Here is a 115,343-nt window from a genome sequence, read left to right as displayed (position 1 = left end):
TGTGCCGATTCCCGGCGTGAACTATCAGAACGTCCAGATCTGTGTGGAGCAGGCGGCCGGCAAGTCGGCCGGGCTCTTCGGTCTGGTCAACATGTTCAGCGGTGGTGCGCTGCTGCAGATCACGATCTTCGCGCTCGGCATCATGCCGTACATCACGGCGAGCATCATTCTGCAGCTGCTGACCGTCGTGATCCCGCGGCTCGAGGCCCTCAAGAAGGAGGGCCAGTCCGGCACGGCGAAGATCACGCAGTACACCCGTTACCTGACGATCGCGCTGGCCGTGCTCCAGGGCACCGGCCTGGTCGCGACGGCCCGCAGCGGCGCGCTGTTCAGCGGCTGCTCCGTCTCCGGCCAGATCGTCCCGGACCGCTCGATCTTCACCACCGTCATCATGGTCCTCACCATGACCGCCGGCACCGCCGTCGTCATGTGGCTCGGCGAGCTCGTCACCGACCGCGGCATCGGCAACGGCATGTCGATCCTGATGTTCATCTCGATCGCCGCCACCTTCCCCGCCGCCCTCTGGGCCATCAAGGAGCAGGGCTCGCTGGCCGACGGCTGGATCGAGTTCGGCACCGTGCTGCTGGTCGGCTTCGTCATGGTCGGCCTGGTGGTCTTCGTCGAGCAGGCGCAGCGCCGGATCCCCGTCCAGTACGCGAAGCGCATGATCGGCCGTCGTTCCTACGGCGGCACCTCGACGTACATCCCGCTCAAGGTGAACCAGGCCGGTGTGATCCCGGTCATCTTCGCCTCGTCGCTGCTCTACATCCCGGCGCTGGTGGCGCAGTTCTCCAGCGGCAACTCCGGCTGGAAGAGCTGGATCCAGGCTCACCTGGTGACGGGTAATGACCCGATTTACATCTCCCTGTACTTCCTGCTGATCGTCTTCTTCGCGTTCTTCTACGTGGCCATCACCTTCAACCCCGAAGAAGTGGCCGACAACATGAAGAAGTATGGTGGGTTCATCCCGGGCATCCGGGCTGGCCGACCGACCGCTGAGTACCTGAGCTACGTGCTCAACCGGATCACCTGGCCGGGTTCGCTGTACCTGGGTCTGATCGCTCTCGTGCCGACGATGGCGTTGGTTGGTTTCGGGGCAAACCAGAACTTCCCGTTCGGCGGCACCAGCATCCTGATCATCGTGGGTGTGGGCCTCGAGACGGTGAAGCAGATCGAGAGCCAGCTCCAGCAGCGCAATTACGAAGGGTTCCTCCGCTGATGCGAATCGTCCTCGTCGGGCCGCCTGGTGCTGGCAAGGGAACGCAGGCCGCGTTCCTGGCCAAGAACCTCTCCATCCCGCACATCTCCACGGGCGACCTGTTCCGGGCCAACATCGGCCAGCAGACGGAGCTGGGCAAGCTGGCGAAGTCGTACATGGACAAGGGCGAGCTGGTACCGGACGAGGTCACCATCGCGATGGCCAAGGACCGCATGGAGCAGGCGGACGCCGCGCACGGCTTCCTCCTCGACGGCTTCCCGCGCAACGTCTCGCAGGCCGAGGCGCTGGACGGGATGCTCTCCGAGAGCGGTATGAAGCTGGACGCGGTGCTGGACCTCGAGGTTCCCGAGGACGAGATCGTCAAGCGGATCGCCGGTCGGCGCATCTGCCGCAAGGACTCGGCGCACGTCTTCCACGCCACCTACAACCCGCCGAAGGCCGAGGGCGTCTGCGACGTCTGCGGTGGCGAGCTGTACCAGCGGGACGACGACACCGAGGACACGGTGCGCAAGCGCCTGGAGGTCTACCACACCCAGACCGAGCCGATCATCGACTACTACCGGGCGCAGGACCTGGTCGTGACGATCGAGGCGCTCGGCAAGGTGGACGAGGTCACGGCGCGGGCGATGTCCGCGCTGAAGGCCGGCGAGTAGGCACACCCCGCACGTCCGCACAGGGCCGCGGCTCCCCTCCGGGGGAGCCGCGGCCCTGCGTCGTGCGGGGCCGCGCCGGGCGGCGTGGTTCCGCGGGGTGGTCCGCCCGGTGCGCTCCGTGCGCACGCGGGACCGGGCTGTCACGGCCGGTGTGGGGAACACGTATCGTTGGTGGTGTACGTACAGGACGGAAATACGTCGGTCCCGGCGGAGAAAGGCCCGTAGCGCTCATGGTGCAGATCAAGACCCCGGAGCAGATCGCCAAGATGCGCGAGGCGGGGCTTGTCGTCGCCGCCGTGCACGCGGCCACCCGGGAGGCCGCGGTCCCCGGCTCCACCACGCGGGACCTGGACGAGGTGGCCCGCAAGGTCCTCGCCGAGCACGGCGCCAAGTCCAACTTCCTGGGGTACGGCGGCTTCCCCGCGACGATCTGCACCTCGGTCAACGAGGTCGTCGTCCACGGCATCCCGTCGGACGAGGTGGTCCTCAAGGACGGCGACGTCATCTCCATCGACGCCGGCGCGATCATCGACGGCTGGCACGCGGACGCCGCGTACACCTGCTTCGTGGGCTCCGGGCACCTCCCCGAGCTGCACGAGCTCTCCCGGGTGACCGAGGAGTCGATGTGGGCGGGCATCGCCGCGATGAAGCAGGGCAACCGGCTGGTCGACATCTCCCGCGCCGTCGAGACCTACATCCGCCGCCAGCCCAAGCCGGGCGGCGGCAAGTACGGCATCGTCGAGGACTACGGCGGCCACGGCATCGGCACCGAGATGCACATGGACCCGCATCTGCTGAACTACGTCGAGCGGCGCCGCGGCAAGGGCCCGAAGCTGGTCACCGGCTTCTGCCTGGCCATCGAGCCGATGGTCTCGCTGGGCACGCCGAAGACCAAGGTGCTGGCCGACGACTGGACCGTGATCACCACGGACGGCACCTGGTCCTCGCACTGGGAGCACTCGGTGGCGCTCACCGAGCAGGGCCCGCTGGTTCTCACCGCCCCCGACGCCGGCCGCGCCAAGCTGGCCGAGCTCGGCATCACGGCGGCTCCGGACCCGCTGGCCTCCTGACGGCGGCACGCCCGGCGGCCCCACCCGTCTTCCGACCGTCACCCCTGTCCCGCGGCGCCGCAAGGCCGTCCGGGCGGGGGTGCGGTGCTTCCCGGCGTCCCTCAGGCGCTGCCCCGGCGCTGCCCGGGGCCGCCCGGTGCTTGCCGGGGCTCCCGGCGCGTGCGGAGAGCGCGCCGAGGGCGTGCTGAGGACCTGCGATGCGTTTCGTCCGTCCGATCGGGCATAAGGATCACGCGGATGGGGCATTCTTCCCCGATTCGTATTTCGGGATGCCCTGACGTAGACTGACTCGTCGGCTCCCGTGCACCCGCATGTCTGTATGCGCTTCGTACGGAGTCGATCAAGGTAGTCGATTCGAAGGGCGAAGCGTGGCCAAGAAGCAAGGTGCCATCGAGATCGAGGGCACTGTCGTCGAGTCTCTGCCGAACGCCATGTTCAGGGTCGAGCTCCAGAACGGCCACCAGGTCCTGGCTCACATCAGCGGCAAGATGCGCATGCACTACATCCGCATCCTCCCTGACGACCGGGTCGTGGTGGAGCTGTCTCCGTACGACCTGACGCGTGGCCGGATCGTCTACCGGTACAAGTAGATCTGCCTGCACTCCGTGCGCCGTCCGGCTTGGGCGGTCCGCGGGTGGTGGCACTGACCCGGAGAACCTCATCCCATGAAGGTCAAGCCGAGCGTCAAGAAGATCTGCGACAAGTGCAGGGTGATCCGCCGTCACGGTCGGGTCATGGTCATCTGCGAGAACCCGCGCCACAAGCAGCGCCAGGGCTGACGCACTGACCTCCCCTCTGCTTCCGCAGAGTCTTCGCGCGACGCGAGCAACATGTCATAAGCAGGACCCGGAGCCGTTCGCACGGTTCCGACACCCCCGGTCGGAGGCCGGGGACCCGTTCCGTACCGACCCCGCGCAACAGCGGGGGACGGCGGGCGGGATCCGGTTCTGCCGCAGACCTCCGACAACCAACTGGAGCCATTGAATGGCACGCGTTTCCGGTGTCGACATCCCGCGCGAAAAGCGCGTGGAGGTCGCCCTGACCTACGTGTTCGGCATCGGCCGGACCCTCTCCCAGCAGACTCTGGCTGCCACGGGCATCGACCCCAACGTGCGGGTTCGCGACCTCTCCGAGGAGCAGCTCGTCGCGATCCGTGAGTACGTCGACGCCAACATCAAGACCGAGGGTGACCTCCGTCGCGAGATCCAGGCCGACATCCGCCGCAAGGTCGAGATCGGCTCGTACCAGGGTCTTCGTCACCGTCGTGGCCTGCCGGTCCGCGGTCAGCGCACCAGCACGAACGCTCGTACCCGCAAGGGCCCGCGTCGCGCCATCGCCGGCAAGAAGAAGCCGGGCAAGAAGTAGTCCGCAGCGGACGACTGTCCACGGTCTTCGCTGTAGGACCGACCACCTCCCGTAGGAGATAAGACATGCCCCCCAAGGGACGTCAGGGCGCTGCCAAGAAGGTGCGCCGCAAGGAAAAGAAGAACGTCGCTCACGGCCACGCGCACATCAAGAGCACGTTCAACAACACGATCGTCTCGATCACGGACCCGTCCGGCAACGTGATCTCCTGGGCCTCCGCCGGCCACGTCGGCTTCAAGGGCTCGCGCAAGTCCACCCCCTTCGCCGCGCAGATGGCCGCCGAGTCGGCCGCCCGTCGCGCGCAGGAGCACGGCATGCGCAAGGTCGACGTCTTCGTCAAGGGTCCCGGCTCCGGCCGTGAGACCGCGATCCGCTCCCTCCAGGCCACCGGCCTCGAGGTGGGTTCGATCCAGGACGTCACCCCCACCCCGCACAACGGCTGCCGTCCGCCGAAGCGTCGCCGCGTCTGATCCGCTGCCGGGTCCGCCCGGCTGTGGTTCGCGGTGGCCCGTGAGGGCTTGAGGTTCCGGGCGGTACGGACCCGAAAGGGGACGTGCCGCCCGTACCCTTGCATTACCCGCACCTCCTGTTGGGTGCGGTTCCGTCGGGCGTCAAATAGCGGGCGTCCACGAAAGAAGGATCTGACCAAGAATGCTGATCGCTCAGCGTCCCTCGTTGACCGAAGAGGTCGTCGACGAATTCCGCTCCCGGTTCGTGATCGAGCCGCTGGAGCCGGGCTTCGGCTACACCCTCGGCAACTCCCTGCGTCGTACCCTCCTGTCCTCGATCCCGGGTGCGGCGGTCACGTCCATCCGCGTCGACGGCGTGCTGCACGAGTTCACCACCGTGCCGGGCGTCAAGGAGGACGTCACCGACCTGATCCTCAACATCAAGCAGCTGGTCGTCTCCTCGGAGCACGACGAGCCGGTCGTGATGTACCTGCGCAAGCAGGGCCCGGGTCTGGTCACCGCCGCCGACATCGCCCCCCCGGCCGGTGTCGAGGTGCACAACCCCGACCTGGTTCTGGCCTCGCTGAACGGCAAGGGCAAGCTGGAGATGGAGCTGACCGTCGAGCGCGGTCGCGGCTACGTCTCCGCCGTCCAGAACAAGCAGGCCGGCCAGGAGATCGGCCGCATCCCGGTCGACTCGATCTACTCGCCGGTCCTCAAGGTCACCTACAAGGTCGAGGCGACCCGAGTCGAGCAGCGCACCGACTTCGACAAGCTGATCGTCGACGTCGAGACCAAGCAGGCCATGCGTCCGCGTGACGCCATGGCCTCGGCCGGCAAGACCCTGGTCGAGCTGTTCGGTCTGGCCCGCGAGCTCAACGTCGACGCCGAGGGCATCGACATGGGTCCGTCGCCGACGGACGCCGCCCTGGCCGCCGACCTGGCGCTGCCGATCGAGGAGCTCGAGCTCACCGTTCGGTCGTACAACTGCCTCAAGCGCGAGGGCATCCACTCCGTGGGTGAGCTCGTCGCCCGCTCCGAGGCCGACCTGCTGGACATCCGCAACTTCGGTGCGAAGTCCATCGACGAGGTCAAGGCGAAGCTGGCCGGCATGGGCCTGGCGCTCAAGGACAGCCCGCCCGGATTCGACCCGACCGCCGCCGCCGACGCCTTCGGCGCCGACGACGACTCGGACGCCGGGTTCGTCGAGACCGAGCAGTACTGAGCCCGGTCCGGCAACCGCACTTCCCGCGCCCCCTCGGGGGCGCGGGTCTCCGACGGGCGACCGCCCGCTCGGATACTGACTCCGGTACCTGATACGGCCGGAGCAGACACCTAGGAGAAGACATGCCGAAGCCCGCCAAGGGTGCCCGTCTGGGCGGCAGCGCCGCGCACGAGAAGCTGCTCCTCGCGAACCTCGCGAAGAGCCTCTTCGAGCACGGCCGCATCACCACCACGGAGACGAAGGCGCGCCGTCTGCGCCCGTACGCCGAGCGTCTGATCACCAAGGCGAAGAAGGGCGACCTTCACAACCGCCGCCAGGTGCTCTCGGTGATCACGGACAAGAGCATCGTCCACACGCTCTTCACCGAGATCGGCCCGCGCTACGAGAACCGCCCCGGTGGTTACACGCGCATCACCAAGATCGGTAACCGCCGTGGCGACAACGCGCCCATGGCCGTCATCGAGCTGGTCGAGGCCCTGACCGTGGCCCAGCAGGCCACCGGTGAGGCCGAGGCCGCCACCAAGCGCGCCGTCAAGGAGGACGAGGCCAAGCAGGCCGAGACCACCGAGACGAACGAGGCTGCCGAGGCTCCGGCCGAAGAGTCCAAGGACGCCTGATACGGCGACCCTGGCTGACGCCTTCTGAGAGCGGGCCCGCCCTTCTGGGGTGGGCCCGCTTTCGCATGCCGGTACCTGAGAGGATCGAAGGGTGAGCGACGAAGTACAGCCCGGGTTCGTCCGGGTGCGCCTTGACCTGTCCTACGACGGCACAGACTTCCACGGCTGGGCCAAGCAGGCCGGCGGGAAGCGGACCGTGCAGGGCGAGATCGAGGACGCGCTGCGCACGGTGACCCGGTCGCGGGACACCACGTACGAGCTGACCGTGGCCGGCCGTACCGACGCCGGGGTGCACGCCCGGGGCCAGGTCGCGCACGTGGACCTGCCCGAGGCGCTGTGGGCCGAGCACCGGGAGAAGCTGCTCAAGCGGCTCGCCGGCCGGCTCTCGCGCGACGTGCGGATCTGGTCGGCCGTCGAGGCGCCCGCCGGTTTCAACGCGCGGTTCTCGGCGATCTGGCGCCGCTACGCCTACCGCGTCACCGACGCCGCCGGCGGCGTGGACCCGCTGCTGCGGGGGCACGTGCTGTGGCACGACTGGCCGCTGGACGTCGCCGCGATGAACGAGGCCGCCAAGGCGCTGCTGGGCGAGCACGACTTCGCCGCGTACTGCAAGAAGCGGGAGGGGGCGACCACCATCCGCACCCTTCAGGAGCTGAGCCTGGTGCGCGGCGACGACGGGATCGTCACCGCGACGGTGCGGGCGGACGCGTTCTGCCACAACATGGTGCGCTCGCTGATCGGCGCCCTGCTGTTCGTCGGGGACGGGCACCGGCCGGTGGAGTGGCCGGGGAAGGTGCTGGCCGCGGGCGTGCGGGACTCCGCGGTGCACGTGGTGCGGCCGCACGGCCTGACGCTGGAGGAGGTCGGCTACCCGGCCGACGACCAGCTCGCCGCGCGCAACCTCGCCGCCCGCAACCGGCGCACGCTGCCGGGCGCCGCGGCGGTCGAGGGCTGCGTCACCTGCGACTGAGCCGGACCCCGGGGCGGGGACCGAGCCGGATCCCGGGGCCGTGACCGAGCCGGTCCCCGGGGCCGTCGGCCGCGGCGGGGGAGCGGCTCACGCGTCGGCCCAGCCGCTGAGCAGCTCTCCGAGGGCCTGGCGGACCTCGTCGGCGTGCCGGCCCTCGGGCCGGCGCAGCTCGCGGTCGAGTTCCAGGTGGACGAAGTCGACGTGCTGGCGCTGCGCCGCCCGGCCCTGGACGTTGCCGGTGCCCTCCAGGGGGCAGCGCGCCGCCCAGCCCCGGCAGACCCGTACGCCCTCGGCGCCGAGCCGGTCGGCCAGGCCGGTCATCTCGGGCAGCGCCCGCTGGCCGCGGCCGGTGGAGAGGACGGCGTCGTAGCGGCGGCCTTCGCCGCCGGAGGCGAAGCCGTGGAGCTGGAGGCCGGGGACGCCGCGCTCCTGGAGCTGGAGCACGATCGTGTGGAAGACGCTGTCCTCCCGGTGGGCCACGTCCGCGGCGCCGTCGCTTCCGGCCTGGCGGTGGGATCCGGCCACCACCAGCGCGCCGGCCCGTCCGGACTCCAGCAGGCCAACGCCGAGGCGTTCGGTGTCGCGGTCGGCCACCGGGTGCGGCACCTGGACGCTCCACCGGGGGGCGGCGCCCGCGTGCAGGTAGAGGCGGCCCCAGTGCTGGGCGTCGCCGCGGCCGGCCGCGGCGATCTCGTCGTACTTGTGGCCGGTGGCGGAGTCGGTCAGCCGGGTGACCCGGAAGCCGGCCTCGCCGAGCGGCCCGGCCGCCTCGTCCAGTCGGTTGTCGAGGACCAGGTCGACGCCACGGGCCAACCGGTCGCGGGCGGCGGCGTCCGGCGGGGAGTAGTCGCCGGCCGGGTCGAAGCCGTCCGTCCAGGACAGGACGTGGTCCCGCAGGTCCACCTCGCGCTGGGCGAAGGGGAGGCGCCCGGAGGCGTCGGGGGCGGGCTCGGCGTGGCATGCCACCGTCAGTGCCGGTAGCGCGAGGAGCAGGACGGGCAGGGCCAGACCGGACCGTCGTCCCCACCTGGGCCGCCTGCGAAAAAGTGACAAGCTTGTGATCGCTTTTTGCAGGATTGGTGTAGGCGCCATGTGAGCATGAAACGGTGGCATTTCCTCATCCTCTCCGAGTCGGCGGCGCACGCCGTGTGATCCGCGCGGTTCTGGCACTGGTCACGGTGGCGGCCTTCGCCGCCGCCTGTGGCACGGCCGACGCCTCCTCGGAGCCCAAGGCGGGCGGCCGGTCCTTCACCGTGGCGGCCGCCGGCGACATCCTGATCCACCCCGAACTGATCGACCAGGCGGCCAAGGACGCCGAGGCGACCGGTGAGGGGAGGGCCGGGCTGGACTTCGGTCCGATGCTGGCCGGCGTCGAGCCGGTCGTCAGCGCCGCCGACCTGGCCATCTGCCACATGGAGACCCCCGTGGCGGGCCCCAAGGGCCCCTTCGAAGGCTATCCGGAGTTCCTGGTGCCCCCGCAGGTCCTGAGCACGCTCAAGGATGTCGGGTACGACACCTGCTCCACGGCGTCCAACCACACCTTCGACCACGGTATGTCCGGCGTGCGGCGCACCCTGGACGCGATGGACGAGGTCGGTCTCGGTCACACGGGTTCCGCCCGGACCGAGAAGGAGTCCCGGCGGATCCGCATGGTGGAGGTCAAGGGCGTCAAGGTCGCCCACCTCTCGTACTCGTGGGAGTCCTTCGTCCATCCCCGGCCGGGGAAGCGGGAGTGGGTGCTCGACGTCACCGACGCCGAGGCCGTCCGGAGCGCCGAGGAGCGTGCCCGGGAAGCCGGCGCCGAGGTGGTGATCCTCTCCGTGCACTGGGGCGCCGAGTACTTCAACGAACCCAGCGCCGCGCAGGTCCGGTTCGCCGAGTGGGTCACCGAGGAGACGGGCGTCGACCTGGTCATCGGTCACCACTCCCACGTGGTGCAGCCCATTCAGAAGGTGAACGGGACCTGGGTCGCTTTCAGCCTCGGCAATCAGATCGCCCGGCACTCCACCCCCGCGGGGATCACGGAGGAAGGGGTGATCGGCTGGTTCGAGTTCCGGGAGACCGAGAGTGGCTGGGACGTCCGGGCCCGCTACGCCCCGACGCTGGTCGAGGTGCCCGGTGAGGAACAGCCGGACGTGAAGCCCCCGGCGGACGCGGTCGTCGACCACCGTGTGATCGACGTGCTGGCGGCACTGGAGAGCCCGCAGGACCTCTCCGAGGAACGCCTGGCCCGCTACCGCCTGGCCGAGGAACGCACCCGTGGCTTCGTCTACAACCGTGGCGCGCCCGGTGGGGACGGCCTCGAGCCGCTGTCCCCCGAGGGGCGACGCGCGTAGCTCTGTGACGCGAACCACAGCTTCTGCGCACGTTCGCCTACAACCCTGGACTCGTCCGTCGAGTCATGACATGTGCGGTGCCGTGACGTTTACGCGTCCATGACGTTGTCCCCGACGTTTCCGATCAGGTGCTGCTTCATTTGTGGAACCTGGAGAGGTAATGCCGGTGAGAACGGCCGACGAGGCCGCCGTCCGGGGCGCCGCGCCCCGGCACAGAAGCCGCAGGCGGCAGGACATGCCGCTGCTCGGAGGCATCCGGCCGCCGATCGCGCTGCTGTTCGTGCTGGTGCTCGCGGTGGCCGGCATCACCGCCGGTGTGCTGGGCCGTGCCGCCGAGCCCTCGGTCTCCAAGGGTGTACTCGCCTCGCAGCAGCACTTCGCGGAGGACGGCGCGATCGCGCTGCGGGCCTCGATCGACGAGCGCGTCACCGACCTGCGGCGTACGGCCGCCGCGCTGAACGCCGCGGACCCCGTCGAGCCGGAACGCGTCCTGTCCGACCTCGGCCGGACCTATCAGAAGTGGACCGGCACGAGCGTCGTCGACGTGCGGAGCGGGAAGGTGCTGGCCTCCCGAGGAGAAACGATTCCTCTCGGGTGGCTGGACAAGGAGGTGCTCACCGGCGAGCACGCCCTCACCCCGCGCATGGTGCGCCTGGAGAGCGGCGACGTCCGGCTGATGAGCATGGTCGTCCTCGAATGGAAGGACCGTCCGCAGCAGCTTCTCCTGGCCTCCAACAGCGTCGCCGTGCCGTCCGTCAGCATGGGGCCGTTCCGCACCATGGCAGTCGTCGCGGCCGACGGCGAGATCCTCTCGACGTCGGGCTTCGAGCAGCCCGAGGCGCTGCGCTCCGACAAGGAGCGCGAGGAGCTCGCCTTCCTCCAGAAGCAGATGGCCGACTTCGCCGCGCGGGCCGTCACGGCTGCCGAGCAGAGCGCGGTCAGCTCCAAGGAGCCCGGTTCCCGCGGCTACACCGGGGTCAGCGGCGCCCTCACCGGCGGCGAGTACAGCGGCCGTCTCGCCACCGCCGGCTACGCCTCCCTCGCCTCCTCCGACCCGGACCAGAAGAAGAGCGTGGGCGCGGGGCTCGGGCTGAGCGTCGTCGCCATGCTGCCGGTGGTGGAGGAGGCCGCCCTCGGCGGCGACCGGGGCTTCTACGGTCTGCTCGCGGCCGGTGCGCTGGTGCTGCTCGGCCTGCTCGCGGTGGCCGTGCTCTGGGGCACCATCCAGCGCCCTCTGATCAGGCTGTTCCTCGAGTCCCGGCGGCTCGCCCGCGGCGACCTCGCCCGGCCCGTCACCGCGCCCCGGTGGGGTGAGGCGGCCAGGATCGGCGCGGCGCTCGAACGCGTCCGTGTCCAGCTCGGCGGCGCGCCCACCACCGAGGCCGCCGCCGTCTCCCGCACCGCCAGGATCGGGGTGCGGGTCCCGCTGGCCGTGACCGCCGTGCTGCTGCTCCTGTGGTGCCTCCCGGTCGGCCTGCTGCTCAACCGCACCGACGACTCGGTCAGCGTGCCCGCCTCACTCGTCAACGACCAGCGCGACCGCACCGACCTGCTCTCCGACCGGGTGCGCCGCGCGCTCAACGAGTCCCACGCCGACGTGGTCTCCACCGCCCGCCTGATCGGCGGCCGCGAGGACGTCTCCCCGGCCGCGCTCGACGCGCTGCTCGAGGACGCCCTGCGCGACCACGGCCGCTACGACTCCCTCTACGTCACCGACGCCGGGGGCAAGGTCCTCGCCCACGCGGGCGACGAGCCCTCCGCGGCCTGGAAGGACGGCAGGAAGCTGCCGCCGATCCGGGTCACCGGCGACGGCGGCTCGATCCCCGTCGTCCAGGCCGGCTCCGCCGTGCCCGAGCACGACGGGCTCACCCTGGTCGGTGAGGTGCGCGTCCAGTTCCTGGGTTCGCTGCTGAACCGGCCGGGTCTGGGCACCGTCCGCGTCGTCGACGCCGAGGGCCGCACCCTCGCCTCCAACAAGGGCTTCCTCGCCTTCGAGCGACTCCCCGACGAGTCCCTCACCGACCTCGTGCGGGCCGGGAACCTCCGGGTCGGCGCCGGACCGGTGGAGAACGGCCTGCTGCTGCGCGAGGGCGGTTCGGTCACCGTCGCCGCCGCGGCCCCCTTCTCCGGCGGCGGCGTCGCCTCCGACATCGGCTGGACCGTGGTGAGCTGGCAGGACGCCGACAAGCTCCAGACGGCGCCCTCCCAGCTCGAGGACCGCAGCGTGCTGGCCGGGATCCTCGGCCTCGCCGCGATCGTGGTCTGCCTGGGCTGGACCCATCTGGTGGTGGCCAGGCCGCTGCGCGACCTCGCGGCCGCCGCCGAGCGGCTCGCGGACGGCGACCACAAGGCCGTCCTCTACCCGCGCTACCACGACGAGGTCGGAGCGGTGGTGCGCAGCCTGGAGCTGCTCCGCCAGCAGCTCCAGGTCCTCCGCCGCAACGAGGCGCTGCGCCAGGCGGCCGGGGCCGCCCCCGCCTCCCCGCCCCGTACCCGAGGAATGTGATCAGCGGTGCTCTACCTGTACTTCGTGCTGCTCGCGGGCTGCGTCGTGCTGTTCGTCGCGGGTGTCGTGGAGCAGCGCCGGCACTACGCCGCCCTGCACAGCATCCAGGCCCGGGTGCTGGTCAACGGCATCCGCGGCAAGTCGTCGATCACCCGCCTGTGCGCGGGCGCGCTGCGCGGCGGCGACCTGGTGACCGTCGCCAAGACCACCGGCACGGCCGCCCGCTTCATCCACCCGGACGCCACCGAGGAGCCGGTCTACCGCAAGTTCGGCATCGCCAACGTGGTGGAACAGATCGGCATCGTGCGGCGGGCCGCCGCCTACCGGCCGGACGCCCTGGTCATCGAGTGCATGGCGGTCATGCCCGCCCTGCAGGAGGTCAACCAGAGCAAGCTGATCCGCTCCACCATCGGCGTGCTGTGCAACGTGCGTGAGGACCACCTCGCGGAGATGGGCCCCACCCTGGACGACGTGGCCCGCTCGCTGTGCCGGTCGATGCCGGAGAACGGCATCTGCGTGACCGCCGAGCGGGACCGGTTCGACATCCTCCAGGAGGAGGCCGACGCCAGGAACTGCGAGCTGGTCTACGCGGACCCGGAGACCGTCACCGACGAGGAACTGCGCGGCTTCAGCTGGTTCACCTTCAAGGAGAACGTGGCGATCGCGCTGGTCGTCGCGGAGCTCCTCGGCGTGGAGCGGCAGGTGGCTCTCCAGGGCATGTACGACGCGCCGCCGGACCCGGGCGTGCTCTCCGTGGAGCGCTACGTCACGCCCGAGGGCAAGCGCCTCGCCTTCGGCAACGTCTTCGCGGCCAACGACCCCGAGTCGACGCTGATGAACATCAACCAGCTCCTCGACCTCGGCGCCATCCACCGTCCGCTGAACGTGGTGATCAACTGCCGTCCGGACCGGGTGGAGCGCAACGGGCAGATGGGCGAGATCATCCCCGACCTGGCGCCGGACAACGTGTTCGTCATCGGGCACCCCTCGAAGAGCGCCATCGACGCGATCCCCGCCGAGTGGCGGGACCGCGCGGTGGACCTGGGCGGCGACCGCCGCCCGGGCGAGGAGTTCATGCCGCTGCTGCTGGAGCGGCTGCCGGCCGACTCCTCGCTGGTCTCCATCGGCAACATCCACGGCCAGGGCGAGGAACTGCTCGAGTACCTCGCCGAGCTGCCGTCCGACGACTCGCCTGCTGCCGGAGCCGTGGCCGAAGGGGGTCCGGCCGGTGGCGCCGTCCCCGGCAGCCCGGTCGCCGGTGGCTTCGCGGGTGACGTCCACGGGGCCGGTGGCGGCTTCGCGCCGGGCGGTCACGCGGGCTTCGCGGCGGGCGGACGCGGCGGGGACGGCGCCGCGACGGACGGCTCCACGGTGGACGCCTTCGCCGACGCCGGTTACACCGGCGGCTACACGGCGGGCGGCTACCCCGGCGCGCAGGCCGAGCACCTCGACCCGTACGCCGCCTACCCGCAGGCCGTGGAGGAGCGCTACCAGGCGTCGCGCACCCAGGAGATCCCGGTGGTCCGGCCGCCGGCCCCGCCGGCCGGCCCCGGGCCCGACGACTGGCCGGACCCGTGGCCCGACCGGTCGCCCCGCTCCTGACCGCCCGCCCTCAGCCCCCGCTTCCCGGAGACCTCCCGTGACCACCGCGACCCTCACCCCGGAGATGGCCGCCCTCGGCATCGCCATCGGCCTCTTCTTCTCCCTGCTGTGCTACCTGACCACCAACCTCTCGCCCGGCGGCATGATCACCCCCGGCTGGATCGCCCTCACCCTGATCGAGGACCTCCAGCGCGCCGCCATGGTGGTCGGCGTCACCGCCCTCACCTACGCCGGCACCAAGGTGATGCAGCGGCTGGTGATCCTCTACGGCAAGCGGCTGTTCGCGGCCGTCGTGCTCCTCGGCGTGCTGCTCCAGGGCACCGTGATGATCGTCCTCTCGCTCGAGTTCCCGCTGATGTACGGCAACCAGACGCTCGGCTTCATCGTGCCCGGCCTGGTCGCCTACCAGCTCGTCCGCCAGCCCAAGGGGGCCACCCTGCTGGCCACCGGCACCGTCTCGCTGATGGCGTACATCGCCGTCGCCGCCGGACTGCTGCTCGGCGTCATGCCGGCCGTCTGACCCGGCCCGTCACCGACAACCCGTCTCAGGAAGGAACGAACGATGGCAGCCAGGAAGAAGTCGCGCCCCGTCGTCTCCGCGCTGGTGGTGTCGGCGCTGGTGCTGACCTCCGGCTATCTCACCGTGGAACTGCGCAAGAAGGACGAGCGGGCGGTCACCGAGATCGTCAACGTCGGCGTGCTGGACGGCGGCGGCGAGTCCTCCGGTCCCCAGGACAAGGGGGAGGAGAGCTGGTCGCGGCTGGAGAACCCGGCCCGGTCGGTGCTGTACGGCGCCGACGGCAAGGTGAAGGCCGTCCTCACCGACGGCGCCCGCACCGCCACGCTCACCGGTCCCGCCCGCACCTTCGCCGAGCCGTCGTCCACCAGCTCCAAGGTCTCCACCACCGACTGGGTGCGGCTGATGCCCGAGCCGTGGAAGAAGGGCGCGGAGAAGAAGGCGTGGTTCAAGGAGTGGTACGCCGAGTGGGAGGACAGCGAGAAGGACGACCTGTTCGCCTACGCCTTCCAGTACGTGGCGGGGGCGAAGCAGAAGAAGGACGCGCAAGGCCTCGTCTACGCCGGTGACGCGGACTTCGGACCGCTGAACACCACCGGCGCGGAGGGCGGCGACCTCCGCCTGGAGCAGTCCGACTTCTACGACTACCTCGGCATCCCCTACACCTTCCGGGACGGCGGGGCGGGCGTGCCGGAGGCGATGCGGCTGCGGGCGCTGGACTGCTCGGGCTTCATGCGGATGGTCCTCGGCTATCGCGCCCGGTACCCGTTGCGCTCGGCGGACGGCGTCGGCGACGGGCTGCCGCGTACCGCCAACGGGATGGCCCGTTCCGACGAGGGCGCCGACGTGCTGCCGCTGACCGGTGTCACGGCCGACCACCGGCCCACCGGCGTCGACCAGCTCCAGCCCGGCGACCTGGTCTTCTTCAAGCTCGACCAGCGCACGGGGGAGCGGCTCGACCACGTCGGCATGGTGCTCGGCTACGACACCGAGGGGCACCTGATCTTCGTGTCCAGCCGCGAGGAGGTCAACGGGCCGACGATCGGCGACGTCGGCGGCGTCTCCCGCCTGGACGGCAACGGCTACTACGCCAAGACGCTGCGCAGCGCCAAGCGCCTCTGACCCGCGGTGGGACCCGCGACCTGCCTGGGGCCGGGGACCTGCCCGGGGCCCGCGGACTGCCGGGCCCCCGGTGGGCGGGCCCGGCCGGCGGGCCCGGGGCCGCGGGTCCCCGGGGTCAGGAGGCGGGGGCCGCGGTGGCCTGGGCCTCGCCGCGGCCGTGGATCCGCTGGAAGGCGTAGTGGGCGAGGTGGTCGCCCGCGTCGAACGCCTTCCTGGCCTCCGGGGTGACGTTCTTGCCGTTGGTGAAGCCGGTGATGGTGAAGTAGGCGTACCGGCCGTAGGAGTTGATCGTCGTGCGGCAGACCGCGCCGTCGCAGAACGGCTTCACGCCCTTGCCGTCCAGCGGCTCGATGATGGCGCTGCGGTCCGCCTGGCCGCGGGCGGCCGTGGCGTCCTCGGCGGTGTCGAAGACGGCGACGCCGACGGTGACGGCCACGCCGTCACGGGTGTAGGTGGCGCGCAGCAGCTTCGTGCAGCCGTTGTCGTTCAGCACCTTCGGCAGGGTGTGCTGGGCGGCGGACGCGCAGTCGGCGGTCTCCGCGGACGGGCCCTTCACGTACTCGGCCTTGCCGAGCGGCAGCTTCTGGCCGGCCTTGCCGGGGAACAGCCCGTCGGCGGAGAGCGGGGCGGTGTCCTTGCGGGAGTCGGCCAGGATCTCCTCGGGGTCCAGCGGCGGAGGCGCGCTGGTCGGGTCGAACGACGGGGTGCCGGTGGAGGCCGACGCGCCGGAGCCGCCGTTCGGCGTGGGGGAGTCCCCTCCGCGCGTCAGGAGGACGGCGGTGACGGCGCCGCCCGCGACGACCACCGCGGCGACGGCGGCCGCGAGGATGCGGCGGCGCCTGCTCTTCGCGGCCGAGGCCTCGGCCAGGGCCTCCCAGTCGGGTCCCTGCGAGCCGCCGGAGCCGCCCTGCGACCAGGGCTGCGGAGCGACGGCGTTCGGCTGCTGCGATTGAGGCGTCCAAGGGTCCCACTGCTGTGGCCCAGGCCCCCCCTGCCCATTACTCATGCCGCGCATCCTAGGCCCTGTCCGGCGGACCATGCCGTGGGGTGCGGGGCCCGGCACGCGCATCTGCGGCGTTGTCGTCGGTCAACGACGCTCCGCGTCGCTTCCCTCCTCCGCCTTGCATCTGCACGCACCGGACCCCGCACCCGCCCCGGCTCAAGCCGTGCGGCGTCGCGGTACACGGCATGATCCGCCGGACAGGCCCTTACGGGCCCCCCTCGTGGCCGTGCAGGGCGGGCGTTTTGACCCGTGGGCGGGGCGGAGGGTAGCCTGCATGTTCGTTGTGTATTGGCTTGCTCATTCTCACGGGACGGGCCCTTACACCGGTCGACCGGGCCGATGACCAGCGACCTGCACGCGGTATGCGTCACCGCAGTGCGGTCAGGGCTGTCGTGATCGCTTCGGTGACCTTGTCTAGGACCATTCACTGAAGATAGCGAAGGCTACGAACCGTGCGTACGTTCAGCCCCAAGCCCGGCGATATCACCCGCCAGTGGCACGTCATTGACGCCCAGGACGTCGTCCTCGGCCGTCTGGCGTCCACCGCCGCCTCCATCCTGCGGGGCAAGCACAAGCCGATCTACGCCCCCCACGTTGACACCGGTGACTTCGTCATCATCATCAACGCGGACAAGGTGCACCTGTCCGGCAACAAGAAGACCCAGAAGATGGCGTACCGCCACTCCGGCTACCCGGGCGGTCTGCGTTCGGTTCGTTACGACGAGCTGCTCGCGAAGAACCCGGAGAAGGCCATCGAGAAGGCCGTCAAGGGCATGCTTCCCAAGAACACCCTGGGCCGTCAGATGCTCTCCAAGCTGAAGGTCTACTCGGGCGAGAACCACCCGCACGCTGCCCAGCAGCCGGTTCCGTTCGAGATCACCCAGGTCGCGCAGTAAGTACGGCCACCCCCTAAGCCTGAAGAGAATCTGAGGAGAATCGTGGCCGAGACCACTGCCGAGCAGCCGCTCGAAGAGCTTGACATCGACAGCTACACCACCGAGTCCGAGGCCCCCGTCGAGGGTGAGTACACCTCGGAGTCCATGGCCTCCCGCTTCGGCGAGCCCCAGCCGGCCGCCGGCCTGGGCCGTCGCAAGAACGCCATCGCCCGCGTCCGGATCGTTCCGGGCACCGGCAAGTGGAAGATCAACGGTCGCACCCTCGAGGACTACTTCCCGAACAAGGTGCACCAGCAGGAAGTCAACGAGCCCTTCAAGGTGCTCGAGCTCGAGGGCCGCTACGACGTCATCGCCCGCATCGCGGGTGGCGGCGTCTCCGGTCAGGCCGGTGCGCTCCGTCTGGGTGTCGCCCGTGCGCTGAACGAGGCGGACGTCGACAACAACCGCGGTGCGCTGAAGAAGGCGGGCTTCCTGAGCCGCGACGCGCGTGCCGTCGAGCGCAAGAAGGCCGGTCTGAAGAAGGCCCGCAAGGCGCCGCAGTACAGCAAGCGCTAAATCCGGCGCTGCCCGTACGTACGGCAGGCCCGCGGTACGTCCGAACGCCCCGGCGGCACTCACTTTGTGCCGCCGGGGCGTTCGTTTATCGGCAGCTCCAGTCATATAAGGGAACAATGTGCTGTAACGCTCGTAGTGTCAGTCATCCCTCTAGGGTGCGAAGCGCGGCGGGCCCAGGCGCGACGTTCAAGACGATGTAGCACTTCTCTGGAGGACCAGTGGGACGACTCTTCGGCACCGACGGTGTACGTGGTGTCGCCAACGCGGATCTGACGGCCGAGCTGGCGCTCGGTCTCTCCGTGGCGGCGGCGCACGTACTGGCCGAGGCGGGCACCTTCGAAGGGCACCGCCCGAAGGCGGTCGTCGGACGGGACCCGCGTGCGTCCGGAGAGTTCCTCGAGGCCGCCGTGGTGGCCGGTCTGGCCAGCGCCGGCGTGGACGTGCTGAAGGTCGGCGTGCTGCCCACCCCGGCCGTCGCCCACCTGACCGGCGTACTCGGCGCGGACCTGGGCGTGATGCTGTCCGCCAGCCACAACGCCATGCCGGACAACGGCGTCAAGTTCTTCGCCCGCGGCGGCCACAAGCTGGCCGACGAGCTCGAGGACCGGATCGAGGCCGTCTACCAGGAGCACCGCACCGGCGCCCCCTGGGACCGTCCGACCGGGTCCGGCGTCGGCCGGGTCGGCGAGCACCTGGCAGGCCTGGAGACCTACGTCGACCACCTGCTCGGCGTGCTGCCCAACCGCCTCGACGGCCTGAAGGTCGTCCTCGACGAGGCGCACGGCGCGGCCTCCCGGGTGTCGCCGGTCGCCTTCGAGCGGGCCGGCGCCCAGGTCGTCACCATCGGCGCCGAGCCGGACGGCCTCAACATCAACGACGGCTACGGCTCCACCCACCTGGACAAGCTGAAGGCCGCGGTCCTCGAGCACGGCGCCGACCTGGGCATCGCCCACGACGGCGACGCCGACCGGTGCCTCGCGGTCGACCACACCGGCGACGAGGTCGACGGGGACCAGATCCTGGCGATCCTCGCGCTGGCGATGCGGGAGCGGGGCGTGCTGCGCGCCGACACCGTCGTCGCCACGGTGATGTCCAACCTGGGCTTCAAGATCGCCATGGAGCGCGAGGGCATCCGTCTCGTCCAGACGGCGGTCGGCGACCGCTACGTCCTGGAGGAGATGAAGGAGAACGACTTCGCGCTGGGCGGCGAGCAGTCCGGCCACGTCATCGCGCTGGACCACGCCACCACCGGCGACGGCACCCTGACCGGCCTGCTGCTGGCGGCGCGGGTCGCGGCCAGCGGCCGCACGCTGCGAGACCTGGCCTCCGTGATGGAGCGGCTGCCGCAGGTGCTGGTCAACGTGCGTGACGTGGACAAGTCGCGGGTGACCACCTCCGCCGAGCTGGCGACCGCCGTGGACGAGGCCGAGCGTGAGCTGGGCTCCACTGGCCGGGTGCTGCTGCGGTCCTCGGGCACCGAGCCGCTGGTGCGGGTCATGGTGGAGGCGGCCGACATCCACCAGGCCGAGTCGGTGGCCGGGCGGCTGGCCGACGTCGTCAAGTCCGCGCTGGGCTGAGCCGCCGGGCCCGTGCGGGATGTGCCGAGGGGGCGGGACCACTGCCGGTGGTCCCGCCCCCTCGGCGCGTCCGGAGCCCCTCAGGCCGTGCCGGTGAGGGGGCTGCGGCGGAGTTTGCGGTTCCACAGCCACTTCTGCAGCAGCAGGGTCAGCGTGCCCGCCAGGACGATGCCCGCCAGGTTCAGCCCCAGTTGACGCGAGGACCCCCAGGCCTGGCCGTAGTAGTCGTACTCGAAGGCGACCGCGGCGTTGGCGGCCGCCGGGACCGTGGTCACCGAGATGGCGACGCCGACCAGGGCGCCGGACTTGGCCGAGGTCAGCGACAGCATGCCCGCGCAGCCGGCGAGCAGGGCGACCACGAACGAGAAGGCGTCCGGGTCGTAGATGAACTTGGTGTTGGGGCGGTGTGCCTTCACCTGCGCCGCGCTGAAGAGGTCCATCGCGGTCATCAGGTAGCTGAACGCCACCGTCAGCGCCATGGCCACCAGGAAGCCCCCGAGGAGCGCCAGCAGCGAGCGGACGGCCAGGCGGGGCGCGGGGCGGACCAGGGCGGTGCAGAACCCGGCGAGCGGTCCGAACTCCGGCCCCACCGCCATGGCGCCCACGATCAGTACCGCGTTGTCCAGCACCACGCCGCAGGCCGCGATCATGGTGGCCAGCGACAGGAAGGCCACGTAGGTCCAGGAGAAGGTGGACTCCTCGTGGGTGGCCTCCACCAGCTCGTCCCAGACCACCGCGTCGGCGCCCTCGCCGGGCGCCTCCTCCTCGGCCCGCTCCGCGTGCGTGGACAGCGACAGGTCGAGGTTCTCGGCGCTGATGGCCCCCTCCTGGTCCAGGCCCATGGACCGCAGCTCGGCGATCACCTCGTCGGCGGCCTCCCGGGCGACGTCGACCGTCAGCAGGTCGCCGGCCGGTTCCCGGGCCGCCCCGGGCAGCACCACCAGGTGGGTGCAGCCGACGCTCTTGCGCAGGAGGGCGATCACCTCGTCCGTCCGCCCGGACGGTGTGATCAGTCGCAGGTGCAGCATGCGGGGCAGACTAGCGGCGCGGACGCCCGCCGTCGCCGTCAGGTGCGGGGACGGCCGGTTTCCCGCCGCCCCCGGCCCGCCGGCTCACAGCTTGCGCAGGCGCAGGCGCTGGACCTTGTGGTCGGGGCCCTTGCGCAGGACCAGGTCGGCGCGGCCGCGGGTGGGCGCCACGTTCTCCACCAGGTTGGGCCGGTTGATCGTCTGCCAGGTGCTGCGCGCGTAGGCCAGCGCCTCCTCCTCGGAGACCTGGGTCCAGCGGCGGAAGTACGACTCGGGGTTCTGGAACGCGGTGTCCCGCAGGCGCCGGAAGCGGTGCAGGTACCACTTCTCGATGTCCTCGGTCTTGGCGTCCACGTAGACGCTGAAGTCGAAGTAGTCGGCCAGCGCCACCCGCGTGCGGCCGTCCTTGCCGGGCAGCGCCGGCTGAAGGACGTTCAGGCCCTCCACGATCAGGATGTCCGGGCGGCGGACGGTGAGCTTCTCGCCGGGGACGATGTCGTAGATCAGGTGGGAGTAGACCGGCGCGGTCACCTCGTCCTTGCCGGCCTTGATGTCGGCGACGAACCGGGTCAGCGCCCGGCGGTCGTAGGACTCGGGGAAGCCCTTGCGCTCCATCAGGCCGCGCGCCTGCAGCTCCCGGGTGGGCAGCAGGAAGCCGTCGGTGGTGACCAGCTCGACGCGGGGGTGCTCGGGCCAGCGCGAGAGCAGCGCCCGCAGCAGGCGGGAGACCGTCGACTTGCCGACCGCGACCGAACCGGCCACCCCTATGACGAACGGCGTGCCCGACTGGGAGCCCTTCTCGCCGAGGAAGGTGTTCAGCGAGGAGCGCAGGTTGTCCGTGGAGCGCACGTAGAGGTTCAGCAGCCGCGACAGCGGCAGGTAGATGTCGCGCACCTCGTCGAGGTCGATCACGTCACCGAGGCCGCGCAGGCGCTCGACCTCCTCGGCGGTGAGCGGGAGCGGCGTCTTGTCGCGCAGCGCGCTCCACTCGGCGCGGGTCAGGTCCACGTAAGGGGTCGCGTCCGGCCGGGACCGGTGGGCGCCGCCTGAGGGCATCGGGGAGGCCGGAGAGATCACAGTCCATTGTTACGGGCGCCGGAACATGTCGCGGGGTGGGGTGCGTCACTCAGGGGTGGGTGGTCCCCGCCACAGCCGGTGACGTGGGCGTGGGCCGGGGCCCGAGCCCGAGCCGGGACCGGGGGCGTGGGCCGGTGCCGGGGCCCGAACGGACCATGAGCGGCCGCGCCCGCCGCAGGCCCGTCCTAGGGTGAGTGACATGTGCGGAATTGTGGGATATGTGGGCCGGCAGTCGGCGTTGGAGGTCGTGACGGCGGGGCTGCGGAGGCTGGAGTACCGGGGCTACGACTCGGCGGGCGTGGCGGTCCTCGCCGACGGCGTGCTGGCCAGCGCCAAGAAGGCGGGCAAGCTGGTCAACCTGGAGAAGGAGCTGGGCGAGCATCCGCTCCCGGCGGCCACCGCCGGTCTCGGACACACCCGCTGGGCCACCCACGGCGCGCCCAACGACGTGAACGCCCACCCGCACCTCGACGACGCCGGGCGGGTCGCCGTCGTGCACAACGGGATCATCGAGAACTTCGCCGTGCTCCGCGCCGAACTGGAGGAGCGCGGCCACCGCCTGGCCTCCGACACGGACACCGAGGTGGTGTCCCACCTGCTGGCCGAGGAGTACTCCGCGTGCGGCGACCTCGCCGAGGCGATGCGGTTGGTGTGCCGTCGGCTGGAGGGGGCATTCACCCTGGTGGCGGTCGCGGCGGAGGAACCCGGTGTGGTGGTCGGCGCCCGGCGGAACTCCCCGCTGGTGGCCGGCGTGGCCCAGGGCGAGGGCTTCCTCGCCTCGGACGTGGCCGCGTTCATCGAGTACACCCGGGACGCGGTGGAGCTGGGCCAGGACCAGGTGGTGGAGCTGCGCCGGGACGAGGCGGACGGGTCGGTCGCGGTGACGGTGACCGGCTTCGACGGGCAACCGGCCGAGGTGCGGGAGTTCCACATCGACTGGGACGCCTCCGCCGCGGAGAAGGGCGGCTACGACTACTTCATGCTCAAGGAGATCGCCGAGCAGCCCAAGGCGGTCGCCGACACCCTGCTCGGACGGGTGGACGACGCCGGGCGGCTGTCGCTCGACGAGCTGCGGATCCCGCCCGAGGAGCTGCGCGAGGTCGACAAGGTGGTGATCGTGGCCTGCGGCACCGCCTTCCACGCCGGGATGATCGCCAAGTACGCCGTGGAGCACTGGACGCGGGTGCCGTGCGAGGTGGAGCTGGCCAGCGAGTTCCGCTACCGCGACCCCATCCTGGGGCCGCGCGCCCTGGTGATCGCCGTCTCCCAGTCCGGGGAGACCATGGACACGCTGATGGCGCTGCGGCACGCCCGTGAGCAGGGGTCCAGGGTGCTGGCCATCTGCAACACCAACGGCGCGACGATCCCGCGCGAGTCGGACGCGGTGCTGTACACCCACGCAGGGCCGGAGGTGGCGGTCGCCTCCACCAAGGCGTTCCTCACCCAGCTGGTCGCCTGCTACCTGGTCGCCCTCTACCTGGGGCAGGTGCGCGGCACCCGGTCGAACGACGACATCCGCGAGCAGGTGCGGGAGCTGTCGCGCAGCGCGCAGGCGGTGGAGCGGGTGCTGGAGACGATGGAGCCGGTGCGGGAGCTGGCCCGGTCGCTGGCCTCCCACGACACGGTCCTCTTCCTCGGACGCCACGTGGGCTACCCGGTGGCGCTGGAGGGCGCGCTCAAGCTGAAGGAGCTGGCCTACATGCACGCCGAGGGGTTCGCGGCGGGCGAGCTGAAGCACGGGCCGATCGCGCTGATCGAGGAGGGCGTGCCGGTGGTGGTCGTCGTGCCGTCGCCGCGGGGCGGCTCCGTGCTGCACGACAAGATCGTCTCCAACATCCAGGAGATCCGGGCGCGGGGGGCGCTGACGGTGGTCGTCGCGGAGGAGGGGGACGAGGCGGTCGTCCCCTACGCCGACCACCTGATCCGGGTGCCGGTGACACCGCCGTTGCTCCAGCCGCTCGTGGCGACGGTTCCGCTCCAGGTGTTCGCGTGCGAGCTCGCGACCGCGCGGGGCAACGAGGTCGACCAGCCGCGCAACCTCGCCAAGTCCGTCACCGTGGAGTGACCCCAGAGTTCTCCGCGACACACGAGCCGCACGTCCTGGCCCGCGAGCCGGACGGGTGTCCCGCCCCCGCGCTCCAGCGGCATGCCTGCCCGCAGGGGCGCGGCGGCGTGACCCGCGCGGTGGTGTGTGGTGGAGGGAAGTGGGGGTGTGCCCCGTCCGTAGTCTGAGGGCCATGAGCATCATTGGCGTCGGAATCGACGTGGCCGAGATCGACCGTTTCCGGGCCGCCCTCGCCCGTACCCCCCACATGGCCCAGCGTCTCTTCAGCGACAGCGAGCTGACCCTCCCCAGCGGTGAGCGCCGCGGCATCGCCTCGCTGGCCGCCCGCTTCGCGGCGAAGGAGGCCTTGGCCAAGGCGCTGGGCGCGCCGCCCGGGCTCCAGTGGCGGGACGCCGAGGTGTACCTGGAGGAGAGCGGGCAGCCCCGTCTGCGGGTGACCGGCACCGTCGCCGCCCGCGCCGCCGAACTCGGCGTCAGCTCCTGGCACGTGTCGCTCAGTCACGACGCCGGCGTCGCCTCGGCCGTGGTGATCGCGGAAGGCTGATTCCTGGGGAAGACTCGCCGTATGCGGAGTGCCTACAGCGTGGAGACGGTACGGGCGGCCGAGCGGGAGCTGATGGCGCGGCTCCCCGAGGGTGCGTTGATGCAGCGGGCGGCCGCCGGGCTCGCCGCCGCCTGCGCCCAGGTCCTGGGCCGGACGGCGGGCCGGGTCTACGGCAGCCGGGTGGTGCTGCTGGTCGGCAGCGGCGACAACGGCGGGGACGCCCTGTACGCCGGGGCCCGGCTGGCGAAACGCGGGGCCGGTGTGACGGCCGTGCTCACGGCGCCGGAGAAGGCGCACCCCGGCGGTCTGGCCGCGCTGCGGCGGGCCGGCGGTCGTGAGGCGAGTACGGCCGAGGCGGTGACCTCGCGCCTGATCGAGGCCGCGGACCTGGTGGTGGACGGCGTCGTCGGCATCGGCGGCCACGGCGGCCTGCGGGAGAACGCGGCCCCGCTGGCGGAGCGGGCGGCCGCGGCCGGCGCCGCGGTGATCGCGGTGGACCTGCCGAGCGGGGTGGAGGCGGATACCGGGGAGGTGCGCGGCCCCGCGGTGCGCGCCGACCTCACGGTCACCTTCGGGACCCACAAGGCGGCCCTGCTGATCGACCCGGCGCGTGAACTCGCCGGTGCGGTGCGGTTGGTGGACATCGGGCTGGACCCGTGGCTGCCGGAGCGCCCGGAGCTGGAGGCGCTCCAGCACGCGGACGTGGCCCGGCTGCTGCCCCGGCCCGGGGCGGAGAGCGACAAGTACCGGCGCGGGGTGGTCGGGATCGCCGCCGGGTCGACCCGCTACCCGGGCGCCGCGGTGCTCGCCGTGGCGGGCGCGCTGCGCGGCGGCGCCGGAGCGGTGCGGTACGCCGGACCGGCCGGGGACGCGGTGCTCGCGCGCCACCCCGAGACGCTGGTGAACGACGGGGGACCGAGGCGGGCGGGCCGGGTGCAGGCCTGGGTCGTCGGCCCGGGCGCCGGGGACGACGCGGACACGGTGGCGCAGGTGCTGGAGGTCGCCGGTGAGGCGGACGTGCCGGTGCTGATCGACGCCGACGGCCTGCGGCTCGCCGACCCCGAGGTGGTGCGGTCCCGGACGGCGCCGACCCTGCTGACGCCCCACGCCGGGGAGGCCGCCGCGCTGCTCGGGGTCGACCGGGCCGAGGTCGAGTCCGCGCGGCTGGCCGCGGCGCGCGAGCTGGCCGGGCGGTACCGGGCGACGGTGCTGCTGAAGGGGGCGACCACGCTGGTGGCCGCCCCGCCCGGGGAGGACGGGACGGCGCTGCCCGTGCGGGTCAACCCGACCGGCACGCCGTGGCTGGCGACGGCCGGCAGCGGCGACGTGCTCTCCGGTCTCACCGGGTCGCTGCTGGCGTCGGGACTGTCCGCGCGGGACGCGGGGAGCGTGGGGGCGTACCTGCACGGGCTGGCCGCGCGGCGCGCGGCCGCGGGGGCGCCGATCGCCGCGCAGGACGTCGCGTCCGCCGTCCCCGACGTCTGGCGCGACATCGCCTCCGGTACCTGACGGGACGGCGCGCGGGGCGGGTCCGGCCCGACGGCGCGCGGGCCCGGTCCGGGGCCCCGTCGCCGCGTGACCGGCCGTCCGTGCTCTCGTCGCCCGTGACCGCCATCCGCGCTCCCGCCGCCCGTGTTCCGCCATCCAGGCTCCCGTTCGCCCGTGCCCCGCCATCCGCGCTCCCGTCGCCCGTGACCGTCGTCCGCGCTCCGTCGCCCACGGCCCGGGTCCCTCCGCGGGCTGCCCTCCCCGGCGGGCGGAAGGGGCTCTGTCAGACTGGGGGGACCATGAGTGAACGTGTTCCGCGCCCCCGCACCACCCCCCGCGTGCGAGCCGAGATCGACCTGGACGCCCTGCGCGCCAACGTGCGGTCCCTGCGCGCCCGGGTCTCCGGCGCCGCCCTGATGGCCGTGGTGAAGGCCGACGGGTACGGCCACGGCGCGGTGCCCTGCGCCCGTGCCGCCAAGGAGGCGGGCGCCGAGTGGCTGGGCACGGCCACCCCCGAGGAGGCGCTGGCCCTGCGCGCCGCCGGCCTTCCGGGCCCCGTCCTGTGCTGGCTGTGGGCCCCTGGCGGCCCCTGGCGGGAGGCGATCGCGGCGGACGTGGACGTCTCGGTGAGCGCCTCGTGGTCCCTGCGCGAGGTGACCGACGCGGCGCGCGCCGAGGGCCGCCCGGCCAGGGTGCACCTCAAGGCGGACACCGGCCTCGGCCGCAACGGCTGCCAGCCCGCCGACTGGCCGGACCTGGTCGCCGACGCCCTCGCCGCCGAACGGGAGGGGCTGATCGAGGTCGTCGGTCTCTGGTCGCACTTCGCCTGCGCCGACGAGCCGGACCACCCGGCCACCGACGCCCAGCTGGCCCGCTTCCGCGAGATGGTCGGGCAGGCCGAGGCCCAGGGCGTCCGCCCGGAGGTGCGGCACATCGCCAACTCGCCCGCCCTGCTGACCCGCCCCGACGCGCACTTCGACCTGGTCCGGGCCGGCATCGCCACCTACGGCGTCTCTCCCGCCCCCGAGCTCGGCTCCTCCGCCGACCTGGGCCTGCGTCCCGTGATGCGGCTGTCCGCGGACCTGGTGCTGGTCAAGGAGGTGCCCGGCGGGCACGGCGTCAGCTACGGGCACCACTACGTCACCCCGGGGCGGACCACCCTCGGCCTCGTCCCGGCCGGATACGCCGACGGCATCCCGCGGCACGCCTCCGGCACCGGCCCGGTGCTGGTCGACGGCAAGCTCCGCACCGTCGCCGGGCGGGTCGCCATGGACCAGTTCGTGGTCGACCTCGGCGGCGACCTGCCGGAGACCGGCAGCGAGGCCGTGCTGTTCGGAGCGGGGGACCAGGGGGAGCCCACCGCCGAGGACTGGGCGCAGGCCTGCGGGACGATCGCGTACGAGATCGTGACCCGGATCGGCAGCCGGGTGCCCCGCGTGTACGTGAACGAGCACCCCACCGGGTAATCGAACGGCAGAAGGCCCGGCGGCGCGGACGCGGCGGCGGGCCGTTCGCCGCGACGAACCGGGGAGACCGGAGAAGAGGGAGCGCCGAGTGAGCGAGGAGAGCCCGGCGGTGACCGTCACGGAGCTGGTGGTCGCCGCCACGGGCGCCACCGCCCCCGCACCCCGGGCACGGCGCCGCCCCACCGGCCTGGCCGGCGCCGCGATCGGCGTGCTCGCCGCGGGCGCGGCCGCCGGGGTCGTCGTCGAGCGGCTCGCGATGGGCGGCGGCGTCCGCCGCAGGGCCCGCCTCGCCCTGGAGTTCGGCGGCCCCTACGGCACCCTGCGCGGAACCCCGGGCACCGCCTTCGCCGAGGACGGCACCGCCCTGCACTACGAGGTCGACGAGGCCCCCGTCGCGGTGCCCGAGCCGGCGCCGCCGCGCCGCCGCCGGCTGTTCGGCGGCCGCCGCGAGCAGGCGGTGCGCCCGGCCCCGGTGACGGTGGTGTTCAGCCACGGCTACTGCCTCAACCAGGACTCCTGGCACTTCCAGCGCGCCGCCCTGCGCGCCGCCGGCGTGCGCGCCGTCTACTGGGACCAGCGCAGCCACGGCCGCTCCGGACGCGGCGTCACCCGCGCCCAGCAGGGGCCGCCGGTCACCATCGACCAGTTGGGCCGCGACCTGAAGGCCGTGATCGACGCAGCCGCGCCCACCGGTCCGCTGGTGCTGGTCGGGCACTCCATGGGCGGGATGACGGTGATGGCGCTGGCCGAGCAGTTCCCCGGCCTGGTCCGCGAACGGGTCGCCGGGATCGCCCTGGTGGGCACGTCGTCCGGAGGGCTCGCCGACGTCCACTTCGGGCTGCCCGCCATCGGGGTGAACGCGGTGCGGCGCCTGCTGCCGGGCGTGCTGCGGGCGCTGGGGCGGCGGGCGGACCTCGTCGAGCGGGGGCGGCAGGCCACCGCCGACGTGCTCGCCGGGATCGTCACCCGCTACTCGTTCGCCTCCGCCGAGGTCGACCCGGTGGTCGCCCGGTTCGCCGAGCGGATGATCGAGTCCACGCCGATCGACGTGGTCGCCGAGTTCTACCCGGCCTTCGACGCGCACGACAAGACGGCGGCGCTGGCCCGCTTCCACGGGCTGCCGGTGCTGATCGTCGCGGGGGAGGGCGACCTGGTCACCCCGGTGGGCCACAGCGAGGCGATGGCCCGGGAGCTGCCCGACGCGGAACTGGTGCGGGTCCCGGACGCCGGCCACCTGGTGATGCTGGAGCACCCCGAGATCGTCAACGCCCGGCTCGCCGACCTGCTCGCCCGCGCGGGAGCACCGTCCGGGGCCGCTACCGTGGGGTCCCATGGAAGCACCCGCGGCACCGCACGACCCCAGCGAGCAGAACCCCCACGGTCCCAGTGAGCCGGCCGGCGCCCGGCGGACGCTGGAGCTGACCGTCACCTCCGCCGAGGACATGCTGGACCTCGGCCGCAGGCTGGCCGGCCTGCTGCGCGCCGGCGACCTCGTGATGCTCACCGGCGAGCTCGGCGCCGGGAAGACCACGATGACCCGGGGCCTCGGCGAGGGCCTGAACGTCCGCGGCGCGGTCACCTCGCCGACGTTCGTGATCGCCCGCGTCCACCCCTCCCTCGGCGACGGGCCGCCGCTGGTCCACGTCGACGCCTACCGGCTGGGCGGCGGGCTGGACGAGATGGAGGACCTCGACCTCGACGTCTCGCTGCCGGAGTCGGTGGTCGTCGTGGAGTGGGGCGAGGGCAAGGTCGAGGACCTCACCGAGGACCGCCTCCAGATCCTGATCGCCCGCGCCACGGGGGACGCCTCCGGCGACGCCGACGACGACGTCCGCCGCCTGACCGTCACCGCCGTGGGCCCCCGCTGGACCACCGCCGACCTGGACGCCCTCCGCGGCTGACCGGGCCCGGCACCGGCCGTTCCTTGCCCCCCTGGCGGGCAGTTGTGCTGCGGGGGCGATGGGGGTGGGGCCCCCGGACGAAGTCTGGGGGAGGTGCGCGCAGGACCTCACGTTCCCGCGGGACGGCTCGCTCAACAGGGCGCAGGGCCCCGGGGCAGCGGGCGGAATCGCACTGTCCCTGAGGCTCGGCCCCGGACGTCGCGGCTACGCCGCCTCGCGCGCAGGCCGGCCCTCACGGGTGGCCGGGGCGGCCGGGGCCGGCGGCACGGAGACCGCCCGGGCCGCCGCACAGGAGGCCAGAAGGTCCCGCATCGACACCGAGCCGGCGCCGCGCGCACCCGCGCCGCCCTGGTGCTGCTCCATGGCATCGGGACGGCCGTGGCCGGCAACCGGAAAGAGCATGACGCCTCCTGACATCCCGAGGACGGGCGTGGTTAGGTAGACCTAACCACGCCCCCCGGTCGCGGCGCAATATCTTCCCGACGCGGTGTCGGAAACCCCGTGCGGACGTTCGACGCCCCCAGGACGCCCCGGCGTCCCCGCGCCACAGGGGACGCCTAGGGAACGACCACCACCCCCGCCCCCAGTTCCGCGAAGTCCCACATCGCCGCACCGTCCGGCCGTGCCTCGCGGATGCCGCCGGTCCCCGGCGCCGGGGACCCCGCCACCGGGCCGCCACCGCGGGAGGCGCTGAACCCGACGACCACCCCCCGCACCTTCGCGAAACGCACCACGTGCTCGATGGCCGCCCCGTCCGCCCCCGTCCCCCGCAGCGAACGCGAGGTCACCGTGTACCTGCCGGGCGCCGGGTCCACCGCGCCCGGGACGACCCGGAACACCCGCCGCACCCGGCCCCGCGCGTCAACCAGCCACACCCGGTCCTGCCCCAGCGAATAGACGACCCGTTCCCCGGCGCCCGACCGCGCCGGGAGCCCCAGCGGACCCGGCCGCTGGGGCGGGGCGGCGGCCCGGGAGGCGGCCGGCGCGCCCGGCGACCGCAGCGCCGGCGGCACCTTCGCGTGGGCCTGAAGCCCGAGCACCACCACCGTCGTGAGCGCCGCGCCCGTCAACGCCGCCACCAGCACCCCGCTGCGGACCGCCACCGCCGGTCTCCCTCGCTCGTCGTCACTCGCACTCCTCGCCGCTCGCGCCGTTCGTCACTCAGCGCACCCGTGCGTGTGCGAGACGTTAGCAGCGGAGGTGCGCGGAGCCCGGCGAGGCCGTGCGCGGGCCCGGGGAGCCGTAGGCTGTTCGCGTGCTCTTGCTCGCTCTGGATACCGCAACCCCCGCCGTCACCGTCGCCCTGCACGACGGGACGGACGTCGTCGCCTCGTCGAGCCAGGTGGACGCGCGCCGCCACGGAGAGCTGCTGCTGCCCACCGTCCACCGTGTCCTCGGTGCGGCGGGCGTCGGCCTCGACGCCGTCACCGGCATCGTCGTCGGCGTCGGACCGGGCCCGTACACCGGTCTGCGCGTCGGCCTGATGACCGCGGACACCTTCGGCCTGGCGCTCGGCGTCCCCGTCCACGGCGTGTGCACGCTGGACGGGCTGGCCTACGCCGCGGACATCGACGGCCCCTTCGTCGTGGCGACCGACGCCCGGCGCAAGGAGGTCTACTGGGCGCGTTACGCCGACTCCCGCACCCGCCTCACCGACCCCGCCGTCGACCGCCCGGCCGACCTCGCGGACGAGGTCGCCGGGCTCCCCGCGGTCGGCGCGGGCGCGCTGCTCTACCCGGACGCCTTCCCCGACGTGCACGGCCCCGAGCACGTCTCCGCCGCCGCGCTGGCCTCGCTCGCCGCCGAGCGGCTGGCCGACGGCGAGGAGCTCGCGGCCCCGCGCCCGCTGTACCTGCGGCGCCCGGACGCCCAGGTCCCCAAGAACTACAAGGTGGTCACCCCCCGGTGAGCGCGGCGGCGAACGTCCCCGGCCCCGCCGCGGAACTCCGCGAGATGCGCTGGTGGGACATCGACCCCGTGCTGACGCTGGAGAAGGAACTGTTCCCCGAGGACGCCTGGTCCCGGGGCATGTTCTGGTCCGAACTCGCCCACGCCCGTGGGCCCGGCGCCACCCGCCGGTACGTGGTCGCCGAGACCCCGGCCGGGGAACTGGCCGGCTACGCCGGGCTCGCCGCCGCCGGCGACCAGGGCGACGTCCAGACCATCGCCGTCGCCCCCGGCCACCAGGGCACCGGCCTCGGCAGCCGGCTGCTGTCCGAACTGCTGCGCGCCGCCACCGACTTCGAGTGCCACGAGGTGATGCTCGAGGTCCGTGTCGACAACGTCCGCGCCCAGAAGCTGTACGAGAGGTTCGGCTTCGAACCGATCGGCTTCCGCCGCGGCTACTACCAGCCGGGCAACGTCGACGCCCTCGTCATGCGCCTGACCGACCCGGCCTCCGCGCCCACCGCCGTCACTCCCTCCGCTGCACAAGGAACCCGGAACCATGGCTGACCTGCGGGACGAGCCCCTCGTCCTCGGCATCGAGACCTCCTGCGACGAGACCGGCGTCGGCATCGTCCGCGGCACCACCCTGCTGGCCGACGCCGTCGCCTCCAGCGTCGACGAGCACGCCCGCTTCGGCGGCGTCGTGCCCGAGGTGGCCTCCCGGGCCCACCTGGAGGCGATGGTCCCCACGATCCAGCGGGCCCTGAAGGACGCGGGCGTCACCGCCAAGGACCTCGACGGCATCGCGGTCACCGCCGGACCCGGTCTCGCGGGCGCGCTGCTGGTCGGCGTCTCCGCCGCCAAGGCGTACGCGTACGCGCTCGGCAAGCCGCTCTACGGCGTCAACCACCTGGCCTCGCACATCTGCGTGGACCAGTTGGAGCACGGGCCGCTGCCCGAGCCGACGATGGCGCTGCTGGTCTCCGGCGGCCACTCCTCGCTGCTGCTGTCCTCCGACATCACCTCCGACGTGCGGCCGATGGGCGCCACCATCGACGACGCGGCCGGCGAGGCCTTCGACAAGATCGCCCGGGTGCTCAACCTGGGCTTCCCTGGCGGCCCGGTGATCGACCGGTACGCCAGGGAGGGCGACCCGAACGCCATCTCCTTCCCGCGCGGCCTCACCGGCCCGCGCGACCCCGCCTACGACTTCTCCTTCTCCGGCCTGAAGACGGCGGTGGCCCGCTGGATCGAGGCGAAGCGGGCGGCGGGCGAGGAGGTGCCGGTCCGTGACGTCGCCGCGTCCTTCCAGGAGGCGGTGGTGGACGTCCTCACCCGCAAGGCGGTGCGCGCCTGCAAGGACGAGGGCGTCGACCACCTCATGATCGGCGGCGGCGTCGCCGCGAACTCGCGGCTGCGGGCGCTGGCCCAGGAGCGGTGCGAGGCGGCGGGCATCCGGCTGCGGGTGCCGCGGCCGAAGCTGTGCACCGACAACGGGGCGATGGTCGCGGCGCTGGGCGCGGAGATGGTGGCGCGCGGGCGGGACGCGTCCGCGTGGGACCTGTCCGCGGACTCCTCGCTGCCGGTGACCGAACCGCACGTGCCGGCGCCCGAGGGGGCGGAGGGGCACGCGCAGACGCACGTGACCGGGCACGCGCACGCGCACGATCACGTGCACGAGGTGTCGAAGGAGAACCTGTACCCGTGACGGTGGCGCTGATGTGGGAGGCCCGGGCGGCCGAGGGCCGCGGGGAGGAACTGCTCGCCTGGGCGCGGGCGCAGGGGTTGCCGCGGGAGCCGGTGCGGCGGGAGACGTTCCGGGCGCCGGGGGACCGGGTGCTCGTCGTCACCTGGTGGGACGCCGCCCTCCACGACACCCTCCCCGAGCTCCCCTCACCGCCCGACGCCCTCACCGCCCGCCCCCCACACCGCTGGCGCTTCGAAAGCCTCGGCCTCACCTGACCCCTTGGGGCCCGGACCGTCGCCTTCGTGCGGCGGTCCACGCGCCCGTCGCTGTCCCGCGGGCGGAGTGCCCCATCCCCTTGCTTGGCGGCCGCGCCTGCCATCGCTGCGGGCGGCTGGGCCGCCCAGGGGGCGATGGGGGTGCTCCCCCAGACTTCGTCCGGGGGTACCCCCACCTGCTCGAGCGAAGCCGAGAGCTTGGGGGTGGGGGTACCCCCTGGACGAAGTCCTTGGGGGAGGCGGGCGCAGGCCCCGGCCTCCGCGGCGAGCGGCTCCCACCACCCCGCCCAAGCCGACGGCACAGTCCGCACGTGACCTCGCCGCAGCGCGGCCCAGGCTGAGGCGGGATCGCGACTGCCCGCGACCGTGCGGAGGGGTGGCGCCTCGCTTGGTGTTCGTTCCGTGTTGGGGGCGTTGTCAGTGGCGGGTGCGAAGATCCTGGGAGGTTCTGTCGAAGGCCCGGGCCGAGTGCCGGGCCGCCCGTAAGGGGGTCGGCGATGTGGGACGAGCGGAGTACGACTCGCGATCGCGAACCGGTGCTGCTGCGCGACGTGCTGGCGGCGACCACCGCGGCGCTGCACCAGGCGTCGCGTGAGGCCGAAGCCGTGGCGGCAGCCGCCGAGGCGCCGGTGACGGCATCCGCGGCGGAGGCCATGATGCCGGGGCCCCGGTGCGGGGAGTGCGGCGCGGAGACGCGCCGCGCCGCCCGAGCGATACCGGGGCGCCGCCCGCGGACGGGGCCGGGCGCGGCCGCAGCCGGCGCCTGCCCCAACCGTTCGGCGGCATGAGACCACCGGTCCGGCCTGTCCGCCGAACGAGGGACGCAACCGGGCCGATCAGATGACCAATTACCTCCATCGGCCCAGTCGGCAGGACTGACCCGGCCCCCCGGGGGTCACAGCTTTCTCGCAGACCGACTCGAACGAGACGCGGGAGACCAGATGACATCCGGGAGCACAGGGCAACGGCCACGGCGTCGGCATCGCCGCGCCGCATGGGTCACCGGCGGCCTGTCCGCCTCGCTCGCCGTCACGCTGACGTGGAGCGCGGCGGCGGGCGCCGTGGCCGCGGAGCCGCGGCAGGCCGCGCGCCCGGGGCCGGCGGCGGCCGCGGGCCCGGGCGACCGGTGCGAGGAGGAGAACGGCGGCCGGGGAGCCGACGTCCTGTCGTCGTGGCTGTCGATCTGGGGCCTCGGCGGCAGGGAGGCGCGCGGCTGCGACGGCGAGTGGGACAGGTGCCGGGAGCGACCGCTCCCGGATCCCGACCGGCAGCCGGACGCCGGCCGCCCCGACGACGCCGGCCGTCCCGACGACACGGGGCGTCCCGACGACGCCGGCCGTCCCGACGACATGGGCGGCTTCGACGACGCCGGCCGCCCCGAAGGCACGGGCCGCCCCGACGGCGCCCGGCTGGACGAGGCCGCCCGCCCCGCCGCGGACGCCGCCGGAGCACAGGCGGGTACACGCACAGGTACCGTCCCGCGCGGGATCACGCGGGGCGGTACCTGTGCGACGCCGGAGGGCTGGACCGAGGTGACCGGCGAACTGGTGGACGTGCCGGCCGGCGGCAGCGCCGTCAGCATCGCCACCTGCCCGCGCGGCACGGTCGCCGTCGCCGGCGGCTGGTCGACCTCCGAGCCGGGCCTGGTGCCGGGAGTCTCCCAGCGGCTCGACGAGGACGGCTGGCGCGTCGTCTTCGACAACCCGACCGACGAGCCGATCAGCGGCGTGGCGTTCGCCTACTGCGAGGCCGACGGGGGAGACGAGGCCGACAGGGCCTAGCCGACCTTGGTGACCTCCGTCTCGCAGAGCAGCTCGCGCTCGTGCCCGACCACCCGGGTCTCACCGGTGAGGGTGAGCGGGAAGACGTGCCGCACGTCCGCCGAGGAGGCGGCGAGTCGCAGCTCCAGCTTCCCGGGCTCGACCACGCGAACGTTGTCGCGCCCGGTGAAGGAGGACAGGTCGGCGTGGAACCGGAAGGTCACCCGGCGGGCCTCGCCGGGGGCGAGCTCCAGGCGCTGGTAGCCGACGAGCCGCACGTCCGGGCGGGTGACCGTGGCGACGGGGTCGTGCAGGTACATCTGCACGACCTCGGCGCCGGCCCGGTCACCGGTGTTGCGGACGGTCGCCGACACCTCGTAGGTGCCGTCGGTGCCGATCTCCGTGCCGGAGGCCGGGGCCTCGAAGCCGTCCCACTCGAAGGCGGTGTACGACAGGCCGTGGCCGAAGGGGTACAGCGGCGTCGGGTCCAGGTTGGTGATCTCGTTGGCCAGGCCCAGCGGCGGCTGGAGGTAGGTCCACGGCTGACCCCCCGGGTCGCGCGGCACGCTGACGGGCAGACGGCCGGACGGGGTCACCCGCCCGGAGAGCACGCCCGCCACGGCGGGGCCGCCCTCCTCGCCGGGGAAGAAGCCCTGGACGATGCCGGCGAGCCGGTCCGCCCAGCGGCCCAGCGCGTAGGGACGCCCGGTGAGCAGCACCGCGACCACCGGCTTGCCGGTCTCCAGCAGCGCGTCGAGCAGGTCACCCTGGACGCCCGGCAGGGCGAGGTCGGCGGCGTCGCAGCCCTCGCCCGAGGTGCCGCGGCCGAAGAGGCCGGCCCGGTCGCCCAGCACCGCCACGACCACGTCCGAGGAGGAGGCCAGCGCGGCCGCCTCGGCGAACCCGGCGGTGTCCGTCTCCGAGGTGTCGCAGCCGAGGGCGAACTCCACCGTCGCGTCCGGGAACTCGCTCCGCACGGCCTCGAGCACCGTGGGGATCTCCACACCGAGAGCGACCTCGGGGTGGTGCGGCAGCACGTGGGAGGGGAACGAGTAGCAGCCGAGCATCGCCATCGCGTCGTCGGCCCGCGGACCGACGACCGCGATGCGGCGGACGGCCGAGGGGCCGGACGCGCTGAGCGGCAGCGTGCCGCCGTCGTTGGCCAGCAGCACCACCGACTCTTCGGCGATCCGGCGGGCCAGCGCGCGGTTGGCGTCCGAGTCCAGCTGGAGGGAGCCCTTGGGCTCCGGCGACCAGTCCTCGTCGAGCAGGCCCAGCTCGCACTTCTGCAGAAGCACCCGGCGCGCCGCCCGGTCGATGAGGTCCTCGGAGGCCCGGCCCGCGCGCACCTCCTCGATCAGCGGCTTGCCGAAGCAGCGCAGCGTCGGCAGCTCGACGTCGACGCCGGCCTCCAGCGCCACCCGGGCCGCGTCGCCGAGGCCGTCGGCCACCCGCTGAAGGTTCTCCAGGAAGCCCACACCGAAGTAGTCGGCGACGACGGTGCCCTCGAAGCCCCACGTGCCGCGCAGCAGCTCGGTCAGGAGCCAGGGGTCGGAGTGCGAGGGAACGCCGTCGATCTCCGTGTACGCGGCCATCACGGAGCGCGCCCCGCCGTGCCGCAGGCCGTGCTCGAACGGCGGCAGCGTGACGTCGGCGAACTCGCGCACGCCCGCGCGCACCGGCGCGTGGTTGCGGGCGCCCGCCGAGGAGGCGTAACCGGCGAAGTGCTTCAGCGTGGCGACGATGCCGGCGGTCTCCAGGCCCTTGACGTAGGAGGCGGCCACGGTGCCGACGAGGTACGGGTCCTCGCCGATCGTCTCCTCGACCCGGCCCCAGCGCAGGTCTCGGACCACGTCCAGCACCGGCGCGAGGCCCTGCTGGACGCCGGCGGCGACGAGGTCGGCGCCGATGCGACGGCCGAGTTCCTCGACCAGCTCCGGGTCGAAGGAGGCGCCCCAGGCGAGCGGCACCGGGTACGCGGTGGCGCCCCAGGCCGTGAAGCCGGCCAGGCATTCCTCGTGGGCGACGGCGGGTATGCCGAACCGGTTGGCCGCCATGATCGTCCGCTGGGCGCGGGCGAGCGCGCGCGCACCCTCGTCGGGGTCGATCGGGGCGGTGCCGTAGGAACGGGTGATCTGGCCGAGGCCGTGGGAGATCACCTCGTCCCAGTCCCAGTCGGTGGCCATCTCGTGCTGGTGCGGGGCTACGCCGGCTTCCGCATCCGTCGAGGCGCCGACCCACACTCCGTAGAGCTGTGCGGTCTTCTCCTCCAGGGTCATCCGGGAGAGAAGATCCTCGACACGGGCTTCGGCGGGAAGTGCGGAATCACGCCAGGGGGCGGTCATGATGCTCCTGAGGGAAAGGTGTTACTTGCCGCCGACGCCCATCAACCCGCTCACCAGGGCCCGTCGGGCCACGAGGTAAACGACGAAGATCGGCACGCCGGAAAGGACGACGGAAGCCAGCAGCGCGGGGATGTTGACCCCGAACTGGCTGACGTAGTTGTAAAGGCCCAGGGTGAGGACGCGAGGCTCCTCGGACTGGGTGAAGATCAGCGCGAACAGGAAGTTGTTCCAGGCCTGCAGCGCAGAGTAGATGATCACCGTGCTGATGCCGCCCTTGGCGAGGGGGATCACCAGCTGGAAGAGCATCCGGGTCGGGGAGGCGCCGTCCAGGGCCATGGCCTCGTAGGACTCCTCCGAGATGTCGCGGAGGGTGCCGGTGAGGACCAGGACCGAGACCGGCATGGCGAACGCGGCGGTCGGAAGGATGATCGCCCAGAGGGTGTCGTAGATGTCCAGCTTGGTGATCAGCAGGAACAGCGGCACCACCACGGCCTGGGCCGGGATGGCCACGCCGAGGAGGAACAGCCGGAAGGCGCTGCCGGACCAGAAGCCGCGGTTGCGGACCGCGACGTAGGACAGCGGCACCGAGAGGCAGACCACGATGACGACCACACCGATCGCGGTCAGCGTCGTGTTCCACAGGTAGTGCGAGAAGCCCGAGTCGAGGACCAGGCTGTAGTTGTTCAGCGTCGGGTTCTTCGGCGGGGTGAGGGCGTTGCGGCCCACCGCCTCCTCCGGGCCGGCCAGCGAGGTGGTGATCATCGCGTAGAGCGGGATCAGCACGATCAGCAGCCAGACGAAGGACGCCAGGCCGGCGATCGGGTTGGAGCGCTTCGTCCGGTGTCGGCGGCCGGACGACGCGAGGGCGTTGCTGCGGTGGGACATGGCGGTCACATCCCTTCCCGGACGCTGTTCATCTTGCCGAAGCCCGTGAGACGGATCAGCAGCAGCGACAGGCCGGTGGCGGCGATCACCAGGAAGGTGGCGACGGCGCTCGCGTAGCCGTAGTCGTAGGAACGGAAACCGGCTTCGTACATGAGGTAGGGCAGGATCTTCGTGTCGGTGCCGGGGCCGCCCTGGGTGAGGATCAGGACGGTCTCGAAGTAGGTCAGGGAGCCCACCACCATCAGCACACCGGACATGGCCATCGTGTGGCGCAGCTGGGGCAGCGTGATGGAGAAGAACTGGCGCAGTCCGCTCGCCCCGTCGATCGCCGCGGCCTGGTACAGGACCTCGGGTATCTGACGGGCGCCGCCCTGGTAGATCAGGGTGTGGAACGGTATGAACTGCCAGGCGCCGACGAACACGATCGCCAGGAAGGCGCCCGAGGTGGTGCCGAGGGTGTCGCCCTTGATGACGCCGTAGTTCGGGTCGAGCAGGGCGAAGAAGAGCAGCGCGATCGCCGTGGAGGACAGCAGGAACGGCACGAAGAAGATCGCCGAGAGCACCGCGCGGTTGCGCTGCTTGCCCGCCGCCCACACTCCGAGGAGCAGGGAGATCACGGTTTGGAACGCCCAGCTGACCACCGTGAGGAGCACGGTGACGAGCAGGGAGTGGATCAGTTCTGGATCGGTGAACAGGTTCTTCCAGTTCTCCAGGCCGACGAAGCCCGGATCCCCGAGGCCGTTCCAGTCGGTGAACGACAGGTAGACGGCCAGCGCCATCGGAACGACGGCGAAGAACGTGAAGAACAAGACGCCGGGCAGCGCCCAGGACGCGTTCGGGCGACCCACACGGGTGGCCCGGACGTCGCCCTTGGGCGCTGCGGCGGCGGACTTGGTGACCGGATAGGTCACTTGAGCCCCTTCAGTGCATTGACGAACTCCTTGGGCGAGGACTGGCCCAGGAAGAGCTTGTCGATTTCGGTGAGCATCGGCGTCTGCCATTCCGGCTTGACGGCCTGGTCCCAGCTGAGGGTGAACGCCGGGGCGTCCTGGACCAGTCCGTACTGGAACTTGGCGAACTCCGGGTTGGGGGAGGCGTCGAGCAGCGCGCCCGCGTTGGACGTGGTGGGGATGTCGCCGTTGGCGACCAGCGCCTTGGCGTACTCCTCCGACGCGCAGGTCTTGAGGAAGGCGATCGCCGCGTCCCGGTTCTTGGTGGCGGCGCTGAGCGACCAGTAGTTGGTCGGGTTGCCCACGACGTTCTTGATGTCGCCCTGGCCGCCGGTGTACTCGGGGAAGGCGATCCAGCCCAGGTCCTTCTCGGCGAACTTCTTGAACTTGCCGAGCTGGGTGGAGTACTCCCAGGAGCCCATCAGGTGCATGGCGGCCTTGCCCTGCGCGAGCAGGGCGGAGGCGCCGCCGTTGTTGTACTGGACGGAGCTGAAGCCCTTGCCGAAGGCGCCGCCGTCGATCAGCTTCTCGATCTCCTCGGCCGCGCGCAGCACCGCCGGGTCGCCCCAGGCGGCGGCGTCGCCGTTCTGGATCTTGCGGAAGACCTCGGGGCCGCCGATGCGGTCCACCAGGTACTCCACCCACATGAGCTCGGTCCACTTGTCCGCGCCGCCGAGCGCGAAGGGCTGGATGCCGCGGGCCTTCAGCTTCTTGTTGGTCTCCAGGAGCTGGTCCCAGGTGGTGGGGGCCTGGAGGCCGTTCTCCTTGAAGACCTTCTTGTTGAAGAAGAGCAGGACGGGCTGCATGCCGCGCATCGGGATGCCGTACGGGCGGCCGTCGAGGGCTCCGGACTGGATGATCGACGGCAGGAAGCCGTTCTTCAGCTCAGGAGTCGACTCGATGATGTCGTGCAGGTCGATGAGCTGGTTCTCGTCGACGTACGCCTTGATCGAGCCGCCGCCCCAGTTGAAGAACAGGTCCGGCGCGCTGGGCGAGCCCATGGCGGTGCGCAGCTTGGCGGGGTAGTCGCTGCCCGGTATGCGCTGCAGCTTGATCGTGCCGTTGGTCTTCTTGGCGGCCGGGGAGGTGTTGAAGCGCTTGATCGCGTCTTCCTGGATCCTGGCGGCATCGTCACCCCAGACGAAGGCGGTGAGCGGTCCGCCCTTGCCGTCCTCGCCACTGTCGTCGCCGGAGCCGCACGCGGTGAGGCCGGCGGTGAGCAGAGTGGCGCCGCTGACGCCCAGGAACCAACGCCTGCTGAGGTGCTCCATGGACAAGTACTCCTCGGGGGAAGCGGTCTTCGTTGACCGCAAATCTACGGTTTCAGGGCGATTTGGGGGAGATGCCCTGTGTGTGACTCACAGCACCGAGGTGTGGGGACGCTTGGGGGGCTTCCTCCGAAGCTTTCGATCGTTGCCGCGAATGTTTTGGGAACCTAAGCGCGTCAGAGGGGTTCGTCAAGACCCTGGGCAGATATACGATCCCGAACCATGACCTCACCGGAATCCGCCGAAACCCCTTCCGTGCCCCGGCAGGGACGCACAGCGACGCTTGCCGAGATCGCGCGGGCGGCGGGTGTGTCCGCGCCAACAGTTTCGAAAGTTCTCAACGGCAGGGCCGACGTGGCCCCAGCCACCCGCTCGCGCGTCGAACGCCTGCTGCGCAGCCACGGCTACCGCAGGCGTCGCGCGGACGCCTCCCGGTCCCCGCTGATCGAGCTCGTCTTCCACGAGCTGGAGAGCGCCTGGGCCATGGAGGTCATCCGCGGCGTCGAGCGGGCCGCGCGCCGCGCGGGCCTGAGCGTGGTGCTCTCCGAGAGTGCCGGACGTCACACGCCGGGCGGCAGCTGGGCGGACCAGGTGGCCGCGCGGCGGCCGCACGGCGTGATCCTGGTGCTGTCCGGGCTCGACGAGGGCCAGCGCACGCTGCTGACCAGCCGGTCGATCCCGTTCGTGGTGATGGACCCGGCCGGCGACCCGGGGGCGGAGGTGCCCTCGGTGGGCGCCACCAACTGGCAGGGCGGCCTCTCCGCCACCCGCCACCTGGTGGAGCTCGGCCACACCCGGATCGGGGCCATCAGCGGCCCCACCCGGATGATGTGCGCCCGCGCCCGCGTGGACGGCTACCGGGCCGCCCTGGAGACCGCGGGGCTGGCCGTCGACCCCGGTCTGATCCTGGACGGCGACTTCCACCACGAGGCGGGCTACCGGCTCGGCCTGGACCTGCTGCGCCGCGACAACCGGCCCACGGCCGTTTTCGCCGGCAACGACCTGCAGGCGCTGGGCCTCTACGAGGCGGCCCGCGAGCTCGGTCTGCGGATCCCCGACGACCTGAGCGTGGTGGGCTTCGACGACCTGCCGGTGGCCCGCTGGGTGGGTCCGCCGCTGACCACCGTGCGGCAGCCGCTGACCGAGATGGCCGAGGCGGCGACCCGGATGGTCCTCGAACTGGGACGCGAGGAGAAGCCGACCGCGGGAGCGCGCATGGAGCTGGCGACGAGCCTGGTGGTGCGCAGCAGCACGGCCCCACCGGCCGTCTGAGAGGCCGGAATTCACTGTTCGCCTTCGAAACTTTCGAAAGCTTTTCGGTGGACCTCACGGACCGTGAATTCCGTCCTGGCGGGGTTCGGACTTATGTTCTGCCCGTGAATGACAACGAGGGGAACGGGGAGCGTGGCCGGGGGGCCGCCGTCCAGGTGCCGCGCAGGCGCTGGAAGAGGGCCGTGGGATACACGCTCGGGGGAGTGCTGGTGCTCGGCGCCGTGGGGGGCGGCTGGGTCTACCGGCATCTGAACGACAACATCCGCAGCGTCGATCTCGACGCCGCGCTGGGGGACGAGCGGCCGCACGCGCCGGTCGGCATGCCGGTGGGGTCCGGCGGGCCGTCGGCGTCCGCCGCGGCCGGTGAGGGGGCGGGCGGGGCGCTGAACATCCTGGTGCTGGGCACCGATTCGCGCGACGGCGAGGAGAACCGCCGTCTGGGCGGCGGGCCTCCGGGCGGCGCCCGCTCGGACACCGCGATGGTGGTGCACCTGGACGAGGGGCGGGCCTCGGCGACGGTGGTCTCCGTCCCGCGCGACACCCTGGTGACCCGCCCGGCCTGTCCGCTGCCGGACGGCGGCACCACGGCCGTCGCGCAGGGCGTGATGTTCAACAGCGCCTACGCGGTGGGCGGTCCGGTCTGCGCGGTCAAGACGGTGGAAGCCATGTCCGGTGTGCCGGTGCACCACTACCTGGAGATCGACTTCGCGGGTTTCGCGGATCTGGTGGACGCGCTGGGCGGCGTGACGGTGGAGCTGGAGCAGCCCATCGACGACGACAAGAGCCACCTCACCGTCGACGCCGGCGTCCAACGCCTGTACGGGGAGGACGCCCTGGCGCTGGCCCGCACCCGCCACGGCATCGGCGACGGCGGCGACCTGGGCCGCATAGGCCTTCAGCAGAAGCTGGTGACGGCGCTGCTCGAGCAGGTCGCCGAGGCGGACCTGCTGACCGACCCGGTGCGGCTGTACCAGGTGGCGGACGCGGCGACCTCCGGGCTCACCGCGGACACCGGGCTGGACTCGCTGGCCGAACTGGCCGCCTTCGCCCGCACGTTGCGCGACCTCACCCCGGAGGCTGTCCGCACGGTGACCCTCCCGGTGGTCCCCGCCCCCAGCGACCGCAACCGGCTGGTCCCGGACGAGCCGGAGGCGGGCGCCTTGTGGGCCTCGCTGCTCCCGGGCGCGGAGCCGTTCCCGGACCCGACACCGACACCGACGTCTGCACCGACGCCGGCCTCGACGCCGGCCTCGCCCCCGGTCCAGTCGTCGCCCCGCCGGGATGTGCCGGTGCAGTGACGTTCCCTCAGGGCCCGGTCACCGGGCCCTGGGACCGGGCCCGTCGCGGTGCCCGCATGACCCCGCCGGGGCGCGTGCCACCCGGCGACAGGTCTCAGCGCGGAAGCGGGTGCCCCAGGAGCATCGTCGGAGCGCCCGCGACGCGGGTCAGGAAGACCGTCACCGCGTTCCGCCCCTGCGGCTTGGGAAGCGCCTTGCGGCGCAGTTCCTCCGGCTCGACCGCCGACCCCCGCTTCTTCACGGTGAGCGTGCCGACCTGCCGTTCCCGCAGCAGCGCCTTCAGCTTCTTGACGTTGAAGGGCAGCGTGTCGGTGATCTCGTACCCGGTGGCGTACGCGGTGGGCCGCGGCTCGTCGGCGGTGACGAAGGCGATGGTCTCGTCGATCAGCCCGCCGCCGACCTCCTCGGCGACCTCGGCGACCAGGTGCGCGCGGATCACCGCACCGTCCGGCTCGTACAGGTACCGGCCGACCGGCCGGACCTCCGGGTCGGGCAGCCCCCGGCCGAGCAGCCGGCGCGGACCGGGCAGCAGCGTGGCGCACACCGCGCCCGGACGGGCCGCCTCGCCGAACCAGAGGACCGCCTCCTTGACGTCACCGCCGTCCGAGATCCACTCCGCCTCGGCGTCCTCGGGCACCGCCTCGTGCGGGATGCCGGGGGCCACCTTCAGCGCGGCGGCCCGCGAGGCGCCGCGGGCGGCCCCGACCGCCCAGGACAGCGGCGGGGAGTAGGCCTCCGGGTCGAAGATCCGGCCCCGGCCGCCGCGGCGCGCCGGGTCCACGAAGACGGCGTCGTACGGGGCGGTGTCGATCTCGGTGACGTCGGCCTCCCGCACCTCGATCAGGTCGGCCAGGCCCAGCGCCTCCGCGTTGGCCCGGGCGACGGCGGCGGTCAGCGGGTCGCGGTCGACGGCCAGGACGCGGACGCCGGCCCGTGCCAGCGCGATCGCGTCGCCGCCGATCCCGCAGCACAGGTCGGCGACGGACCGCACGCCGAGCCCGGCGAACCGTGCGGCCCGGTGCGCGGCGACCGAGGCGCGGGTGGACTGCTCGACGCCGTGCGGGGTGAAGAACATCCGCCGCGCGTCGTCCGCGCCGAACTTCGCGGCGGCGCGGTTGCGCAGCCGGGCCTGGGACAGGGCGGACGACACCAGTCCGGGGGAGTGGTCCCGCCGCAGCCGGGTGGCCACGGCCAGCTCCTCGCCGGGCGTCACGTCCCGCACCTCGTCCAGCAGGGCACGGCCCTCGGTGGTCAACAGCGCCGCGAACGCGGCCGACGGATCAGCGGTCTCACTCACCGCCCCATTGTCCCTGCCCGGGGCCGCCGAGCGGTCCCCACCCCGGGGCCGGAGGGGCCTCGCGAGCCGCCGGGTGAGAGCGCGACGGGCGCGGGACTTCACGCAACCCGCCGAGAAATTGGCACTCCGCTTGACCGAGTGCTAACCCCGGTCATAGTCTCAGCCTTGGCACTCGCCCCTGGTGAGTGCCAACACAGCGACGGGCAGGTCCGGCACCCGCGACGACGGATCGACCTGGTCGCCACCTCAGACAGTTAACCCCGTGAGATCTCCGAAGGGGGAGGTCGGATCGTGACGACCGCCAGCTCCAAGGTTGCCATCAAGCCGCTCGAGGACCGCATCGTGGTCCAGCCGCTCGACGCCGAGCAGACCACGGCCTCTGGCCTGGTCATTCCGGACACCGCCAAGGAGAAGCCCCAGGAGGGCGTCATCCTGGCCGTGGGCCCGGGTCGCTTCGAGAACGGCGAGCGCCTGCCGCTCGACGTCAAGGTCGGCGACATCGTGCTCTACAGCAAGTACGGCGGCACCGAGGTGAAGTACAACGGCGAGGAGTACCTCGTCCTCTCGTCCCGCGACGTCCTCGCGGTCATCGAGAAGTAGTTCACCCCGCTTCGCCGAAGCCTGCTCGACAGATGCTCGCTTCCGCCGAAGCCCGCTTCTCCAAGAAGCATCGAGCTGCGCCCCGGACTCCCGCGCCATAAGCCGGGCGCCGGGGCGCAGTTCGCTTTTTCAAGACTTCGTATTGCTCCGACAGACGGCGATACACCGCATTCTCCCGAGAGGGCTGAACCGCTCCCATGGCGAAGATCCTGAAGTTCGACGAGGACGCCCGTCGCGCCCTCGAGCGCGGCGTCAACAAGCTGGCCGACACGGTCAAGGTGACGATCGGTCCGAAGGGCCGCAACGTCGTCATCGACAAGAAGTTCGGCGCCCCGACCATCACCAACGACGGCGTCACCATCGCCCGCGAGGTGGAGATCGAGGACCCGTACGAGAACCTCGGCGCCCAGCTGGTGAAGGAGGTCGCGACCAAGACCAACGACATCGCCGGTGACGGCACGACCACCGCGACCGTGCTCGCCCAGGCCCTGGTCCGCGAGGGTCTGCGCAACGTCGCCGCCGGCGCCTCCCCGGCCGCCCTGAAGAAGGGCATCGACGCCGCGGTGAAGGCCGTGTCCGAGGACCTCCTCGCGACCGCCCGCCCGATCGAGGAGAAGTCCGACATCGCCGCCGTCGCCGCGCTGTCCGCCCAGGACAAGCAGGTCGGCGAGCTCATCGCCGAGGCGATGGACAAGGTCGGCAAGGACGGTGTCATCACCGTCGAGGAGTCCAACACCTTCGGTCTGGAGCTGGACTTCACCGAGGGCATGGCCTTCGACAAGGGCTACCTGTCCCCGTACTTCGTGACGGACCAGGAGCGCATGGAGGCCGTCCTCGAGGACCCGTACATCCTCATCAACCAGGGCAAGATCTCCTCCATCCAGGACCTCCTGCCGCTGCTCGAGAAGATCATCCAGTCGAACGCCTCGCGTCCGCTGCTGATCATCGCCGAGGACGTCGAGGGCGAGGCCCTGTCGACCCTGGTCGTCAACAAGATCCGCGGCACGTTCAACGCCGTCGCGGTCAAGGCCCCGGGCTTCGGCGACCGCCGCAAGGCGATGCTCCAGGACATGGCCGTCCTCACGGGCGCCCAGGTCATCGCCGAGGAGGTCGGCCTCAAGCTCGACCAGGTCGGCCTCGAGGTGCTCGGTTCCGCGCGCCGCGTGACCGTCACCAAGGACGACACCACCGTCGTCGACGGCGCCGGCTCCTCCGAGGACGTCCAGGGCCGCGTCGCCCAGATCAAGGCCGAGATCGAGTCCACGGACTCCGACTGGGACCGCGAGAAGCTCCAGGAGCGCCTCGCCAAGCTGGCCGGCGGCGTGTGCGTGATCAAGGTCGGCGCCGCCACCGAGGTGGAGCTGAAGGAGAAGAAGCACCGTCTGGAGGACGCCATCTCCGCGACCCGCGCCGCGGTCGAGGAGGGCATCGTCTCCGGTGGTGGCTCCGCGCTGGTCCACGCCGCCAAGGTCCTCGAGGGCAACCTCGACAAGTCCGGCGACGAGGCCACCGGTGTCTCCGTCGTCCGCCGCGCGGTCGTCGAGCCGCTGCGCTGGATCGCCGAGAACGCGGGCCTCGAGGGCTACGTGATCGTCTCCAAGGTCCAGGAGATGGACAAGGGCCAGGGCTACAACGCCGCCACCGGCGAGTACGGCGACCTGGTGAAGTCCGGCGTCATCGACCCGGTCAAGGTCACCCGCTCCGCCCTGGAGAACGCCGCCTCCATCGCCTCCCTCCTCCTCACGACCGAGACCCTGGTCGTCGAGAAGAAGGAAGAGGAGGAGGCCCCGGCGGGTCACGGCCACAGCCACGGCCACTCCCACTGAGCCACCCCGCTCTCCCACCGAGGCCCGGCCTCCCGCTCCCCGCGGGACGCCGGGCCTCGGCGTGTGGCAGAGCTGTGCTGCGTCCAGGGTGTCGGGCTCTGGCTCCCCACCGCACGATGACGTGCTCCTTCCCAGACCAGCCCGGACCGGGGCCCCACCCGTCGCAGTCACGCCATGTCCGACAGCGGGCCCCAGCCGCACAGGTGATCCGTGTACAGCTCTCTGCCAGCGCCTTCAGCCGGACGGCTGAGGGGGCCGGGGCCGGCCCCGCCGCACAGTTCCGGCCAGTTCCGTTCCTGACCGCCGACCGTCCCGATAGTTCCTTGGTACGACTGGTTCCAGTCGCTTCACGAGGAACACCACGGAAGGCGCGGGGGACATGGCTTGGGAAGAGTGGGAACAGTTGAAGGGGGAGGCGGCCGCGTCCTCCTCCACGTCGGGCGGGATGAGGCTCAACCAGCATGCCTACCAGGGTGGCGGTGACGGCGCTGATCTGAAGGTTCAGCACCAGCAGTTGCGCGCCCTCGGGGCGCTCGCCGACGACCTGCGGCAGCGACTCCAGGTGGACGGGGACCACGCACGTCCCGCCACCTTCTCCGCCGGCACCAGCCTCTCCAACGACGGCCTCGACTCCGGGCACCAGGTGCTGAGGCTGGCCGAAGTGTGGAGCACCAAGCTGCACGTCCTGCTGGACGCGTGCTCCCACATCCGTAACCACCTGAGCTTCACCAGCGCGCAGCACGCCGGGGACGACGAGGCGGCTGGAGCAGGGGTGGGAGCCTCGGGCGCCGATCTGCTGTCGGTGTCGAAGATCTCCGACTACATGAAGTAACACGCCACGCACGGGGGACGGAACATGGCGGACATTGCGACGTTGACGGTGGAGGAACTCAGACACCTCCGCCTCGGCACTCTCAACGAGGCCGTGACCAACTGGCGGGTCATGGCCGACAAGCTGAACAAGCTCGCCACGGGCGGCAGCGGCGACGTCAGCGCCCGGGACCTGGAGAGCAAGGCGAAGGCCGCCGACTGGGAGGGTGTCAACGCCACCGTCTCCCGTGAGTTCGTCACGAAGACGGCCAAGCAGTTCGAGGACGCGGCCGCGGAGGCGAAGGACGTTCTCGGCATCCTGAGCGATCTCGCATCGCAGATGGCGAAGCACAAGGAGAGCCTGGAGACGGCGATCAGCGAACTCCGAGGGCAACACATCCTCGTTCTAGGTGACGGCACGATCGTGAACAGCGGCCCGAAGGGGCCTCCCAAGGAGCACCTGGGCACAGCCAAGGTGTCGCAGGAAAGCCTTGAGGCCGCGAAAGCGCGGATCACCCGCATTCTGTGGGAAGCAACCGAGGCGGACCGGATCGCACGGGACGCGCTGCGCGCCATCATGAAGGACCAGCACGACTTCTCCGGCGCGGGCGCGGGCAGCCTCAAGGAAGCCGACATGCGGCAGGGACGCGAGCAGGCCGAGAAGTGGAAGAAAGACATCCTCTCCGGCGACTACAAGCGGTGGAACGACGCCGAACTCGAGGCGTTCAACCGGTCACTCGTCCTTCACCGTGACAACCCGGCCTTCACCGAGACCTTCTTCACCGGCATCGGCGCCGACCAGACGCTGCAGATGTGGCTGGAGATTGCCAGTAACGACGGACCCGCCGACGAGGACCGTCCCAAGCTCCTGGCGAAGATCCAGGACAACCTCAGCATGTCTCTGGCCAACGCCTCGTACGGGGACAGCCCGGCGGTCGAGCAGTGGAAGAAGGACTTGATCACCGCGGGTCCCAGGTATGTTTCGGGCGATCCGCCGGCCGTCACCACCGGCTTCCAGGTGATGAGCAGCCTGATGCAGAAGGGCCGCTTCGAGAGCGCTTTCCTCCACGACTACGGCACGGCTCTCGTCACGCACGAGCGCGAGAAATTGCGAGGGTCCGGCGAACCCTGGTCCAGTGGCGCGACTCTCAACTACCCCGACAACGGCAAGAACCCCAACGACCCGATGGCCGGCTTCCTCGAGGCCCTCGGCCACAACCCCGAGGCCTCACTCGACTTCCTCAACCAGGAGACCGGCGAGGGCGACAAACGCATCAGCAACTTCGAGTACCTCGTCGGCAACGAGGAGCACGGTCGGAAGTGGCCCGAGGACACCGACGGATTCGACAACCTGGGCCACGCGTTGGAGTCGGCGACCCTGGGATATGCGTACGACTCAAAGGAACCCGTAATCCCGCCGGTGGAGACGCTCGATCAGATCACCACCAGAAGCGAACGGACGGCGCTGGCAATGGATGTTGTGGGGGCCTACGCCGATCCCGAATTGCTCGAGAAGCAACAAGGCATCGAGGGCAGCTTGGCTCGGGTGGCCGCCGGCCACATGGACAGCATCAACTACACCATGGCCGACTGGGGCAGCATGGGCGATGCCGGCAACCGAGACGGCTTCTACGGCAAGAACGAGGCGTACCTGCGTGACTTCGGGGAGGGTGACACCATCGCCTTTCTGCGGAACGTCGCAGCGGATGAAGGAGCCCACCAGACGCTCTCACAGGCGCAGCAAATTTATGGCACCAGTCTCATCGCGGCCCACAGTGACAACCAGGAAGATGCCCTCCATGCAGGTGGCCAGAGCGTCAGGATGCACGGCCTGATCGACGAGGCCCGGCTGGAGGCCATCGCGAGCGAATTCTCCGACGAGGAGACGAAGCGCAACAAGGAGTTGGAGAAGCAGGCTGCCTGGGTCGAGTTCGGCGCCGGAGCCCTGGTGGGTGTCGGCACTGGTCTGGTGACTGCGCCCACGGCCGGCGTCGGGGCGGTCGCCGTTCCGATCGTCGCTGACACTGTGGGCAGTGCCGTGGAGACGGTGGTCGGCAACCACATGATGGATTGGCTCGAAGAGAACGAGTACAAGAACGATGCAGCGTCCATCAAGTCCCTCGACGAGGCCAGGGTTGCTGGATCGAACAACGCAACAGCGCCGGTGAGGGAGTACATGGAGCAGCACGGTCTGACGGAGAGGGAGACGCGCGCGGCGACCAAGGAGATGGAGAGGGCGTACAACGACGGACGGGCCTTGACGGATACCGACAACGCGGAGAAGTGATGCAGAGGGTACGAGTCGGTGCGTACGGGTTCGGTGCGTTGGTGGTCATGTCCCTGATCGGATCGCTCACGGCATGCGACGCGGGCACCAACGACGCCCGGGCCGGAAAGTCGGAATCACCCGTGGGGCGACCGGTGGAGCACTGCCGTCGACTCATCGGCGCCAACGGTGTCGAATGGGTCGAGAAGAGCTACGGGTCCCCGATCGCCGAGTCAGGGCGCGGGGTGCAGGGGGAATCCAAGGCCGTACGGCGGTTCCAGCAGGAGGCGAAGAGCTGGACGCCCGAGACGGACGAAAACGGTTATGGGTGGAGTCCTTTGAAGAGGGTGTGCCGACTCGTGCACAGCGGGCGCGACGTCGGCGGCGAGGTGTTCTCCTTGGAGTTCGGAGCAGGGGCCACTCCGTTGGAAAAGCTGGCCGAGGGGGAGTTGGAGGGTGGCGGCGTGGTCACTGATGCCGGTGACGACGTCAAGCTGGTGTCTTGGGAGATGGGCCCGGACGAACCGAACGAGCATTCCGTCTTCGTGGAGTGCCGTGTCGAGGGCTCCATGTACGGCCAAGAGACAAGGGTGCCCCTGGAAGGCACCCTGGAGGACGGCCTCAAGCGGGACCTCGGGGCTACTCCTCGCTTCGACCTGCTGCTGGACGCCGCACGGGTGGTCGTCGAGCAGGCCGGCTGCCTCAATGATCCGAAGCTGCCGGAGCGGGCCCCGGACGTGTGACGTCGCTGGGGTCGGCCAGTCGCGAGGCGGAGGGCCGGCCGGGTGGCTGGCAGGGGCCCGCATGGAGGCCATTGCTGGTCAGTACAAGGACGAAGCCGACAAGAGGAACCTGGCGCTGGAGAAGCAGGCGGCTTGGGTCGAATACGGTGCCGGGGCGTTGATCGGTGTATTGGCTGAAGGAGAACGAATACAAGAACTCCCATGAGGCCATCGAATCCCTTGACCACGCCAGGGCCGCCGGATCGATGAATGCGTCGGCTCCCCTGCGGGAGTATCTGATACAGGCCGGCATGTCCGAGGCGGAGATACGAAAATTGCAGCCCGGTATGGAGGCTGCGTACAACAGGGGCAGGGCAGTGACAGACACCGACGACGTGGACAAGTGAGGTCCTCCCGGGATGTGGAAAGCGGGTTCGGCCAGGCTTGCTTCGGTCTTGGCGATCGGGTTGGTCGCCTGCCTGACTGCCTGCGACGCACCAGATCATGATGATGCCGAGGCAACGCCGAGCCGTGGAAAGCAGTCCCCGGGCTACTGTCGTGGGCTCATCGGTGCCGCAGGCGTCGAGTGGGTTGAGCGGACCTTCGGCTCGAAGGTTAGGGAGACTGCCCGCGTCACTGAGACGGGCCGCGAAGTGCAGCCGATCAAGGAAGCCGTGCGGGTGTTCCGCAGCGGTGCTCGCGCGTGGTCTCCGCAAACCGACGCAGATGTCACCTTCCGATTTCCGCCCACGGTGTGTCGATTGGTTCCCGAGGGGCGGGTGAATCCCGGCAGACTGGTCAGCATCAAGGCCGGCCCCGGGGATTTTCCTTTCGATGTGCTGACAGACGGAGACATGGAGAACGGTGGCGAAGTCACTGCTGTCGGGGGCGACGTGAAATTGGTGGCGTGGAATTTCGGAGGTGAACGAGGCAACGAAAATTCCGTCGTCGTGCGGTGCAGTGTCAAGGGCGCCTGGGATGCGCAGATAAATCGGGTCCCGATTGCATTCACGATGACGGATCACCTCGACAAGGACGCCAATCCGACTCCCCGTTTCGACCTGTTGCTGGACGCTGCGCGGGTGGCGGTCCGTCAGGCCGACTGCCTCAATGACCCGAAACTGCCGGAGCGGGCGCCAGAGATGTGACACGGGGTGTCTTCAGGTCTGGTGGTCAGCAGATGTGTCAGGAGCCTCGGGCTGCCGTGGGATGTCGAGAGGGTGCTCGCATCGGGTCAGGGGGCCTGCCTCCGTGTCCCGCAGTCCGAGGTGGTCGCACTGTTCGCAGGCGTCGATGACCGCCCGGTCCCGGACACGGTCGACCGCGGCGGCCAGTTCACGGAACGTGCCGAGCGCGAGCGGCTGCTGGTGCCAGCGAGGCGGCGCGTACTCGGGGACGACCCAGCCGGCTTCGAGCGCCTGGTCGATCTTGCTGTTCAGGATGGTCACCGTGGCCGCCGACGCCTCCGGCGCTCCCAGTGACTTCCGTTCCTTCCAGCCGGCCGCGGTGTCCGCGGCTCTCCAGGCGAAGCAGATCATCTGGCCTGCCGAGTATCCCGCCGTGAAGCCCTTGGCCACGATGTCGGCGAGCTGCTGTCGACGCGCCTCGGGCACCTCGGGATAGCGGTAGTTGTTCGTCAGTAGACCGTCGAGATAGCGGATGACGTCGGCGATCTCCATCGCCTCGACGGACTGGGCCAGCTTCTGGCGTGCCTCATGGGCCTCCGGCCCGGGCCTGGTGAGGAAGTAGCGGCGGATGGATCGAGCGGTGGAGGTCCTGCATGTCTCGTCCCCCAACAGACGCCACCGGACGTCCGCGGGGTGGAAGCTGAGGGAGTCGTCGTCCTCCGGCGTGCGGACGAACGCCTTGTGGGGCGTGTCGGCGGCGAGAGCCACGAGCTGTGCGTCGTACAGGTCCAGGAGGGCCGCCTCGTCGAGAGGAAGGTTCCCGGACCAACCGGCTGCCCCCAGGTCGGTGAGACCGGGCAAGGACTCGCCCGGCCGGCACGCGACCCGGTCGGCCATGGCGAGGTACAGGGCGAGCGCCGACGGGCTCTCGTAGGGGACGCGGCCGGCGGTGGGTTCCTTGGCGGCTTCCAGGGCGAGGACCTCGGTGATCAGGGCGCCCTCTTCCTCCTCCCGCTTCCTCCGGCGTTCCCGCTCGGCCCTCGCGGCCTCGAGCCGGCGCTGCTTCTCCTGCTGTTGCTCCTGCCGCTGGACCTCGCCGCACTCCGGGCAGAGGTACCTGGTGTTGGGACGGTCCAGGAACTTGCCGGCGACCTTGACCGCCCAGGAGCGGTTGGCGACGCGGATCGGCTTGGCGCACCTCGTGCACAGGGCCTTGAGGAGGAGAGCGTGTGACCCTCCGGTGGCGACGGCGGCCACGTCCTGCTGGTCACCGATGCTCGCGACGGTGCGGCTCCAGGTGCCGTCCGCGGCCAGCTCCCAGTACAGCTTGGCGTACTGCTGTGCGAGCGGTGGCTGCCCGGCGGCGATGACGACCCGGATCCGGGGTGCGCCCGAGGGGAACTCGAGCACCAGCGGTGACGACTCCTTCCCCGGCCCCTTCCCTGACTCCTTCACGGCCTGCTCACGCTTGCGGCGACGGTCCCGCTTGCCCACCAGGTCCTCCTCGACCGCGATCCTGAAAGTGATCGCGTCTTTCACGCAGTTGCTTGCTTCATCCAGCTGTTTCGGTCCCGGAGCGCTACCGCCCGGTGGGCGACGACGACTGCCGACGAGCACCAGGGCCGCCGACGTCAGATCCCGGGCCCTTCCGACATCGAGCCGAGGCAGCCCGGGCAGAGGGATTCGCCCTCGACGGGCCGGAACATCACGGGGGAGTCGTGGCGAGGGCTCTCGCACTCCCGGAGGGGCCAGGACTTCGGGGGCGTCTCGGGCAGCCGACCGCCCGTGCGGGAGGCGGGGAGCGGCGGCACCTCGGTGAGCAGGTAGCGCAGGAGGCCGCCGGGCCTGAGTACGGGTGCGCCGTTGGTGGGCAGGCCGCGCAGGATGTGGGTGCGGATGTCGCCGGGGGTGTGGCCCGCGGCCAGCCAGCGGGCGGTGAGCCGGGTCAGCTCCGGGCGCATGGCGCGGGGGATGCCGCGGAGCTCCGGATCGAGCATCGGGAAGGCTGCGACGACAGCCCAGGCCTGGTCCAGCGTCTCCTCGGAGGGTTCGGTGGCGCCTCCTCCGTCCAGATCGGGCTCCGGCTCCGGCTCGGGCTTGGGCTCCGGCTCGGGCTCGGGCTCGGGTGCGGGTGCGGGTGCGGGTGCGGAACCGGGATCGGGGCCCGGTGCGGGGTCCTGTCCCGGGGCTGCCGAGGCATGGGGGTCCGCAGCGGGCCCGCTCGCCACGTCCGTTCCTCCGTCTGCCTCAGCGGCAGCCTCGGCCTCGGCGCCTGCGGTTGCGTTCGCCGCCGTCTCCGCCCCTGCGTCGGCGGCTGTGCTGTCGTCCGCGTCCGGTGCCGCCCCCGGATGGTGGGAAGTGTTGCCCAACTCATTCGTATTGCGGAGGGAAGGACCGTCGGACAGCGGGGTGGTCGGCCCACCGGCGGCCGGAGGGCGGCCACTCGGCGCCACCTGCGGCGACACCCGGTGAATGGTGTCCCTCCCCTGCGTCGGCAGGGCGGCGAGGAACTTGTCCGCCTCGGCCGCCCGTAGCGGCACGCTGGAGACGAGCTGCCGGGTGGCCCAGCGCCCGCGCTCGATCTGCGCGCGCCGCTCGTGGACGTAACCCTCGGCGATGAGCTGACGCTTGGCGGTGGTGAAGGCCGACCCGCCGATACGGGCACGTTTCGCGGTCTCCGACAGCGTCTCCGTCGCCCCGGGCGGGAGGGAGAGCTGCCAGGTCAGGACGCGGGCCGCGTCCGAGGACAGCCGTGGGTGCCGGATGATCTCGTTGGCGAGCTGGGTGAACGCGCGCGTGGGCGCGATAAAGTTGCGGCAGATCACTGTGGGAGGCCCTTTTCCCGTCGTGGTTCAGGCCCTCGTGGACGGTTGCGCCCGTCCCGGGGGCCATTTTGTGTGTGCCAACCGGACCCGCCCTGGGGCAGGTTGACGAGACGACGCTACTGCACACTGCGTAGCGCCTTGGACGCGTTCGGTGAATATGGCCGAGTCTGTGGAGCTTTCCTGTCGCTGATTCACTCCCAGGAGTGCGCCTGATCCCCTGCCGACGGGGCATGGGCGGGGGCTCGCCTCGCCTCGGAGGTTACGGGCCCTGTAGGCGGAGGTGCCACCAGGGGCGGGGGGAGGCGGGGAGCGGCCGGCGGTGGGCGGCGGCGGGGTCCGGGAGGGTGCGGCGTTCGAACTCGGCGTCGAGTGCGGCGACGATGCGGGCCAGTTGGCGGCGCGGGCCGGACGGCAGGGCGTGGAGGAGGGACTCCATGTCGTCCCGTGCCTGGACGGGGTCGCAGCACGGGCAGTCGCCCGGGGGTACGTAGAGCCACCGGCCGGGGCGGCGCAGGAAGGTCTCGTAGGTCAGCAGCGCCTCGGCGAGGAAGCTGGGTGAGAACCTCCGCGCTTCGAGGCGCCGGACGGCGGTCTCGGCGTCCCTCCGCAGGCCGGGGACGCGGCTGAAGGGGCGGGTCCGGACGGAGGCGGGCCAGGTGCGGGCGCGGACGGCGCCGGGCGGCCTACGCGGCATCGCCCTCTCGGGTCGAGGTCATGGCCGCATGGTGGCACGGCCTCGGCTGCGGATTCCTCCGGTTTTTCGGCCGGTCGCGCCAGCCGTGCGGATTCGATGAACGTCTATGTTGACGTTCGTCGAATCACTCTGCCATGCTGGGCTTGTCAAGAGATCGATGTCCGTCGATATGAGGAGTGCTCGGCATGTCTTCCCTGCGTACCGCTCTTGCCGCCGCGCGTGTGCGCCGCACCGCCGCGGACCTGGTCCAGGTCAGCTACTCGGAGCGCACCGGCGAGGTCTGCACCCGGTCGTGCCGCGCGGAGGCGGCCCGGGAACGCGCCATGACGCTCGCGCTGAGATTCCACTGACCGGCCCGCGTCGCCCGCTCACGCACGTTCCGTCACCCACCGCCCGCCCCGCAGGACCTGGAGTCGTCATGACCGAGCAGCAGCTTCCCGTCGTCGTCATCGGAGCCGGCCCCGTCGGCCTGGCCGCCGCCGCGCACCTCACCGGGCGCGGACTCACCCCGCTCGTGCTGGAGGCGGGGGAGGCCGCCGGGGCGGCGGTGCGGGAGTGGGCCCACGTGCGGCTCTTCTCCACCTGGAGCGAACTGGTCGACGCCGAGGCCGAGAAGCTCCTCGCCCCCACCGGCTGGACCCGCCCGGACCCCACCACCTACCCCACCGGCGGCGACTGGGCCGAGCGGTACCTGCGGCCGCTGGCCGACGCCCTCGGCGAGACGGTCCGCTACGGAGCCACCGTCACCGGCGTCTCCCGCGTCGGCCGGGACCGGGTGGTCGACGCCGAGCGCGAGGACCAGCCGTTCACCGTGCACGTCACCCACGCAGACGGCGGCGAGGAGCGGCTTCTGGCCGCCGCGGTGATCGACGCCTCCGGCAGCTGGACCCTGCCGGGCCCGGCCGGCGGCGACGGTCTGCCCGCCCTGGGGGAGAAGGCCGCCGCGGACCACGTCGCCTACCGCGTGCCCGACCTGAACGACCCCGCCGCGCGCGCCCGGTACGCGGGCCGCCGCACCGCCGTGATCGGCTCCGGGGCCTCGGCGTTCACCGCCCTGGCCGCCCTCGCCGAGCTGGCCAGGGCCGAGGACGGCTCCGGCACGCACGCCACCTGGATCCTGCGCCGCGGCATCTCCGGCTCCACCTTCGGCGGCGGCACCGCGGACCAGCTCCCCGCCCGCGGCGCCCTCGGCCTCGCCGCCAAGGCCGCCGTGGAGCAGGGCCACGCCTCCGCCGTCACCGGCTTCCGCACCGCCTCCGTCGAGCGCGACGGCGACGGGCGCCTCGTGCTCACCGCCGAGGACGGCCGCCGCCTCGACCCCGTCGACGAGGTGATCGTCCTGACCGGGCTCCGCCCCGACCTGTCGTTCCTCTCCGAGATCCGCCTCGGCCTCGACGAACGGCTCCAGGCCCCCGTCGAGCTGGCCCCGCTGATCGACCCCAACCAGCACTCCTGCGGCACGGTCTACCCGCACGGACACCGCGAACTCGGCCACCCCGAGCGGGACTTCTACATGGTCGGAGCCAAGTCCTACGGCCGCGCCCCGACGTTCCTGGCGCTCACCGGGTACGAGCAGGTCCGCTCGGTGGTCGCCGCGCTGGCCGGTGACACCGAGTCCGCCGACCGCGTCGAACTGGTCCTCCCCGAGACCGGTGTCTGCGGCGGCGCGGGCCTCTTCGACACCCCCGCCGCCGAGTCCACGGCGTCCGCGGACAGCGGCTGCTGCTCCCCGGCCTCCTCCGTCGTCCAGGCCCCGCAGGTCGTCGCGCTCGGCAGGCGCCCCGAGGCGAGCGCGAGCCCGGAGGCGAGCGCGAGCCCGGCCGAGAACGGCGGCGGCTGCTGCGGCTGAGGGCCTAGCCTCCCCGCATGACGATCACGTACGAGTGGCGCGGTGAGGTCGGGGAGGCGGAGCTGGAGGCGTTGCACGCCGCGGCGTTCGGCCGTCCGCCGGGGGAGAGCGGATGGACGGAGCAGCTGCGGCGGCACAGTCTCGGCTGGGTCTGCGCCCGCGACGGCGGGACCCTGGTGGGGTTCGTCAACGTCGCCTGGGACGGCGGCACGCACGCCTTCCTGCTGGACACGGCCGTGGCCCCGGACCGCCAGGGCGAAGGCATCGGCGCCGCCGTGGTCCGCAGGGCGGCCGACGAGGCCAGGGGCGCGGGGTGCGGGTGGCTCCACGTCGACTTCGAGGAGCCGCTGCGGACGTTCTACTTCGACGCCTGCGGCTTCCGGGCGACCGCGGCGGGACTGCTCGACCTGACGTCCTGAGGACGGACCCGCGGACGCGGCCGCGCGGCGGTGCGGCGGGGAAACACGTGGGGCCGCCTCCTTCCCGAAGAAGGAGGCGGCCCCACACGTGTCAGCGCGTCACTGCTGCGTGCCCTGCCCCGGCTGCGTGCGCTCGCGCATCTTGCGCAGCAGTTCACGCTTCTGCTCGGCGGCCGTCTGCCGGCTGTTCGAGCTCGCGGTGACGGAGGCCTGCTGGTCGGAACGGGACAGCTTCTTGCGCTGTCCGCCGACGCCGAGCATGTCGTTGCGTCGGTTGGCCATGGGGATCCCCATCGGTGAGTGGTGGGCTGCAACACGGCTGGGTCATGACGCCCACCGGAATCGGAACTGCCCCGGCTGCCCGTAGCCTAACCGGCCCCGTCGCGGGGCCGCCCTCCGTGAGGGACCGCCCGCTCCGGACGGCGCCTCAGCGGCCGGGGCCTCAGCGGCCGGGGCCGTACTTGCGGCCCGCCGAGGAGGAGACGCCGCCGAGCAGGTTGCGCGGCACCAGCTTGGTCAGGCCGAGCAGGGCCTTGTAGCGGGGGTCCGGGATGGAGACGGTCCGGCCGCGGGCGAAGTCGTCCAGGGCCGCGGTGACGACCTTGTCGGCGTCCAGCCACATCCAGCCCGGGATGTTGCCGGTGCCCATGCCGGCCCGCTCGTGGAACTCGGTGCGCACGAACCCCGGGCACAGCGCCGTCAGCCGGACGCCGTCGGCGGCCAGGTCGCGGGCCGCGCCCTGGGTGAACTGGACGACCCAGGCCTTGGACGCGCCGTAGGTGCCGCGCGGAACGAAGGCCGCGACCGAGGCCACGTTGATCACACCGCCCCGTCCGCGCTCGCGCATCCCCTCGACCGCCGCCGTGGTCAGCCGCAGCACGGCCTCGCAGTGCACCTTGAGCATCCGCAGCTCGTCGGCGACCGGGACCTCCAGGTAGCGGCCCTTGTTGCCGAAGCCCGCGTTGTTGACCAGCAGGTCCACCGGGTGGCGCCGGTCGGCGAGGCGGACGGCCACGGCGTCGATGCCCTCGTCGGTGGCCAGGTCCGCGGTGAGCACCTCGGCCTCGATGCCGTGCCGGTCGTGGAGTTCGGTCGCCTGCGTGCGCAGCCGCTCGGTGTCCCTGGCCACCAGCACCAGGTTGTGCCCGCGGGCCGCCAGCCGTCGTGCGAAGGCGGCCCCGAGGCCGGCCGTCGAACCTGTGATCAGAGCCGTAGTCATGGGGTCAGGTTATGCAGGCGGTGACGCGTGCGGGAGGCGGGGCGGCCGGTGGGGAACGCGGGTCAGGAGGACTGCCGCGCCGTGTACTTGTGGACGGCCGCGCGCTCCTCCTCGGGCAGGTCCTCACCCGCCTCCAGCAGGCGGGGCAGCAGGGTGCGCTCGAGGGTCAGGGCGCGGAAGCACAGGGCGATCGTCACCTCGTGGTCCGGCCGGCGGACGATCTCCACGGCGTCGCCGGCGCGGATCTCGCCGGGGGCGATCACCCGGAAATAGGCGCCGGGCACTCCCTTCGCGGTGAAGCGTTTCACCCATTGCGGCTCGCCCATGTGGCCCTGGAAGGTGCCGCAGGGGATACGGGGCGAGGTGACCTGGAGGACGACGTCCGGGCCGACGCGCCACCGCTCGCCGAGGCGCGCTCCGGAGACGTCGAGGCCGGAGACGGTGAGGTTCTCGCCGAAGACCCCGTTGCGCAGCGGGCGCCCGAGCTCGCGCTCCCACTCGTCCAGGTCCTCGCGGGCGAAGGCGTAGACCGCCTGGTCGTCGCCGCCGTGGTGGCGCAGTTCGCAGATGGCGTCGCCGGCCAGCCCGCTCGCCCCGGTTCCTTTGGGGCCGGGGGCGGAGATCCGGACGGGGCCGTCGACCGGCCGCTTGTCGATGCCGGTGAGGCCGTCGCGCTGCCCCGTGTAGGGGACGGCGGAGGCGGAGCCGAGGTTGATCGAGAGGACCTTCATAAGCGGCCACGGTAGCGCCGCCGTGCCCAAAGCGGCAGGCAGTTTCTCCCGAGGACCCCCAAGGCTGACTTATGCTCGGAAGGGTGATCGAAGCTCGTCATCTCCGTGTCCTGCGTGCCGTCGCCGCCACCGGTTCCTTCTCCGCCGCGGCGCGGGAGCTGGGCTGCACCCAGCCGGCCGTGAGCCAGCAGATGAAGGCCCTGGAGTCCTCGGCGGGCACGCCGCTGATCGTCCGCGCCGGACGGGGCATGCGCCTCACCCAGGCGGGCGAGGCGCTGGTCCGCCACGCGGCGGGCATCCTCGCGGGCCTGACCGCCGCGGAGGAGGAGGTCGCCGCGATCGCCGGGCTGCGGGCCGGGCGGGTGCGGCTGGTGTCGTTCCCCAGCGGAAGCTCCACCCTGGTGCCGACGGCGCTGGCCGCGCTGCGGGCCGAGCACCCCGGCACCCAGGTGTCGCTGGAGGAGGCGGAGCCGCCGCGTTCGGTGGAGATGCTCCGCGCGGGCGACTGCGACGTGGCGCTGGCCTTCCGGTACGGCAGGGCGGGGGAGCCCTCGGAGCCGGGCACGGAGGGAACGGGCACGGGAGCCGACGGCACCCGGACGCGAACGGGAACCGGCCGGGGAACGCGGTCCGAGTCGGAGGAGTGGGACGACCTGGTGGTGCGGCCGCTGCTGAGCGACCGCCTGGTGGGTCTGGTGCCCGAGGGGCACCCCCTGGCGGCCGCCGAGTCCGTCGGCATCGGCGAGCTGGCCGGGGAGCCGTGGATCGCGGGCTGCCCCCGGTGCCGGGGGCAGCTGGTGGAGGTGTGCGCCCAGGCGGGCTTCACGCCGCGGATCGACTTCGCGACGGACGACTACCCGGCGGTGGTCGGACTGGTCGGCGCCGGGCTCGGGGTGGCGGTGCTGCCGAGGCTGGCGGTGGAGGCGGTGCGGGGGCGGGGCGTGCGGGAGGTCCGCGTCGAACCGGCGGTGCGGCGCGAGGTCGTCGCCCTCACCCTCGCCGACCTGGAGCACGTCCCGGCCGTGGCGGCGACCCTCCGCCAGCTGGAGCGCGCGGCGGCCGCCCGGGGCTGAGCCCGGGGGCGCACCCGCACCGCGCAGCGGCCGCACCCGAGTCGCAGAAACGTTTCACTCGTGACCGGCGACCGTGCCCCGCCGGTCGATGCCCTCCCCGTCGCCGTCGGGCCCCATGCCGTGGCCGCCGTGCGCCGCGTGGCCCCCGCGGTCCGGCACCGGCACCAGACGGTGGCGTGCCCGCCCCATCAGCTCCTCGCGTTCGTCCTCGGTGAGGCCGCCCCAGACCCCGTAGGGCTCACGGACCGCCAGGGCGTGCGCCGCGCACTCCGCCCGGACCGGGCACCGCATGCACACCTCCTTGGCCGAGTTCTCACGGGCGCTGCGCGCCGCCCCGCGTTCGCCCTCCGGATGGAAGAAGAGCGAACTGTCGACCCCGCGGCAGGCGGCGTGGAGCTGCCAGTCCCAGAGGTCCGCGTTAGGACCGGGAAGGCGGGAGAAATCAGCCATGACGTGTCCCCTTGGTGCTGGTTGCCGGTTCGGCGACCGCGTACCCGCGATCAATGAAGATCTACGAACGATCTAAGGAGATGAAAATATGACTCATTGCGAATCTAGTCACAGACACCCGCAAAACGGAAGAAATGGGTCCAATCAGGTCAGACGGTCTGAGGAAAACTTGTGTGCATGCTGTGTGTGACCGAGAGGTGATGACCCCCTCACGTAGAGTGCTGAAGGCGGCCTTTCTCCCCGTAACTCTTTCGAGTGACCGTCGTTGAGAGGGCGAGGCGGTCGACGGAACAAGCGCTCGGGTGGATGATCCGAGAGGCCCACGAAGGATCGACCGCACAGGTGACGATTTCGTACCAGCCTGGAGGCTCAAGGTGACGCGCATCAGCTGCGGAGGGCGGTCATGACTTCCGTCCTCGTCTGTGACGACTCCCCGCTTGCCCGAGAGGCGCTCCGCCGCGCGGTCGCGACCGTGCCCGGCGTCGAGCGCGTGACGACGGCGGCCAACGGCGAGGAAGTCCTCCGCCGCTGGGGTGCCGACCGCTCGGACCTCATCCTCATGGACGTCCGCATGCCCGGCCTGGGCGGTGTCGAGACGGTCCGCCGCCTCCTCTCCGCCGACCCCGGGGCCCGCATCATCATGCTGACGGTCGCCGAGGACCTGGACGGCGTGGCGCTCGCCGTCGCCGCCGGCGCCCGCGGCTACCTGCACAAGGACGCCTCCCGGGCCGAACTGCGCGCCACGGTGACGCAGGCCCTGGCCGACCCGACCTGGCGGCTGGCCCCGCGCCGGCTCCGTTCCGCCGAGATGGGCGCCGCGCCCACGCTCACGGCGCGCGAGATCCAGGTCCTCGAGGGCATGAGCCACGGACGCTCCAACGCCGAGATCGGCCGCGAGCTGTTCCTGTCCGAGGACACGGTCAAGACCCATGCCCGCCGGCTCTTCAAGAAGCTCGGCGCCTCGGACCGGGCCCATGCCGTGGCACTCGGCTTCCGGTGGGGTCTGGTCCGGTAGGACCCGCCGGTGGGTCGCCTCGATGACTGCGTCAGGGCGGGGTGCCGGAGATTTCTCCGGCGGACCCCGCCTGCCGCACCTGTGACGGAGACTGCAGAACCTCCTGACGGGTGCCCGATGCTCGTTTCGCCGCGGATGCCGCATCCTTGAGATGTGGAGTTCTCGGGGACGAGTCGGTCGAGCGGAAGGGGAGGGCGCAGCGGATGAGTGCCGGCGCACCTGCTCATAACGCTTCGGTGCACAACCAGGGCCGCGGCGGACCCGCCTCGCGGGCTCCGGTGCACCATGGAGCGATGCGCGACGACGAGACGACGGTGATCGGTGCTCTCGTCCATCGTGCCGTCGACGGGGACGAACAGGCGACGCACGACCTGCTGGCGCGGGTGCACCCGCTGGCCCTGCGCTACTGCCGCACCAGGCTGTCCCGGCTCCCCGGCGACGCCCGCCACTTCGTGGAGGACCTGGCGCAGGAGGTCTGCGTCGCGGTGCTGCTGGCGCTGCCGCGCTACCGGGACACCGGCCGGCCCTTCGAGGCCTTCGTCTGCGCCATCGCCGCCCACAAGGTCGCCGACCTGCAGCGGGCCGCGATGCGCCACCCCGGGTCCACGGCGGTGCCGTCGGACGAGATGCCCGAGCGGCCCGACGACTCCCTCGGTCCCGAGGAGCGCGCGCTGCTCAGCAGCGACGCCGAATGGGCCAAGAAACTGCTGGCCAACCTCCCGGAGAACCAGCGCGAACTGCTGCTGCTCCGCATCGCCGTCGGCCTGACGGCGGAGGAAACCGGCCAGATGTTGGGAATGTCACCCGGTGCCGTCCGGGTCGCCCAGCACCGTGCGCTGAGCCGTCTGCGGGCGCTCGCCGAGCAGTGACGGTCACCGCCTGCGACGGCCGTGGCGGCGCTTTCCGGCCACGGTGCCGATCCTGCCCGGTGCGAGGCGTCCTCGCGCGCGCCGGCCGGTCGCCCGCTCACCCGACGTAACCGAACGCGAGGCCGCCCCGTCACCCGCCGCGCCCACGAATGGTGGAATGCCGGGGCTCCGGATCCCGTTAGCATGGACATCCGCACCGATCAAGGCCATGGGGAAGGTGTCATGACTGCAAACGTCGACGGAGTGCCCGCCAAATTCGCGACGCTCGGGCTGACCTACGACGACGTGTTGCTGCTACCGGGAGCGTCGGACGTCCTCCCCAACGCGGTCGACACCTCCACCCGGATCTCCCGGAACATCAAGGTGAACATCCCGCTGCTGTCCGCGGCGATGGACAAGGTCACCGAGTCCCGGATGGCCATCGCGATGGCCCGCCAGGGCGGCGTCGGCGTGCTGCACCGCAACCTGTCGATCGAGGACCAGGTCAACCAGGTCGACCTCGTGAAGCGCTCCGAGTCCGGCATGGTGACCGACCCGATCACCGTGCACCCGGAGGCCACCCTCGCCGAGGCCGACGCGCTGTGCGCCAAGTTCCGCATCAGCGGCGTCCCGGTCACCGACCCGGCGGGCAAGCTGCTCGGCATCGTGACCAACCGCGACATGGCGTTCGAGTCCGACCGCACCCGCAAGGTGCACGAGGTCATGACGCCGATGCCGCTGGTCACCGGCACGGTCGGCATCTCCGGCACCGACGCCATCGACCTGCTGCGCCGACACAAGATCGAGAAGCTTCCCCTGGTCGACGGTGAAGGCGTCCTCAAGGGCCTCATCACGGTCAAGGACTTCGTCAAGGCCGAGCAGTACCCCCACGCCGCCAAGGACGCGGAGGGCCGGCTGCTCGTCGGCGCCGCCGTCGGCGCGAGCCCCGAGGCGCTGGAGCGCGCCCAGGCGCTGGCCGCCGCGGGCGTCGACTTCCTCATCGTGGACACCTCCCACGGCCACAACAGCAACGCCCTGAGCTGGATGGCGAAGATCAAGTCCGCGGTGCACGTGGACGTGATCGGCGGCAACGTCGCCACCCGCGACGGCGCGCAGGCGATCATCGACGCCGGCGCCGACGGCGTGAAGGTGGGCGTCGGCCCCGGTTCCATCTGCACCACCCGCGTGGTCGCCGGCATCGGCGTCCCGCAGGTCAGCGCCATCTACGAGGCGTCCCTCGCCGCCCGCCCGGCCGGTGTGCCGGTGATCGGCGACGGCGGCCTGCAGTACTCCGGCGACATCGGCAAGGCCCTGGCGGCCGGCGCGGACAGCGTCATGCTGGGCAGCCTGCTGGCCGGCTGCGAGGAGTCCCCCGGCGAGCTGCAGTTCATCAACGGCAAGCAGTTCAAGTCCTACCGCGGCATGGGCTCGCTCGGCGCGATGCAGTCCCGCGGCCAGGGCAAGTCCTACTCCAAGGACCGCTACTTCCAGGCCGAGGTCAGCTCCGACGAGAAGCTCGTGCCCGAGGGCATCGAGGGCCAGGTGCCCTACCGCGGCCCCCTCTCCAACGTGCTGCACCAGCTCGTCGGCGGCCTGCGCCAGACCATGGGCTACGTGGGCGCGGAGACCATCGAGGAGATGGAGTCCAAGGGCCGGTTCGTCCGGATCACCTCGGCCGGTCTCAAGGAGAGCCACCCGCACGACATCCAGATGACGGTCGAGGCGCCGAACTACAGCGGCCAGATCTGACCCGCGGTACCTGAACAGTTCCTAGAGGGCGGCCCCGCCGGGTGCGGGTGCCGCCCTCTTCGTGGGCGTCGGCGATACTGGATGACGCCTGACAAGCAGAGGGAAAGGCCACAGACGTGACTGAGATCGAGATCGGGCGCGGCAAGCGCGGCCGCCGGGCGTACGCCTTCGACGACATCGCCGTCGTCCCGAGCCGCCGTACGCGGGACCCGCAGGAGGTCTCGATCGCCTGGCAGATCGACGCCTACCGCTTCGAGCTGCCGTTCCTGGCCGCGCCGATGGACTCGGTCGTCTCCCCGGCCACCGCCATCCGCATCGGCGAGATGGGCGGCCTCGGCGTCCTCAACCTCGAGGGCCTGTGGACCCGGTACGAGGACCCGCAGCCGCTGCTCGACGAGATCGCCGAGCTGCCCGCCGAGGCGGCCACCCGCCGCCTCCAGGAGGTCTACGCCGCCCCCATCAGGGAAGAGCTGATCGGGCAGCGCATCAAGGAGATGCGTGACGCCGGTGTGGTGACCGCCGCGGCGCTCTCCCCGCAGCGCACCGCCGAGTTCTCCAAGACGGTCGTGGACGCCGGCGTGGACATCTTCGTGATCCGCGGCACCACGGTGTCGGCGGAGCACGTGTCCTCCTCGCACGAGCCGCTCAACCTCAAGCAGTTCATCTACGAGCTCGACGTGCCGGTCATCGTCGGCGGCTGCGCCACCTACACGGCCGCGCTGCACCTGATGCGCACCGGTGCGGCGGGCGTGCTGGTCGGCTTCGGCGGCGGCGCCGCGCACACCACGCGCAACGTGCTGGGCATCCAGGTGCCGATGGCCACCGCGGTCGCCGACGTGGCGGCGGCGCGCCGGGACTACATGGACGAGTCCGGCGGCCGGTACGTGCACGTGATCGCGGACGGCGGCGTGGGCTGGTCCGGCGACCTGCCGAAGGCGATCGCCTGCGGCGCGGACTCCGTCATGATCGGCTCCCCGCTGGCGCGCGCCACCGACGCGCCGGGCCGCGGCCACCACTGGGGCATGGAGGCCGTCAACGCCGAGCTGCCGCGCGGCAAGAAGGTCGCCCTCGGCACCGTCGGCACGCTGGAGGAGATCCTCACCGGTCCCTCGCACTCGCCGGACGGGTCGATGAACTTCTTCGGCGCGCTGAAGCGGGCCATGGCCACGACGGGCTACAGCGAGCTCAAGGAGTTCCAGCGCGTCGAGGTGACGGTCGCGGACTCCCAGCACCGCCGCTGACCGCCGCAAGCGTCACGCAACGAGGGCCCGCCCACCGGTCGATTCCGGTGGGCGGGCCCTCGTGCGTGACGGCCGGCAGGTTCAGTCGTCGCCGAACTTCTTGGCGACGCTGAACGCGGCGAAGCCACCGAAGGCGATGAACGCGACGGTCAGGAGGTCGAGCTCCTCGCTCCAGACCTCCTGGATGATGGCGAAGTTCCCGGTCAGCACCTCGAAGAAGTTGGCGCCGAGCAGCGTCGTCTGGTCCGCGGCGCTGACGGAGTAGCCGATCAGCTGGCCGAGGTAGACGGCGCCCAGGGAGACGATCGCGCCGATGATCGCGGTCACCGGGTTGCCGCCGGCGACCTTGCCGCTGACCAGGCCGACCAGCGCGCCCACGCCCACCGCGGCGTAACCGACCTCCACCTCGGCCTTGCCCATGATCATCCCGTAGATCACCGCGGCCACCAGGCCGGTGACCAGGGCGGCCACGGCGCCCAGCGCCAGCTTGCCGCCGGAGGGCAGCGTGGGAATCGCGGGGGCGGTGTAGGACGGCGCCGCGGGGCCGCCGCCGGGGTAGGCCTGCGGCGCACCCTGGGGGGCGCCGTACGGAGCGCCCTGGGGAGCACCCTGCGGAGGGCCCTGCGGCGGGACGCCCGGGGCGGCCGCGTACGGGTTGTTCTGGGCCGGCTGCTGCGGCGGAGTTGGCTGAGTCATGACATTCCCCCGTGGATACGAGCGGGTGTGCGAGGACTCGGCAGAGTAGCAGTGGAGCCGCTGCACCTTCGAGGGATTCCGGCCACCGGTCGTCCGCCCGCCCCGCGGCAGCCGTCAGAGCCGGTGGGCCGCTCCGGTCGGCGTCGCCCCCCTGGTGTCCAGCAGCAACTGGGCCTTCACCGCGAGACTCTGCAGGTCGTAGGCCCGGTGCTGCTGGAGGAGGACGGTCAGGTCCGCGTCGGCCGCGGCCTCCAGGAGCGAGTCGGCGCGCGGTACGGGCCGGTCGTGAACACGCCATTCGCCGACGTAGGGGTCGTGGAAGACGACCTGTGCGCCCAGCTCGCCCAGGTGCACGGCGATCTCCTCGGCGGGGGAACGGTGCGCGTCGTCGAGGTCGGGCTTGTAGGTGACCCCCAGCAGCAGGACCCGTGCGCCGCGGGCGGACTTGCCGTGCTCGTTGAGCAGGGCTGCGGCCCGCCGGGCGACGTACCGGGGCATGTCGGCGTTGACCCGCCGGGCGAGGTCCACCATGCGCAGGGCGGGACCGGCGTGGCCGGCGGGCCGCGCGGTCAGGTCCCGGGGGATGCCGTGACCACCGACGCCGGGGCCGGGGCGGAAGGCGTGGAAACCGAAGGGCTTGGTCTCGGCGCAGCGGATCACGTCCCACAGGTCGACGCCCAGGTCGTGGCAGAGCGCCGCCATCTCGTTGACCAGGGCGATGTTGACGTGCCGGAAGTTGGTCTCGAGCAGTTGCACCGTCTCGGCCTCGCGCAGACCGCGGGCGCGCACCACCCGGTCGGTGATCCGGGAGTAGAAGGCGAGGGCGGACTCGGTGCAGGCCGGGGTGAGGCCGCCGACCACGGTCGGGGTGTTGGCGGGCGTCCAGGTGCGGCTGCCGGGGTCCACGCGGCTGGGGGAGTAGGCGAGGTGGAAGTCCCGGCCGGCCGCCAGGCCGGAACCCTCCTCCAGCAGGCGGCGCAGCAGGCCCTCGGTGGTCCCCGGATGGACCGGCGACTCCAGGATCACGGTGGTGTGCGGGCGCAGCCGGGCGGCCAGGGTGCGGGCCGCGGTGGTCAGCTCCGTCAGGTCGAGCCCGCCGTCGGGGGCCTCGGTGACGGGGGCGCAGATGACGGCGGTGCGGACCTTGGCGAGCTCGTCGGGGCTGGTGGTGGGGCGGAAGCCGCGGGCCAGCATGCGGCGGAGTTCGGCGGCGGTCAGGGAACCGGAGTCCGGTCCGAAGCGGTAGCCGAGCGTACGGACACCTGCGGCGACGGCGGCCTGGGCCAGCGGCAGGCCGAGCGGTCCGAGTCCGATGACGGCGAGATCTGCGGGCATGGGTGGGCCGTCCTTCCCGATAGCCGGAGGGGGACAGGTGCGCCACCCGGGAGACCCCTCCGGCCGAGCGGGACCGGCGGTCCGGGGGATATCCCCCGATGTGAACGCACTGTCAGACTAGGAGTAAATATGACCGTTATGCGGGATTGTGGACGACGTGCGCGTGTTGATCACGCGGATCAGCCTCAGGAGTGACGGGCCGCCCGTGACGTGCGGCGATGCCGGGGAGGTTGTCCACAGGCCGGGGACGGGTGGTGGCCGATCCGCAGCCGGGCGGTGAGAATCGATCAGCACGGGTGACCCACCCAGTTCGACCGGCAGCAACACGACCACAGCGTGGGAGGCAGCGGTGAGGACAGCGACACTCGGGCCGGAGCAGCGTGACGAGTCCCTGGCGGCCCTGGCCGAACGGGAACTGGACGTCCTGGTCGTCGGGGGAGGGGTGGTCGGGGCCGGCACCGCGCTGGACGCGGCCACCCGCGGGCTGGTGACGGGCCTGGTCGAGGCGCGGGACTGGGCCTCGGGTACCTCCAGCCGGTCCAGCAAGCTCGTCCACGGCGGGCTGCGCTACCTCGAGATGCTGGACTTCGCCCTGGTCAGGGAGGCGCTGAAGGAGCGCGGCCTGCTCCTGGAGCGGCTGGCGCCCCATCTGGTGAAACCGGTGCCCTTCCTCTACCCCCTCCAGCACAAGGCCTGGGAGCGTGCCTACGCGGGGACGGGCGTGGCGCTCTACGACGTCATGTCCCTGGCCCGCGGCCACGGCCGGGGCCTGCCCGGCCACCGCCACCTGACCCGCCGTCACGCGCTGCGCATCGCGCCCTGCCTGCGCAAGGACGCGCTGACCGGCGCCCTTCAGTACTACGACGCCCAGATGGACGACGCGCGCTACGTCGCCACGCTGGTGCGCACGGCCGCCGCCTACGGGGCCCAGGTCGCCAACCGCACGCGGGTGACCGGGTTCCTGCGGGAGGGCGAGCGGGTGGTGGGCGCCCGGGTGACGGACCTGGAGGGCGGCGGCGAGTACGCGATCCGCGCCCAGCAGATCGTCAACGCCACCGGCGTGTGGACGGACGACACCCAGGCGATGGTCGGCGAGCGCGGCCAGTTCCACGTCAAGGCGTCCAAGGGCATCCACCTGGTCGTCCCCAAGGACCGCATCCACTCCGCGACGGGGCTGATCCTGCGGACCGAGAAGTCCGTGCTCTTCGTCATCCCCTGGGGCCGGCACTGGATCGTGGGCACCACCGACACCGAGTGGAGCCTCGACAAGGCGCACCCGGCCGCCTCCAGCGCCGACATCGACTACCTGCTGGAACACGTCAACTCGGTGCTGTCGGTGCCGCTCACCCGCGACGACGTGGAAGGCGTCTACGCCGGCCTGCGGCCGCTGCTGGCCGGCGAGTCGGAGGCCACCAGCAAGCTGTCCCGGGAGCACACGGTGGCCCACCCGGTGCCGGGCCTCGTGGTGGTGGCCGGCGGCAAGTACACGACCTACCGGGTGATGGCCAAGGACGCGGTCGACGCCGCGGTGCACGGGCTGGACCGCAGGGTCGCGCCCTGCGTGACCGAGGAGATCCCGCTGGTGGGCGCCGAGGGCTACCGGGCGCTGTGGAACGCCCGGGCGCGGATCGCGGCCCGCACCGGCCTGCACGTGGTGCGGGTGGAGCACCTGCTGAACCGCTACGGCTCGCTGGCCGAGGAGGTGCTGGAGCTGATCGCCCAGGACCCGTCGCTGGGCACGCCGCTGGGCGGCGCGGACGACTACCTGCGGGGCGAGGTGGTGTACGCGGTCACCCACGAGGGGGCGCTGCACCTCGACGACGTGATGACCCGGCGGACGCGCATCTCCATCGAGACCTTCGACCGGGGCACCCGCAGCGCGCGGGAGGCGGCGGAGCTGATGGCGCCGGTGCTCGGCTGGGACGAGGAGAAGAAGGAACGCGAGATCGAGCACTACGAGAAGCGGGTGGAGGCGGAGCGGGAGTCGCAGCGTCAGCCGGACGACCTCACGGCCGACGCCGCGCGGCTCGGGGCCCCCGACATCGTCCGTTCCTGAGCGGGAACCGCGCGGGCCCGAAGAAGAGTGGAGAGGGTGGCCGGGTGAGCGGGTAGACGTGTGGTGGCAGCCCGTCATCGGGCAAGCACGGCACACGGGTTCACCGGGCACCCGGCGACCCGCCCGCTGGTCGGGTGAGGGACAATGGAGGCTCTGTCAGGGCGGGTTGCATGAGGGGACGCATGTCGGAGACGGAGCGGGCGGGGACACCTCGTCAGGACAGGACCGGACGTCTCCTCGCCGGTCGTTACCGGCTGGAGTCGGTCGTCGGCCGAGGCGGCATGGGCACGGTCTGGCGGGCCAAGGACGAGACGCTGGGCCGGACGGTCGCGGTCAAGGAACTGCGGTTCCCGGTCAGCATCGACGACGACGAGAAGCGCAGGCTGATCACCCGGACCCTGCGCGAGGCCAAGGCGATCGCGCGCATCCGCAACACCAGCGCGGTGACGGTCTACGACGTGGTCGACGAGGACGACCGCCCGTGGATCGTGATGGAGATGGTCGACGGCAAGTCCCTCGCCGAGGTGATCCGCGAGGACGGCACGCTCAACCCCCGCCGCGCCGCCGAGGTCGGCCTCGCCGTCCTGGACGTGCTGCGCTCCGCGCACCGCGAGGGCATCCTGCACCGTGACGTGAAGCCGTCCAACGTGCTGATGTCCGAGGACGGCCGGGTCGTGCTCACCGACTTCGGCATCGCCCAGATCGAGGGCGACCCCTCGCTCACCTCCACCGGCATGCTGGTCGGCGCGCCCTCCTACATCTCCCCGGAGCGCGCCCGCGGGCACAAGCCGGGGCCCGCCGCCGACCTGTGGTCGCTGGGCGGCCTGCTGTACGCCGCGGTCGAGGGCGTGCCGCCGTACGACAAGGGATCCGCCATCGCCACGCTCACCGCGGTGATGACCGAGCCGGTCGACGAGCCGCGCCACGCCGGGCCGCTGCGCGAGGTCATCTACGGCCTGCTGGAGAAGGACCCCGCCAAGCGGCTGGACGACGTCAAGGCGCGGGCACTGCTCGGCGCGGTGCTCTCCGGGACGGCAGCCGAGGCCGAGTCCACCCCCGCGGACGCCGTGCGGACCGTCCCGCTGCCCGAGGAGCGCAAGGGCTCCGCCGCGCTGCCCGTCACCGGCACCACGCCGCGGCCCGCCGCCGGACCGGGCGCTAGGGCGGCCGGAGCCGCAGGCGCCGCCGGGGCGGCCGCGGGTGCTGCCGCCGGGGCCGCGTCCACGCCGACCGACACGCCCGCCGCCTCCTCCGCCTCCGGCGCCTCCTCGGCCTCCGGTGCCGCGGCCTCGGCGCCGGCTCCGGCCGCCACGCCGACCGACACCCCGGCCGCCCGGCCGGGCTGGCCCCTGATGAGCACGCCCTCCGACATGGCGGAGCGGCCCGCCCCGTCCGGGCCCGTGAAGCCCCGCGGCTCGCTGGGCGACGTGTTCTCCCGGCAGTCGGTGCTGGTCGCCGTCGCCGTGGTGGCGGCCCTCGTGCTGCTGATCGCCGTGCTCGTCAACACGCTCGGCGGGGACTCGGAGAAGCCCGGCAGGGGCGACGTGGCCGCCAGCGGCGAGCCCGATCCGGGCGGGAGGAAGAGCGGCTCCGCCGACGCCTCCGACGAGCCCGGCGACACCGCCTCCTCGGGCGCCGACGACGGCGCGAAGGACGACAAGGGCGGCAAGGGCGACGACAAGGGCGACGACAAGGGCGGCGAGGACAAGGGCAAGGGGTCCGGCAAGAGCGACGACCTCCTGAAGACGACCACCTACCGGGCGGCGCAGGGGTACACCGTCGGCCTCCCCTCCGGCTGGCGCTACCGCTCCACCTCCCCGGCCGGCGACCGTTTCTCCGGCCCCGACGGCCAGCAGTTGCTGATCGGCTGGACCAGCACCCCCAAGGACGACGCGGTCGCCGACTGGAAGCAGTTGGAGAAGTCCATGGTGCGCGACCAGTACCGGCGGATCCGGATAGTGGGGGTGGACTACCGCGGCTGGGAGGCGGCCGACTGGGAGTTCACCTACGTCGACGGGAGCGGCACCAAGCAGCGCACCGTCGACCGCGGCTTCGTGGTGAGTCCGACCCAGGGCTACGCGCTCATGTACACGACGCCGGCCGCCGACTGGGACGGCGAGCTGCGCAAGAAGACCTGGGCCACCCTGGCCGCCACCTTCAAGCCGAAGTCCTGAGCGCGCGCAATCGTGGCACGGCCGGTTGTCGCATCCGAGCGGCATGTGTCGGCCATGGCACGTATCGTGAACCAGCGCGGACCGTACGCATACGGCAGAACGGCCGGAACGCGGCGCACACCGAACGGATTTGACCGGCCGGGCGGAGCGGGGAGGGTGTGGTGGACGACTACGCGGGACGGATACTCGCCGATCGCTATCGCCTGCCCGTGCACCCGTCCGGGGAGGACCGCTACGACCTCGCCGAGAGCCTGGCGTTCGACACGTACAGCGGGCAGGAGGTGCGGGTCCGTCAGATCCCGCTGCCCGAGGTCGTCGAGGCCGAGGTGCTCGACGCGGACGGCCTGCCCGAGGGGTACAGCGCGGCCCAGGGGCGCGGCGGCCGCGAGGGCGGGGAGCCGGTCGAGCCGGCGGTGCGGCGCGCGCTGGAGGCCGCCCGGGAGGCGGCCAGGCTCGCCGACCATCCCCGGCTCGACCAGGTCTACGACGTGTTCGCCGAGGGCGGCTCGCTCTGGGTGGTCGGCGAGGCGGTGCCCGGGCGTCCGCTGGGCGACCTGCTCGCCGAGCGGACGCTGACGCCGTACCGCGCGGCCGAGGTCGCCGCCGACCTGCTGATGGCGATCCGGGTACTGCACGGTCACGGCTGGGTGCACCGCAACATCACGCCGCGCACCGTCGTGGTCTGCGAGGACGGGCGGGTGGTCCTCACCGGTCTCGCCGCCGGCGCCGCCGAGGAGGCGCTCTGCGGGTACGACCCCGTCCCGCCGGAGACGCCGCCGCTGGACGCCCCCGAACCGCCCGGCGCGGAGCCCGAGACCTTCGGGGCCGACGGCGGCGCCGGGATCGACGCCGGTGCGGGCACCCGCGAGTTGGGGCCGGGATCAGGGACGGCCGGTGCCGGGCACGAGACCTACGGTGCCGGCGCGTACGGCGCCGAGGCCGGGGCGTACGGCACCGGGACGTCCGAGGCAGGGGCGTACGGAGCCGGGTCGTACCGCTCGGAGACGTCGGGTGCCGGGACGTTCGGTGCCGGGACGTCAGGGGCCGGGGCGTACGGTGCCGGGGCTCAGGGCCGTGGCACGGAGCTCGAGGCGTCGGCGTCCGCCGGTGCGCTTCCCGCCGCCGGTCTGCCCGCCCCCTCACCCTCCTCCGACCGCTGGTCCCCCAACCCGGTCCCGCCGTACTGGCCCGCACCGGCCGGTTCCGGGCCGAACGGCGAGCCGGGGCGCGGAGCCTCGTCGGGCTCGGCAGCCGCCTACCGGGACGGTGTCCGCGCGGCCGCCGCCCGGGTGGAGGAGGCCCGCGCCGCCCAGCGGGAGGTCGTCCAGGAACGTGGCGGCGACCGTCCGGCGCTGCCGGGCGCGCGCACGCCGGTCGAGGGGGCGTCCGGCTCGCAGGAACAGGGCAACCCGCCCGGCCGGATCGCGGATCCCTACGGCGTCCAGGGGCGCCCCGCCTGGCACGGCGCGACCCCCCGCAGCGGCGCGCCCGCGACATGGCCGGCCTCACCGGACTCCCCGCCCTCCACCGGGCCGGGGTCCCGCCCGGCCATCGCTCCCGTGCCGCTCCAGGCCCGGCAGCCCCTGCCCAACCTGCCCGCCCCGGCTCCCCTGCCGCCCGCGGCACCGATGCCCGCGGCTTTGCCCGAGCCGGCGTCGTCGTCGGAACTCGAGCCTTCGGCCGGGTCCGCGTCCTCGTCCGGGGGGCCGGTGCCTCCGTCCGGGCAGGGTGCGCCGTCCGCGCCTGCGCCCTCCGCTCCGCGCCGGGGTCCGGCGACCCTCCTCGCCGCCGAACGCGCCCGGCAGGCACGGATGACGGTGGTCGGCGCGGTCACCGAGCGGTGGGCGCCCGAGCAGGCGCACCCGGTCCACGACCACTGGCAGCTGGCCGCGCCCGTCGGCCCCGCCACGGACCTGTGGGCGCTGGGCGCGCTGCTGTTCCGCGCCGTCCAGGGACACGCCCCGTACCCCGAGGACTCCACCGCCGAGCTGGTGCAGCTGGTGTGCTCCGAACCCCCGGCGTTCGCCGAGGAGTGCGGCCCGCTGCGGCCCGTCGTGGAGTCGCTGCTGCGTCAGGACCCGACCGACCGGCCCGACATCGAGGAACTCGGCGGCTGGCTGCGTTCCCTCGTGCGGTCCGCGCCCGAGCCGGAGGCCGGCGCGCACCTGGTCGCGCTGCCACCGGCCGACCCGGAACGCCTGCCGATGGTGCGCCGCAAGGGCGAGCTGGTGCGCCGCCGTCGTGACGCACGCCGCGACGCGGCGGCATCGCGCGCCCGGCACCGCCGTGCCGGAGCGGACCGGACGGCCCGCTCCGCACGCGCGGAGCGCGTCGACCGCATGGACCACATGGACCGTCCGGAGCCGCGGGACCACGAGCGTTCGCCGCGCAAGCTCGGCCGGACGCTGCTGACCCTGGTCCTGCTCCTGCTGGCCGGGGCGATCGCCTACGCGATGTTCTTCATGCCCAAGTCCGGGGAGCAGGCGGGCGGTCAGGACCGTTCCGGCAACTCGTTCCCCGCGGACACGACGCCGACCGAGGACACCGGCGACTCCGGGGAGGCCAAGGACCCGGACGAGAAACCCACCCCGTCCGCGTCCCCCTCCAAGAAGGCTCCGGCGGAGTCCCCCGAGGATACCGGCGAGGCCGGCGGAGAGGTGGCGGAGGGCTTCACCCTGCGCAAGGACCCCGAGGGCTTCCAGGTCGCCGTGGCGAGCGGCTGGCAGCGGGCGCCCCGTAACGGGCGGGGCCAGGTGGTGTTCTCCAAGGGCGACTTCCGGCTGATCGTGGTCCCGGGCCGGGACAGCGCCGAGCAGTACGGCCGCGACCCGCAGGTCTACCAGCAGGAGCACGAGCCGGAGCTCCAGCCCTACCGCGACTCCACCTGGGCCGGCTCCGGCGGGCTGCGCCGCATCGAGGTGGGCGGCAAGGTCATGGCCGAGGGTGAGTTCACCTGGACCGACGACCAGGGCCGCAAGCTCTTCGTGCGCAACCTGGCGATCCTCGACGGCGGCCGCTACCACGTGGTGCAGCTGCGCGGTCCCGAGGCGGAGAAGGACCAGGTGACCAGGCTCTTCGAGCAGGCGTCCGCGACCTACGAGTACGTCCGCTGACGGTCACGGCTGTGTGACCACCCTCCGCAGGCTGTGGCCCCGTGGGGGTCCGCCGCGATAGGGATGTGTCATGAGCAGCAACGGGGGAGCCGGAAACCGGCCCGAGGAACCGACCAGCTACGGCTTGCAGCCGCCCGCACCCCGGGCGGCCGGTCGGCCGCAGTCACCGTACGCGGCAGGGCAACAGCACCTGCCGCACCCCGCGGACCGGCAGGCCGACCGGCAGGCGTCTCAGGCCGCCGCGTCTCAGGCCGCCGCGTCGCAGCCTCCGGTACAGCCCATGCCGCAGCAGGCCGCGGCGCACGGGCCGGTTCCTCCGTACCCGTCGCAGGCCCAGCCCCATCCGCAGACGCCCACCCAGGCGGTGCCGCAGCAGTCCGGCGCCCAGGACCCCGGCGCGGGCCGGCTGATCGCGGGCCGGTACCGGCTGCTCTCCCGCCTCGGGCACGGCGGCATGGGCACCGTCTGGCGGGCTGCGGACGAGACGGTGGGCCGTGAGGTCGCGGTCAAGGAACCCCGGGTCCCGGACCATCTCCCCGCCGCCGAGCAGGAGAACCTGTACACCCGGATGCGGCGGGAGGCCACCACCGCCGCCCGCACCGACCACCCCGCCGTGGTCAACGTCCACGACGTGGCGCTGGTCGACGGCCGGCCGTGGATCGTGATGGAGCTGGTGCGCGGCCGCTCCCTGGGCGACCTCCTGCGGGAGGGCACGCTCGGCGCCCCCGAGGCGGCCCGGATCGGTCTCGAGGTGCTCGGCGCGCTGGAGGCCGTGCACACGGCGCGGATCCTGCACCGGGACGTCAAGCCGGAGAACGTGCTGCTCGGCAACCACGACCGGGTCGTGCTCACCGACTTCGGCATCGCCCAGGCCGAGGGCGACACCAGCCTCACCGACACCGGCGCCTTCGTCGGCTCCCCCGAGTACGTCGCCCCCGAGCGGGTGCTGGGGCAGCGCCCCGGTGAGGCCTCCGACCTGTGGTCGCTGGGCGTGGTGCTCTACGCGGCGACCCAGGGCGTCTCGCCGTTCCGCCGCAGCAACGTCCCGGCCACCCTGCAGGCCGTCCTCAACGCGGAGCCGCCCGCGCCCACCGGCGTCCCCGGCCCGCTCGCCGAGGTGATCACCGGACTGCTGCGCAAGGACCCCGCGCACCGGCTCGACCACGCGGGCGCGCGCCGCCTGCTGGAGGCCGCGCTGCGTCCGCCGGCGCCGCCGGCCCCGCCGCGTCCCGCGTCCCCGCGCGCCGGCGGCGTGTGGGTGCCGCGCAAGGTGCTGTTCGGCGCGGTGGCCGCCGTGGTGGCCGCGGCGCTGGCGACCTGGCTGGTGCTCGCCGATCCCTTCGGCGGGTCCCTGCCGGACGACTGGAAGCCGCGCCCGCAGAAGGCCCTCGGCCTCACCGTCAGCGTCCCCGGCGCCTACCAGGTCAGCCACCCGAAGGAGGACGACGACGAGGAGTGGGTGAGGTACACCGACCCCAGCGGCGTCATCGAGGTGCTCGTCGAGCGGTACTCCCGTGAGAACGCCCTTCAGGAGGTCACCGCCAGCCCGGAAGCCCAGATGTACGCGGAGAACGAACAGTTCACGAAGTCCGGCGAGTCCGACTTCCAGATGCCCGAGAAGCCGGAGACCCGTACCTCGGCCGATCGGGAGCACCAGGGCCACCCGGCCGCCGAGAACACGGTCAGGTTCAAGAGCACCGAGTACAACAACCCGCGCCCGATCGAGATGCGGATCTTCTACTACGAGAACAGCAAGAACGAGATGTACCGGGCAGTGATCCTTTATCCGGGCAAGGGCGACGTCACCGAGCGCGGCAGGGAAGTGGCGCGGCATGTGATCGAGGCCCTGCAGTTCGATCCGGCCTGACATGTCGGGCCTGCCGCCGAAAAGACTTCTACGGACGCGTCCCCCGTCACACAACCCCTGATCAGCGCTTTTGTGCCAGCGATCACTGGCACAATGTGATTACGACGTGAAGGGGGGTTACCGATGGGTACCCAAAGTGTTTCGGCCGTCATACCCTGCGCCTCATGACGGACACGCAGGCCTCGCAGGCACGGGAGACAGACCACAACGGCGTCGGCGCCAATCCGGTGGCCGCCGCCCCGTCCGGCGCGCGTGCCGTCGGGGAGGCGGTCACGCCGGAACTGGTGGCCAGGCTGACCAAGGGCGTGGCCGGCTCCGGCCGGACGTACAACCACAGCCCGTTCACCGGTGAACGGCTCGCCGAGCTGCCGGAATCCTCCGTGGCGGAGGTCGAGGAGGCGTTCGCACGGGCCCGCGTGGCCCAGAAGGCATGGGCCGCCGTCCCTGTACGGCGCCGCGCCGCCGTCCTGCTGCGCTTCCACGACCTGGTGCTCCAGCGGCAGAGCGAGATCCTCGACATCGTCCAGGCCGAGACCGGCAAGGCCCGCCTGCACGCCCACGAAGAGCTGCAGGCCGTCGCCATGGCCGCCCGCCACTACGGACGCAAGGCCCCCGCCTACCTGGCCCCCAAGGGCCATCTGGGCGCGGTGCCGCTGCTCACCAAGGTCGAGGAGCTGCGCCACCCGCGCGGCGTGATCGGCCAGATCGCCCCGTGGAACTACCCGCTGGAGCTGTCCGTCGGCGACGCGCTGCCCGCGTTCGCGGCGGGCAACGCCGTGGTGATGAAGCCGGACACCGAGACCGCGCTGACCGCCCTGTGGGCGCGCGAGGTGCTGATCGAGGCGGGACTGCCCGCCGACGTCTGGCAGGTCGTCCTCGGCGAGGGCCCGGTGGTCGGACCCGAGGTGGTGCGGCACGCCGACTACGTCTCGTTCACCGGCTCCACCCGCACCGGCCGCGAGGTCGCCGAACGCGCGGCTGCCCGCCTGGTCGGCGTCTCGCTGGAACTCGGCGGCAAGAACGCCATGGTGGTCCTGGAGGACGCCGACCTGGACAAGGCCGCCGAGGGCGCCGTCCGCGCCTGCTTCTCGACCGCCGGCCAGCTTTGCATCTCCATCGAGCGGCTCTTCGTCCACGAGGCGGTGGCCGACGCCTTCCTCGAGCGCTTCGTCGCCCGCACCCGGGCGGTACGGCTGGGCAACTTCATCGGCTACGGCGCCGGCATGGGTTCCCTGGTCAGCGAGCGCCAGCTGGAGACCGTCACCCGGCACGTCGAGGACGCGGTCGCCAAGGGCGCCCGGGTGCTCACCGGCGGCGTCGCCCGGCCGGACGTCGGCCCCTACTTCTACGAGCCGACCGTCCTGGACGGTGTCGAGGCCCCCATGGCGGTCTGCTCCGAGGAGACCTTCGGCCCGGTCGTCTCCGTCTACCGCTTCAGCGACCCCGACGAGGCCGTCGAGCGGGTCAACGGCACCGAGTACGGGCTCAACTCCTCGGTCTGGTCCAAGGACACCCGCCGCGCACGGCGCATCGCGGCCCGGCTCCAGACCGGCACCGTCAACATCAACGAAGGCTTCGCCCCGGCCTACGGGAGCGCCCGGTCGCCGATGGGCGGCATGAAGGACTCGGGTCTCGGCCGCCGCCACGGCTCCGAGGGCATCCTCAAGTACACCGAGGCGCAGACCGTCGCCGTGCAGCGGGTGATGCCGCTGGCGCCGTCGTTCGGCCTGAGCGACGAGCAGTACGCGAACGTGCTCACCATCGGCCTGAAGCTGATGAAGGCCTTCCGCATCCGCTGACCGCGCACCGGGCGGGGCCGCGTCCCCGGACCACCGGCCCCGCCCGCCGCCCGCCGCCTGCTCGCACCGGGCGGCCACCGTCCGCCCCGGCGGTCCACCGCCCCGGCGGTCCAACGCCCCAGCAGTTCACCGACGCCGTATCCACCGCCCGCCCGGGTTCGTGACCGTCCCGGTTATTGACCGTTCCCGGTCAACCGTTCTCAGTGAGGAGCGCGCACGTGTCGCAGGAGAACGCTTCGCAGGAGAAGACCGCCGGCCTTCCCGACAGCACCGAGGGCCGTCCGCCCTACGACTACGACTACGACGTGATCGTCGTCGGCTCCGGCTTCGGCGGTTCCGTCACCGCGCTCCGTCTCACCGAGAAGGGGTACCGCGTCGGCGTCCTGGAGGCGGGCCGCCGCTGGACCCGGGACTCGCTGCCCCGGAACTCCTGGGACCTCAAGAAGTTCCTGTGGGCCCCCCGGCTCGGCATGTACGGCATCCAGCGCATCCACCTGCTCGGCAACGTGATGGTGCTGGCCGGCGCGGGCGTGGGCGGCGGGTCGCTGAACTACGCCAACACCCTCTACGTGCCGCCGACGCCCTTCTTCGAGGACCCCCAGTGGAAGGACATCACGGACTGGCAGGACGAGCTGACGCCCTACTACGACCAGGCGCGGCGCATGCTCGGCGTCCGGCTCAACCCCACCATGACGCCCTCCGACGTCCACCTGAAGGCGACCGCCGAGCGGATGGGCGTGGGCGACAGCTTCCACCTCGCCCCGGTGGGCGTGTTCTTCGGCGACGGCGAGGACGCCGACGGCAGCGTCACCGCGCAGCCCGGCCAGGAGGCCGCCGACCCGTACTTCGGCGGGGTCGGCCCCGCCCGCAAGGCCTGCACCGAGTGCGGCGAGTGCATGACGGGCTGCCGCCACGGGGCCAAGAACACCCTCAACGAGAACTACCTGTACCTCGCCGAGAAGGCTGGGGCGACGGTGCACCCGATGACCACCGTGCGGTCCGTCACCGAGGACGGCCACGGCGGCCTCGTCGTCGAGACCACCGGCACCGACCGCAAGCGGGCCGACCGCGGCCGTGTCCTGCGCTCCCGCCGGGTCGTGATCGCCGCCGGCACCTACGGCACCCAGACGCTGCTGCACCGCATGAAGGAAGGCGGGCAGCTGCCGCACATCTCCGGCAAGCTCGGCATGCTCACCCGCACCAACTCCGAGGCGCTGGTGGGAGCGCAGACCGACGACCGGCGCTACCGCCGGGTCGGCGAAGGGACCAAGGCGGACTTCACCAAGGGCGTCGCCATCACCTCGTCGATCCACCCCGACGCGAACACCCACATCGAGCCGGTGCGCTACGGCAAGGGCTCCAACGCCATGGGCGCCCTCACCGTCCTCCAGGTGCCGTACGCGGCCAAGGACACCGGCACCGCGCGGCTGCTGGGCTGGCTGGGCAACTCCCTGCGCCACCCCCTGCTGACATTGCGGTCGCTCTCCAACCGGCGCTGGTCCGAGCGGACCATCATCGGCCTGGTCATGCAGTCGCTCGACAACTCGCTCACCACCCACCTCAAGCGCAAGGGCCTGGGCAAGGGGCTGCTCACCGCACGGCAGGGTCACGGTGCGCCCAACCCGAAGCAGATCAAGGCAGCGGTGGAGGCGGCCTCCCTGCTGTCGGAGGAGATCAACGGCTTCGCCGGCAGCAACATCGGCGAGCTCACCGGCATGCCGCTGACCGCGCACTTCCTCGGTGGCTGCCCCATCGGCGACTCATCGGCGACCGGCGTCATCGACCCCTACCACCGGCTGTACGGGCACCCCGCGATCTCGGTGGTCGACGGCTCGGCGGTCTCCGCCAACCTGGGCGTCAACCCGTCGCTGACCATCACGGCACAGGCCGAGCGGGCGATGTCGTTCTGGCCCAACAAGGGCGAGGCCGACCCGCGGCCGGCGCAGGGTGAGGCGTATCGGCGGCTGTCGGCGGTGCCGCCGCGGACTCCGGTGGTGCCGGAGAAGGCCTTCGCCGCACTGAAGCTGCCGTTCCTGGGGATGCCGACGGTGCCGCCGAAGGCGGACGCCCCGACGCCCGAGGTCACCATGCCGAAGCCGGCCGCCCCGGCGGACCCGGTGGGTCCGGCGGACCCGGTCGACCCGCCGGCTGCGGTGGAGGCCGCGGGGACCACCGAGTAACCGTGGAGACCGCGGGAACCACCGCGTAGGCGGAGGTAGGCGGAGGTAGGCGGAGATGTAGGCGGAGGTCGGTGCAGGTAGGCGGAGCGGTCCTGGCCGCTCTGCCGCGACTCCGCAGTCCAACCCTCAGACAGGGGCCGTGGGTGGCGGCCCCGTCGGCCGGCTCCGGGCGTCCCCGGAGCCGGCCGTTTTTGTTGGGTGACCGGGCTGCTGTCCCCTGCCGTCCGGTCACGACCCTGGAGCGACGGTCCCACGGCGCACGACATGGTGATCCGTACGCCTCGCCGCTCCAGCAAGCCACGCGTGGTTTTCTCGGGAGCCGTGCCTGGCCGGCACGGACAACCGGATAAACGAAGCGCGCGGGCGGACGGTCACGGTCCCGGACGGGTGACGGTGTGCGGGCGGGGCGGGGCGAGACGGGGGCGCGGCGGTTCTTGGCGGGGCGGCCCGGGGGCGTTGTGGTCCGGGGCCGCCCCGCCCTGCCCGGGGTGAGGCGAACGCAGGTGTGCGTGCGGGTGCGGGTGCGGTTGCGGGTGTAGGTGTAGGCGCGGGCGCGGCTTCAGACGCGGCCGCGGCAGAGTTCCAGGATGGTCATCGCCAGGGACGTGCCCGGGCGGCCCAGCGCGTCGCGGTAGCGCGAGAGGACCTCCATCTCACGCGACAGGTTCACCCGGCGTCCGCCCGCGGAGATCCGGGTCTGCTGGATGACGGCCGAGACGGCCATGCGCTCCTGCACCAGCCCCAGGATGTGATCGTCCAGCGCGTCGATCCGCGACCGGGCGTCGGCGATGACGGCGGCCGGATCGAGCGCGGACCCGGTGGCAGGGACGGCGGCGGGAACGACGGCCGGGGCGGACGTCGCGGACGCCGGGCTGTCCGTGGAAGCGGTCGACGGGCCGGACGTGCGCGTGGTGGTGGGGCTGATGCTCATCGGGGTCTCCTCCGTCTGATGCGGTGAGGCCCCGGCGCCGGTCGGGTCCGGGAAACGACAGGCGCCCCGGGCCTTGCCGGCCCGGGGCGCCTGGGAAGTCGCTCTGCGGTTATCCGCGGTGAGCAACACGACCATGGCAGCCGGCGGACCGGGTGCCATAGGTAAACGCGAAGCTCGAGTATGCGGACATGCGGCAAGTATGGACCGCGGACACGCGTCGTCTCCACCGAGGTTCGCATCGTGAGACCCGGAGTTCACGGCAGCCCCCGCCGCACCTGCCCGGCTCAGCCCGCGAGGTGGGCGCCCCCGCCCCGGCCGTCACCGGTATCGCCAGCGCTGCCGCTGCCGCTGCCGCTGTCGCTGTCGCTGCTGCTGCCGCCGTCTGCGGCGGGACCGCGCCGGCCGTGGGCGTCCCGCCGTGCGCCGCGGATGAGGTGGGCGGTGAGCCCGGCGACGGCGGCGAAGAAGAACCCGACGGCGACCAGGGGGATCGCCACGAACCACGGCACCTCCCACTCCCCGGCGGCGTCACCCGTGTAGAGCACTCCGGCGGTGACCAGGACCAGGCCCGATATGCAGCGCCCCGGCTGGAACTCATGACGCCACACGGGTCACCTCCGCACTCCCGGCGCCGACCTCGAGCCACAGATCGAGCGTCCCCGCCTTCCCGTCCCGCCTGCTGTCCTCGGTGCTGTTCCGCTCCCCGCCGCTCTGCGCGGGCAGCGTGTACTCCTCGAGCAGTCCGCCTCCGGGGCCGGTGTCCTCACCGGCGGCCGCCGGCGAGTGGATGTCGCCCACGCCCACCTCGACCCTCGCCCGAACCGTCACGTCGTCCGGGACGACCACTTCGAGGCGTCCGGCGCCCAACTCGACCCGCACCGGAACCGTCCGCCCGTCCTTCACCGGCACGTCCGTCAGGTCCAGCCGGGCCAGGCCCGCTCCCAGCTGGTAACCCTCGCGGACCTCGGCGGTGCTGCGGGGCTGCCACTCCACGCGTATCCAGTCCGCGTCGGCGTCCGGCGGGAGGGCGGCGGTCACCGTGAGCAGGCCGGCGGTGACCAGGCTCCAGAAGATCGTCCCCACGCCCGTCCGGCCAAGGAAGGCGCTGACGACCAAGCCGGCGCCGAAGACGAGCAGAGCCCAGGCCAGGCCCTGCTGGAGGGCGGTCACCGGCGCCTCGTCGGACCAGGTGAGACCGGTGGCCAGGGAACCCGCCACCACGGCCAGCAGGAACGTCGTCCCCCCGAGCGAACGGGGGCGAACCTTGCTGCGGCCGGTCCCTTCCTTGCTGCGGCCGATCCCCTCCTCCGGGCGGTCCGTGCCGTCCTCGGTGGCGGTCGCGGCGCTGCGGGAGACGGCGAACGCCGCGGCGAGGTCGCGGTCGGAAGCCTTTCCCAGGTCACCGGGGCCCCAGAGGTAGCCTGTGCCCCCCACGTAGGTGCCGTCCTTGACGATCGGCTCCCGCCACCAGGAGGGGAGGGATGCCGCGACCGGGGGAGCCTGCGCCTCCGGTGGGGCGTCCGCGGCCGCCTGGGCGGCCAGCGGGTCGGGCCCCGGGGCGGTCCTGCGGCGGGACCAGTAGCCCGCACCCGCCAGCAGCAGGGAGAGCACCGCGCCGAAGGTCAGCAGCCCTCCGTCGTGGAGCATGGAGAGGAACACCCCGCAGCCCACCAGCGCGAACAGCACGGAGGCCAGCGCGGGGCCGTCCACCCGTCCGGTGAGCAGACGGCGGATCTCGTTCTCCTCCTCGTCCTCGTAGGGGACGAGGAGCCAGGCGAAGCCGTAGAAGGCCAGACCGATCCCGCCGGTGGCCGAGAGCACCGCGAGGGTGATCCGGAAGATCACCGGGTCCATGTCGCAGTGCCGCCCCAGGCCCGCGCAGACACCGCCCAGCATTTTGTGGCGGCGGTCCCGGCGCAGCGGCCGCGGCTCCTGCTCGGGTGGCCCGGCATCGGTCGCGGACGCACCGGGACGCCGCTCCGCGTCCGGGGACGCGGCTGCCGACGCGTGGTGGTGATCCGTCATGTGTTCATGGTGACGGGCGGGACGGCTTCGTGGGAGCGGGAACGACCCTGGGAGAACCCTGAAATCGCCCCCGGACAGGTGCAGGGGGAACCGTTCGAGGCGCGCCGTGGAACGGATCAGGGACGTCTCGGGGGTGGACCCTGATGACCCCGGAGCCGCGCCGTGTGACGATCAGTGCATGCCGGAAGCCGCAGCAGTACTCGACGAACCGCGGCCCCCGCGCAAGCTCTACCGCAGCGGCGACGGACGCTGGCTCGGGGGCGTGGCGCGGGGGCTCGCCGGGCACCTCGGGCTGCCCGTGGCCTGGGTCCGCCTGGCCTTCGTGGGCCTGTTCGTGGCGCAGGGGATGGGCGCGCTGCTGTACGCGGCCTTCTGGTTCTTCGTGCCGCTGGGCGTCGGTGGCGTCGGTGGCGTCGGTGGCGGCGTGGGCGACTCGGGCGGCACGGGTGTCAGGGGAGGCGCGGACGGTGGGAAGCCGCGGGGCGCGTCGGTGCCGGGAGCTTCCTCGCCCCGCCGTCTGGCCCCGCGGAAGCCCGACCGGGGCCAGCTGGTCGCGCTGCTCCTGATGGTCGTGGTCGCCCTGGTCTTCGTGGGCAGCGTGGATCTGGGCGGCGGCGCCCGGGCCTACCTGTGGCCCGCGGTGCTGGTCGGCGCCGGCGTCGCCCTGGTGTGGCGCCAGGCGGACAACGCGCGGCGGGCCCGCTGGGTCGAGGTGGGCCGACGCCGACGGACGGTGACGCTCGCCCGCGCGGCGGCCGGAGTCCTGCTGGTGACGGCCGGCGTCTCGGGGATGTTCGTGCTCCAGGGGTCGGCCGCCCACCTCGGCTCGGTGCTGCAGGCCGCGCTCGCCGTCCTGGTCGGGGTGGCGTTGCTCGCCGGCCCCTATCTGGTGCGGATGACGCAGGACCTCTCCGCGGAGCGCCTGATGCGCATCCGGGCCCAGGAGCGCGCCGAGGTGGCGGCCCACGTGCACGACTCGGTCCTGCACACCCTGACGCTGATCCAGCGCAACGCCGACAGCCCCGGCGAGGTCCGTCGGTTGGCCCGTGCCCAGGAGCGCGAGCTGCGCGCCTGGCTGTACCGGCCGGAGGGCTCGGGCAAGGACGAGGAGGCGGAGCCGGAGACGCTCGCCGAGGCGGTCCGGGGCGCCGCCGCGGAGGTGGAGGACAACCACGGGGTCCCGCTGGAGGTCGTGGTCGTCGGTGACTGCCCGCTCGACGAGAAACTGGGTGCGCAGATCCAGGCCGCCCGGGAAGCCATGGTGAACGCCGCCAAGTACGGTGGCGACGGCGGGCCCGTACAGGTCTACGCCGAGGTGGAGGGGAGGACGGTCTTCGTGTCCGTCCGCGACCGAGGCCCCGGCTTCGACCTCGAGGCGATACCCGCCGACCGGATGGGCGTCCGGGAGTCGATCATCGGCCGTATGGAACGCAACGGCGGAACGGCCCGGGTTCGGGCCGCGCCCGACGGGGGGACCGAGGTCGAACTGGAGATGGAGAGGGCGGAGAAGACGTCATGAGCGAGGCGACCGGAGCCAGCGGAGCAGAGGGCACGGCCGGCGGGGCGGCGGGTGTCGGCGGCGAGCAGGGCGGCGCGCCGGACACCGGGCGCCGGGTGAGGGTCGTGCTCGTCGACGACCACCGCATGTTCCGCACGGGGGTGCGCGCCGAGATCGGCGAGACGGAGCGCACCGGTGTGGAGGTGGTGGGCGAGGCCGCCGACGTCGACCAGGCCGTCGAGGTGATCACCGCGACCCGGCCCGAGGTGGTCCTGCTCGACGTCCACCTGCCGGGTGGCGGCGGTGTCGAGGTGCTGCGCCGGTGCGCGGGGCTGGCGGCCGACGTCGAGCGTCCGGTGCGGTTCCTCGCCCTGTCGGTCTCCGACGCCGCGGAGGACGTGATCGGTGTCATCCGCGGCGGCGCCCGTGGCTACGTCACCAAGACGATCACCGGGTCCGACCTGGTCGCCTCGATCTTCCGGGTCCAGGAGGGCGACGCCGTCTTCTCCCCCCGGCTGGCAGGCTTCGTCCTCGACGCCTTCGCCTCGACGGACGCCCCGCCGGTCGACGAGGACCTGGACCGCCTCACGCAGCGGGAGCGGGAGGTGCTCCGGCTGATCGCCCGCGGGTACGCCTACAAGGAGATCGCCAAGCAGCTCTTCATCTCGGTGAAGACGGTGGAGTCCCACGTGTCCGCGGTGCTGCGCAAGCTCCAGCTGTCCAACCGGCACGAGCTGACCCGCTGGGCCACGGCGCGGCGACTGGTGTGAGGGCCCGGCCCGGCCGTCGCCCCGAGCCCGTCCCCGGACCCGTCGCCCCGGACCCGTCTCCCCTGGACCCGTCACCCCGGCTCACACCACCCGGGTCGCTCCGGCGAACGGCATCTCGTCGACCGGGGCGATGCGCACCGGGGCCGAGGGGTTGGGGGCGTGGATCATCTTGCCGTTGCCGATGTACATGCCCACGTGCGTGACGCCAGGGTAGAAGAACACCAGGTCGCCGGGGCGGAGCTGGGACCGGGTGACGCGCTGTCCGGCGCCGATCTGCGCGTAGGTGGTGCGCGGGATCGAGACGCCGGCGGAGCGGTAGGCCGCCTGGACGAGGCCTGAGCAGTCGAAGGCGTTGGGGCCGGTGGCGCCCCAGACGTACGGGCTGCCGAGCTTCCGCTGGGCATAGGCGATGGCCGCCGCGGTGCGCGAGTTGGGCGCGGTGATCCTTCCGCCCGAACCGCCCGATCCGCCCGAGGGCTGCCGGCCGTTGGCCGCGGAGCCATTGCCGTTGCCGTTGCCGTTCCCGGTTCCGTCGCCGCTCTGCCGGGACGGGCCTTCGGCGGTGCCGCCGCCGGTCCGGGCGGCCAGGCGCCGGCGCTCCTCGGCGGTGAGCTGGGAGAGCAGGCGGCGGGCCTTGGTCAGTTTCGTGGTGACGGTCCTCTTGTGCCGTTCCGCCCGTTCCTGCTGGTCCCGCAGCTTCTCCAGTTCGGTCCGGGCCTCCTCACGCACCTCGTCCAGCTCGTGCATCTGCCGGGAGACGGAGGCGATCTCGGTGGCCTGGAGGGCGCCGGCTCGCTCGGCCATTCCGGCGTCCCGCAGGAAGCGGTCCGGGTTCGAGGAGAGCGCCAGCTGCATCGTCGGGCCGAGGCCGTTGCCCGAGCGGTACTGAGCGGCCGCGGCCGATCCCAGTGACTCGCGGGCGGCGTTGAGGTCCTCGGTGCGGCGGGCCGCCTCGTCCTGGAGCTTGTCGACGCGGCGTTCGGCGGCCTGGGTCCGCTCCTTCGCGCCGTTGTACTTCTCGGTGGCCGCCTCGGCCTCCTGGTAGAGCCGGTCGACTTCTTCGCGCACCTGCTCCGGAGTCGGCTTCGGCGCCGCGTGTCCGACTCCGTCCAGTCCCGCCGACGCGGCCGCACCCGCGAGAACCGCGGTGAGCAGGGAGCGTGCCCTGCTGCCGCTCCGCTTGTGCTGTGGGGGTTTGCGGTGCGCTGCCACGTCGAGTCCAAGTCCTTCCGTACGTCCCGTCCCCGGGCGGGACGGTCACGCATCCGGCGGCGACCCGCACAGGGGAGGCGGGCCGCCGCCGGAGCCTTCGATGGGGTGTCCGACGCCGTCCCGGTCAGGACGACGGAGGGGAGTCGGGCACCTGGAGGAGGACGCTAATCCGGTACGTCACCGTCCGGTAACGGTTTGTGCGCAGATGAATGCAAAGAGTCACGATGGTGTGTGGAGGTGACGGGCCCAGGTTCGATCTTGGTGGAACCGTGAGGCGGGATGACCGAATGCATACTTATGGGGCGGATGTGGCGGGCGGGGTGCTACGGGCGGCCCGCTGCCGGGGCCCTCGACGGCGGTGGCTAGGCTCCCCGCCATGGACGTTCTCCTGCACATATTCGTCGGTCTTCACATCATCGGAATCGCCGCGCTCCTGGGTGGCTTCTTCCATCAGATGAAGGCCATCGGTCAGGGCACCGCCCGCTTCACCCCGGGCATGCTGCACGGCGCCCTCACCATGCTGGTCACCGGCATCGTGTTGGTCGGCCTCAACGAGGCCCAGGGCGGCTCGGTCAACCACATCAAGATCGGCATCAAGCTGCTGCTGCTGATCGTGATCCTCGGCCTGGTCTACGTGAAGCGGGACGAGGAGCGGGTGGACAAGGGGCAGTTCGCCCTGGTGGGCGCGCTGACCACGGTGAACATCTTCATCGCGGTGCTGTGGACGTGATCCGGCGCCGGTGAGGCCGGTGACGCCGGTGAGGCAGGTACGCGGACGGCCCGCACGCATCGAGCGTGCGGGCCGTCCGCGTAGGTCCGTCCGCGTTCGGTCGTCCCGGTCAGGCGGGGCGGACGATGCTGTGGATGGAGCCCTCGCCGTCGTAGTAGATCGACTCCTCGCGCACGTACGCGCCGGGCTTGGGGGCGTGGATCATCATGCCCCCGCCGATGTAGAGGCCCACGTGGGTGATGTCGTCGTAGAAGAAGACCAGGTCGCCCGGGCGGGCGTCGGAGACGGGGACAGTGGTTCCGGCGTTCACCTGGTCGTAGGTGGTGCGCGGCAGGTCCACGCCGGCGGACTTCCAGGCGGCCTGGGTGAGGCCGGAGCAGTCGTAGGAGTCCGGGCCGGTCGCGCCCCAGACGTACGGCAGACCGATCTTCGCCTCGGCGAAGGCGACCGCCTTCTGCCCCAGTGAGGTGGAGGCCTCCGTGGTCCCGCCGGAGCCGGTACCCGAGCCGCTGCCGCCGGCGGCCTCCTCGGCCTCCTGCTCGGCGAGCGCGTCCTGGCGGGCCTTCTCCTCGGCCGCCTGCTGCTTGGCCAGCTCCTCCGCCTTCCGGCGAGCCTCCTCCTCCTTCTTCCGCTCGATCTCGGCGAGCCGCGCCTTCTCCTCGGCGGTGAGCTCGGCCAGGAGTTCACGCGCGTCGGTGAGCTTCTTCTGGACGGTCGCCTTGCTGGTGCGCAGCTTCTTCTCGGAGGAGTTGAGCGTCTCCAGGCTCTCGGTGGCCTCCTGCCGCTTCTCGGCGGTGTCCGCCTGTCTCTCCACGTACTCCTCGACGGCGTCCTGCTGGCGACCGGTCAGGCGGTCCATCAGCTGGGCCTGGTCGAAGTAGTCCTGGGGCGCGTCGGAGAGGAGGAAGGTGGCGGTGTCGGGGAGGGCCGTGCCGGAGCGGTACTGGGCGGCGGCGTACGAACCGAGCTTCTCGCGGGCCTCGTTCAGTTCCTCGGTGCGCTCGGCGACCTCGTCGAGCAGCTTGTCCAGGTCCTTGCGCTGCTTCTCGCTCTGCTCTTTGGCCGAGTTGTACTTCTCGGTGGCGGCCTCGGCCTGGCGGTAGAGGCGGTCGACCTTCTCCTGCACCTCTTCGAGGCCGGGGCGGTCGGACGGCGCGGCCTGGGCGGTCTGGGCGAGCAGGGCCACGGAGGTGAGGGCGACGGTCGCCAGCGCGGGGGTGCGTATGCCCGCGAGCAGGCCCGCCGGGCGGGGCTTTCGGTGCGACGCCAAGGCGGCGACTCCTTCCGTCTCCCGCCTACCGGGTTAGCTGTCGGGTTCGGGCGTGACGTCCGGAAGGATTGCCCTACGGTCCGGCGGGGCGGCCGGACCGATTCACCCCAGGTGGTGCGTGCGGGTCCCCGGCTCCGGCGCGCGGCCGGACTCGGCGGGGGCCGCACGGACCGGCGAGGTTCGCCGGTCGGGATCGGACGGCCCGCGGGCACGTTAGCCAACCTGTGGGGTCCCTGTGAAGGACGGTGTTCGATATGCCCGATACGTTTTCGTGACCTTGGGGTGAGTGTGGCGGTGCGTGACGGATGTGCGGCGTGCGGTCACCATCGACGCGCCGCCCGTACCAATCGCCGCCCACACCACGCGTCGCCCGTATCACGCGCCGCCCGTACCAATCGCTGTGCGCACCATGCGCCGTGCGCCCACGCGGAGCCCGCGCGCGGCGCGCCGGGCGGGTCACTCGGTGATGTCGACGACCACCTTGTTGGTCTCCAGCCCCGCGGCCGTCACGACCTGGACCTCGACCCGGCCGGGTTCCACGTCGGCCGGCACCGGGACGGTCAGCACCGTGTCGGACGGGTTGCTGAAGCCGCCCGCGACCGGGACCAGCGGCACGTGGACGTTGACCGCTCCTATCCGGACGACCATCCGCGACAGCCGGTCCGCGCTCTGCGCGCCGGGCGGGACGAAGCCCGCGCCACGGATCTCGATGTCGTCGCCGGTGCGGATCGGACCGTCCAGGTCACCGGCCTCGCGCGCCCGCACCACGGAGAGGACGACCGCGCGCCCGCCCTCCGCGTACTTGCCCGCCAGGTATGTCGCCGCCGACACCAGCACCACGACGGCCAGCCCCCACGGCAGGTCGGGCAGCTGCTCGGGGCGCCGGGCCAGCCGGACCAGGCCGAAGACCAGCGCCACGGCGGAGATCGCCACGTACTGGATGTCGGCGAAGCTGCCCCGGCCGGAGTCGTCGGTCAGCAGGTCGGCGGCCCGGGGCCGGTGGGCGCGGACCTTCTGCAGCCGCTGGCCCTGCACCCGCAGGCTCACCACCCGCCGGACCAGCACCGCGATGGCGCAGACCACGGCCAGTACCGTCACCACGCCCGCGCCCCGGGCCAGATCCAGACCCGCGATCAGCTCGTCGCGCCTGCGGTGTCCGGAGGCGGCGGCCAGCTGACCGGCCAGCGTGAGCACGGCGAAGGCGGTGAACAGCACCCACGCGGCGGCCACCGCCCGGGAGGTGGACAGACGGTTGTCCTCGCCGATCACCGGGGCGAGCACTCCGCCCTTGTCGCGGTGGAACCAGGAGGCCGCGGAGAGCGCGGCGCCCGTCAGCAGCGCGGCCAGCAGTCCGGCCGTGCGCGCCGCGGTCCAGCCGGCGCCGATCGCGGTGAGCGCCTGGACCAGCAGCAGCACCACCGCCGCGCCCCACACCGCGTACAGCGTGGTCCGCCACAGCCGGGCCAGCCACGCCTGCCCCTCGGACCGGCTCCGCTCGGCCACCTCGGCCGCGGACTGGGTGAGCTCGTCGGAGACCCACTGCCGGGAGGCGGAGGCCGAATGGGCGACCGCGGCCGGCAGCCCCTTCCCCGCGGCGAACTCGTCCCGCTGGTGGAGGAAGGCCGCCACGGCCTTCCGATGCCCCGCACGCGCCCCGTGCGGGCAGTCCCCGCACGTGCAGCCGCCCCCGTGGGCGTCCCTCGCCGCGTCGGCGCCCTGCCTCGCCTCCTGCACCGCCACGCCGTGTCCGCCTTCCCGCACCCGATCGTCCCTACGGCAACTCCGCTGCCGAGTAGGGGAATTGTGCCGTACCGCCCGCCCCGTCCGGTCCCCGGGGCCCACGTCGGCGCGGGCGTGCGGGGGAACCAGAGGCCACGCTCGTGGCCTCTTCCTGCACAACCGTCCCAGGGGGCCGCGGGTCTCGGGTTGGCCACAAGATTTTCGACTTGTTCGGAGGCACCGGTGTATTCCCTGTTCGACGACCCCGGACTCGTGCACCTGATGCGGCAGGTCGCCGTGGGAGCGGCCGGCGTGGAGATCCCGCGTCCGGTCGCGCACCCGGCACCACTGGCGTCCCTGGTCCATGTCGCCGAGTGCTACGGGTTCCGGTACTCCCACGTGCGGGTCGGCAACGGGATCATGAACTGGCCGGTCGTCGTCGTGCTGCACCGCGACGACTCGCCCGGTGGGAGGCGGCGTGCCGCGGCGACCGTGGCGACTCTCCCGCCCGCCACCGGCGGCATGCTGCCGGGGCTGCGGCCCGGCCGGCTGCCTCGACGGCCGGACCCGGAGGCGCAGCTCGACCTGATCAGGGCCCACGTCACGTTCGACGTGCTGACCCGGCTCCCCCTGCGCCGTGGGCAGGCTCTCGTCTGGGCCATGACCGCGCCGATCCTGCTGCTGATGGTGGCGACCGGGGAGTACGCGGTGATGGGTTCCGCGGCGCTGCTGATGCTGTTGATGCCTTACGGCGGCATCGCGGGCAACCGCCTCCGCCGCCGGCGCCTCGCCCGTCGGCTGAGGGCCGCAGGCTGCGTGCCGATCCTGGCGGAGGACGGACGGCCCGGTTTTTCGCGGAGCGTGCCGAGCGATTTCGGCGGGGAGGCAGACTGACGGCCATGACGAGCATCACCGACTGGGCAGCGTTCTCCCTGGCCGAACCCGAACTCGCCGAGGTGGTCGAGAAGCGGTTCGGCGACTTCACCCACCACGTCCTCGCCACCCTCCGCCGTGACGGGTCGCCCCGCACCACCGGCATCGAGGTGCGGTTCCTGGACGGTGACCTCTGGCTCGGCATGATGCCGGGCTCGCTGAAGGCGCGGGACCTGCTGCGCGACCCGCGCTTCAACCTCCAGGCCAATCCCGGTCCGGGCGTGGGGATGGGCGGCGGCGACGTGCGGATCGCCGGCCGTGCGGTCCCGGTCGAGGACGGCGAGGCCCGCAGCCGCTACGTCGGGGAGGTCTCCCCGCCCGACCCGGACGCCTTCCACCTGTTCCGCGTCGACCTCACGGAGGTGGTGCGGGTGTCCGTGGAGAACGACGAGTACATGGTCGTGCAGACCTGGAAGCCGGGCGAGCCGCTCCGCAGCGTGCGCCGGACGTGACCACGACGGGTGACCACGGCGCGTGACCACGACGACGGGGCGCCGTCCGGCTGTCCGGACGGCGCCCCGTCGTCACGCGGTGCTGGGAGAGGTCACTCCCACTCGATGGTGCCCGGCGGCTTGGAGGTGACGTCCAGCACGACGCGGTTGACGTCACGCACCTCGTTGGTGATGCGGGTGGAGATCTTCTCCAGCACCTCGTAGGGCAGCCGCGACCAGTCGGCCGTCATGGCGTCCTCGGAGGAGACCGGGCGCAGCACGATCGGGTGGCCGTAGGTGCGGCCGTCGCCCTGGACGCCGACGCTGCGGACGTCCGCGAGCAGGACCACCGGGCACTGCCAGATCAGGCTGTCCTGGCCGGCCGCGGTGAGCTCCTCGCGGGCGATGGCGTCGGCCTCGCGCAGCAGGTCCAGGCGCTCCTTGGTGACCTCGCCGACGATGCGGATGCCGAGGCCGGGGCCCGGGAAGGGCTGGCGCTGGACGATCTCCTCCGGCAGGCCGAGCTCCTGGCCGACCATCCGGACCTCGTCCTTGAACAGCTGGCGCAGCGGCTCGATCAGCTTGAACTCGAGGTCCTCCGGCAGGCCGCCCACGTTGTGGTGGGACTTGATGTTGGCCGTGCCGGTGCCGCCGCCGGACTCGACGACGTCCGGGTACAGGGTGCCCTGGACCAAGAACTCGACGGGCTGGTCGCCCGGGGCCTCGGCGACGATCTCGGCCTGCGCCTGCTCGAAGACGCGGATGAACTCGCGCCCGATGATCTTGCGCTTCTGCTCGGGGTCGCTGACGCCCTTCAGCGCGTCGAGGAAGCGCTCCTCGGCGTCGACGACCTTGAGCTCCACGCCGGTGGCGGCGACGAAGTCCTTCTCGACCTGCTCGGTCTCACCCTTGCGCATCAGGCCGTGGTCGACGTACACGCAGGTCAGCTGCTTGCCGATGGCCTTCTGGACCAGCGCCGCGGCGACCGCGGAGTCCACACCGCCGGACAGGCCGCAGATGGCGCGCTTGTTGCCGACCATCTCGCGGATGGTGGCGACCTGCTCGTCGATGACGTTGCCCGTGGTCCAGTCCGGGCTGATGCCCGCGCCCCGGTACAGGAAGTGCTCGAGGATCTGCTGGCCGAACGTGGAGTGCATCACCTCGGGGTGGTACTGCACGCCGTACAGCTTCTTCTCGTCGTTCTCGAAGGCGGCGACCGGGACCACGTCGGTGGAGGCCGTCACCTCGAAGCCCTCGGGGGCGGCGGAGCAGGCGTCACCGTGCGACATCCACACAGGCTGCTCGTCCGGGGTGCCCTCGAAGAGGGTGGAACCGGAGCGGCTCACGTGGAGCTGGGTGCGGCCGTACTCACGGGCGCCGGTGTTGTCGACCTGGCCACCCAGGCTCTGCGCCATCAGCTGGAAGCCGTAGCACATGCCGAAGACGGGGACACCGGCCTCGAACAGGGCGGGATCCATGGACGGCGCGCCGGGCTCGTACACGGACGACGGGCCGCCGGACAGGATGATCGCCGCCGGATTCTTCGCGAGGATCTCGTCGACCGGCATGGTGCCCGGCACGATCTCGCTGTAGACCCGGGCCTCACGGACGCGGCGGGCGATGAGCTGGGCGTACTGCGCACCGAAGTCGACGACCAGGACGGTGTCGGGGGCGGCGGACGCAGCGGTGGGCGCTGATGACACGGGGGGCCTTCCGGCGTCAGGGTGTGGGTCTGTCCGCCCAATTCTACCGGTGTGCGGAGAACGCCTCGCCCGCCCGCGGCTCACGCGCCCGCCCACGCGGCCCGCACCGGGCGGCACCGGTTTCGGACAGGGGCCACGGGTGTCGGCGGGGGGTCCTAGACTCGGAGGGCGATGAGCAGCCTCTTTGACGAAAGCTACCTGGCGAGCCTCCAGGCACCTCCGGCCCACGACGAGGTGCCCCCGCCGCCGGACGACGAGCACGACGAGCACGCTCCGGAGCCGATCCCGGACGACCTGTTCGCAGGCCGCTTCGACGTGCCCCCGGCGAGGGACGCGCACTACCGCGACGGCGCCCACCGCCCGGTGCTCAGCGGCGCGGCCCTGGTGGAGGGGCTGAACGAGAACCAGCGGGACGCCGTGACGCACGCCGGCTCCCCGCTGCTCATCGTGGCCGGAGCCGGCTCGGGCAAGACCCGCGTGCTCACCCACCGCATCGCCTACCTGCTGGCCGAGCGCGGCGTGCACCCCGGGCAGATCCTGGCGATCACCTTCACCAACAAGGCCGCCGGCGAGATGAAGGAGCGCGTCGAGCAGCTGGTGGGCCCGCGCGCCTCCGCGATGTGGGTCATGACGTTCCACAGCGCCTGCGTGCGCATCCTGCGCCGGGAGAGCAAGCGCCTCGGCTTCACCTCGTCGTTCTCGATCTACGACGCCGCCGACAGCAAGCGGCTGATGGCCCTGGTCTGCCGTGACCTGGACCTGGACCCGAAGCGGTTCCCGCCGAAGTCGTTCAGCGCCAAGATCTCGAACCTGAAGAACGAGCTGATCGACGAGGAGGACTTCGCCGCCCAGGCCGCCGACGGATTCGAGAAGACCCTCGCCCAGGCCTACGCGATGTACCAGTCCCGCCTCCGCGAGGCGAACGCGCTGGACTTCGACGACCTGATCATGACGACGGTCAACCTGTTCCGCGCGTTCCCGGACGTGGCCGAGCACTACCGCCGCCGCTTCCGGCACGTCCTCGTCGACGAGTACCAGGACACCAACCACGCCCAGTACGCGCTGGTGCGCGAGCTGGTCGGTGGCGCCTCGGAGACGGTCGACGAGGACGTGCCTCCCGGCCCGGAGGACGTGCCCCCGGCCGAGCTGTGCGTGGTGGGTGACGCGGACCAGTCGATCTACGCGTTCCGGGGCGCGACCATCCGGAACATCCTCGACTTCGAGGAGGACTACCCGGACGCCACGACGATCCTGCTGGAGCAGAACTACCGCTCCACGCAGACCATCCTCAGCGCCGCCAACGCGGTCATCGAGCGCAACGAGTCCCGCCGTCCCAAGAACCTGTGGACCAACGCCGGCTCGGGCGCCCGGATCACCGGCTTCGTCGCCGACAACGAGCACGACGAGGCGCAGTTCGTCGCCGAGGAGATAGACCGCCTCACCGACGCGGGCGACGCGAAGCCCGGCGACGTCGCGGTCTTCTACCGGACCAACGCGCAGTCCCGTGTGTTCGAGGAGATCTTCATCCGCGTCGGCCTGCCGTACAAGGTCGTCGGCGGAGTGCGCTTCTACGAGCGCAAGGAGGTCCGGGACGTCCTCTCGTACCTGCGGGTGCTCGCCAACCCGGAGGACGCGGTGCCGCTGCGCCGCATCCTCAACGTGCCCAAGCGCGGCATCGGCGACCGTGCCGAGGCGATGATCGAGGCGCTGGCGCGGCGGGAGCGGATCAGCTTCCCGCAGGCGCTGCTGCGCGTCGACGAGGCGTACGGCATGGCGGCCCGGTCGACCAACGCGGTCAGGCGCTTCAACACGCTGATGGAGGAGCTGCGCACCGTCGTGGAGTCCGGCGCCGGTCCGGCCACGGTGCTGGAGGCCGTGCTGGAGCGGACCGGCTACCTCGCCGAGCTCCAGGCGTCCACCGACCCGCAGGACGAGACGCGGATCGAGAACCTCCAGGAGCTCGCCGCGGTGGCCCTGGAGTTCGAGCAGGAGAACGCGCAGGCGGAGGGCGCCGAGGAAGGCGAGACCGCCTCGCTCGCGGACTTCCTGGAGCGGGTCGCGCTGGTCGCCGACTCCGACCAGATCCCGGACGAGGAGGACGGCAACGGCGTCATCACGCTGATGACGCTGCACACCGCCAAGGGCCTGGAGTTCCCGGTGGTCTTCCTGACCGGCATGGAGGACGGCGTCTTCCCCCACATGCGGGCGCTGGGCCAGGTCAAGGAGCTCGAGGAGGAGCGCCGGCTGGCCTACGTCGGCATCACCCGGGCCCGTGAGCGGCTGTACCTGACCCGGGCGGCGCTGCGCAGTGCCTGGGGGCAGCCGTCGTACAACCCGCCGTCGCGGTTCCTGGAGGAGATCCCGGAGACCCACCTCGACTGGCGGCGCAAGGGCGGTTCGGCGGGAGGCGGCGGCTTCGCGTCCGGTCCCGCGGCGGGCGTGGCGGCTTCGCTGTCGTCCTCGCGGTCGCGGTCCTCGGCGGCGGGCGGATCCGGCTTCGCCACGCGCCGGGCGGGGGACAAGCCGGTGGTCGCGCTGTCCGTCGGCGACCGGGTCACCCACGACCAGTTCGGCCTCGGCACGGTGGTCGGGGTCGCGGGCGAGGGAGACCGGGCGGAGGCCACGATCGACTTCGGCGACGGGAGCGCGAAGCGGCTGCTGCTGCGGTACGCGCCGGTGGAGAAGCTGTAGGTCGTTCGGCGGGCGTCGTGCGGCGGGGGTCGCGGCGGGTGTCGCACGACGCCGGCGTCACGCCCGGGCGTTACGCGGCGGGTAACTTGCGGCGGGTGTCTCGGCGGGGGGTCCTGCCGGCGGGAGCCCGCCCTGCCGCCTCCTGTCGGCGGGAGCTCGCCCTGCCGTCGCGTGGGCGCGCGACTCGTGCGGCTCGTGCGGGAGGGATTCGGCACGACGGCCGGCGGCCGGGGCCGTCAGGTCGGGTCGATGCCGTGGCTGCGCAGCCAGGCAAGGGGGTCGATCGCCCCGCCGCCGCCCGGGCGGACCTCGAAGTGCAGGTGGGGGCCGGTGGAGTTGCCGGAGTTGCCCGAGTAGGCGATCGTGTCGCCGGCCTTCACGACCATGCCGTCGGACAGCTTGTACGTGGAGAGGTGGCAGTACCAGGTCTCCGTGCCGTCCTTGGCCGTCACGATCATCATGTTGCCGTACGCGCTGTTGTACTGGGTGCGGACGACGCCGTCGGTCGCCGCCATCACCGGCGTGCCGTAGGAGACGGGGAAGTCGATGCCGGTGTGGGTCGACATCCAGTTCACGCCCGCCGAGCCGTAGTAGGCGCTGAGACCGCGCTGGGCGACCGGGCTGATGAACTTCGGGCGCAGCCGCTCCTTCTTGGCCGCCGCCTCCGCCGCCTTCTTCATCTCGGCCTCGCGCTGGGCCTCGAGGTCGATGCGCTCCTGCTCGCGGCTGGCGCGGTCGCCGAAGTCGGCGGCGGCGACCGTCACCTCGCTGAACTGCGCGGAGATCTCGTCGTTGGCGGCTGAGGGCTTCACCGGCTGGGCGTCCGAGGCCGCCTGGGTGGTGGTCTCCTCGACCGTGCCGCCCACCGAGGCGGCGGCGACGCCGGCCACGCCCATCACGCAGACGGAGGGCACCGCCACGGTCAGCAGGGCGGAACGGCGGGCGGGGGTGCGGCGACGGCCGTTGCGGCCGGAGGAACCGCGGGCGCCGGAGCGGGAGGAGTGAGCGAGCGCCTCCTCCTGGTCGTCCAGGAGCCGCGGCCGGTCGTCGGGCTCGTCGTCGTGGCCTCGCGGCCCTTCGTACTCGTCGTCGTCCGTGTCGTTCGCGTCGTCCGCACGGCCGTCCGCGGATTCCCGCGCGGCGTGGGCGTCCTCGCCGTGGGAGTGCTGGTCGTCGCCGTCCGTGCCGTCCGCGGAGTTCCAGGCGGTGTCGTCGTGGGCGCCGGTGTCCTGGTCCTGGCCGTTCCAGTCCCACCCGCCGGGGCCCTCGGGGCCGGCGGAGGCCTGCTGGGGGATCTCGGCGGAGTACTGCTCGCCGCTGGCCCACGCGGTGGCGTCGAAGGACCCGGTCTCCTGACCGGCGTAGTGCTGCTCCGCGTAGTACTGGGCGGCATACGCGTCGTACTGGGAGCCGTTGTCCCACTGGCCGCTGTCGTACGTGGAGGTGGAGGCGTAACCGTCGCCCGCGTACTGGGCGGTCATCGACGGGTCGGTCCAGCCGCTCGCGTCGTAGGAACCGCTCGGGTACGAACCCGCGTCATAGGGGGCGTTCGCGGTCGCGTAGGAACCGGTGTCGTAACCGGCGCCCTGAGGGGTACGGGTGTCGTAGGAACCGGTGCCGTAGTCCCGGGAGACCTGACCGTCGTACTGGGTGAAGTCCGCGTAGAAGGCCTCGGACGTGCCGTACGCCGGGTAGGGCGCCGACGCCGAGTCGGAGGCCGGGGCCGGGGTCGTCATGCTCCCCGACGGGTGACGCTCGTCCACCAACTTCTCTTTCGCCTCGACGACAGGGGCTGCCAGAGCAGTGCGGCGACTGTACCCGGCGGTATGCGGACTGGACAATCTTCGGCGGCCAACGTGTGGGCACCAAAGGGACAGGAGTGCCTGTTTCGGGGCCCCTCGGGCGTGTCCGGGGCACCGTGTTCGGCAAATGTTCGAGGAATACGGCCCTCTTTCGGGGTGCAGAGGCCGTTCGCCTATGCCACCGTCACGGCCACGAGTCCCCACTGTGTCCCCCGAACGCCGGTACGCGGCCTGTCGTCCCGGCGTGTCGCTGTGTGATTTCGCCCTCCCTCTTCACCGGGGAACGGACGGTTGGGGGATGCTGTAGATAACGTGCGTTCACTTCCCCGGCCGGTGCGGCGGGCTTGAGTCGGTTGATGGAGGCGTTGATGGGTGTGGCAGTCGGTCCGATCCGTGTGGTGGTAGCCAAGCCGGGACTGGACGGTCACGATCGCGGGGCCAAGGTCATCGCGCGGGCCCTGCGCGACGCGGGTATGGAGGTCATCTACACCGGCCTCCACCAGACCCCCGAGCAGATCGTGGACACGGCGATCCAGGAGGACGCCGACGCGATCGGCCTCTCCATCCTCTCCGGCGCGCACAACACGCTGTTCGCCAAGGTGATCGACCTGCTCAAGGAGCGGGACGCGGCGGACATCCTGGTGTTCGGCGGCGGGATCATCCCCGAGGCGGACATCGCGCCGCTGAAGGAGAAGGGTGTGGCGGAGATCTTCACGCCGGGCGCGCCGACGCAGGCGGTCGTCGACTGGGTGCGGGCGAACGTGCGGGCGGGCGCGGACGTCTGACGTCTCGTTCCCCTGGCGGGTCGTTCCCTGGCGGTCCGTTGCCCTGACGGCGCGTTTTCCTGACGTCGCGTCGCTTCGGGTGCCGCCGCCGCCAGGGCTTCCCGGGCGCGGGGGCGGGTGCGCCCGGGCGGTACCGGGAACGGCGCCGGAGTGGCCGGTGGGTGTCCACCGGCCGCGTCCCTCTGTCTTCCGGCCCTGACCTGACCCGGCCTTCCGGCCCCGACCTGACCCGGCCCACCCCGAAAGCCAGGGCGGGCCGGACCTGCCCTGGGCCGTGCCCCGGACTCAGGCCCTGCCCGGACCCGGATACGCGCGGACCCGCGGAGGCCCGTGCTCGGCCGCGGTGGCGAACCGGTCGCCGGGAGCGTGACCCTCCCGCCACGTCGTGACCGTGGCGTTCGCCGCGCGGGAGCGGATCAGGCGGCGCCCAGCTCCTCCGCCATGGTGGCGCGGAGGCGGAGGGTGCTCTCGAGGCGCTGGAACGCCTCGGACCAGTAACCGCCCGCCCCCGGAGCCGTGTTCTCCGCCTCGTCCGGGGTGGCTGTGAGGGGAGCGAGGCGGGCCGCCTCGGCCGGGTCCAGGCAGCGCTCGGCCAGCCCCATCACCCCGCTGAAGCTCCACGGGTAGCTGCCGGCGTCCCGGGCGATGTCCAGGGCGTCCACGACGGCCCGTCCCAGCGGCGCCGACCACGGCACCGCGCAGACCCCGAGCAGCTGGAACGCCTCCGACAGTCCGTGGGCGGATATGAAGGCGGCGACCCAGTCGGCGCGCTCCCCGGCGCCCAGCGTGGTGAGCAGCTTGGCCCGCTGGGCCGGACCCACCGCGCCGGGACCGGCGGCCTCCGGTGCGGACGGCGACCCGAGGAGCGCCCGGGCCCACGCCGCGTCGCCCTGCCGGACCGCTGCCCGGCACCAGGCGGCGTGCAGCTCGCCCTCCCAGCCGTCGGCGACCTCCAGCGCCACGATCTCCTCGGGCGTGTGTCCCCCCAGCCGCTCGGACCAGGTCGCCAGCGGCGCGGCCTCGACCAGCTGGCCCAGCCACCAGGACCGTTCGCCCCGGCCGTTCGGGGCCTTGGCGACCACGCCGTCCCGCTCCATCTCCGCGTCGCACGCGTGCGGAGCCTCCACCGCCACGCACGGCTCCTCACCCGAGCGGTCGAGGGCCACGCAGCTCGCCGCCCGGGCGGCCATGCGCAGGGAGAGGGCGGAGCCGGGCAGCGCCGACAGCAGCTCGGCGGCGGTGGCCCGGACGTTCCGGCTGCGGTCCGCCAACGCGCGCTCCAGGAACGGTTCGTCCTCCGCGCTCAGCCCCGACCGCAGTGAGTCGAGGAACATCAGCCGGTCCTCGGCACGCTCCGTCGGCCAGGTGGACTCCAGCAGCGCGAGGGCGGCGGCCGGGTCCTTGCCGCGCAGTGCGGTCAGCAGCGCGACCCGTTCGGCGAACAGGCCCTCCTCCCACAACTGGCGCGCCCGCTCCGGATCGGCCACGGCCGCGGACTCGCGGCGCCCCGTGGCAGCCCGCAGGGCGAAGCGCCACTCGGGATTGAGCCCGGCCAGCCAGAGCGCGCGGGGTCCGGCGAAGGAGATGACCGCGGGTCGGAGGTCGGTGCGGCCGCGCGCGGCCTCCAGCAGGGCGGGCAGCGTCTCGGGCGGTGCGGCGTATCCGCGCTCGTCGGCCAGCGAGAGCCACTGCGGGAGCAGCTCGACCAGGTCGGGGGTGGTGCCGCGGCGGCCGCCGCCACCGGTGCCGGGCCGGGCGGTCAGCAGCATGGACAGCCGGCGCGCCGCGGCGGGCGGAAGCGGCGGCCGCGAATCGGCGGGCGCCGGGCGGGGGAGGGGTGCGGCCTGCGCGGGGAGGAGCCCGGCCCGGCGGCGCAGTGTCTGCTGCGCCGCCTCGTCCAGCAGGGCCACCGGCGCCTCCCGTCCGTGCGACGGCACGGACGGCGGACGGCGCTCGGTGCCGAGCAGGGCGGTGGTGACCAGGTCCTCCCACTCGGAAGCGGTGGCAGTCATCGGATACGCGTCCCTTCGCCGAGGTGACGGTGACAGTGGTGGTGGGCCGGGCGGCGGTGCCGGCGGTGATGGCGGTGCCGGCCCTGGCCGGCGGGACGGACGGCGCCGACAGGGCGGGCGGGGCGGCCGTTCATCGCACCGTCACCGGATCACCGGGAGCCGCCGGCCAGGCGGTGAGCGGGGTGAAGCCACGGTGGCCGTACTCGCCGAAGACGCGCAGCGGCGCGCCGCCGGAGAGGGAGACCAACCGCCAGAAGCCGGTGCCCGAGGTGGCCGAGGTGGTGACCGGCAACGCCCGGCCGGCGGGGTCGGCCAGCTGCCACCCCCCGTCGTGCGGCACCGGGACGACCGCCTCCAGCGTCACCGGAACCGTCTCCAGCCACGGGTCGTCGCGCAGCGCGTCGCCGTAGAGGGCGGCGGCCTCTGCGGCGGAGAGCCCCGCGGGCCGCAGCGAACTCGGAGCGGGGGAGGCGAACTGCTTGACCAACGCCACCCGCGGCTGCCCCCCGCCCGGGTACGTCGACAGCTCCGCGTCCAGGGCGAGCCCTGTCGGCAGCGCCAGTTCCGGCGCGCGGCCCGCCGCGCCGTAGGAGAGGAGAAGGGCGGTGCGGCCGGTCTCCTCGCCGTGCACCCATATACGGCGGGTGGTGAGCCGGGCGTCCGCGGTGTCGTACTGGGCCAGCACCAGCCACCGGTCCCGGACCGCCGGGCCGTCGGCGGAGGCGGGCAGGCCGACCCGGGCGCCGACCGTGGCGGCGAGCCGCGCGGGCAGACGTTCGCGGTGCAGCCAGCCCTGCACGAGGGTGTGGAGCAGCGCGCACTCCTCCAGGAGGCGTACCGGCCACCCCGGGCCGGAGCCGGGTATCGCCCCCAGCTCCCGCACCCGCGCGGCCAGCCCCGGCGCCTGGGCGTCGACCATGCGGGCCGCCGTCTCCTCCCACAGCGCGTACCCGGCCTGCTCGGCGCCGGCCAGGCCGGACCGCAGCAGGTCGGCGAGGCGCCGCTCCAGCTCACCCGCGCCCGCGTCGATCCGGGCGGCACGGCGCTCGGCACGCTTGCGCGCCGCCTCCGCGTCGACCGCGGCGCCGCCCGCGGCTGCGGTCTCCTTGCGCTCCGCCCGCTGCCGGCGGCCGTCCAGCCACTGCCGCACCCAGTCGGGCGGCTCCTGTCCGCCGGGCACGGCGGCCTGGTCGCCCGACCACAGGAGCAGCAGCCCCAGCGCGTGCTTGCAGGGGAACTTACGGCTCGGGCAACTGCACTTGAAGGCGGGGGCCGACGGGTCCCCCATGTCCACGATCGCCCGGTACGGCGTGCTGCCGCTTCCCTTGCACAGTCCCCACACCGCCCCCTCGTCGTCACTGCCCGCGCCGGACCACGGCCCGGACGCGGCGAGTTTGCTTCCGGCTTTGCGTGACGCCGCGTCAGGCGCCAGGGCCAGCACTTGTTCCGCGCTCCAGCGCACCCCCTGCTGAGTCATGACACCGACGGTACGACCCGCCACTGACAACGCCTCCACGGATGGCCCAACGTTTGCTGGTTCCGCAGGTCATGACCGATTGTCAGTGTCGTGGTGCAAGGTGGTCAGCAGATCCGAACCGGCCGAGCTGGAGGGGGCCTCAGCCATGTCTGTGTCCATCGAACCGACGTCCGTCACCACGCGGTCCGACGACCCCGCGCCCGCGAAGGGCGCAAACACCGAGCAGGCTCTGCGGCCGCACGCGGAGGACGCCTTCGCCCAGGAACTCCAGGCGCTGGCCGCCGCCGACGACCGGCCCCGCCCGGCACGCTGGAAGCTCTCGCCGTGGGCGGTCGCCACCTACCTGCTCGGCGGCACGCTGACCGACGGCACGGTGATCTCGCCGAAGTACGTCGGTCCGCGCCGCATCGTCGAGGTGGCCGTCACCACGCTCGCCACCGACCGTGCCCTGCTGCTGCTCGGCGTCCCCGGCACGGCCAAGACCTGGGTCTCGGAGCACCTGGCGGCCGCCGTCAGCGGCGACTCCACCCTGCTCGTCCAGGGCACGGCCGGCACGCCCGAGGAGGCCATCCGCTACGGCTGGAACTACGCCCAGCTGCTGGCGCACGGCCCCAGCCGCGACGCGCTGGTGCCCAGCCCGGTGATGCGGGCCATGAGCGACGGCATGATCGCCCGCGTCGAGGAGCTCACCCGCATCCCCGCGGACGTGCAGGACACCCTGATTACCATCCTGTCGGAGAAGACGCTGCCGATACCGGAGCTGGGCGACGAGGTACAGGCGGTGCGCGGCTTCAACCTGATCGCCACCGCCAACGACCGGGACCGCGGGGTCAACGACCTGTCCAGCGCGCTGCGCCGCCGCTTCAACACCGTCGTGCTCCCGCTGCCGGACAGCCCGGAGGCGGAGGTGGAGATCGTCTCCCGCCGGGTCGACCAGCTCGGCCGTTCCCTCGACCTGCCGCAGGCGCCGGACGGCATCGACGAGATCCGCCGCGTCGTCACGGTCTTCCGCGAGCTGCGCGACGGCCTGACCACCGACGGACGCACCAAGCTGAAGACCCCCAGCGGCACACTGTCCACCGCGGAGGCGATCTCGGTGGTCACCAACGGCCTCGCGCTGGCGGCCCACTTCGGCGACGGCGTGCTGCGGCCCGCCGACGTGGCGGCCGGCATCCTCGGCGCGGTGGTGCGCGATCCGGCCGCCGACCGGGTGATCTGGCAGGAGTACCTGGAGACCGTGGTGCGCGAGCGGGACGGCTGGAAGGACTTCTACCGCGCCTGCCGGGAGGTGTCGGCATGAGCGGACCCGGCGCGCAGCCGCTGCTGCTGGGGGTGCGGCACCACGGGCCGGGGTCGGCCCGCGCGGTGCTCGCCGCGCTGGACGCGACCCGTCCCCGGGCGGTGCTCATCGAGGGCCCGCCCGAGGCCGACGCGCTCGTCGCCCTGGCCGGCGACACGGAGATGCGGCCTCCGGTGGCCCTCCTCGCCCACGCGGTGGACGAGCCCGGGCGCTCAGCGTTCTGGCCGCTGGCCGAGTTCTCCCCCGAGTGGGCGGCCCTGCGCTGGGCCGTCGAACACGACGTGCCCGTGCGGTTCGTCGACCTGCCCGCAGCCCATGTCCTGGCATTGCAAGGGGAGGACGAGACGCCCGTTCCCCCGGCGCCGGAGCGGGACACCGACCCGGTGAAGGCCGCCGACGGTGCTGACGGCCCTCTTCCCGGGGGCGGGCCGGACGGGGAGGGGGACCCCGTCGACGGCGTGCGGGTGGATCCGCTGGCCGTGCTGGCGGAGGCCGCCGGGTACGACGACCCGGAGCGCTGGTGGGAGGACGTGGTCGAACACCGCGGCGCGGGTGAGGACCCGCTGGCGCCGTTCGCCGCCGTGGAGGAGGCGATGGGAGCCCTCCGCGAGACTTACGGGACGGGCGGCCACGACCGAGACCCGGTCCGCGAGGCCTACATGCGCCTGCAGCTGCGCGCCGCGCGCAAGGAGTTCGGCGACGAGGTCGCCGTGGTCTGCGGCGCCTGGCACGTCCCCGCGCTGCGGCAGAGGTCCACCGTCACCGCCGACCGGGCCCTGCTGAAGGGGCTGCCCAAGGTGAGGACGGAGATGACCTGGGTGCCCTGGACGCACCGCCGGCTCTCCCGCTTCAGCGGCTACGGCGCCGGAATCGACTCCCCGGGCTGGTACGGGCACCTGTTCTCCGCGCCCGACCGCCCGGTGGAGCGGTGGATGACCAAGGTCGCCGGCCTGCTGCGCGACGAGGACCTGAGCGTCTCCTCCGCCCATGTCATCGAGGCGGTCCGGCTCGCCGAGACCCTCGCCGTGATGCGCGGACGCCCGCTGGCCGGCCTCGGCGAGACGATCGACGCGATCCGCGCGGTGATGTGCGAGGGCTCCGACGTGCCGCTGGAGCTGGTCCGCGACCGGCTGATCGTCGGCGACACGCTCGGCGAGGTGCCGTCCACCGCGCCCGCGGTGCCCCTGCGCCGTGATCTCGAGCGGCAGCAGCGCGCGCTGCGCCTCAAGCCCGAGGCGCTGGAGCGGGAGCTGGAGCTGGACCTGCGCAAGGAGAACGACGCCGCCCGCAGCCGCCTGCTGCACCGGCTCCGTCTCCTGTCGGTGCGGTGGGGTGAACCCGTCGCCTCACGCGGCGGGACCGGTACCTTCCGGGAGACCTGGCGGCTGTGCTGGGAACCGGAGCTCGCCGTCCGGGTGGCCGAGGCCGGAGTGTGGGGCACCACCGTGCTGTCCGCGGCCACCGCCAAGGCGGAGTCCGCGGCCGTGGACGCCACCGCGTTGGCCGAGGTCACGGCTCTCGCCGAGCACTGCCTGCTCGCGGACCTTCCGGACGCGCTGCCCACGGTCATGAAGGCCCTCGCCGACCGGGCCGCGCTGGACACCGACGTGGCCCACCTTGCGGCCGCCCTGCCCGCGCTGGTCCGCACCCTGCGCTACGGCGACGTGCGCGGCACCGACACCGAGGCGCTCGCCGGGGTCGCCGCCGGGCTCGCCGAGCGGATATTCGTCGGACTGCCGCCCGCCTGCTCCGCCCTCGACACGGACGCGGCGGAGGAGATGCGCCGCCACGTGGACGCGGTGCACGCGGCGGTGGGGCTGCTCGGAGGCGTTCCCGCAGTCGACCCGGAAGGGCTGCGCACCCGCTGGCACGGCGTGCTGCGCAAGCTCGCCGGCCGGGAGAGCGCCCCCGGCGTGCTGCGCGGCCGCTCGGTGCGGCTGCTGCTCGACGAGGGCGCGCTCGACACCGACGAGGCCGCCCGGCGCATGGGCCTGGTCCTGTCGCCCGGCACCGGGCCGGCCGACGCGGCGTCCTGGATCGAGGGCTTCGTCGGCGGGGGCTCCGGCGGACTCCTGCTGGTGCACGACGAGCGGCTGCTCGCCCTGGTCGACGCCTGGCTCACCGGGGTGCCGGCGGACGCCTTCACCGACGTGCTGCCGCTGCTGCGCCGCACCTTCTCCGCCTACGAACCGGGGGTGCGCCGCAGCCTGGGCGAGCTGGTCCGCCGCGGACCGGCGGCCGGTCGCGGCACACCGGGGTCCGCCACCGTTCCGGCCGCCCCGGGCTTCGGCGACGGGCTCGACACGGCCCGGGCCGACGCCGTCCTGCCGGTCGTCCGGCTCCTGCTGGGCCTGGATCCCGGCCCGGCGCCCGACCCTCACCCCGACCACCTCGTGGAGGCAGCGGCATGACCACATCCCCGACGGCTTCCACCCCGACGGCTTCCGTCCCGGCCGCGCCCGCAGCGGCTCCGGAAGGCGGGGTGGCGGAGGGCATGACGGAGGACGCGGCGGTGGAGCGGCTGCGGCGCTGGCGGCTGGTCCTCGGCGGTGACCGGGCCGACGGAACCGGTCACGCGCTCGGTGGCCGGGACGCCGCGATGGACGCGGCCCTCGCCGCGCTGTACGGCAGCGGCAAGGAGGCGCGGCCCGGGGGCCGGCCGCGCGGCGGTGAGCGGTCGGCGGGCCTCGGCGGATCGGCGCCCTCCGTGGCCCGGTGGCTGGGTGACATCCGCACGTACTTCCCCTCCTCCGTCGTCCAGGTGATGCAGAAGGACGCCATCGACCGGCTGGGCCTGTCCGCGCTGTTGCTGGAGCCGGAGATGCTGGAGGCGGTGCAGCCGGACGTCCATCTGGTCGGGACCCTGCTCTCGCTCAACCGGGCGATGCCGGAGACCACCAAGGAGACCGCGCGGGCGGTGGTGCGCAAGGTGGTCGAGGACCTGGAGAAGCGGCTCGCCCACCGGACCCGGGCGACGCTGACCGGCGCGCTCGACCGCAGCGCCAGGGTCAGCCGGCCGCGTCACCACGACATCGACTGGAACCGCACGATCGCGGCCAACCTGAAGAACTACCTCCCCGAGTACGGCACCGTGGTGCCGGAGCGGCTGATCGGCTACGGGCGGGCGTCGCAGTCGGTGAAGAAGGAGGTCGTGCTCTGCATCGACCAGTCCGGCTCGATGGCCGCGTCGGTGGTGTACGCGTCGGTGTTCGGGGCGGTGCTGGCGTCGATGCGCTCCATCGCCACGCGGCTGGTCGTCTTCGACACCTCGGTCGTCGACCTGACCGACCAGCTCGACGACCCGGTGGACGTCCTCTTCGGCACCCAGCTGGGCGGCGGCACGGACATCAACCGGGCGCTCGCCTACTGCCAGTCGCAGATCACGCGCCCCGCCGAGACGGTGGTGGTGCTGATCAGCGACCTGTACGAGGGCGGCATCCGGGACGAGATGCTCAAGCGGGTGGCGGCGATGAAGGCGGCCGGGGTGCAGTTCGTGACGCTGCTGGCGCTCTCCGACGAGGGGGCACCCGCCTACGACCGCGAACACGCGGCGGCGCTGGCCGCGCTCGGGGCGCCGGCGTTCGCCTGCACGCCGGACCTGTTCCCCGACGTGATGGCGGCGGCGCTGGAGAAGCGGCCGTTGCCGATACCCGACGTGGCCTGAGCGGGCCGGCCGCCGGGGTGCCCGAACCGCGGGTCGGTGACGGTGCCGCGGCAGTGCCGGGCTGGGGTGAGCCGTGTTCGGGCGGTCCGAGTCGGGGGACACCGCGTGCCGGCAGCGGGCAGGACGGTTCCGTGCAGGGCTGCGTCGTGAGGGGTCACCCTTCCGGGTGGGGTTTCGGGCGGTGAGTTGACTGCCGGGTTGGCCGGTGCGGGGTTCCGGCGGGGCACGCGGCGGGGGCCCCGCCGCGTTGCGGGGGCGTTGCGTGCATCCCCGGCGTCCGGGCGGGGTGGTGGGGGTTGCCTCGGTGTCCGGGGGGGCCGCGCCTCCCACCGGCGGGTGTCCCCGGTCTCCTGCGGGAGGTCGAACGGGTCCGGCCGGACGCTGCGTGGGGCAGGGGCGCAAGGCGCAGTTCTCTGGCCGCCTGGGGATACGGCTCCCGGGGCACGGCTCCGCCATCGGCGGGGGTCCGTCGAGTGGATGCCGCTGCGCCGGTTCTGCCCCACCTCGGCGGCCGGGATGCTGAAGAGCTGAGGCCTCGGTTCCTGGGCGACCGACCGCCGCCCAGGCGTGGAGGCGGGAGAGCTGGGGTGGCCTCGGGCTTGCGGTGCTTGGTCCAGGCGCGGGCGGCGGGAACGTCGAGTGTCCCGAGCCGCAGGCGGCAGAGGACCGCCGCGCGCCCTCGAGCCACGCGGTCGACGGGCTTGCGGCGGCGGGCCCCGAGGTTGACGGCCTCGGCGCGCCGACGGCACCCGCTCGCCCACCGGGGCCGGCCACCCGCTCACCTGCCCGGGCCAGGCACTCGATCACCCTCGGGCCGGGCAACCGGCCCCACGGCGCCCCTCACTCGGGTCCCAGCCCGCGCACCGGCCCCGGAGCGCCGCCCACTCGGCCCCCCAGGCCACCCACCCGGCCCCCAGGACACACATCGGCTCACCCCCGGGTCCGCCCCGGCCCCGGTGCCACCTACCTCACCGGTCCCCAGGTCACCCCGTCCACCGTCCACCCGGCGAGGGGGACTTCCTCACCCGAACGGGACTGACGCGGTGAGGTCGGCCGAGGGGGGCCGAAGGGGCCAAAACCGGTGATCACCTGCGACAACATGTGACCGTTATCACCGCTCATGTGTGATGCCCTAATTAGAGCCCTCGCGGGTGGCGGGGATACCCTGCCGGACGGACATGCCGCGCGCTCGGACACCGTGTGCGCCCCCCTTGTGACAACAGCGGACGTCACGTTGCCCTTCGCGGCACGCCCACGCATCCAACGAACCGCGAGATCACTGATAGGGACGGAAGCGCGTGGACCTGTTCGAGTACCAGGCGAGGGACCTCTTCGCCAAGCACGATGTACCGGTGCTTGCCGGTGAAGTCATCGACACGCCTGAGGCGGCGCGCGAGATCACCGAGCGGCTCGGCGGCAAGTCTGTCGTCAAGGCGCAGGTGAAGGTCGGTGGCCGCGGCAAGGCCGGCGGCGTCAAGGTGGCCGGCTCGCCCGACGAGGCCGTCGCCCGCGCCAACGACATTCTCGGCATGGACATCAAGGGCCACACGGTCCACAAGGTCATGCTGGCGGAGCTGGCGCCGGAGATCGCGGAGGAGTACTACGTCTCCTTCCTCCTCGACCGAGCCAACCGCACCTTCCTCTCCATCGCCTCCGTCGAAGGCGGCATGGACATCGAGGAGGTGGCGGCCAACCGCCCCGAGGCCGTCGCCAAGACCCCGATCGACGCGATCGACGGTGTCACCCCGGAGAAGGCCCGCGAGATCGTCGAGGCCGCCAAGTTCCCGGCCGAGGTCGCCGACAAGGTCGCCGCCGTCCTGGTGAAGCTGTGGGACGTCTTCATCAAGGAGGACGCCCTCCTGGTCGAGGTGAACCCGCTGGCCAAGGTCGCCTCCGGTGACATCCTCGCCCTCGACGGCAAGGTCTCCCTGGACGACAACGCCGAGTTCCGTCACCCGGACTTCGAGGAGCTCCACGACAAGGCCGCGGCGAACCCGCTCGAGGCCGCTGCCAAGGAGAAGGGCCTCAACTACGTCAAGCTCGACGGCGAGGTCGGCATCATCGGCAACGGCGCCGGCCTGGTCATGTCGACCCTGGACGTCGTCGCGTACGCCGGTGAGGCCCACGGCGGCGTGAAGCCGGCCAACTTCCTCGACATCGGTGGCGGCGCGTCCGCCCAGGTGATGGCGAACGGCCTGGAGATCATCCTCGGCGACCCGGACGTCCGCTCCGTGTTCGTCAACGTCTTCGGTGGCATCACCGCCTGTGACGAGGTCGCCAACGGCATCGTCCAGGCCCTGCAGCTCCTCGAGGAGCGCGGCGAGAAGGTCGAGAAGCCGCTTGTCGTCCGCCTCGACGGCAACAACGCCGAGCTGGGTCGCAAGATCCTCAGCGACGCCAACCACCCGCTGGTCCAGCGCGTCGACACCATGGACGGTGCGGCCGCCAAGGCCGCCGAGCTCGCCGCCGCCAAGTAAGCACCGAGGACGAGGACATCCACACACCATGTCTATCTGGCTCAACAAGGACAGCAAGGTCATCGTCCAGGGCATGACCGGTGCCACGGGCATGAAGCACACCAAGCTCATGCTCGGCGACGGCACCAACGTCGTGGGCGGCGTCAACCCGCGCAAGGCGGGTCAGACCGTCGACTTCGACGGCACCGAGGTACCGGTCTTCGGCTCCGTCAAGGACGCCATCGACAAGACCGGCGCCGACGTCACCGTCATCTTCGTCCCGGAGAAGTTCACCAAGGACGCGGTCATCGAGGCGATCGACGCCGAGATCCCGCTGGCCGTGGTGATCACCGAGGGCATCGCCGTGCACGACAGCGCCGCGTTCTGGGCGTACGCCGGCAAGAAGGGCAACAAGACCCGGATCATCGGCCCGAACTGCCCCGGCATCATCACGCCGGGCGGCTCGAACGTCGGCATCATCCCGGGCGATATCACCAAGCCGGGCCGCATCGGCCTGGTCTCGAAGTCCGGCACGCTGACGTACCAGATGATGTACGAGCTGCGTGACATCGGCTTCACCACCGCCGTCGGTATCGGTGGCGACCCGATCATCGGCACCACGCACATCGACGCCCTGGCCGCGTTCCAGGACGACCCCGACACCGACCTCATCGTGATGATCGGTGAGATCGGTGGCGACGCCGAGGAGCGTGCCGCGGCGTACATCGCCGAGAACGTGACCAAGCCGGTCGTCGGCTACGTCGCGGGCTTCACGGCGCCGGAGGGCAAGACCATGGGTCACGCCGGTGCGATCGTGTCCGGCTCGTCCGGCACCGCGCAGGCGAAGAAGGAGGCCCTCGAGGCCGCGGGCGTGAAGGTCGGCAAGACGCCGACCGAGACCGCGAAGCTGGCCCGCGAGATCCTCGCCGGCTGACGCCGCCTCTCCTCTCCGACGGGCCCGCGCCCGGGGTACACCCCCGGGCGCGGGCCCGCGGCCGTTTCCTGCCCGCCGCCGTTTCCTGCCTGCGCCGGTGACCGCCCCGGCGGGGTCGCGGGCCGGTCACCGGCGGAGGCGGTCCCAACGGGTCAGGAGGGCCGAAAGGAGGGCGGGGACAAGGGTCCAGGCGGTGGTGGCCAGGCCGGTCCGCCACCAGACGGGGCCGAAGGCGGCGAGCGTCCCGTGGCCCAGCGGACCTCCGGCCAGGCCCGCGAGGACCGCCAGCGCCGCGCCGCACAGCAGGCAGCCGAGGGCTGCCAGGACGGCGGTGCGCAGCCAGGGCCAGGGCGTCCGAGCCGCGGCGGCCCGCCGGGCGACGCACACGCCGATCGCCACCCCCGCCAGCAGCGGCAGCACGGCAGGCAGCCAGGCCACCACGTCACCCACCCCGTTCACGGCACCGATCCCGTTCACGGCGGCACCCACCCCGTTCGCGGCGTCCGCGCCGGCCGCCACGTCCGCCCCGGTCCCTCCGGCAGGGCCCGCGCCCTCCCGCGGGGCCGTCCCGGTCGGTACCGCGGCGAGCCACGGGAAGACCGGCAGGCGCGGCACCGTTCCTCCGGCCCCGAGGGGCGCGACCAGGGCGGGCCCGAGCAGGAAGCCGGCGCCCGTCGCGTACGCGGCCGCCCACACCGCCGCGTTCGGCAGCAGTGCCAGGCAGAGCAGCAGCAGGGTCACGCCGCTCACCCAGCCTCCGGCGAGCCGGCCGAAGGCCGCCCCCGCGTCGCCGGCGTGCAGCACGAGCGCGATCACCGACAACAGCGCTCCGCCGCAGACCAGCACCGCCGCGCCCTCCCCGGCCGCCCGGAACGCGGCGCCCAGCCGGCGGCCCCGGTCGGCGCGGCCGAGGAGGAGGTCGGGCAGACGTCCGCCGGTCCGGTCCACCGCGCGCCGCAGGTGGTCGGACCCGGTCCACATGCCGGAGAGGGACACCCCGGCGGCCAGCGCGGGCAGCCAGAGGGTGGTCCATCCCCAGCCGGGTCGGTACCCGCCGCCCGTGGCGTACAGCGCGGCGAGCAGGCCGACCGCCACGTATCCCGCCGTCACCCCGGCCCAGGCGACGCCCGGGGCCGGGGGAGCGTCGTCGTCGGTCCGGTCGCCGTCCTCGGCGACGGACCGTCCCGCCCGGTGCAGCAGCCACACCGGGAGGGCGGTGAGCAGCAAGGGGCCGACGCCCATCGGCGCGGGCACGCCGGAGAGGGTGTCGGTGCGGATCAGGTCGACGCCGTGGGCCGACAGCCAGAGCGCTGCCGTCGTGTGCAGCGCGTTGCCCGGGCCGCTGCCGGGATAGGGCGAGGTCATCCAGAGGAACAGGACCGGCACGGCGAGGACGACCAGGCCGGTGCCGGCCGCGGTGAGGCCGGCCACCGGCGTCGACAAGGGCGGCAGCGACTCCAGGCGGACGCGGGAGCGCCACCCCGCGCGGTCCGTGCCCTCGCCCGACTCCCGGTCCGCCCCCGTGCCCCTGCCCGCCGCGCCGACGACCGCCGCGCCCAGTGCCGCGCGGCCCAGGAGCAGCCGCAGCCGGAGGCGGAGGACCAGCCGGAGCAGCAGCCCGACCAGGAACCGCCGGGGCGCGGACGGCGTCGCGCACGGCGGAGCGGCCGATCGTGCGGGCGGCGCGCCGCGGAACTGAGCCCCGACGGGCTGGGCTCCGCCGGGTTGTGTCCCCACGGGCGGCGCACCGCCAGGCTGCGCCGAAGCCGGACCCGAAGCAGGGTCCGAAGCCGGACCCGAAGCAGGGTCCGAAGCAGGACCCGGAGCCGGGTCCGGAGCAGGACCCGGAGCGGCATCCGCGGGGGAGGACGCGGACGAGACCGCGGGGGGCGGTGGTGGAGAGGAGGACGGCGGGGGAGAAGGCGGCGGGGGAGGCGCGGTCTGGGACACCTCGCCATGCTCCCAACGGCACCCGCATTCCTCGCGTAACAGGCACATACGGGACGTGTCGCCCATCATGCGCTTATGGGTTTTATCGAGCGGACGGGTGACGAGGTGACGTCCCTGACGCCGGAGGAGGCGTTCGACGCGCTGTACGCGTCGTGCGCCCCGACCCTCGTCCGGCAGACGTACCTGCTCACCGGGAGGCACGGTGTCGCGCTGGAGTGCGTGGAGCGGGCGTTCCGGGACGCCTGGCACCGCTGGCCGGAGGTGGCGCTCGACCCCGACCCGCCGGGCTGGGTGAGGGCGGTGGCCCACGACCACGCGTTGTCGCCCTGGCGGCGCACCGGACGACGGCGCCGACGGCGGCAGCGGACCCTCGCCGGTCCGCGGGTGGCCCCCGCGGACCGGGCGCTGCTGGCCGCCTTGCGCGACCTGCCGCCGCTGCACCGGCGCACGCTGCTGCTCTACGACGGCCTCGGGCTCGACCTGCCCGAGACGGCCGCCGAGACCGAGGCCTCCACCGCGGCGACGGCGAGCCGGCTGTGCCGGGCCCGGGAGGCGGTCGCGGTCCGGCTGCCGGAGCTGGCCGACCCCGGGACGCTGCGGCGGCGGATGGCGGAGGCCGCGCAGGTGGCGACCTCCAGGACCCGGACCAGGCCCTCGCGTCCGCCGGTGGTCCGGCACCGCGCGGAGCGGCTGGCCCGGTGGTGGACCGCTGCGGCGGCGGTCGTGACGGCGGTGCTGGGGGTGCTGATCCTGGCCGGGCTGGTCACCGCGGCCACCCGCTAGGAGGAACGGGATCGGCGCCAGGAAAGGGGGAAGGGGCGCCGGTGGGCCGGCGCCCCTTGGTCAGCTCGTCAGCCTCCCGCTTCTCACCTGGACGCTTCTCACATGGACGCCGTGAGGCTGTCGCGGAGGTTGTCCGGGACGCTGTCGGGGAGGTACCTCTCGCAGGCCTGGCGGGCGTCGCGGGTGAGCGCGTCGTCGGTGCAGACGTAGAAGTCCCGCAGGAACACCTGCTGGGCGAGGATGAACAGCAGCACCATCAGCAGCGAGATCGACCCGGTGACGATGCCGACGATCGCCGCCCGCCGCTGCGGGTTGCGCCCGCTCGAGGCCGCCGGGGATCCGGCGGCGGTGGCCGCGGCCCCGTCCGCCGGGCGGTCCGGGTCCTGCGGGCGGGAGGGCGTGCGCAGGGCGCTGATGCCCCAGTAGAGGGCGAGCACACCGAGCAGCAGCGCGACGTACGGCAGCCCGAAGAGCATGAGGATCAGGGCCCAGGTGCCGCTGAGCAGCGCGTAGCGGGCGCGCCGCTGGGCGGGGTCGGTGGGGTCCCAGCGCAGGCCGGGTCCGCCCGGTCCGTCGCCGGAGCCGCCCTGGCCGGATCGGTTCCCCTGGCCGGATCCCTCGGGGCGCTGCCCCCAGCCGGCCCAGCCGCCGCCACCGCCGCCCTCGGGCTGCCGGTCGCTCCAGCGGCCCTCCTGCGAGGGCTGGTTCTCCGGCGGCGGCGCGAACGGGTTGTCCTCGTCGGCCGGCCGGCGGCCGTCGGCGTCACGGTGGTCGTCGCGGGCGGGGGAGCCGGACTCGGAGGGCTTCCGCAGCAGCACGCCGCCACGCTCCCCTCCCGGCGAGGCATGCCCTCGCGTACCGGGCGCGAGGCGCGTGGCGAGGGTGAGGAGTCGCGGGCTGCGGCGGTCGGGCATCGGGTGTGCGTCTTCCCCTTGGCTGGAACTGGCTGGAACTGGCTGGAACTGGGTGGAGCGGGATGCGGAACGGCGGTGCGGTGGATGCGGAGCGGCGGCGGGTCTGCGGAAGCGGCGGCGTTCGGGTCTCGGGTGGGTGGAGGCGGGACGGCTGGATCCGGTGGGCGGCCTGAGGTCTTGGCGGCGCCGCCCGAAGAGCGAGGGGAAGGGCGTCGCCGATGTGCCGTGCGGCACATCCGGCGCCGGGGACGACCCCAGGCCCGGGCCCCCTGCCCTCTTCGGAACGTGTGGCGCACCTGGGACGTTCCCGCCCGGTGCCGCGTCGCACACGGCAGACGGTACCGCCCGGCTCCGCCCCCGTCCCGTGGGGGCGTCCGAAGTGCCGGGTATCGTTGCTGCCGGTCGACCGCTTCGTAGACTTCCCCGAAACCGGGGCGCGAAGCATTCGTACGTCCGCACAAAGCCGCGCGTACGACCGGCCGGTATCGCCGCTC

The 115,343-nt window shown here is 72.6% G+C and carries 97 protein-coding genes, 1 pseudogene and 1 riboswitch (1 of these 99 only partly in view); of the genes and pseudogenes, 66 read left to right on the top strand and 32 right to left on the bottom strand.

Annotated features, from left to right (window positions below; all coding sequences use genetic code 11):
- The 10 genes from secY to truA all read left to right on the top strand — a co-directional run.
- Positions 1–1,219, top strand: the 3' portion of a protein-coding gene (secY, locus tag ABT026_RS00735; RefSeq protein WP_351110692.1) for a preprotein translocase subunit SecY. 98 nt of this gene lie to the left of the window's left edge; 1,219 of the gene's 1,317 nt are visible here — the last part of the coding sequence; the start codon falls outside the window, past its left edge; it ends in the stop codon at positions 1,217–1,219.
- Positions 1,219–1,872 carry an adenylate kinase gene (locus ABT026_RS00730; RefSeq protein ID WP_351110690.1) on the top strand — a complete coding sequence of 218 codons (654 nt, stop codon included), beginning with the start codon at positions 1,219–1,221 and terminating at the stop codon, positions 1,870–1,872. Before secY ends, ABT026_RS00730 begins: the two co-directional genes overlap by 1 nt.
- Positions 1,873–2,102: 230 nt before the next feature.
- On the top strand, positions 2,103–2,942 hold the full coding sequence (map, locus tag ABT026_RS00725) for a type I methionyl aminopeptidase (RefSeq protein WP_351110688.1): 840 nt from the start codon (positions 2,103–2,105) through the stop codon (positions 2,940–2,942).
- Positions 2,943–3,310: 368 nt separating this feature from the next.
- Entirely contained in the window at positions 3,311–3,532 is a 222-nt protein-coding gene (gene infA / locus ABT026_RS00720) for a translation initiation factor IF-1 (RefSeq protein WP_004927214.1), read from the top strand.
- Positions 3,533–3,607: 75 nt separating this feature from the next.
- Entirely contained in the window at positions 3,608–3,721 is a 114-nt protein-coding gene (rpmJ, locus tag ABT026_RS00715) for a 50S ribosomal protein L36 (protein ID WP_003998809.1), read from the top strand.
- Between the two features lie 205 nt (positions 3,722–3,926).
- Positions 3,927–4,307, top strand: coding sequence for a 30S ribosomal protein S13 (gene rpsM, locus ABT026_RS00710; protein ID WP_351110686.1), 381 nt, complete (start codon positions 3,927–3,929; stop codon positions 4,305–4,307).
- Between the two features lie 65 nt (positions 4,308–4,372).
- The gene (gene rpsK, locus ABT026_RS00705; RefSeq protein ID WP_003956432.1) at positions 4,373–4,777 is read left to right on the top strand and encodes a 30S ribosomal protein S11; all 405 of its coding nucleotides are present in this window, start codon (positions 4,373–4,375) and stop codon (positions 4,775–4,777) included.
- A 181-nt stretch (positions 4,778–4,958) separates the two neighbouring features.
- Positions 4,959–5,981 carry a DNA-directed RNA polymerase subunit alpha gene (locus ABT026_RS00700; RefSeq protein ID WP_108954799.1) on the top strand — a complete coding sequence of 341 codons (1,023 nt, stop codon included), beginning with the start codon at positions 4,959–4,961 and terminating at the stop codon, positions 5,979–5,981.
- Positions 5,982–6,103: 122 nt separating this feature from the next.
- Entirely contained in the window at positions 6,104–6,598 is a 495-nt protein-coding gene (rplQ, locus tag ABT026_RS00695; RefSeq protein WP_351110684.1) for a 50S ribosomal protein L17, read from the top strand.
- Between the two features lie 91 nt (positions 6,599–6,689).
- Positions 6,690–7,568: a tRNA pseudouridine(38-40) synthase TruA gene (gene truA / locus ABT026_RS00690; RefSeq protein ID WP_351110682.1), complete on the top strand. Its 879-nt coding sequence runs from the start codon at positions 6,690–6,692 to the stop codon at positions 7,566–7,568.
- Between the two features lie 87 nt (positions 7,569–7,655).
- On the opposite strand, the gene ABT026_RS00685 is transcribed toward truA, so the two are convergent.
- Entirely contained in the window at positions 7,656–8,534 is an 879-nt protein-coding gene (locus ABT026_RS00685; protein WP_351110680.1) for a hypothetical protein, read from the bottom strand.
- A gap of 182 nt (positions 8,535–8,716) precedes the next feature.
- Between ABT026_RS00685 and ABT026_RS00680 the strand changes: the two genes are divergently transcribed.
- The 5 genes from ABT026_RS00680 (at position 8,717) to ABT026_RS00660 (ending at position 15,651) form a co-directional block, all read left to right on the top strand.
- Positions 8,717–9,904 carry a CapA family protein gene (locus tag ABT026_RS00680; protein ID WP_351110678.1) on the top strand — a complete coding sequence of 396 codons (1,188 nt, stop codon included), beginning with the start codon at positions 8,717–8,719 and terminating at the stop codon, positions 9,902–9,904.
- Between the two features lie 235 nt (positions 9,905–10,139).
- Positions 10,140–12,410, top strand: coding sequence for a cache domain-containing protein (locus ABT026_RS00675; RefSeq protein WP_351111006.1), 2,271 nt, complete (start codon positions 10,140–10,142; stop codon positions 12,408–12,410).
- Positions 12,411–12,416: 6 nt separating this feature from the next.
- On the top strand, positions 12,417–14,012 hold the full coding sequence (gene pgsB / locus ABT026_RS00670) for a poly-gamma-glutamate synthase PgsB (RefSeq protein ID WP_351110676.1): 1,596 nt from the start codon (positions 12,417–12,419) through the stop codon (positions 14,010–14,012).
- 37 nt (positions 14,013–14,049) lie between these two features.
- Positions 14,050–14,532, top strand: a complete 483-nt coding sequence (locus ABT026_RS00665; RefSeq protein WP_351110674.1) for a poly-gamma-glutamate biosynthesis protein PgsC/CapC — start codon at positions 14,050–14,052, stop codon at positions 14,530–14,532.
- Between the two features lie 42 nt (positions 14,533–14,574).
- Positions 14,575–15,651 carry a C40 family peptidase gene (locus tag ABT026_RS00660; protein WP_351110672.1) on the top strand — a complete coding sequence of 359 codons (1,077 nt, stop codon included), beginning with the start codon at positions 14,575–14,577 and terminating at the stop codon, positions 15,649–15,651.
- 115 nt (positions 15,652–15,766) lie between these two features.
- Here the strand turns inward: ABT026_RS00660 and ABT026_RS00655 are convergent, their stop codons facing one another.
- Positions 15,767–16,657, bottom strand: coding sequence for a hypothetical protein (locus tag ABT026_RS00655; RefSeq protein WP_351110670.1), 891 nt, complete (start codon positions 16,655–16,657; stop codon positions 15,767–15,769).
- A gap of 449 nt (positions 16,658–17,106) precedes the next feature.
- Between ABT026_RS00655 and rplM the strand changes: the two genes are divergently transcribed.
- The 3 genes from rplM to glmM all read left to right on the top strand — a co-directional run bounded on the left by rplM (position 17,107) and on the right by glmM (position 19,682).
- The gene (gene rplM, locus ABT026_RS00650) at positions 17,107–17,550 is read left to right on the top strand and encodes a 50S ribosomal protein L13 (protein WP_108954789.1); all 444 of its coding nucleotides are present in this window, start codon (positions 17,107–17,109) and stop codon (positions 17,548–17,550) included.
- Positions 17,551–17,592: 42 nt separating this feature from the next.
- A complete protein-coding gene (rpsI, locus tag ABT026_RS00645) occupies positions 17,593–18,105 on the top strand; it encodes a 30S ribosomal protein S9 (protein ID WP_351110667.1) in 513 nt (170 codons plus the stop codon).
- 218 nt (positions 18,106–18,323) lie between these two features.
- The gene (glmM, locus tag ABT026_RS00640; RefSeq protein WP_351110665.1) at positions 18,324–19,682 is read left to right on the top strand and encodes a phosphoglucosamine mutase; all 1,359 of its coding nucleotides are present in this window, start codon (positions 18,324–18,326) and stop codon (positions 19,680–19,682) included.
- 80 nt (positions 19,683–19,762) lie between these two features.
- Here the strand turns inward: glmM and ABT026_RS00635 are convergent, their stop codons facing one another.
- The gene (locus tag ABT026_RS00635; RefSeq protein ID WP_351110663.1) at positions 19,763–20,710 is read right to left on the bottom strand and encodes a DUF389 domain-containing protein; all 948 of its coding nucleotides are present in this window, start codon (positions 20,708–20,710) and stop codon (positions 19,763–19,765) included.
- 84 nt (positions 20,711–20,794) lie between these two features.
- A complete protein-coding gene (coaA, locus tag ABT026_RS00630) occupies positions 20,795–21,787 on the bottom strand; it encodes a type I pantothenate kinase (protein ID WP_351110661.1) in 993 nt (330 codons plus the stop codon).
- Between the two features lie 199 nt (positions 21,788–21,986).
- Here coaA and glmS point away from each other — a divergent pair, with 199 nt between their 5' ends.
- The 6 genes from glmS (at position 21,987) to tsaE (ending at position 29,251) form a co-directional block, all read left to right on the top strand.
- A complete protein-coding gene (glmS, locus tag ABT026_RS00625; protein WP_351110659.1) occupies positions 21,987–23,852 on the top strand; it encodes a glutamine--fructose-6-phosphate transaminase (isomerizing) in 1,866 nt (621 codons plus the stop codon).
- A gap of 172 nt (positions 23,853–24,024) precedes the next feature.
- Positions 24,025–24,396 carry a holo-ACP synthase gene (locus ABT026_RS00620; RefSeq protein ID WP_351110657.1) on the top strand — a complete coding sequence of 124 codons (372 nt, stop codon included), beginning with the start codon at positions 24,025–24,027 and terminating at the stop codon, positions 24,394–24,396.
- A gap of 21 nt (positions 24,397–24,417) precedes the next feature.
- Positions 24,418–25,905: an NAD(P)H-hydrate dehydratase gene (locus ABT026_RS00615; RefSeq protein WP_351110655.1), complete on the top strand. Its 1,488-nt coding sequence runs from the start codon at positions 24,418–24,420 to the stop codon at positions 25,903–25,905.
- A 278-nt stretch (positions 25,906–26,183) separates the two neighbouring features.
- On the top strand, positions 26,184–27,350 hold the full coding sequence (gene alr, locus ABT026_RS00610; RefSeq protein ID WP_351110653.1) for an alanine racemase: 1,167 nt from the start codon (positions 26,184–26,186) through the stop codon (positions 27,348–27,350).
- An 88-nt stretch (positions 27,351–27,438) separates the two neighbouring features.
- On the top strand, positions 27,439–28,740 hold the full coding sequence (locus tag ABT026_RS00605; RefSeq protein WP_502967869.1) for an alpha/beta fold hydrolase: 1,302 nt from the start codon (positions 27,439–27,441) through the stop codon (positions 28,738–28,740).
- Positions 28,682–29,251 carry a tRNA (adenosine(37)-N6)-threonylcarbamoyltransferase complex ATPase subunit type 1 TsaE gene (gene tsaE, locus ABT026_RS00600; RefSeq protein WP_351110651.1) on the top strand — a complete coding sequence of 190 codons (570 nt, stop codon included), beginning with the start codon at positions 28,682–28,684 and terminating at the stop codon, positions 29,249–29,251. The genes ABT026_RS00605 and tsaE overlap by 59 nt, the downstream gene beginning before the upstream one ends.
- Before the next feature lie 204 nt (positions 29,252–29,455).
- Here the strand turns inward: tsaE and ABT026_RS00595 are convergent, their stop codons facing one another.
- On the bottom strand, positions 29,456–29,653 hold the full coding sequence (locus ABT026_RS00595; RefSeq protein ID WP_351110649.1) for a hypothetical protein: 198 nt from the start codon (positions 29,651–29,653) through the stop codon (positions 29,456–29,458).
- Positions 29,654–29,808: 155 nt separating this feature from the next.
- A complete protein-coding gene (locus ABT026_RS00590) occupies positions 29,809–30,354 on the bottom strand; it encodes a hypothetical protein (RefSeq protein WP_351110647.1) in 546 nt (181 codons plus the stop codon).
- A 152-nt stretch (positions 30,355–30,506) separates the two neighbouring features.
- Between ABT026_RS00590 and tsaB the strand changes: the two genes are divergently transcribed.
- The 6 genes from tsaB to ABT026_RS00560 all read left to right on the top strand — a co-directional run bounded on the left by tsaB (position 30,507) and on the right by ABT026_RS00560 (position 34,881).
- Entirely contained in the window at positions 30,507–31,160 is a 654-nt protein-coding gene (gene tsaB / locus ABT026_RS00585; RefSeq protein WP_351110645.1) for a tRNA (adenosine(37)-N6)-threonylcarbamoyltransferase complex dimerization subunit type 1 TsaB, read from the top strand.
- 44 nt (positions 31,161–31,204) lie between these two features.
- Positions 31,205–31,705 carry a ribosomal protein S18-alanine N-acetyltransferase gene (gene rimI / locus ABT026_RS00580; protein WP_351111002.1) on the top strand — a complete coding sequence of 167 codons (501 nt, stop codon included), beginning with the start codon at positions 31,205–31,207 and terminating at the stop codon, positions 31,703–31,705.
- Entirely contained in the window at positions 31,698–32,846 is a 1,149-nt protein-coding gene (gene tsaD, locus ABT026_RS00575) for a tRNA (adenosine(37)-N6)-threonylcarbamoyltransferase complex transferase subunit TsaD (RefSeq protein WP_351110643.1), read from the top strand. The genes rimI and tsaD overlap by 8 nt, the downstream gene beginning before the upstream one ends.
- Positions 32,843–33,100 carry a hypothetical protein gene (locus ABT026_RS00570; RefSeq protein ID WP_351110641.1) on the top strand — a complete coding sequence of 86 codons (258 nt, stop codon included), beginning with the start codon at positions 32,843–32,845 and terminating at the stop codon, positions 33,098–33,100. Before tsaD ends, ABT026_RS00570 begins: the two co-directional genes overlap by 4 nt.
- A gap of 497 nt (positions 33,101–33,597) precedes the next feature.
- A complete protein-coding gene (locus tag ABT026_RS00565) occupies positions 33,598–33,888 on the top strand; it encodes a hypothetical protein (protein ID WP_351110639.1) in 291 nt (96 codons plus the stop codon).
- Between the two features lie 153 nt (positions 33,889–34,041).
- Positions 34,042–34,881 (top strand): hypothetical protein, encoded by an 840-nt coding sequence (locus ABT026_RS00560; protein ID WP_351110637.1) that lies wholly within the window; start codon positions 34,042–34,044, stop codon positions 34,879–34,881.
- Here ABT026_RS00560 and ABT026_RS00555 read toward each other — a convergent pair.
- The 4 genes from ABT026_RS00555 to ABT026_RS00540 are packed head-to-tail and all read right to left on the bottom strand — an operon-like array spanning position 34,878 to position 40,311.
- A complete protein-coding gene (locus tag ABT026_RS00555) occupies positions 34,878–37,208 on the bottom strand; it encodes a beta-xylosidase/alpha-l-arabinosidase (RefSeq protein WP_351111001.1) in 2,331 nt (776 codons plus the stop codon). The genes ABT026_RS00560 and ABT026_RS00555 overlap by 4 nt on opposite strands.
- Before the next feature lie 18 nt (positions 37,209–37,226).
- Positions 37,227–38,090, bottom strand: coding sequence for a carbohydrate ABC transporter permease (locus tag ABT026_RS00550; RefSeq protein ID WP_351110635.1), 864 nt, complete (start codon positions 38,088–38,090; stop codon positions 37,227–37,229).
- 5 nt (positions 38,091–38,095) lie between these two features.
- On the bottom strand, positions 38,096–39,001 hold the full coding sequence (locus tag ABT026_RS00545; protein WP_351110633.1) for a carbohydrate ABC transporter permease: 906 nt from the start codon (positions 38,999–39,001) through the stop codon (positions 38,096–38,098).
- Positions 38,998–40,311 carry an ABC transporter substrate-binding protein gene (locus tag ABT026_RS00540; RefSeq protein WP_351110631.1) on the bottom strand — a complete coding sequence of 438 codons (1,314 nt, stop codon included), beginning with the start codon at positions 40,309–40,311 and terminating at the stop codon, positions 38,998–39,000. The genes ABT026_RS00545 and ABT026_RS00540 overlap by 4 nt, the downstream gene beginning before the upstream one ends.
- A 219-nt stretch (positions 40,312–40,530) precedes the next feature.
- Here ABT026_RS00540 and ABT026_RS00535 point away from each other — a divergent pair, with 219 nt between their 5' ends.
- Both ABT026_RS00535 and ABT026_RS00530 read left to right on the top strand, forming a co-directional pair.
- Positions 40,531–41,580 carry a LacI family DNA-binding transcriptional regulator gene (locus tag ABT026_RS00535; RefSeq protein ID WP_351110629.1) on the top strand — a complete coding sequence of 350 codons (1,050 nt, stop codon included), beginning with the start codon at positions 40,531–40,533 and terminating at the stop codon, positions 41,578–41,580.
- A gap of 104 nt (positions 41,581–41,684) precedes the next feature.
- Positions 41,685–42,878 (top strand): LCP family protein, encoded by a 1,194-nt coding sequence (locus ABT026_RS00530; protein ID WP_502967868.1) that lies wholly within the window; start codon positions 41,685–41,687, stop codon positions 42,876–42,878.
- 94 nt (positions 42,879–42,972) lie between these two features.
- Here ABT026_RS00530 and ABT026_RS00525 read toward each other — a convergent pair whose 3' ends face one another.
- A complete protein-coding gene (locus ABT026_RS00525) occupies positions 42,973–44,175 on the bottom strand; it encodes a class I SAM-dependent methyltransferase (RefSeq protein WP_351110627.1) in 1,203 nt (400 codons plus the stop codon).
- A gap of 291 nt (positions 44,176–44,466) precedes the next feature.
- Here ABT026_RS00525 and groES point away from each other — a divergent pair, with 291 nt between their 5' ends.
- From groES to ABT026_RS00490, 7 genes are all read left to right on the top strand, one after another.
- The gene (gene groES, locus ABT026_RS00520) at positions 44,467–44,775 is read left to right on the top strand and encodes a co-chaperone GroES (protein WP_031477499.1); all 309 of its coding nucleotides are present in this window, start codon (positions 44,467–44,469) and stop codon (positions 44,773–44,775) included.
- A gap of 197 nt (positions 44,776–44,972) precedes the next feature.
- On the top strand, positions 44,973–46,601 hold the full coding sequence (groL, locus tag ABT026_RS00515) for a chaperonin GroEL (protein WP_351110625.1): 1,629 nt from the start codon (positions 44,973–44,975) through the stop codon (positions 46,599–46,601).
- A 379-nt stretch (positions 46,602–46,980) separates the two neighbouring features.
- Positions 46,981–47,433: a hypothetical protein gene (locus ABT026_RS00510; RefSeq protein WP_351110623.1), complete on the top strand. Its 453-nt coding sequence runs from the start codon at positions 46,981–46,983 to the stop codon at positions 47,431–47,433.
- A gap of 24 nt (positions 47,434–47,457) precedes the next feature.
- Entirely contained in the window at positions 47,458–49,698 is a 2,241-nt protein-coding gene (locus tag ABT026_RS00505) for a DUF6571 family protein (RefSeq protein WP_351110622.1), read from the top strand.
- A 47-nt stretch (positions 49,699–49,745) separates the two neighbouring features.
- Positions 49,746–50,420 carry a hypothetical protein gene (locus tag ABT026_RS00500; RefSeq protein WP_351110620.1) on the top strand — a complete coding sequence of 225 codons (675 nt, stop codon included), beginning with the start codon at positions 49,746–49,748 and terminating at the stop codon, positions 50,418–50,420.
- A 61-nt stretch (positions 50,421–50,481) separates the two neighbouring features.
- The gene (locus ABT026_RS00495; protein ID WP_351110618.1) at positions 50,482–50,625 is read left to right on the top strand and encodes a hypothetical protein; all 144 of its coding nucleotides are present in this window, start codon (positions 50,482–50,484) and stop codon (positions 50,623–50,625) included.
- 229 nt (positions 50,626–50,854) lie between these two features.
- The gene (locus ABT026_RS00490) at positions 50,855–51,547 is read left to right on the top strand and encodes a hypothetical protein (protein WP_351110616.1); all 693 of its coding nucleotides are present in this window, start codon (positions 50,855–50,857) and stop codon (positions 51,545–51,547) included.
- Positions 51,548–51,559: 12 nt separating this feature from the next.
- Here ABT026_RS00490 and ABT026_RS00485 read toward each other — a convergent pair whose 3' ends face one another.
- The 3 genes from ABT026_RS00485 to ABT026_RS00475 form a co-directional block, all read right to left on the bottom strand.
- Positions 51,560–53,065: a hypothetical protein gene (locus ABT026_RS00485; RefSeq protein WP_351110614.1), complete on the bottom strand. Its 1,506-nt coding sequence runs from the start codon at positions 53,063–53,065 to the stop codon at positions 51,560–51,562.
- Between the two features lie 92 nt (positions 53,066–53,157).
- Positions 53,158–54,351: a hypothetical protein gene (locus tag ABT026_RS00480; RefSeq protein ID WP_351110612.1), complete on the bottom strand. Its 1,194-nt coding sequence runs from the start codon at positions 54,349–54,351 to the stop codon at positions 53,158–53,160.
- Between the two features lie 259 nt (positions 54,352–54,610).
- Positions 54,611–55,045 carry a hypothetical protein gene (locus ABT026_RS00475; RefSeq protein ID WP_351110610.1) on the bottom strand — a complete coding sequence of 145 codons (435 nt, stop codon included), beginning with the start codon at positions 55,043–55,045 and terminating at the stop codon, positions 54,611–54,613.
- A gap of 185 nt (positions 55,046–55,230) precedes the next feature.
- Between ABT026_RS00475 and ABT026_RS00470 the strand changes: the two genes are divergently transcribed.
- From ABT026_RS00470 to ABT026_RS00460, 3 genes are all read left to right on the top strand, one after another.
- Complete coding sequence (locus tag ABT026_RS00470) at positions 55,231–55,395, top strand: hypothetical protein (protein ID WP_351110608.1); 165 nt, start codon at positions 55,231–55,233, stop codon at positions 55,393–55,395.
- 68 nt (positions 55,396–55,463) lie between these two features.
- Positions 55,464–56,894: an NAD(P)-binding domain-containing protein gene (locus tag ABT026_RS00465; protein WP_351110606.1), complete on the top strand. Its 1,431-nt coding sequence runs from the start codon at positions 55,464–55,466 to the stop codon at positions 56,892–56,894.
- Positions 56,895–56,911: 17 nt separating this feature from the next.
- Positions 56,912–57,313 (top strand): GNAT family N-acetyltransferase, encoded by a 402-nt coding sequence (locus ABT026_RS00460; RefSeq protein WP_351110604.1) that lies wholly within the window; start codon positions 56,912–56,914, stop codon positions 57,311–57,313.
- A gap of 99 nt (positions 57,314–57,412) precedes the next feature.
- Here ABT026_RS00460 and ABT026_RS00455 read toward each other — a convergent pair whose 3' ends face one another.
- The 3 genes from ABT026_RS00455 to ABT026_RS00445 all read right to left on the bottom strand — a co-directional run bounded on the left by ABT026_RS00455 (position 57,413) and on the right by ABT026_RS00445 (position 59,263).
- Positions 57,413–57,595 carry a DUF6243 family protein gene (locus ABT026_RS00455; protein WP_351110602.1) on the bottom strand — a complete coding sequence of 61 codons (183 nt, stop codon included), beginning with the start codon at positions 57,593–57,595 and terminating at the stop codon, positions 57,413–57,415.
- Positions 57,596–57,755: 160 nt separating this feature from the next.
- Entirely contained in the window at positions 57,756–58,532 is a 777-nt protein-coding gene (locus tag ABT026_RS00450; RefSeq protein ID WP_351110600.1) for an SDR family NAD(P)-dependent oxidoreductase, read from the bottom strand.
- 62 nt (positions 58,533–58,594) lie between these two features.
- A complete protein-coding gene (locus ABT026_RS00445; RefSeq protein WP_351110598.1) occupies positions 58,595–59,263 on the bottom strand; it encodes an MOSC domain-containing protein in 669 nt (222 codons plus the stop codon).
- An 83-nt stretch (positions 59,264–59,346) separates the two neighbouring features.
- Between ABT026_RS00445 and ABT026_RS00440 the strand changes: the two genes are divergently transcribed.
- A complete protein-coding gene (locus ABT026_RS00440) occupies positions 59,347–60,336 on the top strand; it encodes a LysR family transcriptional regulator (protein WP_351110596.1) in 990 nt (329 codons plus the stop codon).
- Between the two features lie 132 nt (positions 60,337–60,468).
- On the opposite strand, the pseudogene ABT026_RS00435 reads toward ABT026_RS00440, so the two are convergent.
- Positions 60,469–60,786: pseudogene (locus tag ABT026_RS00435) on the bottom strand (WhiB family transcriptional regulator); the annotation flags it as partial.
- A gap of 403 nt (positions 60,787–61,189) precedes the next feature.
- Here ABT026_RS00435 and ABT026_RS00430 point away from each other — a divergent pair.
- The 4 genes from ABT026_RS00430 to ABT026_RS00415 all read left to right on the top strand — a co-directional run bounded on the left by ABT026_RS00430 (position 61,190) and on the right by ABT026_RS00415 (position 65,639).
- Positions 61,190–61,801 (top strand): response regulator transcription factor, encoded by a 612-nt coding sequence (locus tag ABT026_RS00430; protein ID WP_003948568.1) that lies wholly within the window; start codon positions 61,190–61,192, stop codon positions 61,799–61,801.
- A gap of 293 nt (positions 61,802–62,094) precedes the next feature.
- Entirely contained in the window at positions 62,095–62,670 is a 576-nt protein-coding gene (locus ABT026_RS00425; protein WP_108954763.1) for a sigma-70 family RNA polymerase sigma factor, read from the top strand.
- A gap of 222 nt (positions 62,671–62,892) precedes the next feature.
- Positions 62,893–64,398: an IMP dehydrogenase gene (gene guaB / locus ABT026_RS00420; RefSeq protein WP_351110594.1), complete on the top strand. Its 1,506-nt coding sequence runs from the start codon at positions 62,893–62,895 to the stop codon at positions 64,396–64,398.
- Positions 64,399–64,514: 116 nt separating this feature from the next.
- Positions 64,515–65,639 (top strand): GuaB3 family IMP dehydrogenase-related protein, encoded by a 1,125-nt coding sequence (locus ABT026_RS00415; protein WP_351110592.1) that lies wholly within the window; start codon positions 64,515–64,517, stop codon positions 65,637–65,639.
- Between the two features lie 81 nt (positions 65,640–65,720).
- On the opposite strand, the gene ABT026_RS00410 is transcribed toward ABT026_RS00415, so the two are convergent.
- A complete protein-coding gene (locus ABT026_RS00410; protein WP_351110590.1) occupies positions 65,721–66,335 on the bottom strand; it encodes a hypothetical protein in 615 nt (204 codons plus the stop codon).
- Positions 66,336–66,449: 114 nt separating this feature from the next.
- The gene (locus ABT026_RS00405; protein WP_351110588.1) at positions 66,450–67,670 is read right to left on the bottom strand and encodes a nucleotide sugar dehydrogenase; all 1,221 of its coding nucleotides are present in this window, start codon (positions 67,668–67,670) and stop codon (positions 66,450–66,452) included.
- 349 nt (positions 67,671–68,019) lie between these two features.
- On the opposite strand from ABT026_RS00405, the gene ABT026_RS00400 reads away from it, so the two are divergent.
- The 6 genes from ABT026_RS00400 (at position 68,020) to ABT026_RS00375 (ending at position 80,859) form a co-directional block, all read left to right on the top strand.
- Positions 68,020–69,726 carry a glycerol-3-phosphate dehydrogenase/oxidase gene (locus ABT026_RS00400; protein WP_351110586.1) on the top strand — a complete coding sequence of 569 codons (1,707 nt, stop codon included), beginning with the start codon at positions 68,020–68,022 and terminating at the stop codon, positions 69,724–69,726.
- A gap of 182 nt (positions 69,727–69,908) precedes the next feature.
- Complete coding sequence (locus tag ABT026_RS00395; RefSeq protein ID WP_351110584.1) at positions 69,909–71,900, top strand: serine/threonine-protein kinase; 1,992 nt, start codon at positions 69,909–69,911, stop codon at positions 71,898–71,900.
- A 161-nt stretch (positions 71,901–72,061) separates the two neighbouring features.
- Positions 72,062–75,013: a serine/threonine kinase C-terminal domain-containing protein gene (locus tag ABT026_RS00390; RefSeq protein ID WP_351110582.1), complete on the top strand. Its 2,952-nt coding sequence runs from the start codon at positions 72,062–72,064 to the stop codon at positions 75,011–75,013.
- Positions 75,014–75,293: 280 nt separating this feature from the next.
- A complete protein-coding gene (locus ABT026_RS00385) occupies positions 75,294–76,880 on the top strand; it encodes a serine/threonine-protein kinase (protein ID WP_502967867.1) in 1,587 nt (528 codons plus the stop codon).
- A 164-nt stretch (positions 76,881–77,044) separates the two neighbouring features.
- Complete coding sequence (locus ABT026_RS00380) at positions 77,045–78,679, top strand: succinic semialdehyde dehydrogenase (protein ID WP_351110578.1); 1,635 nt, start codon at positions 77,045–77,047, stop codon at positions 78,677–78,679.
- Positions 78,680–78,897: 218 nt separating this feature from the next.
- Complete coding sequence (locus tag ABT026_RS00375) at positions 78,898–80,859, top strand: GMC oxidoreductase (RefSeq protein ID WP_351110576.1); 1,962 nt, start codon at positions 78,898–78,900, stop codon at positions 80,857–80,859.
- A 559-nt stretch (positions 80,860–81,418) separates the two neighbouring features.
- Here ABT026_RS00375 and ABT026_RS00370 read toward each other — a convergent pair.
- From ABT026_RS00370 to ABT026_RS00360, 3 genes are all read right to left on the bottom strand, one after another.
- Complete coding sequence (locus tag ABT026_RS00370) at positions 81,419–81,790, bottom strand: chorismate mutase (RefSeq protein WP_351110574.1); 372 nt, start codon at positions 81,788–81,790, stop codon at positions 81,419–81,421.
- A 284-nt stretch (positions 81,791–82,074) separates the two neighbouring features.
- Positions 82,075–82,398: a hypothetical protein gene (locus tag ABT026_RS00365; protein ID WP_351110572.1), complete on the bottom strand. Its 324-nt coding sequence runs from the start codon at positions 82,396–82,398 to the stop codon at positions 82,075–82,077.
- Complete coding sequence (locus ABT026_RS00360; protein ID WP_351110570.1) at positions 82,385–83,815, bottom strand: PspC domain-containing protein; 1,431 nt, start codon at positions 83,813–83,815, stop codon at positions 82,385–82,387. Before ABT026_RS00360 ends, ABT026_RS00365 begins: the two co-directional genes overlap by 14 nt.
- A 178-nt stretch (positions 83,816–83,993) precedes the next feature.
- Here ABT026_RS00360 and ABT026_RS00355 point away from each other — a divergent pair, with 178 nt between their 5' ends.
- Both ABT026_RS00355 and ABT026_RS00350 read left to right on the top strand, forming a co-directional pair.
- Positions 83,994–85,334, top strand: a complete 1,341-nt coding sequence (locus ABT026_RS00355; RefSeq protein ID WP_351110568.1) for an ATP-binding protein — start codon at positions 83,994–83,996, stop codon at positions 85,332–85,334.
- A complete protein-coding gene (locus ABT026_RS00350) occupies positions 85,331–86,083 on the top strand; it encodes a LuxR C-terminal-related transcriptional regulator (RefSeq protein WP_351110566.1) in 753 nt (250 codons plus the stop codon). The genes ABT026_RS00355 and ABT026_RS00350 overlap by 4 nt, the downstream gene beginning before the upstream one ends.
- Positions 86,084–86,164: 81 nt before the next feature.
- On the opposite strand, the gene ABT026_RS00345 is transcribed toward ABT026_RS00350, so the two are convergent.
- The gene (locus ABT026_RS00345; RefSeq protein ID WP_351110564.1) at positions 86,165–87,295 is read right to left on the bottom strand and encodes a C40 family peptidase; all 1,131 of its coding nucleotides are present in this window, start codon (positions 87,293–87,295) and stop codon (positions 86,165–86,167) included.
- Between the two features lie 376 nt (positions 87,296–87,671).
- Between ABT026_RS00345 and ABT026_RS00340 the strand changes: the two genes are divergently transcribed.
- Positions 87,672–88,025, top strand: a complete 354-nt coding sequence (locus ABT026_RS00340) for a hypothetical protein (protein ID WP_351110562.1) — start codon at positions 87,672–87,674, stop codon at positions 88,023–88,025.
- A 109-nt stretch (positions 88,026–88,134) separates the two neighbouring features.
- Here ABT026_RS00340 and ABT026_RS00335 read toward each other — a convergent pair whose 3' ends face one another.
- Together ABT026_RS00335 and ABT026_RS00330 are read right to left on the bottom strand one after the other, a co-directional pair.
- Entirely contained in the window at positions 88,135–89,295 is a 1,161-nt protein-coding gene (locus ABT026_RS00335) for a C40 family peptidase (protein ID WP_351110560.1), read from the bottom strand.
- Positions 89,296–89,302: 7 nt separating this feature from the next.
- A riboswitch (cyclic di-AMP (ydaO/yuaA leader) is annotated at positions 89,303–89,462 on the bottom strand.
- Between the two features lie 289 nt (positions 89,463–89,751).
- Positions 89,752–91,035: a hypothetical protein gene (locus tag ABT026_RS00330; RefSeq protein ID WP_351110558.1), complete on the bottom strand. Its 1,284-nt coding sequence runs from the start codon at positions 91,033–91,035 to the stop codon at positions 89,752–89,754.
- Positions 91,036–91,257: 222 nt separating this feature from the next.
- Here ABT026_RS00330 and ABT026_RS00325 point away from each other — a divergent pair, with 222 nt between their 5' ends.
- Both ABT026_RS00325 and ABT026_RS00320 read left to right on the top strand, forming a co-directional pair.
- Positions 91,258–91,908 carry a hypothetical protein gene (locus ABT026_RS00325; protein WP_351110556.1) on the top strand — a complete coding sequence of 217 codons (651 nt, stop codon included), beginning with the start codon at positions 91,258–91,260 and terminating at the stop codon, positions 91,906–91,908.
- Between the two features lie 5 nt (positions 91,909–91,913).
- A complete protein-coding gene (locus ABT026_RS00320) occupies positions 91,914–92,399 on the top strand; it encodes a pyridoxamine 5'-phosphate oxidase family protein (RefSeq protein ID WP_351110554.1) in 486 nt (161 codons plus the stop codon).
- 92 nt (positions 92,400–92,491) lie between these two features.
- Here the strand turns inward: ABT026_RS00320 and guaA are convergent, their stop codons facing one another.
- On the bottom strand, positions 92,492–94,081 hold the full coding sequence (gene guaA, locus ABT026_RS00315) for a glutamine-hydrolyzing GMP synthase (RefSeq protein ID WP_351110553.1): 1,590 nt from the start codon (positions 94,079–94,081) through the stop codon (positions 92,492–92,494).
- A 171-nt stretch (positions 94,082–94,252) separates the two neighbouring features.
- On the opposite strand from guaA, the gene pcrA reads away from it, so the two are divergent.
- The gene (gene pcrA / locus ABT026_RS00310) at positions 94,253–96,772 is read left to right on the top strand and encodes a DNA helicase PcrA (protein ID WP_351110551.1); all 2,520 of its coding nucleotides are present in this window, start codon (positions 94,253–94,255) and stop codon (positions 96,770–96,772) included.
- A gap of 236 nt (positions 96,773–97,008) precedes the next feature.
- Here pcrA and ABT026_RS00305 read toward each other — a convergent pair whose 3' ends face one another.
- Positions 97,009–98,535, bottom strand: coding sequence for a M23 family metallopeptidase (locus tag ABT026_RS00305; RefSeq protein WP_351110549.1), 1,527 nt, complete (start codon positions 98,533–98,535; stop codon positions 97,009–97,011).
- 407 nt (positions 98,536–98,942) lie between these two features.
- On the opposite strand from ABT026_RS00305, the gene icmB reads away from it, so the two are divergent.
- Entirely contained in the window at positions 98,943–99,359 is a 417-nt protein-coding gene (gene icmB, locus ABT026_RS00300; RefSeq protein ID WP_351110547.1) for a coenzyme B12-dependent isobutyryl CoA mutase small subunit, read from the top strand.
- Positions 99,360–99,775: 416 nt separating this feature from the next.
- On the opposite strand, the gene ABT026_RS00295 is transcribed toward icmB, so the two are convergent.
- Entirely contained in the window at positions 99,776–101,371 is a 1,596-nt protein-coding gene (locus ABT026_RS00295; protein ID WP_351110545.1) for a DUF5691 domain-containing protein, read from the bottom strand.
- A gap of 130 nt (positions 101,372–101,501) precedes the next feature.
- Positions 101,502–102,848, bottom strand: coding sequence for an SWIM zinc finger family protein (locus ABT026_RS00290; protein ID WP_351110543.1), 1,347 nt, complete (start codon positions 102,846–102,848; stop codon positions 101,502–101,504).
- A 145-nt stretch (positions 102,849–102,993) separates the two neighbouring features.
- Between ABT026_RS00290 and ABT026_RS00285 the strand changes: the two genes are divergently transcribed.
- The 5 genes from ABT026_RS00285 to sucD all read left to right on the top strand — a co-directional run bounded on the left by ABT026_RS00285 (position 102,994) and on the right by sucD (position 111,202).
- The gene (locus ABT026_RS00285) at positions 102,994–104,148 is read left to right on the top strand and encodes an ATP-binding protein (RefSeq protein ID WP_351110541.1); all 1,155 of its coding nucleotides are present in this window, start codon (positions 102,994–102,996) and stop codon (positions 104,146–104,148) included.
- Positions 104,145–106,559: a DUF5682 family protein gene (locus ABT026_RS00280; protein ID WP_351110539.1), complete on the top strand. Its 2,415-nt coding sequence runs from the start codon at positions 104,145–104,147 to the stop codon at positions 106,557–106,559. Before ABT026_RS00285 ends, ABT026_RS00280 begins: the two co-directional genes overlap by 4 nt.
- Positions 106,560–106,642: 83 nt before the next feature.
- On the top strand, positions 106,643–107,812 hold the full coding sequence (locus ABT026_RS00275) for a VWA domain-containing protein (protein WP_351110997.1): 1,170 nt from the start codon (positions 106,643–106,645) through the stop codon (positions 107,810–107,812).
- A 1,298-nt stretch (positions 107,813–109,110) separates the two neighbouring features.
- On the top strand, positions 109,111–110,289 hold the full coding sequence (sucC, locus tag ABT026_RS00270; protein WP_351110537.1) for an ADP-forming succinate--CoA ligase subunit beta: 1,179 nt from the start codon (positions 109,111–109,113) through the stop codon (positions 110,287–110,289).
- 28 nt (positions 110,290–110,317) lie between these two features.
- The gene (gene sucD / locus ABT026_RS00265; RefSeq protein WP_351110535.1) at positions 110,318–111,202 is read left to right on the top strand and encodes a succinate--CoA ligase subunit alpha; all 885 of its coding nucleotides are present in this window, start codon (positions 110,318–110,320) and stop codon (positions 111,200–111,202) included.
- A gap of 126 nt (positions 111,203–111,328) precedes the next feature.
- On the opposite strand, the gene ABT026_RS00260 is transcribed toward sucD, so the two are convergent.
- Entirely contained in the window at positions 111,329–112,939 is a 1,611-nt protein-coding gene (locus ABT026_RS00260; RefSeq protein ID WP_351110533.1) for a cell division protein PerM, read from the bottom strand.
- A gap of 288 nt (positions 112,940–113,227) precedes the next feature.
- On the opposite strand from ABT026_RS00260, the gene ABT026_RS00255 reads away from it, so the two are divergent.
- A complete protein-coding gene (locus ABT026_RS00255) occupies positions 113,228–113,935 on the top strand; it encodes a sigma factor-like helix-turn-helix DNA-binding protein (RefSeq protein ID WP_351110531.1) in 708 nt (235 codons plus the stop codon).
- A 98-nt stretch (positions 113,936–114,033) separates the two neighbouring features.
- Here ABT026_RS00255 and ABT026_RS00250 read toward each other — a convergent pair whose 3' ends face one another.
- A complete protein-coding gene (locus ABT026_RS00250) occupies positions 114,034–114,753 on the bottom strand; it encodes a hypothetical protein (RefSeq protein ID WP_351110529.1) in 720 nt (239 codons plus the stop codon).
- Positions 114,754–115,343 lie beyond the last annotated feature (590 nt).

The sequence above is a fragment of the Streptomyces sp. NPDC002734 genome (assembly GCF_040295685.1).
Taxonomy (GTDB): domain Bacteria; phylum Actinomycetota; class Actinomycetes; order Streptomycetales; family Streptomycetaceae; genus Streptomyces.
Note: the sequence above shows the minus strand (reverse complement) of the source record. Positions and strands in the feature narration are given on the sequence as shown.

Bases quoted from the DNA above. Each gene is read 5' to 3' on its own strand.
- ABT026_RS00380 (WP_351110578.1), top strand. From the start codon at position 77,045: ATGACGGACACGCAGGCCTCGCAGGCACGGGAGACAGACCACAACGGC.
- tsaE (WP_351110651.1), top strand. From the start codon at position 28,682: ATGGAAGCACCCGCGGCACCGCACGACCCCAGCGAGCAGAACCCCCAC.
- rplQ (WP_351110684.1), top strand. From the start codon at position 6,104: ATGCCGAAGCCCGCCAAGGGTGCCCGTCTGGGCGGCAGCGCCGCGCAC.
- ABT026_RS00445 (WP_351110598.1), bottom strand. From the start codon at position 59,263: ATGAAGGTCCTCTCGATCAACCTCGGCTCCGCCTCCGCCGTCCCCTAC.
- ABT026_RS00370 (WP_351110574.1), bottom strand. From the start codon at position 81,790: ATGAGCATCAGCCCCACCACCACGCGCACGTCCGGCCCGTCGACCGCT.
- rimI (WP_351111002.1), top strand. From the start codon at position 31,205: ATGCGCTGGTGGGACATCGACCCCGTGCTGACGCTGGAGAAGGAACTG.
- ABT026_RS00285 (WP_351110541.1), top strand. From the start codon at position 102,994: ATGTCTGTGTCCATCGAACCGACGTCCGTCACCACGCGGTCCGACGAC.
- ABT026_RS00675 (WP_351111006.1), top strand. From the start codon at position 10,140: ATGCCGCTGCTCGGAGGCATCCGGCCGCCGATCGCGCTGCTGTTCGTG.
- ABT026_RS00460 (WP_351110604.1), top strand. From the start codon at position 56,912: ATGACGATCACGTACGAGTGGCGCGGTGAGGTCGGGGAGGCGGAGCTG.
- ABT026_RS00470 (WP_351110608.1), top strand. From the start codon at position 55,231: ATGTCTTCCCTGCGTACCGCTCTTGCCGCCGCGCGTGTGCGCCGCACC.
- map (WP_351110688.1), top strand. From the start codon at position 2,103: ATGGTGCAGATCAAGACCCCGGAGCAGATCGCCAAGATGCGCGAGGCG.
- ABT026_RS00275 (WP_351110997.1), top strand. From the start codon at position 106,643: ATGACGGAGGACGCGGCGGTGGAGCGGCTGCGGCGCTGGCGGCTGGTC.
- icmB (WP_351110547.1), top strand. From the start codon at position 98,943: ATGGGTGTGGCAGTCGGTCCGATCCGTGTGGTGGTAGCCAAGCCGGGA.
- ABT026_RS00295 (WP_351110545.1), bottom strand. From the start codon at position 101,371: ATGACTGCCACCGCTTCCGAGTGGGAGGACCTGGTCACCACCGCCCTG.
- ABT026_RS00595 (WP_351110649.1), bottom strand. From the start codon at position 29,653: ATGCTCTTTCCGGTTGCCGGCCACGGCCGTCCCGATGCCATGGAGCAG.
- ABT026_RS00510 (WP_351110623.1), top strand. From the start codon at position 46,981: ATGGCTTGGGAAGAGTGGGAACAGTTGAAGGGGGAGGCGGCCGCGTCC.
- rpmJ (WP_003998809.1), top strand. From the start codon at position 3,608: ATGAAGGTCAAGCCGAGCGTCAAGAAGATCTGCGACAAGTGCAGGGTG.
- ABT026_RS00620 (WP_351110657.1), top strand. From the start codon at position 24,025: ATGAGCATCATTGGCGTCGGAATCGACGTGGCCGAGATCGACCGTTTC.
- ABT026_RS00450 (WP_351110600.1), bottom strand. From the start codon at position 58,532: ATGACTACGGCTCTGATCACAGGTTCGACGGCCGGCCTCGGGGCCGCC.
- ABT026_RS00290 (WP_351110543.1), bottom strand. From the start codon at position 102,848: ATGACTCAGCAGGGGGTGCGCTGGAGCGCGGAACAAGTGCTGGCCCTG.
- ABT026_RS00505 (WP_351110622.1), top strand. From the start codon at position 47,458: ATGGCGGACATTGCGACGTTGACGGTGGAGGAACTCAGACACCTCCGC.
- rpsK (WP_003956432.1), top strand. From the start codon at position 4,373: ATGCCCCCCAAGGGACGTCAGGGCGCTGCCAAGAAGGTGCGCCGCAAG.
- ABT026_RS00320 (WP_351110554.1), top strand. From the start codon at position 91,914: ATGACGAGCATCACCGACTGGGCAGCGTTCTCCCTGGCCGAACCCGAA.
- ABT026_RS00535 (WP_351110629.1), top strand. From the start codon at position 40,531: ATGACCTCACCGGAATCCGCCGAAACCCCTTCCGTGCCCCGGCAGGGA.
- ABT026_RS00350 (WP_351110566.1), top strand. From the start codon at position 85,331: ATGAGCGAGGCGACCGGAGCCAGCGGAGCAGAGGGCACGGCCGGCGGG.
- ABT026_RS00465 (WP_351110606.1), top strand. From the start codon at position 55,464: ATGACCGAGCAGCAGCTTCCCGTCGTCGTCATCGGAGCCGGCCCCGTC.
- ABT026_RS00405 (WP_351110588.1), bottom strand. From the start codon at position 67,670: ATGCCCGCAGATCTCGCCGTCATCGGACTCGGACCGCTCGGCCTGCCG.
- ABT026_RS00540 (WP_351110631.1), bottom strand. From the start codon at position 40,311: ATGGAGCACCTCAGCAGGCGTTGGTTCCTGGGCGTCAGCGGCGCCACT.
- ABT026_RS00615 (WP_351110655.1), top strand. From the start codon at position 24,418: ATGCGGAGTGCCTACAGCGTGGAGACGGTACGGGCGGCCGAGCGGGAG.
- glmS (WP_351110659.1), top strand. From the start codon at position 21,987: ATGTGCGGAATTGTGGGATATGTGGGCCGGCAGTCGGCGTTGGAGGTC.
- alr (WP_351110653.1), top strand. From the start codon at position 26,184: ATGAGTGAACGTGTTCCGCGCCCCCGCACCACCCCCCGCGTGCGAGCC.
- sucD (WP_351110535.1), top strand. From the start codon at position 110,318: ATGTCTATCTGGCTCAACAAGGACAGCAAGGTCATCGTCCAGGGCATG.
- ABT026_RS00500 (WP_351110620.1), top strand. From the start codon at position 49,746: ATGTCCCTGATCGGATCGCTCACGGCATGCGACGCGGGCACCAACGAC.
- ABT026_RS00340 (WP_351110562.1), top strand. From the start codon at position 87,672: ATGGACGTTCTCCTGCACATATTCGTCGGTCTTCACATCATCGGAATC.
- ABT026_RS00565 (WP_351110639.1), top strand. From the start codon at position 33,598: ATGTGGGACGAGCGGAGTACGACTCGCGATCGCGAACCGGTGCTGCTG.
- ABT026_RS00410 (WP_351110590.1), bottom strand. From the start codon at position 66,335: ATGACTCAGCCAACTCCGCCGCAGCAGCCGGCCCAGAACAACCCGTAC.
- ABT026_RS00635 (WP_351110663.1), bottom strand. From the start codon at position 20,710: ATGCTGCACCTGCGACTGATCACACCGTCCGGGCGGACGGACGAGGTG.
- groL (WP_351110625.1), top strand. From the start codon at position 44,973: ATGGCGAAGATCCTGAAGTTCGACGAGGACGCCCGTCGCGCCCTCGAG.
- ABT026_RS00550 (WP_351110635.1), bottom strand. From the start codon at position 38,090: ATGTCCCACCGCAGCAACGCCCTCGCGTCGTCCGGCCGCCGACACCGG.
- tsaD (WP_351110643.1), top strand. From the start codon at position 31,698: ATGGCTGACCTGCGGGACGAGCCCCTCGTCCTCGGCATCGAGACCTCC.
- rpsM (WP_351110686.1), top strand. From the start codon at position 3,927: ATGGCACGCGTTTCCGGTGTCGACATCCCGCGCGAAAAGCGCGTGGAG.
- pcrA (WP_351110551.1), top strand. From the start codon at position 94,253: ATGAGCAGCCTCTTTGACGAAAGCTACCTGGCGAGCCTCCAGGCACCT.
- ABT026_RS00355 (WP_351110568.1), top strand. From the start codon at position 83,994: ATGCCGGAAGCCGCAGCAGTACTCGACGAACCGCGGCCCCCGCGCAAG.
- ABT026_RS00700 (WP_108954799.1), top strand. From the start codon at position 4,959: ATGCTGATCGCTCAGCGTCCCTCGTTGACCGAAGAGGTCGTCGACGAA.
- ABT026_RS00430 (WP_003948568.1), top strand. From the start codon at position 61,190: ATGACTTCCGTCCTCGTCTGTGACGACTCCCCGCTTGCCCGAGAGGCG.
- ABT026_RS00660 (WP_351110672.1), top strand. From the start codon at position 14,575: ATGGCAGCCAGGAAGAAGTCGCGCCCCGTCGTCTCCGCGCTGGTGGTG.
- ABT026_RS00425 (WP_108954763.1), top strand. From the start codon at position 62,095: ATGCGCGACGACGAGACGACGGTGATCGGTGCTCTCGTCCATCGTGCC.
- ABT026_RS00560 (WP_351110637.1), top strand. From the start codon at position 34,042: ATGACATCCGGGAGCACAGGGCAACGGCCACGGCGTCGGCATCGCCGC.
- ABT026_RS00255 (WP_351110531.1), top strand. From the start codon at position 113,228: ATGGGTTTTATCGAGCGGACGGGTGACGAGGTGACGTCCCTGACGCCG.
- ABT026_RS00730 (WP_351110690.1), top strand. From the start codon at position 1,219: ATGCGAATCGTCCTCGTCGGGCCGCCTGGTGCTGGCAAGGGAACGCAG.
- ABT026_RS00385 (WP_502967867.1), top strand. From the start codon at position 75,294: ATGCCGCAGCAGGCCGCGGCGCACGGGCCGGTTCCTCCGTACCCGTCG.
- ABT026_RS00655 (WP_351110670.1), bottom strand. From the start codon at position 16,657: ATGAGTAATGGGCAGGGGGGGCCTGGGCCACAGCAGTGGGACCCTTGG.
- ABT026_RS00495 (WP_351110618.1), top strand. From the start codon at position 50,482: ATGGAGGCCATTGCTGGTCAGTACAAGGACGAAGCCGACAAGAGGAAC.
- ABT026_RS00475 (WP_351110610.1), bottom strand. From the start codon at position 55,045: ATGCCGCGTAGGCCGCCCGGCGCCGTCCGCGCCCGCACCTGGCCCGCC.
- guaB (WP_351110594.1), top strand. From the start codon at position 62,893: ATGACTGCAAACGTCGACGGAGTGCCCGCCAAATTCGCGACGCTCGGG.
- ABT026_RS00280 (WP_351110539.1), top strand. From the start codon at position 104,145: ATGAGCGGACCCGGCGCGCAGCCGCTGCTGCTGGGGGTGCGGCACCAC.
- ABT026_RS00395 (WP_351110584.1), top strand. From the start codon at position 69,909: ATGTCGGAGACGGAGCGGGCGGGGACACCTCGTCAGGACAGGACCGGA.
- ABT026_RS00360 (WP_351110570.1), bottom strand. From the start codon at position 83,815: ATGACGGATCACCACCACGCGTCGGCAGCCGCGTCCCCGGACGCGGAG.
- ABT026_RS00455 (WP_351110602.1), bottom strand. From the start codon at position 57,595: ATGGCCAACCGACGCAACGACATGCTCGGCGTCGGCGGACAGCGCAAG.